This is a genomic window from Pseudobacteriovorax antillogorgiicola (genome assembly GCF_900177345.1).
GTDB classification, from domain to species: domain Bacteria; phylum Bdellovibrionota_B; class Oligoflexia; order Oligoflexales; family Oligoflexaceae; genus Pseudobacteriovorax; species Pseudobacteriovorax antillogorgiicola.
Map to the genome: position 1 here is coordinate 1 of NZ_FWZT01000018.1, position 115343 is coordinate 115343.

The window sequence follows — 115343 nt, forward strand, 5'->3', positions numbered from 1 at the left end:
GAAAACATTCAGCATTAGGCTATCTTAGCCCCATGCAATTTGAAATAAACTGCGCTGTTCAGTAAACATTTGTCCGCATTTTTTGGGGAATTCCAATCTCTAAGGATTACTTCACTTTCACTTATTGAAAAAGGGATCGGAGGTGCTTTTAGCTTCAAGTCTTCGAGTTTAACATAAGATCGCTCTCTTCTTTCATTAGATTCTTCAGTTAATGGAACTCTACCTTCAAGACTTTCAAGTTCCACTCCAGGAGCTAAAATAACTTGGCCGTTTGGAGATCTGATGGAGCCGTCTCTAAGAAAAAGAATCGAATTTGATCTTTGTGCCCAGCCAGCAAGATGATCAAGGTTTGATTCAGATATCTCAAATGCTAGGCAATGTTTCACCTTATGTAGGTGATCGAGTACAGAAAAAGCTTGTCGAGTCATAGTACCGTCCGCCTGTTGCTGAACATATCCCATGAAACCTTCCAGGTGGTTTTGTAGTTCGGCGCTACCATGCTCCATTTTTCCAGTAAGTTTGTGGGGGAAGTCGATTTCGACTGGCTCGACTAAGCTAGAGTACGCGGAGATCTGAATAGTCTGACTCATTGGGAACATCCTTTTTTAGTGGTTCAAAGGTCGTCTCTGTAGGACTCAAGAATTCTGAAAATGTTGCGTTTAACCCAGGTTCTAGGCCAAGTATAGGCAATCACTGGATACCGCAGCTATCTAACCAAAAACCATACCTGACATGGTATCTCGATTATTCTATCCATTTTGACGATCAGTAGTGGGTTTGTCTTGGCGGAATATGTCAGGGTTAAGTCTCTCGCTGGTAAAAGCGAAAAACAGGTCAATAATACTACCTCACTAGAACAAGGTTTATCATATCTTTGTCAAAGCTCTTGCGACCTGGTTTTTTCTAAGCTTTTGAAGTGAAAAGCTGGCTATATTTTCTTTTGACTAGAGACCTATGAAATTTTAAAATTGTTGCAGGCTTAACAACGATTCCAAGCTTGGCTAAGCGCTTTTTGGGTATAAAGAAAGCAGTAAAAGCTAGAAGAACTCTATCAATTGTCTTTAGTGGAGGAGATTTCTGGCGTTTCCTCGAAACAACGATCAGCTACTGCCTTAGTGCTAGGTTCTCGGCCACAAGCTTTTTGGATCCTCCAGGAGTCAAAAGGATGAAGTATGCCCTGATCGTAGCTAAGATTATGGTCAAAAAATCTCTCATGATTATAAGATAAGGTCAAAAATGGACCTGATAAGGCCCAAATTTAAGTGTTTGAAATCGTTATTACTTCTTTTTCTGACTAGGGTTTTGAGTAGCCACACCTCTGGACTAGCCAGAGGCGGACTCACTAGTCTAGTTCAAAGTAATTGATAGTGTTTCTATCTGTAGGTGCTTGGCCGGTTTTCGAATCTAGTTTTTTCCAATCACCATCTTGAGCAGTGTTGGAGCCATATAGAGTCCATTCATCAAGTGAACTCCGATCGCCTCCACCCAAACCGTAGGATGAAATTGATACTTTTCGTCCTAGATCGAATACAGCTGCGGCGCCATCTCTAGCTTCATTCCAAGTAACGCAGAAGAATGATGAAGTTCTTCCATCCAAAGCTCTATCTATATTTGCCTGTGATCTTGTGGACTCATATTGAGCATTGATAACCTCGAGTGTCGTTGATGAATCCTTTTGATCTACACCATTTTTGTCAAGGAAAAGTAGTTCTGAGAAACACTTGCTCGCGAAATAAGGTGGAGCATCTGTTAGATCAAGTTTATAGTATCTATAAGAAGGTGCATCTTCATACTTAAATGGGTGGTATTTCTTTGGTAAATACTCTTTTGAAGCACTAGTGAAGGTATTACCCCATGAGTATGCATTGTTTAGCGAAGCAACACCAAAGCCTAGGTCGTTGGTATTTAATGGATTGAGATGAGAATATTCATGTACGAATAGAGTGCTTAGACCTCTAGCTGCTCTTTCATCATCCAGGTCTAGAGCACGATCACAAACAAAGACAGTCGAGTCTGCGCTATTTCCACCTGCAACATAAGCTTGTACTCCAACTTTTGAACATGAGCCTTCAGTATTGCTTTGACATTCGAAGTTACGGGTATGTCCGATCATTTTCTCATAGCCACTTCTCACCTCTTCGCCAGTAGCGTTGGCACCAAAATGATCATGAACTAAATCAATCCGCGCTGGATCACTTGCTACGATGCTTAGGCCGACCATAAGTCGTTCAGCTGACATGGCTCCTCGCCTAATGAATTTTTCCTGCTGTGCCGAACACCCCTCGATGGTTCCTATCTTACCGTCAATGTTACTATTGAGATTTAGGTCTGTTGAGGAGCTTAAATCGCTTATCCCTGCGTCTCCACATGAAACCACTAGTAGGTGTCCAGACAAAAAGAGTGCGGAACCAATTTTTTTATTCATCATATTATACCCCTGATTCTTAGGATTAAAGATTGTCGCTTTTGGAAAGAACCTTCCAGAGACAGGGACTAGCATAGGTGGGGGTGAAATAATTTTGTTCAAAAAAATTAGATTTTGCTGCCTGCAGGCAACACTGGGATATTTCAAACTTTATGTCTGGGCCATAGCACAGACAGTAAACCTATATGCCGAATCTTCAATTCGTCTGACTCCATACTTCGGCGTCAAGGGTCACATCCACAACGAAGCATTCATCTGCTATTCCAATCTGATTGCTGATAACCACATGGAAAGTGCCTGCATTTTACATCACGACAGGCAGCGCTTTCTTTTACTTTTTTGATGAGCGTTCGCCGCTGAGATTTTCAAATGACTCATTGCAAAGACGACCCTAGAATTGGGTGCGAGCCGAAGATTGTTTTGGTGCATAAAGTAGGTGATCATAGCCTTCGAAAGGAAACACCGATTGAGGTTACAATTCAGATGAAGGGTGGATAGAACGAAGCGACTCAACTTTCAGCTGGTTCTAAGAATGGGTCAGCCTCGGTTTTAAATTAAACACAATTGAGTTAACTCTTGCTGCCAGCAATATGACAATCCAAATAAGAAACATCTAACCACCCATTAGGAGTACACTCTCCCGAAATTATTTTTTTAACACGCCTAAGACGCTGCTGATGACGTTCAGGATTGCGTTTAGGATGGTAATAATTTGGAGAGATAAGAACTGAGACTAAACCTATAAATTCCTCATCTGTCAGAGCATTGAGTGGTTTCTCAAAATATGCCTCGGCAGCTTCAGAAAAACCCTTGATCTGTCTACCTTTATATGAACCCATATACGAATTCGAAGAAAAATAGTTTAGTTGGTGTTTCTTTGGCAGTTTGTTATCCAATACAATTGCCATAACATCTCGCCCTAAATCAATTTTCTTACAGCACTCAAACACATACCTATAAAAGGATTGCATACTAGCATTGATACCAGTCAGATTTTTGGAAGATAGAAAAAGATCGCGTGCTATTGATGAAGTTATCGTGGTTAATCCCTGCCCATTAGAGATATCGACCCCAAAGTGTTCGTAAAATCTTGGATCTTCAATCTTAAGCAATAGCTCTTCCTGCTTTGTATCTAGTACAGCTACGTTTTGCCTGTTGTCGAGCTCGGCTAGAATATGTGAAGTAACATTATTGGCCCAAATTCCCACGACTGCTAAGTACGTTAGCAAGCACAAGAATATTACTAGAAAATAGCGAACACATTTCAGCAAAACTACCAACAAATACCTCCTAGGCTGAAATCTTCCAATATTGAGCTCAAAAGGAGGGTACGGCCAGGAATAGAAAAGAAGAAGTTCCTCTCCCCCCCCTAATGTAGAATTGATCTAGTAGCAGTATTCGCGAATACCAGTGAGTCGGCCATTACAGTATTCATAGCAGTAAACTGTAATATTACTACAGGTACTAAAAGCGTCGTCGTTCTCTTCTTCGCAAACTACTGAGTCTGGGCATTGTTGAGGAGAAGTATCTTGGTAAAATTTGTCAATCTCTTCAATCATAAATTCTTCCAATGAAAGTGAATGATCTTTCGAAGATTCACTTCCAAAAATACTAACTCCAAATACCAGTAAGCTTGTCATAAGAACGGATTTAAACATACTTGTCTTGGTCATAATCGATATTCCTTTCGATTGTTCTTTTTGGGGCTCAATTGTGAGCCATTTTCACTTCTAGATACGTTGATTTTCTGATTATGTTGCATTTATTTCGATAAATTCTTCATACTTTCTGATGTTACATTCAACATATGTAGATATACTATCGTTACAAGCAGAGTCGATGAGAATGTATAGTTACTACTTATATTTGACCTTTAGCGGGGATCTCGTTCTCCTGCCCCTTGGTCATATCAATCGACTGTCATCAAAGTGACGAAGTCGAATGCACTCAATGGGCTTAGGTCTCGAATAGTCATCTTTGGGGTTTAAAGCAGTAGTTTTTTTAAAAGTCTGAATCTTCAAGTCCCATCATCTTCAAAACAGCTAGACCAAAGGTCTAGCAGACAATCTCGTCACTCTTTTTTTGGAGCGCACTGACAGCGCATCGAAACACTATTAATGCTCACCGGCAACCAAAAATCTTTCTTAAGAAAGCCAGCACATCCTCCTATGTATGCTGGACAACTTTCATAAGCACATATTGCCCTAACCATTGTGCGTGAAGCAAGATCGGTTTGGCATCGTACTCCTGCCTTAGGTAGCTCGCATAAATGTTTCTTCCAGTCTGATGCATCGCACTTTGAAAAGGCAAAGAGAGTTGAACTTGAGGCCGTCAGCTTGTAGCAGAGTAGTGCTAAAGTACGTATCATCGTAACGATCCTTTCTTCGTTTTGTTTTTAGCATCGCGACCAATATAGACTTTCCTGCCGCTATATTGACAGTAGCAGGTTGCGCATACAGTCACTGAAGCGGTGTTGATAAGGCATGTACCCTTATCTTGTGGGGCGAGTGTAGAGGTGATATGCACTCTTTTTTTGTTTTTTCAGTCTGAAAGATCGTTCTTTTTGCAATATAGATTGATGTACAGGTACTAATAGATAAGCTGAACACAATAACATTCGGAGACTTAATGAGACGATGTAAAGCGGCAGCCCTCGTGAGCGTTTTAACTCTCGGGCAAGCATGTGATAGAGAGGAAAAAGTGGTGGAAGTACCAGTCGAGGTCGAGCCTCAGCCTTGGTACCTAGCCGGGGACTTACAAAGAAACTTCTACGGTGAGGCTGATGAGCTACCTATAGTCGGCTCTAATTGTTTTTACTCAGATCGCTTTCACGGCATTAGTGCTGTGGGTAGCGGCCAGGAAGAGCATTATGTTGAAGAAGTAAGCTACGATCTGCAGTTGCAAACCAGAACTCTATCTTCTATCGAAACCTTCAGCTCTGAAATGATTTCACTAAGTGAATCTCTTACCCTATGCGATGAAGTATATCCTGAGCGGAGTAGGGAATACGTTGGTTTAAAGGTAGCTAAAGAAGTCAGCCAAGCTAGACTATGGTACGAGAGCAATAGCAATGAAGAGATTAAGAACGTTATACTTGAAGTCCTTCCTCTAGTAAAAGTGGATCGCTATGAACGCCATTCCGACGAAGCAAAGGACTTTGTGTTAGAAGACGACCCAGATGCGCAAGTAGGAGCTCAGTACCGGAAGTCTGATATGGTGTATAATGCTTTCTATCGAAGCAACTATGAGGGTGATCCGACAATTGCGTTTCTACCTCATCACACGGCCAAGTCTATAAACGATAATGTACCAACGCCAATGTGGGAAATGCCTTTTGTTGCGAGACATGAGTACGGCCATCATGTTTTTAGCGCCCACATGTTTGAAAAACTTCAGGATAAAAATCTGGGATACTTCGAATATTTAGAAAGAAATCCCTTCCTTCATACCACTCACGCCATCCGAAGGGCTAATCCGCAAGCTTTAAGGGACACTAGATTAGAAAGTAGTCTGATCATTGGCGCACTTAACGAAGGCTTTTCTGATCTTTTCTCGTACTACAGTAGCAATCAGACTCTTCCAGGTATTGAGAATGCCCCATGTATGACTATGACGCGAGATCCTGCTAGTCCATCAATGCCGGGTGCTATTAAAAGCAAGAAGTGGACAAAGGAATTCTTAGACTACCTGTTTAATGTCGAGTCAGATGTAGAGTATGACTTCACACATGACTGTGGTGAGTTTTATTTAGGTTCACCTCACTCTCTCGGAGCTGTAATTGCACATACTGTAGATCAATTGCTAAGCACTTCGAACAGAGTCAAAAATAGTGCTAACCCATCTGCAGAGAAGACGAAACTCTCTCTTGCTTGGCTAGACCAGCTCAACCAGAGCCTCGATTTTTCTGTTCAGGGCCCTAAATTGGTACTCTCGGAAATTTTAAGTGGAGCAGCATTGTTAGCTACGGAAAGTGCAGAACCTTCAGTAGCGACTTGCCAAGTAATCAGAGAGTCTTTCTCAGGTTGGAAGGATGTTTGGAACAAGCAGGAAAGTAGCCTAAAAGCTTGCTTTCTGGAAAACTGAGCTTCCGAAGGCCAGTGTCTGTGCTTGGCTACGTGGAACACAAGTTTGCTGCTGATAAGCAGGCGATTCAGGTTGCCGCTAGCGCTCAATTCAAAGCCGTAAAAGGTCGGCCTGAGCGCTAAAACAACCTAGAGACCGAGTGCAGGATCTTCAACAACAAATGTTTCGCTAAACACCGCGCTAAGATTGGTTTCATCCTGCGAGTACTGAACGTAAAGCGTCTTCTCACCAAAATCTGAAAACGAGTACCAGATGGTGGTAATCAAGTCTTGCCAGGCGGCATCGCTGAAGTCACCAGTTTCGGAAACCCGAACCTTATTAGCATTGGCTGGTGGAGTGAGGACGACCGCTATGGATTCAGGAGTCGAGAGTTTGGCTGGTATAAAGCCCGTACCCTCGGCGTCGTTGAGAAGCATCGTATCAAGTGTCTGAGTTCCCGCTTGGCTCAGGTTTAGAATGTGGATCTTACCAATGCGATAGCCATCGGCTTGATATAGCAGTTGGTGAATTCCTAGGGGAACATCCGCAATAGCAAAGGCGCCGCTGGCATCAGCTTCCGCCTGAAAGTGCGTCCCCGGAATAGACACCAGGATAGCGCCTTCTTGCTGGCCGCCGAGTCTCTCCACTGAGCCGCTAATGGTGGTTGTTCCTTGCAGCGCTTGGGGACGAATCCGAGCCCCGCCGCCTGAGGAAATCTGAATACCATTGATTCTTGAGCCTATCGACAGGCCTTCAGCGTCTTGAGAAGTCACAATAAGATCATACCGGCCTGCTTCCACCAATGGAATAACAAACTCAGAGCTTTCCCCGAGCCGTTGCAAAGCATAGGTTTCTTGGAAGCCAACGAGATAGCCCGAAAGTGTGTCTAGCCGCGTGCTATCATCGAAACTTACCGTAAGGCTTGGTTCGCGCTCTTCTGCATCGGCCTCTTGATCGACGTTGAGCTGCGTTGGTGTCTCATTGTTCTGTGGCTCTCCTGCTTTTGAGCAGGCTAAGGCCGATATAAGTGCTAATAGAGTAATAATTCTAATCATTTTGTCTTCCCCTCCCAGTCCCTTACGTATCGGAAAAAAAGTGGGGAATCTTAAACCATATCGCTGGGCTGGCACTCTTGCCGACGCTCTCGACATAAGCTTAGGATATTAGGTGGAATGTTGCGGACCACTTCTAAGTGCTGCTCTAGTTGAGTGAAAAATTGATAACGACTCTCCAGACTATCACATTCAAAGGCCCCGATGGGGGCAAGCGGCTTACCTTGGGATTCCAAGACCACCACCTCACGAAATCGGCCTTGCTCCAGGCAAAGGTTTTCATCTACCATTCGCCAACCCAGGGTATCGAGCTTTATTCGCAGCTCCACGCTTCGCTTTTGGATGCCCAAAATTAAGCGAATACCTGCCTTGTCTTGAATGCTTTGGCAGATATCTGCGATCAAATGATTGCCAACTCCAGCCGCTATAATTTGACAAGGGCTACGGAAAGGAATGCGCCGGGCATCACCCACATGAAACCGACAGAGTTTAATAAGGCTTGGATGGTCTATTTCTATGCCGCGACGCAGTCGCTCGATGATGACTGGCTCGCGATCGTTGAAGGTGACCTGGTGTCCTTTTAAGGCCGCGGCTAGTCCTATCTGGCCATGATCACAGCAAAGATCGTAGACTTGGTTGATGTCCGGCTTGAATTTACCAATAATGGTTGGAATTCTCTGAATCTTCGAGTCCTCGTGGTAACTTGGGTGGCTAGCACTCACGTCTAGAGCGGCAAGCGTTTGAAAATGAATTCGGGGATAAGGCGAATGACTGTCATGATCAGTAGCCAAAAACGTGGTGTGTATAAAACGCTTTGGCCTTTTTTCATAGCTCTATAAATATCCGAACCAACCTGCTCAGGGCTAGCGAATAAGGCATTTTTATCAACTTCACTGGTCATGGGAGTATCAACGAAGCCAGGCTTGATTGTGAGTACACTTACCCCTGCCTTGCTTAGCCTTTGGCGCAGACCAGAAAGATAGGTACTTAAGGCTGCCTTGGCACTTCCGTAAATGTAATTGCTTTTGCGCCCCCGGTCTCCTGCGACCGAGGAAATGACAGCGATTTGGCCCATACCATCAGCTTCCATGTGGTTTGCGATGGGAGTCAGAATAGAGATACAGCTCAATAGATTGGTCCGAAACTCCATTTCCGCCGTGTGGTAATCTTTCTCAGACAGTTCTTGGGACCCTAGGCTGCCATGCCCCATGATCACTCGATGAATTGTTCCGAGTTGGGTCCTTGCGGCCTGCCATAACCCATCGTGACCAGAAAAGTCATTGAGATCAGCGACCAAAGTCTCAACCCGCTGGGCACCTCTGGTTTGTAGATCCTGAGCTACAGATTTTAAACGCCCACTATTGCGAGCAACCAGAACAAAGCTGCAGCCTTCCTTAGCAAAATGCCGCATAACTGCCTGGACGATGGCGGAGCTTGCGCCGTAAACAAGAATATTTTCTGACATACTGTACCTTCGCTTCATCTACTATAAGAGGGGCATCACACGGGGTATCGGTTACTTTCCGTAAACATCAATAGAATCGAAGGCTTTCTCTCCCGGAAATTCGGCTTTCTGGTTTAGTCTGCTTGGGGGAGTTCCCACCACGTAAGGGTCTAAATTCTAAACGATTTTCCGGTAAAAGTTATTGTCCCCCACAAAAAACTGACAAGGAAATTAGCCCGTTAGCTTGAGAAACTATTACTTTTTCGCTTCTGTTAAAAGCAAAGAATCAAAAGACCGTTTAATTATGTATCAAAGCAATGAATAGAGACTGACAATTGATGATGTTGGGAGTTGACGTAATGGTACTTAATTTTCAGGACTTTAAGAAACGAAAAGCAGAAAAACAAAGCTATCGAGATTCTTTGGTGAATAAGATCGTCGATCATTACTCCGAGGAAAATCTTGAAAAAGACAATAGTTTCTACTTAGAGCATGTTAGGACTGGATTTCCGATCCATGTCTTAGAAGGTATCTTAGAAAGACTCGAAGAAAACGCTCTTGTAAATTCTCACGCTCGATAAGAACTTTTGGAATATGACTTGTGTTCATGCGATTTGTTGCAATCGATATTGCTTCTGCTTCTTAAACTGCCTGCATGTGATGTTTCTATGTTCCAAATTGATCCGTGGCTGAGCCTGTGATGTTGATGTTGTTTCTATACCTGAAGCTGGCTCCAGTTATAACTTTGCCTATTTAAGCCTAGACCTTTGGTTTAGGTTTTTTTTTGCTCCCGAGAGTGCCTGCAGTATGCTAGCGTTCGCTGCGACTGCCAGAAAGGAGGAGCCATGGTCGAGATTAATTGGCAAAGCTTACGGGATCTTAGGGGGAAGTATGTGTCTCAGGCGGACTCCATCCGCGATTACTGGGCCGATGATCAGATTTTGTCTGACTACCATGAGACGTTGGGGCAGAGAATTCTTTGGAAGTGGCACAGTGTCTTGAAGCTCCTTCAGAAGGAACACGGCAAGCTATTTCGAGGTCCTCTTAGAGTGAAAGACTTTGGCTGTGGGACAGGTGTTGCTAGCCTTGCATTCCTCGAAATATTCGGTACTGATGCTGTCGCGAGCCTTAAGTTATTCGATCGAAGTCCTCGCGCTATGAGTTTTGCCCGGCGGACGATCCAAATGTCATATCCGAATGTAAGTTTGGATAAAGCTCTGGGAAGTCCTGAAGATGTCGATATTCTTCTGGTATCTCATGTTCTAACAGAAATGACGGAGAGTCACCTTAAGGAGCTTCTGCTTGGAATACGCCGCGCAAAATATGTCATTTGGGTAGAGGCTGGAACTCATCCTGTTAGTGATCGCCTGGTTCGTGCCCGTGACTTGCTCTGTGATCAGTTCAAAGTCTTGGCTCCGTGTTTGCATCAGAAGCCTTGTGGGATGACAACGGAGGAAAACTCCTCTCATTGGTGCCACTTCTTTGCTGATGTTCCCCAACAGGTGCATCACTCCGCTTTTTGGAGAGAGTTTGCAAAGCAGCTTAAAGTTGATCTCCGGTCCCTTCCTCTGAGCTACGTGGTGCTTGCTGCTCATGACGTTTGCACTTTAGGTGATGATATCGATCAGAAGAGGATCATCGGACGCGTTCGTGAGTATAAGGGCTACTGCCGCGCGCTATTATGTGATGAGGCTGGCGTTTATGAAGCATCGATCCAAAAGAGGAATGACAAGAAGCGATTCAAGGAACTATGCCGAGGTGGCTTCTGTCTATCCCTATAAGGCCACCTTGATAAGTGCGACCCATATGCAGATAGACGCATAAGCCAATAAAAGATAGTCTGTCAGTTCCAAAGCCCAGGCCTCCTAGTTAGAGGCCAGAACCTACCCTGGCTGGGCTAGGGGATCAAGGCTTTAGCGAGGAGTGCACGGAAGGCAAGGGGTTTCCTCTTCAAGCCGCGCCAAATTGATTTTGGGGTGGGTTTTGCCTTTTGGCACATAGAAGAAGTCAACCCCAGGATCGACCTCGGAAAAATCTTCATAGCGATGCAGGTTCTTCTCTGGGATGAAAATCAGTTGATCAAGAGTGTCGATGATCGTTTTTTGACACTCTTCTGGATTCTTTCCTGGGGGGGTGATCAAGGGACATAGAGCCTTGGCCAAATCGACGCTGAACTCATAGGACTCTTTACCAAAGTCTTCGAGGAAGTCTTTGAGGATGGGCAAGGTTTCCGTGGTTAACCGATCAAAATCGGCACCACGACTTAAATGTTCGCCGCGGTCGATCACGATATTGGCGATTTTACCACTGGTCATCAGCAAAAATTCCTGCCACTGCTGCTCAAAGGCCATCATCAGCCCGTTTTCATCGTTAAGCCGCGGCAGCTGGGAGCTATCATCTCGATACGTAAGAGCATCTTCCAAGCGTAGCTGAGGCTCACTGTCGGCAACACGGTCGTGAAGCCATTCGCCAGTGTAAGGGTCGAAAGAGTAGTGATCCATAAACAACGGTCCGAAGAACGCAACCCCATTGAGGGCTCGGAATACGTAGCGGACCTCTTCTTCACTAAGGGTGTAGTGCATCCCAATTCTAGTCCAGCCGGGTTTAAATCCATTGAGAACATTAAGGATCATCTGAACATACTTATCAGATAATTCCTTAGGAATTTTAAGCAATTCGTGACCGAAGGGCCCCGCACAGGCACAGCCCGATCGGGCTTGAATCCCAAAAACATCGTTGAGAAGGGCTGCAACGAAGGTGTGGTGAAGCATCCTATCCCCGTGTTTTACGAGAAACGAAAAGATGGGGTAGCGCAGTTTTGGATCGGGGTTGCCAAGAATTTGTATCTTTGGATGTTCACCCATGAAATCGAGCATTCTGGTGGTGTAATCAAGGTCGATTGTCTGAATTTGGTCGACGCCCACCCAGTCCTTCAATTGGAAAGATAAGGCAGCCTGCCAAACTTGGCGAATAGCAGGGGTTCCGGGGTACTCACGATCTTCAATCCGCTCGTGGAAATAATACTCCCATGGAGTCACTGCGGTAACAGTTCCACCACCGCCGAACGATGGGTTGGTGCTAGTGTCATAAATATGATTTTTACCTACTAAGAACCCAAGGTTGCTTCCTCCAAGGTTCTTATGCATCGATAAGTAGAGGGCATCGATCCCGTCTCGCTCCATGTTGATATCTGCATAAGGGCCAGAGGCCGCATAATCCACGAAGAACATGGCCTGATGGCGCTTAAGAATGTCGCCAATGATTTTAAGATCGAAAGACATACCGGTGACGTTCGAAGCCGCGGAGAAGGACCCTACTTTGATATGGTCGGGATACTTTTTAAGCTGGTTTTCTAAATCATCCAGGTCGACTTTATTCACCGAAGGGCCATCGCTGATGGCTTTGATCCTCACAAAGTGACAAAGGGAAGCGTCTTGCCAAGTAACGTCGTTAGAATGGTGCTCGGTAGGGCCAACAAACACGACAAACTTTTTAGCTAGCTCTTTTTTTACGTCGCAGCCTAGGGTTTCATTCAGAGTCTTTTGCCCTTTTGGGGATAAATATAGACCAAGAATCTTTTGAATTCGTTCTACAGCTCCCGTAGCTCCGTAGCCACACGGAATGACGAAGCTGTCTTGCCCACCATTAACATGGCGTCTGATGTATTCAATCCCCTGGTGAAAGCGGATGGTTGAGTTCTTACCTGTGGCCGAGGTCTCTGTGTGGGTATTGGCATAGGTGCGTAGGCAATCGATCATGTAGTCTTCAATAAATCGCAGGCCCTGGGCAGACGCAGTATAGTCTAAGTGGACTAGGGTCTTGTAGTGACTTCCTCGTATGCCAGGGTGGATGTCCTGCCAAAAGTCTGGGACTGGGATCAAGGTGAAGCGGCCCAGCTTTTCACTACGAAGAAAGGCTAGCTTTTCTTCCAAGCTCCAGTGACGGTGTTCTTTGCCTGGGGATAATTCGAACTGGACGCGATGCCAAGTTCGAATAAGCTTACGAACTCCTTGAAGAGAAGGCTCATTTGCCGAGGCTTCTAAAAATAACTGAGTCATACGGGTGTCCTTTTCCAGTACTTTCGATCTGCCCTACATCCGTGTAATATGCCTCAGTTCTAGGGATATTTCACTCATAGTTGCAAAGGTATTACGGGTGGACGTAGTTTGCGCCTTGATGGCACAGAAAAATACTTACTTTGTTGCAAAAAGAGCTGATCATAAAGCGTCAGGGGGCCGATGGGAGTTCCCAGGAGGCAAGGTCGAAGAGGGAGAAAGCCCCGCCGAGGCGATTATCCGCGAACTTGCTGAAGAGCTTGACGTTCAGAGTGCTGTAGAGCAGGTTTTGGAGCCCATATTAGTGGAAAAAAAGAACTTTGCATTGCGGTTGATCCCCGTTAAAGTGAGCATTCAAGGTACCATTTTGCTTAAAGAACACAGTGATGGCCGGTGGTTAAGTCCATCTGATCTTCTCGGCCTGGATCTTTGCGAAGGCGACCGTGAAATCGTTCACCGGTACTTGATTGGGGGCTCGATGTAGATTCGGCTCTTTCTCTTAAGGGCATGATGCAAAGGTTCAGATCTAGAGACTACCTCTCAAAATGTCAAAGTTCCGTAAATCAGGTGCCCCAAGGCTCCGAATTCCTAAACAGGCGTTATAATAGGGCAAGAAAGGGGGAGTATTTATGTCTTCAATCTCATCAGAATACTCAGAAAAAGAAGAACTCATGAACGCGCTATCCCATGGGATTGGTCTGCTCATGAGCATTGCTGGCTTGATCTTGCTGATCAATAAAGGCATGTACCAGTCGAATGTAGAATACACTGTGAGCCTCATTGTTTTTGGGGTTTCGCTGATCATGGTATACGGAACCTCGACCGCATATCATTGGGTTAAAAATCCAAAGCTTAAGCAGATGTGCAAGGTTTTTGACCACGTTGCGATCTATTTTCTAATTGCTGGAACCTATACCCCGTTCACCTTGATAACCCTTGGAGATACCTGGGGCTGGTGGATGTTTGGAATCATTTGGACTCTTGCGCTTATAGGGACTATTTTTAAGCTGTTTTTCACGGGGCGGTTTAACTTGGTATCAACACTCCTGTATGTGGCCATGGGTTGGTTGGCACTGATCGTCACGAGGCCGCTGATCCAGAGTCTGGACTGGGATGGTTTTCTTCTCCTGGCGGCCGGAGGTGCGGTTTATACCTTAGGAACCCTGTTCTACCTCGCCGAGAGATTACCTTACAACCACGCTGTCTGGCACATCTTTGTCATCGGTGGCAGCGTTCTGCACTTTCTTTCAATTTTCCTTTACGTCAAACCCCCTATTGGGGTTTGATCAGGTCGAAACGGGCGAACATGGCCAAAACCTTGGCTCGCCCCATCTCCTTCAGTTTTTTCTGGTTTTTAATGGGGATGCTTTCCGTATCAGGATAGACCTGCCTAGCTTGCTCAATATCATCTTCCCGAATGATGTGGAAGACTGGTAGTGGCGATCGATTGGTATAGTTCTCCACTGAGTCACTGTCTGCACCCTCGAATTGATATTCGGGATGAAAGGTTGCGATCTGATAAACCCCCCGCAGTGGGGTTTGATCGAGATAATGATCCATCAGATATGCCATGTCCAAAAAATTATCAAAATCCCCGAGGCCAGGGGCTATGATAAGGGTTGTGGCAAGAGATGCGCGATCCTGTGTCTCAAGCTGATCAAACTCTTCCTGAAGCGTCTTCAGCAGGCTTTCAGGATCGCTGGCATTTTGGACGACATATCTGATTTGCTTATGTTTGAAAACTGGTCTTGCGAAGGGACATAGGTTGAGGTTTATGACGGCCTCTTGAATCCATTGTCTTACCGCTTCTACTTCCGGCTGCATGTACGATTCGTGCCTTTATCAAAGAGGAGGAGATCAATCCCTCCTAAGACTTTTTGAAGCTCTCCCGCTTCTCCACCGACTTTAGTTGCAGCTTGAGTTGCGCTAGCTTGGAATTGAGGTGCCGCCACAAGGGATCGTATCGAAACCGTGCTGCATCTACCTTCCGATCTTTTAGTTTCGCTTCGTATTTTTCCAGCTTCTTCTGAGCTAGCTGCTGCTGGTATTCGATAGCAGCACGCCTTCTTGCCATGATTTCCTCCACCTCTTCAAAATTTATGTATGATGATCATAGCGGGACGCCTCAAAAAATCATCCATTTTTTCGGCAAGGAACGGAAATTTCACTTGGAATCCTGTCATCAGATCAACCATATGTCCTCTGCTGTCCCCAGTGGTCCCGTTACCGCTGCAAGAATTTTGAAAGTTTTTGCAAAACATTCAATGGAATCTCGTGACCACCTGGGAATTCATGCCATTCCACAGCAAAGGGACGCGAGGTGAAGTAGTCCTTCAAGGCTTTTGCCCCGGCGATGGGTAGCACCATATCCTGCTGGCCATGACTTTGAAAAATTTTTAGCTGAAACTCAGGGTCCTGATTTTCATCCAGCAGCGTCTGACCAACAAGGGTACTCGATAGTTGAAGCAATCCGGCAAGAGGCAATTGCTGGTGGATTGCTACATGCCCAGTGATCATTGCGCCCTGGCTAAAGCCGCCCAAAAATAGCCTCTCAGGTGCTATGTCCAGGGCTTCAATCATGGCTTTAACGCGATCGCGAGCGGTTTCAAAGCCGTCAGGAACAGCGTCAGCGAAATACCGGCTCTGACCCGTTTGCAGGGCTCTCTCAAGGGCTACAAAGTCAATGGGGAACCAACCGCGGCCAGTCATGTGGGGGCCCACTGGTACCTCCACGATACCATTAGGAAAATACCAGTTAGTTCCTTCGGGAGCCGAGATATAGTTTGTCAGGCCTGCTAAGTCCTTGAAATCAGCACCATAGCCGTGAAGCAGGACAATATGGGGGCCAATGGGATCGCCTCGTTGGACGAGACAGTCGATATCTCCGTGTCGTTCAAATTTCATGGCGGCTCCTAAATGAGGGCTAAAGGACAATGGATTTAGCTAGAATATTCAGTAAGAAAAGCATCTTCGTAAAGCTTACTATAATAATTCCGATAAAAGACCAAGGTTTTTGTAACTTTGAGGGGCCAAATGTACGTTCAAAAATCGAGCTTAGCAGCGATTTTTTTCCTATTTTCGTGTATAGCCTGCACTAGTGACGAAGCACTCGATACGCGCCAGCCATCGGACGTTTCCGGCGCAGAATCAACCAATTCTGGTGGCGAAGATCAAGGCGCTGATCAGCAAGGCCAACCAACCGATGGTACTACCAGTCCGGAACTAGGCATTCAGCTTAGGTCAGGCTCGAACATCATCAGTTGGCAAGAAATCCCCGACGCCAAGTCGTACAACCTATTGGTTTCCAATCAACCTATCAGTTCCCTCGATGGCGTCACAGTCATCAGGGGAGTGAAAAGCCCCTACACCCATATCAAGGTTGCTGAAGGGCGCACCTACTATGGGGTTTCTGTCGTTTACGAGGGAGTGGAAAAATTTCCTGAGATCTTCGTTGATGACCAACCTGGCCCCAAACTTCGAGACTGCCTCGATGCAGCTGATGCCAAGCTCCTCAGTTATGAAGCAATCTTTGCAGCCGGGCCATATCGTGATTGCTACACTTTTGTTGATGGTGTGGCGACCCTTACTAACTTGGATCTCTCCAATCAAGGGATCACAGATTTAAGTCCTATTCAAGATGCCTTGGCCCTTGAGCAACTTAATCTAGCTGGCAATGATCTCACCAGCATTGAGATTCTAGGTCAATTTGAAAAACTTACGAATTTGGACTTGAGCGACAATCCTAACCTGACATCAATTGCGAGTCTTGCAGGGCTGGTAGAGCTGAGAAGCTTTGCGGCAGCCAGGACGCAGGTTGCGAATGTCGATGTATTAAAAGACTCCGTAGAAATGATGGCATTAAATCTCACAAGTACTCCTCTTACCGATCTGTCGCCACTACAGAAGCTTGTGAAAATTGAATCTTTGGTTTTGGATGGCGTTCTAGTCGCTAAAGCAGAGGCAACTTGTCCCACAGTGACAACAAGCGCAAGCCTTAGCGCTTTCTGCTTGGAAGGAGTGACGATCGCATATCAGCCTCACATTGAAAAGCTCAATCAGCTCCACTGCTTGGGTTGCCATCCAAACTTCAACGAAGCGACCCTTACGCAACTAGCGGCTGTAGCCAATCAAATGATTCAAGATGGTGTGATGCCAAAGAATCGCGATCCTCTTTCAGCTTCCGATATGGCGATATTCCAAGCCTGGGTAAACAGTATCCCGCCACCGGTGGAAGACGATTAGGAAGCTTCGCCAATAAACTGGCCGCGGATGGCCATTGAACGAATTTCTTTTGCAACAGTCTCGGATAGACCAATAAAGCGACAGCGCACTGAGTATTTGCCGAAGGCATCCCGTCGGCATTTATTCACTTTAAGGGAATAGAGCCCTTCTGCTTTTAGCACTTGATTGAGGCGCTTAGACTGCATTTCGAGCTGGGTTTCTGGTTTTATAAATGCTGTCGAAAAAAGCAGCACTGAAAGCTCGTCAATGCCCCTGATTTCGATGTCTGGACAGATATCCAAGTTTAAAAGCTCTGCTCTAATCTTGACTCTCAGGTGGCTATATCCCTCGATGAGCTCAGGCTTCTTTAGTAATATCCCAACTTTAGAAAGTAAGTTCTCAGGAAAGATCGGCTTGATGATGTAGTCGGCACCGCCACTTTTGATGGCTTTTACCACGGAGTCTTTCTCCTTGATACCTGACATGAAACAAACTTTTAAGTCGCGCTCGCCTTTAATTTGTTCGATTGTATCCATCACCTTGTAGCCATCGATATCAGGAAGGATAATATCTAGGAGAACCAAAACAATATCGGTTTGAACCTTCACAGTTTGAATAGCCTGTGATCCAGAGCTTGCCTCGACACATTCGAAGCCTGCTTTTTTGAGAGTTCGTTTGACCAACATCCGGATTTCCGGCATATCGTCAACAATTAAAATCTTCTCCGGATACATTTCGGGTCCTACATTGAATCCAATCCTTTTTATCGACTTTCTGCGCCAAAACTAAACTTATGATTGTTGGAAATCGGTGAAATGACTCCAGTTTCATAAAAGGTCCAAATTTACCGTAAAGGAATAGAATTCAGCAGACTTAAACCGAAGGTAAGAGTGTAGTTATTGATTTTATCGGAGAAGCTATGAGCGAAGTCTACGAAATTGATCATCACCGTCTAAGCGAACTCTACGACTTGCTGCATCATCATGATCTAACTTTTGTTAAGCATGCAACCTATCAAATGTTCCATCTTTTTGGTAGCCCTCTGCACAACTTTTGGACCAATGAGAACCAAGCGTTCGGGGTTTACCTCTGCTACTTCAAGCTAGCCCGAAAGCTGGCCAAAGCAGAGTTTATAGCAGCGATTCAAAAAGGCCATGTGCCAGACGAAGGAATCTTCAGTGAAGATGAAAAGTTGCTGGTGCTCAACGAGCATCACTTGCGACACCAAGCTCTGCGAGTTCGCGAGTTCCTCATGGATCTAGCGGAAGAGTTTGACTACGAAATTTGGTTGATTGAGTCGGGAGTTCAAATCCCTTTTGTCCACTGAAACGGGGCCCTTTGGGTCTCATCCTCCGTGTGCAGTTAGGGCTGTGGTAATATACACCGCTTCAAAGGTCTGATTCAAAGGCGACTTACCTTGTCTTACAAGAAAAATTTATCCGGCTGCATCTTCAGAAGAGAAGCTATTTTTATATGATACTGGTAAACTGTAACATGGTGTAACGTTACGGCTCATTTCAAAATTGGAGCGTCCAGTGCCAGATCAGACGAAACTTATGGTTGTTGATGATAACCAAGTCAATCTTGAGCTTTTAGAGCGTCGCTTGGTCAATCGAGGCTTTGAAGTGATTCGGGTGTCGAATGCCTTGGAGGTGTTGGCTAAGGCTAAGGAGCATCGTCCTGACCTAATTGTCCTGGATCTATATATGCCTGAAAAGGATGGCTTTGAGACTGCGGCCGAGCTGAAGGCTGATGCTGAACTCAATAAGATCCCGATTCTAGGTTACACCGCTGCCCTGTTTGATGCTGATTTTCTTAAAGCGAAAGAAGCCGGTTGTGATGACGTTTGCGCTAAAGATGGTGACATCAAATCCCTCCTCAGAGTTGTCCACAAGTTGCTCGATCTCCCAGAGGTCTCGTAGACACCTTTCTTTGAATGGCACTTAGTTTACCTTTTCAGCTCTTGGCTCAGGGTGGGGAATTACTTTGTGAAAGCGAAGGACAAAGCAGGTATTGGGGTTATTCATATCCAGCTCAAAATCTCCTGCGTGATCTCGAACATAACTTTGCGCAAGGCTTAGTCCCAGGCCTGTACCCTTACCGACATCCTTAGTTGTAAAAAATGGTTGTAAAATCTTGTCAGCGATCTCCACGGGAATGCCTTCTCCTGAGTCGATGAATCGAATTTCGAACATATCGCCAATGTCTTCTATAGTGACATGAACCGCCTTTTCAGGCTTGTCCAACTCGATGAGGGCGTCATGGGCATTGTTCAAGAGATTAATAAATATTTGTACGATTTTAGTGTAGTCGCATTCGATAGCCCAATCTTCAGGAATCTCTTGAACCTCAAGCTCGATTCCTCGGGATTTAAACTTTTCGTGGCAGATGTCCATACAGTCTTGAAGCATCATCTTCAATTTGTGCTTCTGGTGCTCTAATTGCATGTTCTGATGGGAAACCGATAACATCGATTGAATGATTCGAGAAATTCGATTGCTGGTCTCAAGAATCTTATCGCTGACTTCGATAATTTTATCCTCTTCAAGCTGAGATCGCTTTACCATTTTCATCAACCGACTAGCGTTGCCTGCTATGATTCCAAGAGGATTATTAATCTCGTGGGCAATTCCCCCAGCCATCTCGCCAAGGGCCGCTAACTTTGAAGCCTGAATACGCAGAGCGCGTTCCTCATCGAGGCATTTTGTCCGTTCATTGAGCAAGTTTTCTAAGTTCTCAAGATAATAGCGGGCATCAAACGCATAGTTCCACTTGGCTGTGAGGCTAGCAGCCATTTGTCGAATCTCGACAGGGTCGAAGGGCTTTTTGAGAAGCAATAGTCGCTGGGTATCGCCGAGGTACTCAGAAATCTCTGATAGAGAGTGATCCGAGTATGCCGTACACAAGACAATTTCGGTGAAGGGTGATGTCGCCCATATTCTTCGAATGGTTTCGAGCCCATCAATCCCCGGGGGCATTCTCATGTCCACAAAGGCAACCGCGTAAGGGCTTTGCTCATCTTGGGATTTTTGAACAAGTTGGACAGCGTCCATTCCCTGAAAAGCAGAGTCGACAGTATAATCCTGACTTCGAACTTGAGGCCTCTCTTTGACAGACTCTCCAAAAAGGCTGGCTTCAAGGTGGTCGAGGCTACTATCGCGGGATGCGCTTTGGGTCAGGAGGCGCTTGAAATCGTCGTGAATAGCCACGTTATCATCAACAATTAAGATTCTCTTGTTTGATGATTTCAAGATCTCTCCTGCTAGGCCTTCGGTTCGATTCATAATTAACACAGTATTCGGTGTTATCCAGACATTAATTTAATAGGAATTAGTCAGCTAGTCCGAAGAAGCCATATTTGAATTCTGAACGACTAGAAAAGTGATGCCATATTATGTGGTTTCGTTCGGTTTATGAGCCGTCCTTGTCAATTTTTTTCGTGGTCAAAAGTATGAAATCTGATAGAAACGTAAGATCTGGAGTTCCCTGTTTAGGTTTATATCATCAAAAATTTCTCATAAACTTTGCTTGGGAGCATGGTTTTAGTCAAGCATAGATCCTCGCGAAATTGAAACGCAGTCTCAAATTGAAACCCCTTTGGAAAGCATCCCACAGCATTCACCAGCTCCAACGTACCGCTGAACTGACCAGAAGTTCTGTCTTCTAAAATCTGAGTTAATTTTGCTTCATGGAAACCAAAGAAAGTTTTGACAAGGGGGAAAATGCATTTGAACAGGCTTTCTTTAGCAGAAAAAACTAGTGTTAGTGTCTGACGCCTATCAAGTGGTATCCCCGTCTCCAAAAGCTTATCAAGCTCTTGTGGGCAGCAGATATATTTGGCCATACCTTTGCTGTCGTTTTCTATCAATCGTTCTGCATCGAGGCCCAAACCTGCGAATTCTTGTCGAAATCCTACGAGCGCACCCGCGTAGCCTTGAGTGTGGGTAATCGATCCGATCAGGCTGGGTGGCCACTGAGGTGAGCGATCCTCATTGATGGGAAGAGTCTCTCCAAAATATTGACCAGTCAGTTGTGATATTCCATTTGCTGCACACTTGCGACCCGCTAGAAATTCTACCTGCCTCTTAAGAACAGCTCTATCGAGAGCTTCAGGGATGATCAACCCTTGACCAATCAGCCGTTCTCTCTCTTCCCAACTTACTGAAAACTCGATTTCCGTGTGTATAACTTTCATGATTCTCAATCAAAGCAATGAAAAAAGCCCCACCAGATGGTGAGGCTTATGTGTTTTATACTATTTTGATTTAGTTGCCAAACTCGTAGTAAACGTCAACTTTGGCACCAATTGGTAGCTCTCCTGTAAGAGTTATGAAAGTTCCCTCTCGAGTATAATCGGTGAACAGTTGGCCATCCACGTAGATCTTCCATGTTCCCTGGTTCGGCGTCAGTACAGATGCCGCGTCAAACTCATTCCGGAGTGCTACATAGGTGTAGCTGACATCGAATTCGGTTTGAGCATCCACAATACAGGTACTTTTGAGGTTTGCCTCCATCAGTTCGAAACCGTTGCCAACCATACAGTCGCTGACTCCAGATAGCACCTCAAGAGTGTTTTCCAGTGGAGTCTGTGGTAGGGTAAACATCTTCTCCTCAGTATCATCAGCTTCGTACTTGAGAGTTAGCTTGCGGTTCTCTTCATGATCCGCTGCATTGATGGTGATTGTGTTTGCTTGCTTTTCGAAGCTCAATTCAGTGTCGTTATAGAACAGTTTGAAATCTCTCGGGTTCTGACCACCAATCATAACGTTGTAAGCCAACTGAGGACCGTCAAGATTTTCGTAGGTGATCTTCACGGTGTAACCATCCGCCGGAGCATCAGTGAGTGTAACTTTCTTTGTGGCCGCAGCGTATGTGAAATTATTGGTTTCTACATCTTCTACGAATACCTTTACTGCGTTCGCGCGAGGTGTACCCTGAACAGAGAATTCTTTCAAGAGAGCGGTGTCTCGTCGGTACTCTGCTATGACAACCGCATTAGCTGCCGGGATTGGATCGAAGGTAATGGTTTGGCCATTAAGTGTATACTGGCCAGCGTTCAGAGCGACGCCATTCACTTTCACAGACAGGGTGCCAGCAGCCGGCTTTTCTGCTAGATCCATGGTGCTAAACATCGTGGTTTTACCTTGTGTGTAGCTGGCATGGATCTTAGAATTTACCGGTGGCTCCTTGCCTTGGTTAAAAGTAAGTGTTTTACCGTTCAAAGTGTAGTCTCCAGCATCAACTGCTGTCTTTACACCGTTAACTTCAACTTCGACCACAAGGCTCCCAGCATCAGGGATTGCTGTCAATTCCCATTGAGCCCGCAAGATCTTAGAGATATTCTGCGAGATCAAGTTAAGAGTCGTTGAGTAATCGTTGTCGCAAATGTCGCCGTAATTTTTTTGACCGTTGGCATTATACTCGACCAAAGCCTTGTACTGGGCCGCATTCTTGTAGGCTGTACTACAAGGGTCTGCTGGATCACTAAAGATTCCGTAGAATCCGGCATCCATACCTACAGTTCTATTCAAAGTATTTTGCATATAGTCGATGAGGTACTGTTGCGTGTTCCAAGGATCATTACCACAACCATTGCCATCCGAGCAGTTATCTTCGTCACTGACGATAAGTACGGCAATGGACGAGTCGGTACGGACCCAAGGTGTCGAGCTACAGGCCAAACCTTCCACAGCCCGTCTGATACCTTGCTCGTTACCAGAACCGCTGGTTCCCACTTTCACAGCGTCTTTGAATAGCTGGTCTGCATCCTGATCACTAGTTGTGATCAGTCGGTGGATACAGGAGTCTGAAGGGTCGGTAGTTGTAAAAGCTATTTGCCAATCAGTATCGGTAACAGCTGATAGAAGGGAGCTAAGCTTTGTTGAAAGGTTGTTCTGCTCCTGGCTCATGGAACCCGAGTTATCGATAACGACAAGGATATCCAAAAGGCCTTTCGAAGTTTCTTGGTCGAACATCTCGTTGTAAGCTTGGCCAGGTGTTCCCTGGGTTTTCATATCCATTAGAGGCGTTCGGACAATTTGATTGTGGTTGTCGGTCTTGTTAGAGTAGTTGTTTGTCAGATTGATTGTAGTTGCTAGTTTCTTATCATCGAGCGAAAATTGAAAAGCGCCCTGAGCTTCCTGAGCAGCAATGAATGAAAACAACTGAGAGTCGGCAGCCTCGAATGGGTTGCGCGCTTCAACGGTTGTTTCTTCTAGAATTGTAGTAGGTAACACAGTGACGTTGGATTCTGCTGTCTTCGCTTGAGCGTCTTGCGAAAGCTCTTCTTCTTCGTTCACAGGGGCTGCGCCCTCGGTGAAGCTGGATTCATTACACCCTGAACCCAAAAAAATAAACAAAATGGCTGGTAAAACCTTACGCATTGTTTGGCCCCTTCAAACTTTCTGTGACGTGACTCGCACCTATCTTTTCGGTTTGGCAATCTGCAAACTGAAGGGGAATCTGTCAGTGATAAGAATTCTTCGCGGCTCCGTAAGGATTGATCTGACTTTTAAAATTAGTCCTTATATTTTGATATCTTATATAATAGAAATCGAAGCAATTATTACGTGGCGGTAGCAATGAAACCTGAGAGTTTTTCAAAAAATGAAAAGAAATCGATCCTCCTTCCGCGAAATTTGGAACTTAGGGCCGTAAGCCTTACATCAGTGATATTTTTTATAACATTTGGATTAAGTTCGCCTGTTTTAGCCAACTGGACTCTCAATCTCGGTTACCATAACCCGCCGGGTGCTACGGTCGGAGTCAATTTCCTTTATTTTTCAAGCGATTGGGCCTTTGAAGTGGGTATTGGTTGGGTTGATGCAGACGCTGAAACAGATGATGAAGACGATGATGCCGCGGATACTTCCGATGACGATGATGAGGATTCGGTCAGCGTTCGGGCTTCCGGAGCCTTGAATTTCAAGTACTTCCTAGGGAGTGGGGGCTTTCGACCCTATCTGCAAATCGGAGTTGGAGCTGGAATCGGAGCAAAGGCAGGTGATGACGACTCAGGAGTCGGTGCCGGAGTCGGGGGAGGCTACGGCGGCTTGGGGATCATGGCAGGCAGTCCTTCGTTCTATGGCTATGCATCATATAACATTGGTCGAGGGTCGGACGGCTTTATCCAGCTAGGATTTGGGTTCGACATTTAGAGGCTATAGTTAAATAGAAGCTCAAGTTTTGCCAAGGGCCTTCCCTGTCATACGACTTCGAACGGCTATCGAGGGCCAATATTTTTAGCTTCCTCCTAAGTCGCTGATGCCTAGTCACTTTTCTTCGAAGCACCGTGAGAATCGTGGTAGGCAATGCCTCACCTTTTCCAAAAATGAACCTATCTCAAGATTCCTCCCAAAAAATACTTTCCAGATACAGTTGATTCCGCTTCGTAAGCCCCTGTTTTGCCGCTCAAAATATTCATCAATTGCGAAATGTCACTTTCAGCTAAATTCCTAGGCTCCTCATTACGTTAAAAATAGAAATGAAACATGAGGCTCTCATCCCAGAGACATTAGAGGACATGTAAGAGTTACTTAAAAACAGGCCTTGGGATTAGGAGAAAGCCAGGATGAGGACGTTGGTTCTTTCTTTGTTTGTTTCGATAATGATCATGTCTTATTCACAAGTGGTGGTCGCAGGTCAATTTTTTGAAGGCGAGCACGACCTCTACCGAATCAAGGGTAGAAAAGTCACCTTTGTAGATAAACGAATTCAGAAACGGCTGGTAAAATTCGCTATCCGAGATTTTGGTGGTGCGGAGCCAGAGGGACTTTGTCTTCGAGCGGTGAAAAAGACTCTTCGCCTCGCTAAACGAAAAAAGACCGATTTTGAAACTCTTCCATACGATACAAGACTAGGGCCAAAAAAATTTGGTGGTAAAAATCCAGCTGGTTACTCAGCAGAAGACTTCCGGTTCTGGGCTAAGTATAATCCTGTTAGTCTTTGTCAAAACCTTGGTCTTGCAAAAACCAGAAAAGTCGAAGAAGGAAATATTCTAGTTTATCGCAAAGGTCGTTGTGGTTTTTCAGACGAGTGGGGCCATGTGGAGATTCTTGTTGAGGAAGGTCGCTGGGCATGTTCTGATCATTGTCGTCCGATTCGAGAACAATGTGCGCCTGATTTAGTTTTGGCCCCTGTTAAAAACTGTGATGCTGTAGAGCAGCAGGTTCTGGCAGAAGCAAAACGAGTCCAATTCAATCCTTACATGACAGCCAACAACAATTAGTTAATTTGTGAACTAAACTTGTAAGGGGCGTTCAAGGAGAGCGCTCCTTTTTTTGTTGCCTGTGGCTACCCAGTCCCATTGCTAAGAGAACTGCTGAAGCCTGTCTTGAAGCTAGTTGTCGAAGTTGGTTTAATATCTCTAATAAACCTCCCCACCAAGTGATGGGCATGATAGTGATCAATGCCTCACCATTTGCATAGTTGGGGCACAAGTGACGATAGAATGAAGCAACTTCCCCCTTGGTATGACCAAGGGTGCGGGATAGGATCGGAGTTGTGGAAACTCCTTCAAAGCGAACCACAAGCGGTCTTTGAGGGACTGGAGATAAATGAAATCTTTCGCTGAACTTTCGAATAAGCTCGGAATATTCTACGGGGGTTGGGCGATAAGGGGTAGGGAAAATGAGTCGGGTTCGGTTGTGGAATGCACAATAAGAGGCAGGGCTATTGGCCGTGAAGAAGACCATCATTTGCCTGCGACTGAATAGAGTTTTGAAAAAATAGCGGGCGCATTCGGTGAATAACGGGATAGTTGTGAGCTTATTACCCATGTAGTCATGAAGGACATTGGCAGAAATTCTGACTATACCGAACTTCCCAGCATCGATCTCAACATGGATAACCCGAAATAAGACATAACCTACAAGTTTCCCCTGATGTCTGAATAGGTAGAGAATATTGTTAGCAAAGTCACCAGAGAAAAAGTAGTTTTGAAACTGTTCTGCTGAAAATCCTTGCCACATCTTAGAAAAGACGTCGTTATAAAGCCGGTCAGAAAGTTTGCTACGATCCTCAATAGGCATTCTGTGAAGGTCAATGCGTTGCCTTTCAAACTTAGGGTGGGACATAGTTAGATTTCCCCAGAATGTTTGTACGACTGGCCTATTATACAATAAAATCCATAGAATTTTTTAAATTGGCTTAAAGATTGACATTATTTTAAAGGCGCAAATAATGTCTTTAGAATCGACAAAGATCATGGTATAGCGCTCTTCCACTGTCCCAGTCGCCGAGAAGCTCTCTGAGAGATACTTAAGCCGTTTACCTACCGAATCACATTGCCCATAGCTGACTGCTTCTGATTGATAGGGCTTGTTTTTGGATGAAACATCATCATCTTTTTCAAAATTGTCATCGTTGACTTCTGATTCCCAAGATTCAGAATCAACAGGATAGGTGGGCTTTCGGTGACTATAGAATTCAGTTTTGAACTTGGCTTCTTGAAAACGGCTATTGGGTTTACCCCACCGTTTGATAAACAAAGATGAATTTTGCTTTTTATTTACGGCTTGTCTTAAATCTTTAAGATTAAACTCAGGGCCTTTGCTAACACATGAGGCAATAACAAAGACCACGAGGATACCATAGATTAAATTCATAGGAGCTCTCGTGAATTTTTTCCTCCATCCCATTGTACTGAATCGTGCTAGGAAATTTTCAACTAGTCGCAATGATTGCTTGGGGTGATACCATGATTTCATTGCTACATGGGGGAGCTATAAATGGCATTCTTTCTGGCAATAGTGCTATCACTTGGAATCACAAGCGTCCTGCACGCAGAAAAGATCCATTGCGATCTGATTGGCGAAAATCTAAAGAATATCAAACAAAGCAGCAAGGAAACATGTTTCAAGTTTTGTAACGACGAGGAGGCCTGCTTAGGCGCAGTTTTTATTTCAGGATGGAATCGGTGCTTCCTGAAGAAAATCGTGAAGAGGCAGGCGCGCTTAAGGCTATATTCATGGATGAGAGATGGTGAAGGGGCCTATGACAAGGATTTTAGCGGCAAGGATCTTAAGCGGTTTGTCGTTGCAGACAAGGGTCTCTGCCAAGAAAAGTGTGAATCGATGTCACAGTGCACGGGTTTCACCTACCTAGAAGGATACCGCGATTGCTGGGTAAAACATACTTCGGGTAAGCTCTTTGAGAAGATATTTTATTGCTCTGTTAAAGATAATAAAAAAGAGTCCTGACCCTGGACTGGGCAGGACACTTTGCTCGCGAGTTCTATTCTAGCGGTCTAGCCGGCTGCCTCCGACGATGACGAGCTCTTCCTCGCGGAGCGTTCCTCACGGTCTGCAGACTCTGTAGAGAGAACGTTTTCGAAGCTAATTTTCACCGTTTCAGTTTCCTCGGTATCAATTGTAATCTTTTCGATTTCAGTTCTTCTTTCGGCAATACCTGCTTCCAACTCTTCAATTTCTTTAGAAAGCTGCTTTGTTCGTGTACCAAGACGGTTAAGCTTTCGAGAAGCGTCTTCAATGATATCGTTAACGCTGATGTTGGCAGAAGACAAGGTTTTTTGAACGATGGATACAACCATTTCTCGTTGATCACTGGGTAATTCCCTCATCAACTTGATGGCGTCTTCGATTGAGTAGGTAATCTTGGCTCGCTTCGCTCGATTGGCTGCCATGTTCCCAGTGTTGGGGGGTTGCCGACTACTCGTTGGATTCGAACCCTGACCACCAACGGGAGGGGGACCACTTTCTGGTCTTTGATCCTTCTTGGCGAACGAGTCTTCAAACTCGAATTGAGATCTATCCTGGTTTCTATTAAAAATTCCCATCACGCGACTCCGTAGGCTCTTTTGGTCAGAAATCCTTCACTTTCTTTGCCCTTGTTATCGTTCGGGCTTAGTTAAAAATTGAGCTTTTTTTACAAGTAGCTGATTCTAGGAGAGAAAATAATTCAAAATGAAGTGCAAAAAAATCAGTGAAAAATTGAAAAAAGGTAAGTTGGCGTAAGAAATGGGGGCTGTTGACCGTCTGCTCGCCCAGATATAATCCTGGGCGAGTAGAACTTAGCTTCTATTGAATCACGGAACGTTCGTTAAGAAACCGCTCCACTTCTGTTTCCAAAGTCTGAACAATATAAGGTCGAAGTCGCTGTGCTGAGATGATCTCGTCGATCGATCCTACTTTGAGAGCTCTTTCGACTGAATGGATTTTTTCGAACTTCTGAGCAAGCTTTGCTTGATGCTCAAGGTGAACGCGCTGAAAGAGTTCGTCATATTCCGCTTTTTCTAGCTGACCATTTCGGAGCTTTTCCTGGGCAGAGACGATCTGTGGGTCGCTGAACGTGTTTTTTAAGACTTGGCGAGGGAATACTACGGCTGCAGCTGGAGCTCCACCTATCACCGAGGCAAAGGTATTCTCTATGGCAACAACTTTCATATTTGGATTCAGGGTTTTAGAGAATACAACATAAGCTCCTCCATGGTAGCGGGCGACTACGACGAAGATCAGTGGGCCTTTGAAGTTCACCACAGCCCGGCCAATCTCGGCACCGTATTCTAGTTGAAGCTTTCGCAGAGATTCCGGTGATCCATCAAATCCTGAAAGATTTGCGAGTACCACAACTGGCAAGCGATCGCTGAATGCATTGATTGCCCTTGAAACCTTTTTAGACGAAAGGGGATACAAGGTTCCGCCAGTCCAAGAATCTGGGCCATCGTTCGGAATGTCACCAAAGCGTTTAAGAGGCCGACTTTCAATTCCAATCATGCCTACAGAATAGCCACCCACCTGACTTTCCCAAACGATAGCTGTTTCCGCATCACGCATGTGCTTCCAGCGCTCTATATAGTCGCTGTCTTGGTCTCTCAGGGCGGTCATGACCTGTCGCATATCAAATGGCTTCTTGCGCTCTAAGTTACCTTTGCCAAGGATATCACCGATAGACTTAAAGCCTTGGTTGAGTGGGTCTTGATAAGGGAATTCACAAACGTCGCGCTCGATCTCGTCGCGACTTTCTCTGATCTTGCCATAAGGAATTTGAGGGCTGGAGTAAGCGATGTGGTAGTGCCGGAAAAGCAAGCGATAGGCTTCGGCAAGATCCTTGACGCGGAACTGTGCTTGCCCATTAGGACTCATGATTTTTTCAGCGCCACCAATCCCGATATTGTCCTCTGCGGAAACACTGCCCGAGAAATCTAGGGCTTTCTTTCCGGTTAGGACCATCGTGCCTTCCTCAGTCATGATAAGCAGGCCTCTCGTATGCTGCAGCATAGTAGCTTCTGCATTCCAATAGGACTGTGCTCCGACGTTGATACCGGGCACGATAATATTGATTTCGCCACCCAATTGCGTGAACTCAATCACCCGGCGAAGAACGCGAGCTGTCCAGTCCAGGTTCTCTGTGCCTGTTTCCATATCGATTGCTGCCCCGGACGAAACAGGAATCCATTCCACCGGGATCTGATCTGTTTCAGCCAAGTCAATAGCTGCGATCACACGGCGGCACTCATCTTCCGCGAGCGATCCAAGATCACGAGATGGATCGCCAAGGATGATCACTCGCTGGAACTCCATGTTCTGTGAACCGCGGTTATAGATCTTGCCAAACACAATGTTAGAGATGTTGTTGCCGTAGGGTCTTCCCTCTACAGATACGGTTTTTTGGTGGCCATTGACGTCGAACTGAATATCGAATTCTTCAAAGCGGCCCGCAGGAAAGTCATCTGAGGACGCGTTGGTCAGCATCGAGATAACTTCATACGGGTAGGGGCTTGCCCTGCGGAGAGAGCGAACAACCTTACTGGTATAAGGATCTAGGGATTTTAGTGGTTCCCGTGATGGGAGACGGCCGCGAATGCTGTAATTGGTGGCGAAGTTTTCAACCATTACTTCAGCGTCGATAGCCTTCCTTTGTCGGCCAGCGATTTTTGAATAGATCGTTATTTTTTCTAGCCCCAAACCAGCTATCATATTTGATATTGTTTTTGGGTATTCACCAATTTGATCCAACTTAAGTGGATGGGTTTGGCCGATATGGACAACTATGCGATTCCAGAAGTACAGCCTCTTCTGACGAGCCTGCTGTTCTCGAATCGCTTGAATCGCTTCAAGTATTCCATATTCAAAATTACCAATCCGCTGAATCTCTTGGCTATCATTGAGTTCGATATTCGTTTCTGGAATCTCGACGAAAGCAAAAATTCTTTGATCTTTGGTATTGTCCTTAGCTTCAAGCTTCATCACGTGGACAAACTGTGAATGATAGACCAGTTCGACGTCAAAATTTGATAGTCGATGGAGTCTTAGTTCACGATACCGAAGGGGGCTGAAGTAGCGGCGACGAACGGATTCTTGCCACTGTCCATCATCTGTCGTTTCAAAGGAGCGATAGATGTACTGATCTTCGTTGTAAAGACCCAAACAACAAAGGCTTGCCTTGAGTGGGTTCTGCTCAAGATGGTTGATGAATTTTAGCTCTGGTGTCTTAGGGTTTCGGCGAACCAATAGAATAAGCTCTCGATTCTTCTGGCTGAGTTTTTCCAGACTGGTATCGAGCCAGGTGAGAGGCTTGAAAAATTGGTCTTCGTTGAGAATCTTCACAAGTGTAGTGAAGGTCTCGCCGTGTTTGCTGGTTTGGATTGCATACATCAAGTCTTCGCCGGAATTGATGAACTCATGCTCTTGAAACTTGCGATCACGATTGAAGCGCTTGCCCACCAGCTCAAGAATTTTCTTTCGCTTGGCCTCAGCCTCAGGAGCTAGGCTCACCAAATGTGAAATGATCTGATGACCTGACTCAATCACTTCATTTTCTGATGTCGCTGCATCTTCGCGGTCGAGTACTGAGTTTAGTAAGTTTGCGATCAACTCGCGACGGCCAGCCCGGCTCTCCTCTTGTCTCTTGCGGTCAACGAGATTGTAGCGGGTATGAATCGCTGCATCCACTAAGACCCAGTGGTTACCGGCTGTTTGAATCATCTCATTGAGAATGAGAGAAAGCTCTTCAACGCTGCAGATATCAGGATGATCAGGATAAAGCTTTTGGAAGGCGAACAAGCTTAGACGGGCAAGCTCAACTTTATCAGCTTGGTTGGCATTGGATTTATAGATATGAAACAGTGCAAGGGTTGTATCGTTATAGTTGTCTAACTCCGCCCAAGGGTAGAGTTTGATGGCCGCTTCGAGTCTTACCAAAAATGATTCCGGCAGGCCTTTCTCACGATCTTCCCGACGCAAGAAGTAATGCATTAGACATTCATCGAACTCAGACTCGCGGGCACCAGATAGAGACTCCTGCCTATCACGGAAAAGTTTTTCAATGGCTGTATGAGCTTTGCAAGCATCAATGATAAGTTGGCCAAAAGCTCGCTTAAAATGAGGCTGTTCTTCGACAAAACTTTCTAGTTTGGCAAGGATACCTCCTACTGGCTGCGTGTAGTCGAAGCCCGTAAATACCGCTCGGAACTCTCGGGCGAGGTAGTTCCACTGATCGTCTAAGCTGCTGAGAATTTCCCGCCCTTCACCGACTTCAAGATTGTGGAATGATAGTCGAGCACTGACGGGGCCTTTGTCTTTAACTGTTTCGTCAGCTTTTGCCTCAATATCGACCAGTTTTTGACCCGCTGCAACCTGTTCCCCAGAGCGTACCATGATATTTTTGACCTTACCGTCCTGAGGAGCGGAAACAGTCATCTCCATTTTCATGGCTTCTAGGGTGAGAAGAAGATCGCCTTGCTTGACCTCCTGGCCAGGCTCTACATTCACAGTCAGGACAACCGAGGGAGATGGTGCACTGATAGTCCCTCCAGATTCCAGGGGAATAACGTACGGCACACCATCGATTTCACATTGCAGTGAATTAGCCCGGGGAACGATCTGTAATTTGTACTTTTTGCGATTGGTCTTGAGAATGATCTCGTGGCCCCAGTTCACATACTCGGCCACCAGCTGCTTATTGTCGGTCTCGATATGGAAAACATTGTTGCCCATGGATCGGATATAGAAGGCATAGTCATGGCCTTGATGATGTATTGGCAGCTCGCTGCCTTGATGAGGCATATTACGTGGCAAACTAAAGCGCCGAATCTTTTCTACGAAGTTTTCAAAGTCGTTTTCAAACTTTTGCTCGTACTGGTAGATCGCGCCAGCGATCACGGCAATGTCCCAGTCCGATTTAAGCTGGAAGTCAGCTTTTTCCAGATAGGATTCCACGAAATTTGTTTGCACTCCTCCAGCTCGAACTTCTTCCGTAGCTAGTAGCTCAAGGAGGAACCCTTGGTTAGTGGTACCATTTTCGATTTCAATTTGAAGCTCTCGCAGAGCTCTTGTTAGTTTTGCGATGGCTGATTTGCGGTCGGGGCCCCTGGCGATGATCTTTGCGATCATAGAGTCGAACTCTTTAGGTATGGTGCTGCCCCATTCAATTCCCGCATCTAGGCGGATTCCGGGTAATTGAGGTGGAAGGTAGCGCTTAATTTTGCCAGGAGTGGGAGCAAATCGGTTGTCTGGATCTTCCGCATTGAGCCGTACCTCGATCACATGTCCGATCGGTGCTTCCTTTTGGAATTGGCTCAGATTCTCTCCGCGAGCCACATGCAACTGGAGTTGCACGAGGTCAGTGTGATAGAGCTCCTCAGATATGGGGTGCTCCACCTGGAGGCGGGTATTCACTTCCATGAAAAACGACTGGTTACGATCCAAGTCGTAGAGATATTCCACTGTGCCTGCACCGTGGTACTGAGAGGCCTTTAATAGCCTAGAAGAGGCCGCTTCCAATTCGTGGATGGTCTCGGTCTTCATATGAGCCGGCGGTGTCTCTTCGATAATTTTTTGGTTGTTTCTTTGCACCGAACAATCTCGGACGCCAAATGTTTCGACGTTACCATGGTAATCAGCAACACACTGGACTTCTAGATGGCGGCCTCGAACAACTAAGGCCTCCATGAAGATAATGCGATTGCCAAAGAATCGGTAGATTTCATCGGTGACGGATTTAAGGCCCTGCTCTAAATCCTCTTCGCGGAGTATCTTTCGAATACCCCGTCCACCGCCGCCGTTTGCTGATTTTAAGATTACTGGGTAACCGATTTTTTTTGCGATTTCCTTCGCATCTTCTAAGCCTTCCAGAGGCCTCCCACTCCAGGGTGTCGTGGGAACTTTCGTACGATCAGCAAGCTCTTTGGCTTTGATTTTATCGCCAAGCATTTCCATGGCTTCGGCAGTGGGACCGATCAAGATGATGTCATTGTTTTCCAGAAGCTGCGCGAACGCAGGATCTTCAGCTAGAAAGCCCCATCCCACCCAAACAGCATCGCAGCCAATTGTTTTAATGACGCTTAGCATGAACTCAGCATTCAGGTAGGGACTGCCGGTGAGTTTGTCGTAAAGATCAAAGTCTGAAAGGTTGTATGAGTGATCCGCTTCTTTCACAAATAAAGCATCGGATTCAGCATCGATATAAAGGGCAACAGACTCAAAATCAGTCCCATGCAATGTGTTGTATTCTTTGGTAGCTCGAATAAAACGAACTGCAGCTTCACCTCGATTTACAATAGCAATTTTCGCATTTGTAGCTAGTCGTTTTCGTTCCAATGTTGTTTCCTCTGGGTCCTTTAGTCCGTGTAAACCACTTAAGGTATGGTGCTGATGATGAGAAAAATTGGATTAGAATATCCATAAAAACTCATCAAAAATATCAAATGTCTTAAGTGGATGCGTAAGACTTTTGTAAAACAGCTCTTATATATTTGCTACTGGAAGTTAAAGGTAAACTATTTTTTTACAAAACCTTTAAGCTCCTTCCATTTGTAGAAAATCCATGCCAAATTGCGGGCTTTTTACGACTCGTGATATACTTATTTTACCGGTGTCTCACCTGGGGAACCGCGTCATCCTCTTCCTCAATTAGGGTTGCGATCCGATGGTACAAGAAAAGCTGATCTCGGAAACGGAGCAGATCCATAAATATCTCAGAGATTTGGCCCTCAAGGACTCTACAGGAATTATCCGCCCTGTTAAAGCCACAACCCTAGGAGTCAAGTTCCGTTTTGGTCGCACAAAGTTTAACGAAAAGCCATTTGGAATCCAACTTGTCGATATCTCGCAGTATGGCTTGAACAAACTCAAAGACTACAAGGAACTCCAGATCGAGGTGTTCGGCCAAGATCGGAGGGTATCGTTTAAATCTGATCTTCTGAAGGTCAGTAAGTACGGAATATGGGTCTCTGTGCCGGTTGAGGTTTCCAAGTCAGAGCGTCGGCAAAGGCAGCGCTATCTTACCAATGAGGATCATCTACCATTTTTCGATCCTGGAAATTGGGCTGTGGAGCCAGATGATATCTCGGCCCCACCCGTATTTGGCCTGTACAAGCCCCTCGCAGCATGGACTTTGGTGGTCGATATCAGCTTCGGAGGCTTATGTGTGGAAACCCGTTTCCCATCCATTGTTAATTGGGTGGAAAGCAATCCTCACTTCAAAGAGTCCATGGTTCAATTGCCTATGAAAAAAGGCTTTCAGGTGGAAACTGAGCTTCGCTGGACCAAACGCATTCGAGAACGGGTCGTCACTGAAGATGGATTAACTTTATCCATTCAGAAGTACAAGTTTGGGATGCAGTTTATTGAGCCGAGTCGCGAGTTCTTGCAGAGCCTCACAGAGTTCTTAAAAGTGATGCAAATTACGGAGAATAAGGGGTAAACGATGGTTCTAAGACCAGCTGGGAACTTCAAGGTTCCGACAGCCGTCGCCTACAGCGCCTTCGATCGCAAACTCAATATTATCATTAAGGATATTATCTCTAAAAGGGGCTGGCGCCTTGAAGGGACCCATACGTCTGAGGATGAGTGCTTTGCATTGCTAACGACAGGCAAAGCCTCGTTGCTTGTTATTGATGACACCGTTGAAGTCCCTGCCAGCTTCATCTTGCGAGAGCAAATCTTCAACGTAGTCCCTGTTTTAACACCTACTATCATTATTTGCTCCGAGCATAATGAAGTCGATATGAAGTGTATGATGGCTATGGGAGAGCCCGTAATCGTCAAGAAGCCACTCACTCCGCAGAAGTTCTTAGATGCCTTTGACCGTGTGATCAAGCGATGGAGCGCTCCCCCTTTTGGAAACTTGCGAGAGGCTGCGTTTCTTATCGCCAATGGTCAACGGCAAAATGGGTATAAGCTGTTGGCGAAAATGGTTCAAAACCAAGCTGTACACCACATAGCTTCTGCTGCCCTATCGTTATATTACCGGCAAAAGCATGACTTTCTGATGACAGAGAAGATTCTTTACAATGCCTTCAAGGCGGGTGAACATCAAATGTCGATCATCCTATCCTTGATTGATCTTTACCTTTATAGCGGGTGCCCCCGCAAAGCCCTAGAGCTGCTCAAGAAGGCCAATTACGAATATAACAATCCCAACTTCCTGTGTATCGATGCGATCCAGGCCCATTTGCTACTCAATCAGATTCGTGAGTGCAGCCCCTATTTGACCCAAATGATTGAGAACGACTACTTTGCTGATGTTGGCCGCTACTTCCTGCCTCGGATCGCGTACTCATCAGGCTTGCTCGACTTGTTTGACAAGTCGATTCGCTATCGTCCGGATAAGTTTGATGAGTATCAAAGAGCTTGGCATGTCCTATCTGATAAGGATGCGAAGCGCCGATTGTCGCAATACGAGCAAGTTTCCGTCATGAAAAAGTTGAAGGAAAGAGAGGAGCGGTTACGTATCGGCAAAACTGGCAAGGAAGAGGTGCGCAAGGAGCTTACCATCGATCAATCCCGTTATATGGAAATAGGTAAGCCATTGTTTAGACTGAATAAACAGAATCACGATCGCTCGTAATACTTCGGTTTCCTGGGGAAATCATCATGCATAACTTATGGCAATTCTAAGGCTTTCTCTAGTGATTTAGATTGGGCTGCAATTCCCGCCGATAGTAACTAAAATAGCTTAGTTGGAGATTCTTATGGACTGCGGAAGCCTAGATGAGCTTATGCAACAGTCTATCCGTGTGAGCCGCTCCCCGCGATTTGATGTTCGAGACTTAGATGTCAGGATTCTCGCCCGTGCTAACGGAATGCGCTACAACTGCTTTTGGTTGAAGGTCCTCAACATATCGAGTTCGGGTTTACTTATCACCAATGATCACCATGGTTTTGTGACGTTTCGAATCGGAGATACTTTGCAAACAACCATGGACATTGCTGGCCGTGTTTTTCGCCGTCCCATCCACGTCAGGTTTAGAATAGTCAGGGAGCACCAGCACAATAGCGGAACCGCATGGGGTTTAGAAGTTGTGGAAGTGGAGGAGCGACATAGTGAGGTCTTCCAGGCTGGCATTGATTTGATTAGCCTTATGACTCACCCCAAGGTGCAGTCGTCTCAGTCAAACATTGCCTAAACATGCTGAAGATTCTGATAGGATAGGCCTTGAAAGCCTATTCCATTTAGTTATAAGGTTCCCTCCTCTTGACTCAAAGGGGGCCTTTTGTCTGCCATTCGCTCGAACATACCGAAATTATACCTCTTCAGCGGCTCTTACATGCTGCTCATTCTACTGCCGATTTTTATTCCTTATGTGATCGATAAAGGCTTATCCATGGAGCAGGTGTTCCAGCTTCAGGCCGCTTTTGCAGTGTCAGTTTTGGTATTTGAAGTTCCTTCAGGGTATCTCGCAGATATTTGGGGGAGACGACGTTGTCTGATCCTAGGAGGGCTGTTAAACGGACTTGGCTATACCTTCTTGTTTTGGGGAGAAAGCTACTGGGACTTTATGGCTTATGAGGTGCTTCTTGGGGCTGCCGCCTCCATGTATTCAGGAGCGGATGTCGCTCTCCTTTACGATTCCCTAGACTCGCTGGGGGCCAGTGAAAGCCAAAAACGGCGATCCGTAGGAAATATCCTTGCCTCGCGATCTGTAGCGGAAGCGATAGCAGCCGTATTGAGTTCTATTCTCCTCTGGCTTGGAACCCAGTTTACCGTTGTAGCAGCTCAGTTCGCTGTTGGTTGGGCACCGCTTCTTATCGCTTTGAGCCTGAAGGAGTTGGAAATTGAGCGTCCACCCCACCTGGGGCATTTCAATAACTTTAAAGCCGTTGCAAGAACGATTTTCTTAGAGTCAAAAATGCTCCGAGCCATTGCCTTAACTATGACAGTGTGGGGGATGTCAACGTTCTTTGCGGTGTGGTTATTCCAAAAATATTGGCAGGAACAGGGCATTCCTTTGGTTTACTTCGGTTGGCTATGGGCTTTCTACAATCTGAGTGTCGCCATATCCAGTAAGTTTGCCCATCTGTTGGAAGACCGTTTGGGTCCAGCGCTCTTAGTACTCCTTATGGGGGGATTGCCAATTGCAGGGTATCTCTCGATGGCATTTTTTTCGGGTTGGCTAGGAGTTTGCGCAGGGCTGCTTTTTCAACTAGCCAGGGGAATTCATCAGGTCACCCTGAAAGATGCCTTCAACAAACGAATTGCAAGTCATCTAAGGGCCACATCCAATTCTGTGATCTCGTTTGGCTTCCGCGGGGCCTTCTTTGTTACAGGGCCAGCAGTGGGGTGGAGTGTTGATGTTTATGGCTTGCAAATGACTCTTTATATCTTGGCTGGGGTTTTTTCTCTTCTAGCTTTGGTTATCATTCTCCCGTTTGCAAAGTTGTTATGGACAGCTCCTAGTCATCCGGCTCAAATTGATTCAAAATAGAGATGCCGTAGCCTACTCCAAAAGGGGCTTCGTAAGATAGAAATTTGGCATTGTGGTTGGACAGCTGAGATGCCAATGCTACGAAGCAAAAGCTATCAACAACATCCTCTCCTGCACCCATTCTCAAATCCTCACTGATCTGAATAGCTTTTTGAAAGTCTCCTTGATGAAGAGCTTGGGTAAAGTTCTGATCGAACTCCTCAGCCTGCGGATGGAAGCCGCCAGGGGAGTCAGGCCTGAGGCAGTGTGAAAGATCCCCTGATGCGACCAGCGCGAAGCTTTGAGGGTCCTTGCGCAGAAGATCGTGAAGTGCATCTGCTGCATCTTCGACGTAATTCATGGGCTCCATGGCAGGCAAGCTAATGATGGTTGTTTTACCATCCCACCCAGCTTGTTGCAGGAACCACAGGGGCACCATAGAACCATGATCCAGGTCAACTTTAGGGAGAGACTCAAAGGAGTGGGGGGCGGTATCTTCGAGTTCTTCAATCATCACCTTATCCCAAGGCAAATTGATTTTGATCCCTGGCTTGCCAAAGCTCGCAAAGTTACCCGTAATTCTCTGGTTAATCACGCCGAATTTGTCAGGCAAACGGGGGGCGTGTGGGGATACTAATATAATGTGGTCTGGGTTGTACTTCATAAGAGTTCGCGCTGCTGTCATCATAGAATCAGTGGTTTTGCCACATTGCTTGCTACGGTCGAGGCCAACCGTCGGAATGGTTACGGGGGCGTGACACATAAGGGCAGAAGAACAAATAGGCATATGCGAATCCCTTTCTCTGGCATGACTTAAGTTCCTGAAATGTCTGCGAGCTGATCCGACTGATGATGAGTGATTCTAAATTTTACCGATTCGTAGAGAAATCAGCTAGCCAAATTCCGAACATGAGAGAGTCATCGGATTTTTCTAGGGCTTCTTTTATGACCATCACCGTAATCGACGACGACGAGAATATTTTAGAGTTGTATAGTGACTATCTAGAAACTCTAGGGTACCAAGATGTCAAGCTTTATCAGGATTCTAAGCCGTTCCAGGCCCAATCATTTGTCGACGATGTGGTAAAGGAAAGTTCTGTGATTCTTTGCGATATACGAATGCCTGACGTTGATGGCAAGGAAATCATGGATCGGGTTATTGAGTCGCGCAAGACCCTAGGTAAATATGTTCTCTTTATATTTATTTCAGGAATTCCCAAAGATTATTATCCTTGCACCTCCGATGGCTGGGGAGCCTTAGTCAAGGCGGACGATATGATTGGCAAGCCGATCACCCTCGATGAAATGAAGCAGGTCCTCGAACTCCACGGTATCTTTCCCATGAATGGTATTGTAGCAGACTTCGACGAAGATGCTGGCTGACACAGTGCTCCGGATATGAGATTCGAACTGTCCCATAAAATTTGCTAGACTCACCTGATATGCAAACTGCTGAGGCATCTATGGAGTACTACGTTCACGACTTAAATCCCATCGCGTTTTCAATAGGAGATTTAGTACTCCCATGGTACTGGCTTGTTTATGTGGCTGGTTTCTTTTTTATTTACAGTTATGGCCGTCGGCTTGCTCGCAGTCAGAATCTCATCTTAAGCAAAAATGATTGGATCGATTACATGGTTTGGGGATGGCTAGGTCTCCTCTTAGGAGGGCGTTTATTCTATGCTTTGGTCTATAATCTGGAGTATTTTGTGAGCCATCCGGCGGAAATTTATCAACTTTGGAAAGGTGGCATGAGCTTTCATGGTGGCTTGCTGGGAGTTTTGCTGACCATCTATATTCTGAGCCGAAGGAAAAAGCAGGACTTTTTCCTGCCCATGGATCTGGTCGCAAGTAGTATCCCCTTCGTGCTTGGCTTTGGGCGTATTGCAAACTTTATAAATGGTGAGCTTGCAGGGCGCGTGGCATCGATTCCTTGGGCTGTCGTCTTTCCAAAGTACTACGATCAGCTTCCAAGGCATCCATCCCAGCTTTATCAATCTGCAACAGAAGGTTTTCTGCTATTTGTCATCCTCCGATGGCAGCGTCATCGACTGTCAAATAGCGGTACCATATCGTGCTTCTTTTTGATTGGGTATGGTTCTTTTCGATTTGTGACCGAGTTCTTTCGAAATCCAGATCCGCAAGTCGGCTTTCTACTCGGTTTTCTCACGATGGGGCAGCTGCTTTGTTTGGTGATGATTTTGATTGGTTTTGCTTTACTGCGTTTCAGGCAGACTTATTCAAGTACTTCTGAGTCAGTTTAAGCTTGTCGTGGGCTTTATCGTAATCGGGTTTCAGCTGAATGACTTCGTGTAATATTTTATCTGCCTTCGTAATATGGTCTTTGGACTTCAGGTTGATGTGGGCGATGGCCAAATTGTAGAGAATCCGATAGAGTTCTCTAGCATGTGGCATCAATCGTTTCGCTTTTTCATATTCATCGATCGCATCGAGATAGTTGCCCTCTTTCGCGAACATTACTCCCCGATTGTTGAAGTGTCGAATCAATTCTTTAGCACCTGTGGTTTCTTCACAAAAATCTTGGGCTTCCTTCTCGAAGCCGGCATCCTGTAGATTCTGAAAAAATTTAAATTTCAGGTCTGGATCTTCGGGGTTAAACTTAATGAGGTCGCGATATTTTTCGATGCTTTTTTGTGGAAGGCGCATCTCTAGGTACATATCAGCCATCCGCTGGAGCCTTTCCAAGTTGTCAGGAGCGAGCTTATCCGCCATTTCATAATATTTTTTAGCGTCCTCGTAGTTGCAGGTCCGCATCCGTAGCCGAGCTAGCTGATTGATATAAGATAAATTCTTCGGATCGTCTTTGAGCAGCTTGGAAGTAATATCTAGAGAGCGTTGGTAGTCCTCAGCATGCTCAAAAACTTCAGATGCTAAGAATCTCGACTTGGGCCCACCATTGACAAGCTTCTGATCTGCTACTGCTACGGCTTTGTCAGTTTCTCCCCGCTCCCAAAGGGGGTCAAGGACATTGATCTTTAACTCATGAATGCTGGCTCGTTGTGAAGCCTCTTCCATGGCCTTCGCAATAAGGCTAAGGAGTGTAGCTTCCTTGATTGGCTTCTTTACCAGCACAATTTCACCTAGCTCCTTCATGATGTTGGTGTCTTCTGAACTCACGGGGGTCGCTTGGGTGATAATCATGCCAGGATTTCTTTTTGATGGCACATCGTGGTTTCTAAACTTTTGGATTAAGACAGATCCAGGGAGTCCTTCGAGGTTCTTTTCAGACATCACGAGGTCGATTTTATTCTGGTTGTAATGGTAGATCGCTTGCTCCCAGTTAGGTGCCTTAACCACAGGGATTTTTCGTCGATCCAACATCGACTCAATCTGGTTCATCACCGTTTGGTCATGATCGATGATTAAGATCTTACTGGGAAACTTACTCATGGCGCGCCTATATGAGATCGTGGACACCTGCTTTACTTTCGGTAAAACAGGGTCCTACTTTAGGTGTTTTCGCGCCATTAGAGAAAGTACTGGTCGGCAGGGTGCTGGGGCCCCTAGCCGCTAGCCGCTAGCGTGGGCTTTATTACTGAAGGTGGCTGTGTCCAGAGCTTTCTCACTTTTTGCTACGATGCAGCTCACGGTAGCATCTCCTGTCACATTAACGGCAGTTCTCATCATATCGAGCAATCGATCAATGCCAATGATCAAGCCGATACCTTCAACTGGCAATCCGACTTGATTGAGAACCATAGCAAGAGTGATCAGGCCAACCCCTGGAACCCCTGCAGTACCAACCGAAGCCATCGTTGCTGTGAGCACCACCATCAAAAAATCTGTCACGGCCAAATCAACTTGGTAGGCTTGAGCAATGAACACCGTTGCCACACCTTGCATGATCGCTGTGCCGTCCATATTGATTGTGGCACCTAGGGGAATAGAAAACGATGCGATTTTATTATGGACGCCGAGTTTCTCTTCGACAGTTTTCAAGGTGATGGGCAGTGTTGCGTTGCTACTTGCGGTCGAGAAGGCATAAAGCCAAACTTCACGGAACTTACGGATGAAAACCATTGGGTTCAAGCCGGAAAAAACCTTGAGAATTGATGTGTATACCAAAGTTACCTGACAAATGAGAGCTGCAACTACGACGAGGAAGTATTTCGCAAGAGGTAAAATCGCTGAGAAGCCCAATGTAGCAAAGATTTTCGCAACTAGGCAGAACACTCCAAAAGGGGCGATAAGCATGAGAATCGATAGGACAACCATGACGACACCATTGGCCTCTTTTACGAAGTTAAGCAAGCTGCTTGCCTTTTTCCCCTGAATATTGATGCCTAGTCCTATCAATATTGCAAACATAATAACTTGAAGCATGTTTCCCTGAGTCATTGCTTCTAGGGGGTTTGCGGGAATCAAGTCAATCAGGATTTGACCAAAACCTGGGGCTTCCTTTGCGACAAACTGGCTTTCTGAGCTGAGTTCAATCCCTTGGCCAGGAGAGACCAATAAGCCAAATGAAATGGCCATGCTGATCGCAATTGCAGTTGTCATAAGGTATAGCGCAAGAGTTTTACCACCGACGCGGCCTAGTTGGCTCAGATCCGATAGGGACGTGACACCCTCGATCAGTGACACGAAAACTAAGGGCACAACGAGCATTTTTAGGGAGCGGATGAAAATTTGACCACCAACATGGAAAGCGCCATCCACTAAATAGGTCTGGGTCCATGCCATGTCTGAGTGTGATAGGAGAATGCCCACGGCGATACCCAACGCCATGGCCAGTATGATATTGCGTGTGAGATTCTTATTCTGCAGGGCCTTCATCGAATTTCCTAGGGTTGTTGAGATAGCCAACAATCCTAGCTACACCCCAGCACCTTGTCAAACCTATGGGAGGACAGGCGCTGAATAAGATTAGATCGGATGCTCTCTATTTCATCTGGCTCCGAATAGCCTCGATGCGTTCACGATTCAAACCCATATCAGAATGGCCTAGTCGAGACGCAGATCTTACGTGGACTACGGATTCGTCATCAGGGATATAAAACTCTACATCATCAACGTAGCGCATAATAAATGTAGTGAACTCCACATAGAGGTAATTGTCAGTTTCTTGAATGACTTCAGTTCTAGGCATACTATTTATGATGGACTTCAACTTTTCTAAAGTTTCTGCCTTGTTGTTAATGATCGGCAAAGGCTCGATCTTATGCTCTTCTGTCTCTGCAAAACTCGAAACACAATTGGGACTATCTGGACACGGCTTCAAGCCGCCTTCCTGAATACCAATGTCTGTAGGCCGGGTGCCAGTACAAGCTGAGATGGTAATTAGCAACATAAACGGTAAGAATTTCCACATGACGATCTCCTGTTATTCTTGTTTCAGGGTATTGACCATACCATAGTTACAGGAGCTTGCCGCTCCTACTTGAAAATGACAATCTCGATTTTCCTCTCTGTTCCATCCTGTGGCTGTTAGGGGTAATAAAGATTTTTTGAAATCTCGCTGGTAACTTTTGATACAATCAAAGCGTATCGCCGTATGTTTTCTAGCGAGGTATTATGGATTGGAAACCTGAATACAACGTGGGTGTAGACTATCTTGACGAACAGCATAAGGCTATCGTTGAAGGGATACGTCACCTGTCGACAGAATTTGAAAATGAGCAGGGACTAAGACAGGCGGTTTCTGAATTATTTGAACTGATTCGCACTCATTTTCGTCACGAAGAGATTATTTTACTCCGGCACGGCTACCGTGATAGAGAAAAGCATGAGGAAATCCATAGCAAATTCCTTGATGGCCTTGGAATATTAGAGCAAAAGTTTGCTGAAGTGGGCTCAGATCTTTTACCAACCATCATTGATTTCCTAAGCCAGTGGTTTCACGATCACTTCACGCAAGTTGATCAGAAATATGCAGAGATTGTTGGTAAGTTTGCACGGCCTGCATAAGAAAGCTAGCGACGCAACTGCCGTTTCTCGAATTGACTGCTGGGAATGCTCTCAAGAAATTCGATGTTATGGATCAGGTACTCGGTACCTTTGCCTTGCTTTAGTTCATCCTTGAAAATTATTTGAGTGGGGTACCAGCGCTTGCCAAACTGCTCGACTTTCTTGATAGTTACCGACTTCAATAGTATATCGGTCGCACTGTATAGCAACTCTTTGAGAACTACGAAGCGTTCTTGGTCAACCCATACTTTTCGTTTTTGATAGGCTGAGCTTGCTGAATTGGCCTTAAGTTCAAGCTCCCAAACATTCCTCTTCAATATTGTATCACTGCGAGTCAGGGTTCCACTGTATGCATCGGCAAGTGAATCATTTTCCATCATATCCTCATAGGATAGGTCGGAACCCATCACTGATTGCCGCAGCATATGACCAGCAATGGTCACAGTTCGGTCAGCTTGGGGATAATAGATCCAGATTTTGTCCCCGAGCTTGAGCATTTTTGTGCCTTTCTCGCGCTTAGGTGCCAAGTACTCGGTGAATGCCTTTTCCTTTCCTTCAACATAGGACAATGATTTTATCCGCCTTTCGAAACGCTTTGTATGCACGACCATCTCAGACTCGACTTTTGTAGCAGGATGGTTCTGAACGGCGTCGATTTTAAGAAGAATTTCTTTTACTGTTGGCTGTGCTGATGCATAGCTTGTTGATAGGAAAATTATTGCGGGGAACCATAGCTTCATTGTTCTAGCTCCTTGAATAGCTGTGCTGTAGAGCGCTTAAATATGGCACGACCGGCGATGGCAGCCCCTAAGCAGTTGGCAATGAGCCCAGGTACTAAGCCAACAACGATTGTTGCCCCCGAGATCCGCGCATAAATAGTATCGGCTATGACAATAGTCGCAAGATCGGTACTCATCATTTCAGCGATATTTAGCCCATTTTCCTGTAAATAGTAACTTGGAATCAACCCCAGAAGTGTTCCAAGTATAGCGCCAATAACCCCGATGATAATAGATTCGACAATCAGATTTTGGTAGATTGTCTTGGCGCTTTCACCTAAAGCCAGGCGTAAACCAAACTCTCCATGGCGCCGAAGGCCGTTGAGTAGACCTGCATTCCATAAGATAATTGACATGATAAATACAAAGGCCGATACAACGATGATATTCATCCATCTGCCTAAGCTCATCATCATGGAAAGGTCTGGGTCATCGGATAAGATACTCATGGTGAGTGGAAAGGATTCATCGGATTGATCTTGCATGTCGTTGAAATTTTGCTGTAGTTTTAGGCTAGCTTCTGAATTAAAACGCTTGGAGTCAAAAAAACCCAAGATCTCAGAAGCACCATCAGGCATATTTAGAAAGCTTCGCGCTTCTCTGATATCCAACACTATCCCACTGCGATCCAAAGCTTTCATACCGAATGTTACACTGCCGCTGATCTTGAAATTGGCGACTGCCATGGAGCCGTCCATAGTTGAGCTGATGATGGTGATGGAGTCGTCGAGGGTAAGCCCTAACTGTTCCATGAGATCAACACTTACGAGCACTTCATGGTTCCTGGGAAAATGGCCACGGGTCAAACCTTTATCTAAGCTCAATCTTTGGGTTTCTTGATTTAGATCGAAGTCGATAGCGATGCCTAAGATCGGACTTTGTTTGAGAGTTTCTCCTGATTCATCCCCAAGGTCCAAAAGTCCCCCAAAGTAAATACGAGGTGCCCAGTTCAAGTTCGGTACCTCATCTGCAAGGCCTTCTATCAGACTGTTGCTCCCCAGGACTGCAAGGTCATTCGGTTTCTGATCCTCAAACTCTTGGTATGCTTTTGTCGTAATACGCACGTGACCTTTTTGGAAGTTAACACTATGATCGACGATCGAGTTCATTTCTCCGTCCATCCAGGCTTGAAGTAAGACGCAAAGTGAGGTACCTGCTGCTACAACCAGTATAGGAAATAGGCTGCGGTGCTTGTCTCGCCAGAGGCCAAGGAATAAGAAGTGAATCATATCCAGTTTCCTCGTATTGCCTGAGTTGGTTGAAGTTGACCTACTTTGCGAGCGGGCCAATAACTGGCTACAGTCAGAAGTATACTTACGGAAAGAAAGGTTTTAACAAACCCATATGTTGTGTAACTAGGGTGGAGGGATTGTTCGATGGCGACCCCCCAGGAATCAACATCACCGGGTATTTGAATGCCATTGGTTTCAAGCCATAGAAACACCGGGCCTCCAAATACAGCAACAAGTCCAAAGGCTAAAACTCCGTAAAGCAGGCCTTCCATGATAAGTAGCCCCATAACTTGTCGAGGCGTGAGTCCAAGTGCCATAAGGATACCTAGCTCTTTCCGACGATGGAAAATCGATAGAGCTTGAGTATCGAAGACAGAAAGAAAGATCATGAACATCAATATAGCAATCAGCATGAGGCCAGTCTGCTGCTTGACCTCGACTAGGCGATTGGTTTCTTCTAGGAGCTGATCCTGGGTTTTTATCTCCCAAATGGAAGTCGCTGGGGGGATCTCTGGCGTGGCGCTGATATGAATACTGGCGTGATTGGGAGTGCCATGCATCAATTGCAATTCATATAACGGTAGCCAGATAGCATTGCTATCAATTTCGGGGTTTTGACTTTGGAAGATCTCAACGACAATACCATGAACTCCATAAAACGCCCCTTGTGCGGTTCGCCAACGGATAATGAACGATTCTCCTACCTTGACTTTAAGCTTTTTAGCCATTCTTCGACCGACCATAAGTGGAACATAGCCTTCAGGCACATTGTTTCTCAACGCTGTGAATGATACCGAAAGAGTTTTTTGCTCAGGAGGAATACCATTAATTCGAGTCGATACCATACGCTGTTTTGGATAAATACTACCTTGCAATATCAAAATGGGAGTCAAGCTAGGATGGTTCATGGTGGGGCCGTGAGCTTCATCAAGAGACAATGGGTCATCGGGATCATAGTTTTGATGCCATAACTGACCCTGAGCGACCCAGCTATCAATCAGGATTTTCTTCATCTGCAGGTGCATACCGTGATATAGACCGTCTAGGAAGATCATGGTAAATATCGTCAGGGCAAGAACTAAAACGTTGAGCCATGTCTTGGCTCCACTCTGTAGCAGCTGTTTCAAGGCTTGTTTCCAAAGAAAGATCATCCCGTCGCCTCGTTTTGAACCTGACCATCTTCAAGGGTGATCACACGCCTCAAGCGTCTGATAACTTTTTCATCATGTGTTGAGAAGATGAAGGTTGTGCCCAAGTCTCTATTTAACTGTTCCATAACGTCTAGGATTATATTTGAGTTTTCCTTATCTAGGTTGGCAGTCGGTTCATCAGCTAAGACTAACTTGGGTTGTTTCACCATAGCTCGAGCTATAGCAACTCTCTGGCTCTGGCCACCTGATAATTGCGAGGGTCGCGAAGAGGCGCGATCGGCAAGACCAACCCACTCCAGAGCCTTGCGAACGGCTTCGCTCCGTTGTTCTCGCGGTTCTTTTAAGAGCAATAAGGGATACTCAACGTTTTCAAATACTGAATAGTGAGGAAGTAAGTAGTAGGACTGGAAGATAAATCCGATATCCTTGGCACGAATAGCAGCAGCTTCTCTGGGACTGAATGTTTCTAGCTGACGATCCATAAGTTTGATACGCCCCGTCGTTGGTTTATCGAGAGCGCCAATGAGATTGAGAAGGGTCGTTTTACCAGAGCCACTAGGCCCTATGAATCCTGAAAACTCACCAGATGCGATTTCGATGGAGATATTTTTTAAGGCGTGAAGCTGATGGCCACCGATGTTGAAGACCTTTCCGACATTTCTTATTTCTATCATAACTCAAGTCGATCCTTTTTCTTCTAATGGGTCCATTGACCGGTTACTTGTAGGCCTGCTTGAGGGTTTCTTTCGGAAAGATCACGGTAGAAAACCCCTAAACCCCAGATGTACTGATCGAGGGTATGGCTCCATTCTACGAGCCCTTGAGACGCATCTTCGCTCCAATTACCGTAGGCGTTTACGGCTTCAATGAAGCTCAAAGGGTATTGAATTTGCCCAGCGATCCCATCGCTGTCTTGGCCAAACATTTGGCGATGATTTAACTCAAGGGAAGCATAAAGGCCGGATCCCCAATCGAAGGTGTAGTCTGAGCCTAAGACGACATTCAAAATTTGGTCTTGAAAAATCCCATCTTCCTCATGTGCTGCTTCAACCCAAAGTCCAAATCCCAAGTCCCATGATGCGTCGAAGCCAACATGCTGTGAGTAAAACTCTTCGTCTGCTAGCTCAATGGGGCGCCGTAGATACGAAAGGCCGTATTCTCCCGTAGCGTGACTGATTTCGAGTCGCCCCCCTGATGCGAAGCGATCTTTATCGCTTTGGGTTACACTGTTACCTGCCATAACACGCTCATCGCGGAAGCTCCATAGCCATATAGTATGATTACTAGGAGTGTAGAACTTAGCGAGTATACCATTCACCCCCCGGGTAAATGGAATCAAGTCTGTGGGGTCTAGTTGGTCGAACCACTGCAAGGGTCGAATCAATCGAGCAGGGCCAAAGTTCACCTTTTGTCGACCCAAGCGAAGGCTCCATTCCTCTTGGGTATAACGAAGCCATAGTCGATTAAACTCTTGAATCGATTGATCGTCATCCCCGGATATACTATAAGAAAGGTGGCCTTCGGCAAAAACCTTCCAACTATCATTTTCTTCAGGAAAACTATACTCGATGCGGGGAGTATAGCGAAGGACTTGGGCTCCCTGTTCGCCAGATTGTGATCGACCAAATAAGTCTGCCCCTATGGATTGACCATAGGCGTCTCTCACCTGGAAAATGCATAATACCATTGTCACTAAAGAATAGGACCATGACGGATTGAGCTTGAGACGGTGTTGCTTCCTCATTTCAATGACCATTAATCTATAGTACGATGGCAAGGTAAGTATACTCTGATCACACTTAAGTTCTAGTAATATCTTGGTGAGGCTTACATGGCCATCGTTCTCCAGGTCGATCAGCTAGTGAAGTCCTTTGGTTCAGTAAAAGCTGTCCGAGGTACAAGCTTCGAAGTCTTAGAGGGCCAGTGTTTCGGTTTGCTGGGTCCTAATGGAGCGGGGAAATCCACGACCATTGAGATGATTGAAGGCATTACCAATCCAGACGAGGGACAGATCCTATTCTGTGGCGAACCCTTTAAAGGTCCACTTCGCGATAAAATGGGAGTACAGTTTCAAAACACGGCATTACCACCTAAACTGACCGTCCGGGAAGCTCTGCAGACCTTTCGAAATCTCTATAGTCGCGGTTTAGAGATCGAAGCGCTCATCAATCTCTGTCAGTTAAAGGAATTTGTGAATCAGCAGCATGAAAAGATCTCGGGAGGTCAGAAACAGCGACTTCTCCTGGCCATTGCCCTCTGTCATGACCCTGAACTCATCTTGCTCGACGAACCGACCACGGGTCTTGATCCTCAAGCTCGCCGTCACGTTTGGAATATCGTTCGCGAAATCAAAGCCAAGGGTAAAACCCTTATTCTAACAACGCACTATATGGATGAAGCGGAGCAGCTGTGTGATGATATTGCTATCATGGATCATGGCCAAATCATGGCCCGGGGAAGCCCTCGAAAGCTGCTTCACGAGCATTGTAAGAACACTATTGTATTTTTACCAGAAAGTGATGTTGCGAACCACATTTGGCTGAATCGCGCGAAATTTGGGCAAGTCTATCAGGTGCACCTTGGTGTAGAAATTCATACTCAGGACCTCAACGATATCTTGAGTCATTTAGGAACTCTCAATATGGATCTTACGGGGATTAATATTCGTCAGAGTAATCTTGACGACTTATTCCTACAGTTGACAGGGAAGGAGCTGCGTCAGTGACATTTAGCTTTCAACGCTTTTGGACCGTGTTTCAAGCTCGCAACCGAGAGTTCTATCGAGATCTAGGGGCATTAGGTTGGGTATTTTTGTTCCCTTTTTTAATGCTTGTTGGATTCAATTACATATTTGAGATGGATGGCAATGAAATCTTTAAGGTGGCTTGGGTGGAGCCTAGCCAATCAGCGGTATCGCCTCTATTAAAGGATATTGGCGTCGGGAACATAGAAGAAGGGCTTGCCAAATTAAAGTATCACAAGGTTGATCTATTGGTACAATCATCTGATAGTGGCTATCGTGTATGGCTCAATGATTCGTCTCCTCAATCGAAAACAGCCTATGCTGTTTTGAAGGGAGCTATTTCAGAGCCGACCGTTTCGATTCAAGAGGAAACGATTGAAGGGATTGAAATTCGTTATGCAGACTGGCTATTTCCTGGTCTGCTATCGCTCAATATCTTATGGATGGCGCTATGGGGTGTGGGCTGGGTTATCGTCCGGCATCGTAAGACTGGGGTTTTAAAGCGTTTCAAGGCCTCTCCGGTGACTCCCTTTGAATATCTTTTGGCTCAGATGGTGTCACGACTTTTGGTTTTGATATTTACTGGTGCCGTAGTGTTTGTTGGTGCATATCTCATCCATCCGTTTCCCATCGAGGGTAGCCTATTTGATCTTCTGGTGATTTACACCGGTGGGTGTTTCTGTCATGCAGCTATAGGCCTCGTGGTGGCAGCTCGAATTACAAGTGAGGAGCTTGCCAACGGCATTCTAAATCTGATTACATACCCCATCATGTTTGTCTCTGAAATCTGGTTTTCTTTGGAAGGCTCCGACCAGTGGGTCATCGATCTCGCTCACTTGACTCCCCTGTGGCACATGACCGATGGCATGCGCCGGATTCTGTTTGAAGGGGCATCGCTTTTTGATCTAGGTAGCTCCTTAACGATCTTCACAGCTGTCAGCATTATCGGCTTGCTTGTGGGCTCATGGCTATTTCGCTGGAATCCGCAATAGTGGATGCGGGCTTCTTTCGAGCTGTGAGCGATAAGGCGATTCCAGACATCATCATGAGGCCGCCTAGGATCTCATACACCCCTGGGTAATCATCTAAGAAAACGATTCCGAGGACCAGTGCCAGTGCAGGTGAACTACTGATGACCATGGCTGCGGTGCGAGCTTCAACATACTTCGCCGAATACATGACAAGAAGTCGACCCATACCTGGGCCGAGCAGCGCCGCAAAACTTACCAGCAGGACGAACTCACTTGTCCAGCTTTCGAACTGAGGTATATCTCGATAGATAGGCATCCATAAAAGTACCGAAAACCAAAGCCTCAGAGAATTGACTCGGGTAGGGTCGATTCTATGAATATACTTTCTGGTAATCACGGCCATGACGGCGAATATAAACGATGCCGAGGCTGCGTACAGGGCCCCTTGTTGCCACTCACCTGAGATATCCAGCGGTGGCTGCATAATGTAGAAGCCAAGGCTCACCACACCAATCGCAATCCAGAAGCGGATGTTCATCATTTCTTTAATTAAAAGCCATGCCAGCAGAGCTATAAAGATCACTTCGACTCGCATGATGGTGGTGACGACAGCCGGGGAAAGGTAGTTGATCGCTTCGGCACTGGCTTGATTACCGGCAACTGTGAATATGGCAAAGACCAGGCTTAGGATGAGCTCCAGTTTACTTGGCGGGGCGATAATACCACGCCAACCTTGTTGAAAGCCCAAGGTTAAGGTGTTGATAAGTGCGGCACTAGTGACAAGGATGAGGACCATATCTGCCGTGGAGCCTAGGCCTGCAGCAAGTTTCCATGGGATCATGAATCCCGCAGCTAGAATGGCAGAGATAAACGCAAAGGCGAGACCCTTCTGATAGTCCGGCATCAATATTAGCTCCTTTGTGTAGGGAAGAGCCAAGAGTGGCTGAGAGGTCCTCTTACATGATTTACCATCGTTAGTCAGCTAATTTGGCTAATTCATGGAATACCGTAACATTTAAGTCTCAGTCAGTCGTTACCTTTAAACCACATGTGAATGTCGGTAAAAAGACTAACTTACTGAAATTTTTTTTGAAATAAATGGTCCGACCTGTGCATCCTGTGGTTCGTCATCACAAGGTGATATAGAGATTTTTTGGAGGACTTATGAAGCTATTAAGTGTGTTAGCCCTGTTTGGTTTGTCAGTACCCGCCTTTGCTGGAAGCGTTAAGGTGATTCGCCACGTTCCTGAACACCAGGTTATCCGTGTCGAAGTGGGAGAGTGGGAAGAGTTTGATCAAAGAGACTTTGACCGTTATATGAGGCGAGTCGGTTACGACTACAAGGCCCACCATTATGCCAACCGCAGACTGAGGCAGCGGGTTAGGACCTTAGAGCAAGCCGTTCAACAGCTTCAGGAAACGGTCTACCAGCTCCAGGTAAGTCAGCAGGATCAAGATCGTGGCAGTCGCTATGTATGCGTGATTAAAACTAGCATGCATGGTACCTTCATGGCCAAAGATAGCAGCCGTCTAGGAGCCCAAGGCAAAGTGCACCGCAAGTGCGAGAAAGAGGCTAGCGAATTCTGGTGTAAAGATGCGAAAATGTCCTGTGAGGCTGAAGGCTAGGCCTTTTGGCCCGTTTCCTATTCTAGTGGAGATTGAATGCGTTTAGTACATACCTTCGGATCGCGATTTGAAGCAGAGCAGTTTGTTGCATTTCTTAATGGGTCAGGTGTTGAAGCCATGATTATATCAGACGATGAGGCGGGTCTTTTGCCGGCTCTGTCTTACCAGTCTGGAGTAAAAGTTTATGTCCATGAGGATGATTTTTCCAAGACCATAAAACTCATGAATTCATTTCAAGACTCTTAGCTTTCTGCAACTGAAATCGGTTGATAATGTATATTAGCGGAAAGACTACTATCTAAGAGGCAACTGCAGTGCGCGCGACGACTCACTACGATCCCCAAGATGAACAGGTGGAACGAGATCATATCCGAACCTTAAAAACTCTGTGGAACTACATATGGCCTAAGGGCAACGAAGGCTTTAAGGGGAGGGTGATTGCCTCTCTGAGCTGCTTGCTTCTCACCAAAGTTCTGAGCGTTTATACACCTGTGATCTACAAACATCTGATTGATCGCTTTACCATCGATGATTTATTGGTAGCACTGCCGCTAGGGCTGATATTTGCCTATGGTGCAGCAAAAATAGCGCAGTCTTTTTTTGGAGAATTGCGAGATTTTTTGTTTATGAAAGTCTCTCAGCGGACCAGACGCCTTGCTTCTTTAAAAACATTTGAGCACCTCCACCATCTGCCGCTTCAGTTTCACTTAGAGCGGCAAACTGGAGGCATCTCACGAGTGATTGAGCGAGGCACCCGAGCCATCCGGTTTGTACTCTCGTTTCTGGTGTTCAACATTGGCCCCACTATTCTTGAATTGGCAATGGTTGCTGGGCTTCTCACCTACTTCTTCGACTTTCGATTTGCGATGGTCGTAGGTATCACAGTAAGCATCTACATCCTGATGACAGTTCAAGTAACGGAATGGCGTTTGAAATATCGAAGGGATATGAATCAAAAAGATACCTTAGCCAATAGCAAGGCGATCGATAGCCTCTTAAACTTTGAGACCGTAAAGTACTTTGGTAATGAGCGCTTTGAATTCCAGCGCTATGATAAAGCCTTAGAAGGATTCGAAGATGCAGCATTGAAGAGCCAAGGCTCGCTGCTTCTTCTAAACGTGGGTCAACAGCTTGTGATTGGCTTGGGAACGATCACAATTCTATATCTAGCAGCCATGGGGGTTATGGATAAGACCCTAACCATTGGTGACTTTGTGATGATCAACACCTACATGCTTCAGCTGTTTATTCCACTTAATTTCTTAGGGTTTGTCTACCGTGAGATCAAACAGAGTTTGATCGATATGGATAAGATGTTTGAACTGATTGAAATTGAGCCAAGCATAAAGGATGAAGATGACGCCCCGGAGCTCGCTGTTAATAGTGGTGCGATTGAGTTTCGTCAGGTGTCATTCCACTATCATAGCCATCGACCGATATTAAAAGGCGTAAGTTTTACCATCTATCCAGGTGAGACAGTTGCTCTTGTAGGGCCCTCGGGAGCTGGAAAATCGACGATTTCTCGGCTTTTGATGAGGTTTTATGATGTATGCGAGGGAGCTGTACTGATTGATGGTCAAGATATTCGAACTGTGACTCAAGAGTCATTGCGTAAGGCTATCGGAATCGTGCCTCAAGATACCGTATTGTTTAACGATACCATAGGCTACAATATCCATTACGGTAATCCTGCAAAACCTGAAACGGATATTCCTAAGGCGGCAGCTTCAGCTAAGATTGGGACATTCGTGGAGAGTTTGAAAGATACTTATGAAACCAAAGTTGGTGAGCGAGGGCTCAAACTATCCGGTGGCGAAAAGCAGAGAGTTGCAATTGCACGGGCTATTCTAAAAGACCCTAAGATTCTCCTCTTTGATGAAGCGACATCGGCATTGGATACCAAGACTGAAAGGGAGATTCAGGGCTCATTGGATGCGATCACGAGGGGGCGAAGCACCTTAGTGATCGCTCATCGTCTGTCGACCATTGTCAACGCCGACCGAATTCTGGTCTTATCGCAGGGAGAGATCGTTGAAAAGGGAACCCACGACGAGTTGCTAGCGGCCCAAGGAGAATACTTTCGTATGTGGAACCGCCAGCAACAATCGAGTGACTGAATACCTTACTAAATGGAGCCAGCGACGATTGTCCCCTGACGAATAGCTCGCTTGGCATCTATCTCGGCTGCGACATCCGCCCCACCAATAACGTGTACGCTTAAGTTTGCCTTTTTCATGGATTCTTCCAAGTCGCGGACGGATAGCTGGCCAGAACATAAAACCACGTGATCGACTTTTAGTACATGATCACCGTCTTCCTGGGTGATATGCAAGCCTTCATCATCCACCTTGCGGTAGCTCACCCCTCCGAGCATGTGAACTTTTTTATGTTTCAAGGTGGAACGGTGAATCCAGCCTGTCGTCTTGCCAAGCCCTTGGCCGTGTTTCGTAGTTTTTCTCTGACAGAGATAAACATCACGAATGGCTTCAGGAGGCTCAGGCTTGACTCCCTGGATTCCACCCCTCGCATTGAGGTTTTTATCGATACCCCATTCCTTTAAAAAGAGGTTGATGTCTAAGGAGGGGGAATGCTCCAAGTCCGTTGTCAGATACTCAGCAACGTCGAAGCCAATCCCTCCAGCACCAATAACGGCAACTGACTTGCCAAGCTGGCGTTCGTTGCGCAAGAGGTCTTGGTAGGAAATAACTTTCTCATGGTCAACACCAGGGAACTGTGGCAAGCGGGGCTTTACGCCGGTAGCCATGATCACTTCATCATACTTACCTGCGACCATTTCTTCGGCGGTGACACGATGATTCAAATGCAGGCTGACCCCGTACTTATTGATCATCTTGGTGAAGTAACGCAGAGTTTCGTAGAATTCCTCTTTGCCAGGAATTTTCTTTGCAAGGTTGAACTGACCGCCGATTTCCCCTTCGGCCTCGTAAAGATCCACTTGGTGTCCCCGCTCTGCCGCTACCGTAGCAGCGGCTAGGCCAGCAGGCCCCGCACCAATCACTGCAACCTTCTTCGCTGTCTTGGCTTTGTCATATCGTATCTCAGTTTCATAGCAGGCCCGAGGATTCACAAGGCAGGTAGCTCTTTTGCCAGCGAATGCGTGATCTAGGCAAGCTTGATTGCAGCCTATGCAGGTGTTGATCTCGTCGGCACGACCTTCTTCGGCCTTTTTTACAAAGTCGGCATCTGCAAGCAATGGCCTAGCCATAGATATCATATCCGCATGGCCTTCGCTCAGCACTTTCTCTGCAACTTCGGGAGTATTGATACGGTTGGTGGTGCACAGTGGAATCGAAACAGATCCCTTGAGTTTCTCCGTGACAAAGGTAAACGCAGCTCGTGGCACCATGGTGGCGATTGTGGGAATGCGGGCCTCGTGCCAACCAATCCCGGTATTGATAATCGTTGCGCCAGCTTGCTCAATAGCTTTAGCGAGTTCTACAATCTCTTCCCAAGTACTACCTTTTTCTACTAGGTCGAGCATGGAGAGGCGGTAGATGATGATAAAGTTTGGGCCTACAGCTTCACGGATACCCTTGACAATTTCCACGGGAAATTGGATTCGTTGTTGATAGGAGCCGCCCCATTTGTCTTGTCTTTTATTGGTATGAGTCGTGATAAACTGGTTGATCAAGTATCCCTCAGACCCCATGACTTCGACGCCATCGTAGTTGGCCTCTTGAGCGAGCTTAGCACAGCGCACGTAGTTGCGGATGGTGAGTTGTACTCCTAAGTTGGGCAGTGGCAGTGGAGTGAATCGATTGATCGGAGCTTTGATCCGACTTGGCGCTACCTGTAGAGGTGAATAAGCATAGCGACCAGCATGTAAAATCTGCATGCATATCTTGCCGCCATTTTCGTGAACCGCCGAGGTTATGATCTGATGGTCCCCGACTTCCTTTTTATTGGTAAGCTTAGCTGCGAATGGCTGAACTTTGCCGAAGACATCCGGCGCAATACCACCGGTAACAATGAGGCCAACGCCTCCTGCAGCACGGCCTCCGTAATAAGCAGCCATTTTTCGAAAGCCGTCTTTGGCTTCTTCCAAACCAGTGTGCATAGAGCCCATCAATACGCGGTTGCGAAGGGTCGTAAAGCCCAAGTCCAATGGCTCAAGCATCTTTGGGTACGTCTTGGTCATGTCTTCCTCATTCAATTGATTGCACCCCATAGCTGACACGGGTGGCCCGTGAGCAGCTCCAACAGCCGGTGCATGAGAGTTCAGGGCACTAGCAAAAGTGGCTAAGCCTCAGTTAAATCACGCACCAGCGATGAATTACGGGAAGACTATCAGAAAAAAACAGCTTCAACCATTCAAACCAGGATGGGGAGAGATTCTTGGGCGGAGCGGGAAATTGGTGGGGATCTCAGGGGTGAAAATGAGGGGCGTGCCCCTCAAAAAAGCCTAGTACTTGTAATCGTCAGTTTTGTAAGGACCGTCGACTTCGACATTGATGTACTTCGCTTGGTCTGGAGTCATCCGTGTGATAACACCACCAAATCCACGAACCATGTCCGCTGCAACTTCCTCGTCAAGTTTCTTAGGAAGCACTTTGACGTAAAGAGGATCACGACTGGCAGGATCTTGGTTATTCCACGCTCTCTCAAACATGTACATCTGCGCCAAAACTTGGTTGGCAAATGAGCCATCCATGATACGGCTAGGGTGGCCTGTGGCATTGCCAAGGTTGACTAGTCGACCTTCAGATAGAAGGATGAGGTAGTCATTTTCTTGAACGTTGCGGTAGATTTTGTGTACCTGAGGCTTAACCTCTTCCCACTCGTAGTTGTCCCTCATGAACTTGGTATCGATTTCATTGTCGAAGTGACCGATATTACATACGACAGCGCCGTTTTTGAGAAGTTGCAGCATGTTTTTATCACACACATTGATGTTACCAGTTGTTGTAACAATCAAATCGGTGTTGCCAAGAAGGTCTTTGTTCATACCGTCAAGCTTACCAGTGTTGTTCCCATCTTTGTACGGTGAAACAACCTCGAAACCATCCATGCAAGCTTGCATGGCGCAGATTGGATCGATTTCAGAAACCTTTACGATCATGCCTTCCTGACGAAGGGACTGGGCCGAACCCTTACCCACATCACCATAGCCTACGACGAGAGCCTTCTTACCAGACAGTAGCATGTCTGTACCACGCTTGATCGCATCATTGAGCGAGTGACGGCACCCGTACTTGTTATCGTTCTTAGATTTTGTGATTGAGTCGTTGACGTTGATTGCGGGAACCTTGAGAGTTCCCTCTTTAAGCATTTCTTGCAGACGGTGAACGCCAGTGGTTGTTTCTTCTGTGATGCCGTGGATTTTCTCAAGCATCTCAGGATACTTTTCATGGACCATGGCAGTTAAGTCGCCACCATCGTCAAGAATCATATTGCAGTCCCAAGGCTTACCGTCTTTAAGGATGGTTTGCTCGATACACCATTCACCTTCCTGCTCAGTCTGTCCTTTCCAAGCATAGACAGGGATTCCAGCAGCAGCCATAGCGGCAGCAGCGTGGTCTTGGGTAGAGAAGATGTTGCAGGATGACCAGCGAACTTCAGCGCCCAACTCAACAAGAGTTTCAATCAAAACAGCAGTTTGAACAGTCATGTGAATACAGCCGATGATCCGGGCGTTAGCAAGAGGCTTTTCAGTGCGGTATTTCTCGCGAAGAGCCATCAATGCTGGCATTTCTTTCTCTGCTAGAGCAATTTCCTTGCGTCCGAAATCCGCAAAGGAAATATCGGCGACTTTGTAATCTTGACTCATGCGCTAACTCCTTAATGTAATGTTTGGATCAGGATATATACGATCCTGTCCTGTGATGTTCAATATTGAAAAAAGCTTTAAGTTGCACTTGAAAGCCATTCTTCATACCTATATAGAGGCTTTGACCAAGCTCTAAGCCGCAGGCCTCACCCCACTCATCGAGATCCTTAGGGTGAAATCCTAGCCATAAATCGCCACAAGATTCTTTCACCCATTCTTGGTTGTGATGACAAAGCTCGGCAATCAGCAAGACTCCGCCGGGTTTTAGGGCTCTTTTAAAAAGTGAGAATATCTGCTGAGGGGCAGACATGTGATGCAGCACCATATTTAGGGCTAGAAGATCAACTTGAATCTCACGCTCGACGATGGTTTCAATCTCTTCGTGTAGGAAGGAAACTTTGTCGATACCCTTACGAGCCATTGCCTGCTCAGTCCGGTGAAGCATATCTTGAGAGTTGTCGATGGCGATGACTTCTTCGAAGGTTTCGGCAAGATAGCTCAGCAACTCACCGTCCCCTGGTCCAAGCTCTAAAGCGAGTCCACGGGCCTGTCCCTGCATTTGCTGAATCAAGTCTTTGACTAATGAACCGTACTGATCGAAACTAACAATCTTACCCTGTTGTTCGGCGAAACTTGATGCGTTGCGGTTGAAAAACTCCCGAGATTGCTCACTGCGATCCCGGTGCACCTGCGCCACGCGGGCTGCGATCTCCGGGCTAACCTCAATCTGGTCCACTGTATCGAACAGTGATAGCAGCAGGTCCTTCATTGGATTGGTGCTTCGAATCAAGGGCCGTCTATAGAAGAGTGAATTGCCCTCGCGACGAGATGTGATCAAGCTGGCCTTGGACAGCACCTTAAGATGATGGCTCATCCCCGGTTGCGGAACGTCAAATATACTAGCTAGCTCCTGCACCCCAAAGGACGAGCGCCGGAGAACTCTCAAGATATCGAGACGCAGAGTATCCCCTGCAGACTTCAGAACATGAGCTAGTTGATCGCACGTTAAAGCGCTAGGTATCTGGTTTTCTTCTGTAACCACCGTCATATGGGCCTCCATCTGAAAGGCTAGAAGCTTATCGGTCCTTTGTCAAATAAATATCAACTTTTTTTTATATTGATTATTTTCAATATTGAAAGAATTTGTAAAAGGGAGGCACCATGGGAAAGAGCGGGCACAAGGGTTCTTTGGGTGGAGAGGTATTTTTTGATCTAAATAGCTAAAATCTATAAGAGATAGAGTTTCTTTGAAGGATTGGATGGCATCAGCCGTTAAGTTTATTGCACCTCTCATGACAGTTTAAAACAAAAGCTTTCCTTGATGGCAAATAGTGGCATTCATCAAATCATTCATCGGGAACGCTATAATGAATAACCGTTTGACCCCTGGCCTTTGGCTTACCTTAATAATCTTAACCGCTTGTAATCAGGGCGGTGGAAATCAGCAAGAATCGATCGAAACTCAATCTCATGTATCAGAGAATCTAGGAGACGGAGATCTGAACGTGGGTCAGGGGGGCCGCGCCAATCCTCAAGAGCAGTCCATGGATGAGCTTATGACTGACGAACCCATGGAGGAGCTGCCGCCGGAAACAAGTCCAGGGGGAGAAAATGCCGAGGGTGGTGATGACAACCAAGTAGAGGTTGCCGAGACAAGTTCTGATGAGGACGCGCAGGATGACGAGCAAGACACTGAGCCCGTGGCAGAGCCAAGTCCAGCACCAAAGGTAAAGCCTTGGAGCCAGGTGGATGCCGTTTTTGAAGCAGCTATTCTCCTAGGTGACCTGGATCTTAGCTACTGTCAGAAGGAAGTCTTGGAGTTTGAGGGATGTAGTAAGCTTGAGAGTCGTGCTCAGCGTCAAGCAAACCGTTTCCAGGAAATTTGTAAGCAGCAAGCGTTGATTTCATATCGTGCGGCCAACACCGATAAGCACCTCAAGATCGTAGAAATCAAGCGTCGCCTAGCTGAAGAGATCCCAGCTGAAACAAATCGTCATGATCGAGTGACAGCACGTCTTGCGCGGAAGATAGAGCGTATCTCAGCTAACCTTGATAAGCGTATTCTTAAGCTTGAGAATCGTCTTGGTAAAATCGATAGTAAGCTGACGAAAACTTACCAGAAGGCAGCGAAAAAGCAGTGTGTCCTTCTTCCGGCTGCCCAGGAAGGAAATCACGTTGAAAACGGTAGTTTCGAAGCAACTGACTTAGGTGGATCGAGTTGGAATATTTTTACATCTGAGCAAGTTCCTGCTTGGAATATCGAGTGGAACCATAGTGAAGCTTGTGACGGCAACCGCGCCCCTAGCGTCGAGATTCAGAAAGCTTTTGTGTTAGGTCGAAGCATCGATGCAGCTGATGGCAACCAGTACTTAGAACTAGATTCAGACTGCAAGGGTAGGGGCTCCAAGAAGACAACGGTTACTATGTCCCAGATTATCAACACCATCCCTGGGCGCACTTATGAGATCAGCTTCGCATTCCGCGCCAGACCAGGAAATCGGGGCAATCAAGCTCTAGCTGTGAACTTCGGAGATACAGAAGTCTATGCTGAGGAAAACATACCAAATACCCAAGACTGGTTGTTTGAATCCATCGTTGTCACAGCAACTAGTTTCCAAACTACCATCAGTTTCTCAGACTTCGGCGATGCGAATACATTTGGAACTCTTTTAGACGATGTCGCAGTAATGGACATAACCGAATAATTTGTTCTTAGAAACCAACTCTTGACCTCATCTTAGGCGGGCTTTCACAGGAAGGCCTGCTTTTTTTGTTTTCTTAGATCAAGAAAACAGTATTTGGCGACGCCTCATCAGGCCTGCTTAAGACCCTAGGATTATGTTGAGATTTGCCCTGGTTTAAAAAGGTGTATAAATATCTAAAGGATCTCCACCAGATAGCCGATACGTTCCCAGTTGAGTCGTTTTTAACGGGGGATAAAGGATGAAAGCTCATATTTTCATGTGCTTTTTACTGGGGGCTGGGCTCGCGGCGTGTACCGAGCAGGCAACATATGAACGAACACCAGGTCAAGCTGGAACTGGCGGAAGTGGTTCCGGCAGTGGTAGCGGTTCTGGTTCTGGTAGTGGTGGTAGTCAGGGTTCCGAAAATATCAATGGTACACCTGAGGGAGAAGATCACTTCGAAGGTAAGATCGTTGCTGCCTTCCGGTCAACTTCGAGAAACTGCTTGAGCTGTCATGATGCTCCTCGAAATGTCTTAGGTAATCCAGATGCCTCTGATGAAGCAATCTACGATTACGGTAAAATGTTTAGCCTCCTTAAAAAGGGTGGCTTTAACAACGATAATGATTTTATCAATCCACTTCTCGGAAAAACAGATCACCCTGGTGCACAAATCTGCGAAGATGAAAGCACGGACCTCTGTGCCCTAGCCATCGAGTGGTTTGGCATTGAGTTTAAAGATGCTAATAGCCGCTTTGGAAAAGTCGATAAGTTCGATATCTCCTTCGATGGAATTAATATCCTTGGTGAAGCGACGAATGTGAATAATCCAGAAGAAAAACTGACTGTTCGTGCTTACCTCGATGGTAAAGCAGAAGATGGTGCCACCATGATTGGTGAGGGTATCGCCGATGGATTCGAAGATTCTTTTAACTTCCGGCTAGACGACGCTGTTCGTGACAATGCCCAGCATCAAGTCTACCTCTACGCTGTTGTCGATGGCAAGGAGGAAGAGCTAGGTGGTAGTCCTTTATCAGTGATGGGCTACAGGCCTCGTGGGGCTGCGACCTACCCGGGTTCAGGTGCACTTGGCATCAATGCCGGTTGTGGTTGCCATGAGGGTGGATTTATTTATAGTTCTCTATGGCCTGACTTGATTATTCCTTCAGGTGGATCTGCGGGCCCGAATGCGGGAACTTTTGGAAAGCCTGATAGCAACTATCTAATAGATTTAGGTAGCGGTACTGCAGGTACTCGGGGAGCTAATCATCCCGGTGGTGTTTTGGGTATCAATGCAGCAGCAGTCAGGACTTGGTGGTGTGCAGAGTTCGATCCTGATGGTGTTGGAGAATGCTCCTGAATTAAGTTAAATAGCTAAATATTATAATAAAAAACAGCTACCCTGAGCGGTGGCTGTTTTTTATTGCATAATTAGTCGAAATGGCCTATCAAAAGGCTCCTGATGCCTGTCTAGTCTTAGGAGTCACCTTGAAGCAAGTTTCGTTTACCTGTCTTGCCTTTTGCCTCTTTTTCATGTCTTGTAACAACAAGAAGTTAAGCAATCAAGTATCTTCGAATGAATTGAATTGTGGAGTAAGCAACAATCCGGCAAAAGGGATTGTAAGGCTCAAGATACTTGGTGGGGACCAGATACCACTCAGCTCCGAGGAACTCGTTGTCAAGAATGCGAATGTAATTGGTACCAAAGGCTGCATCGAATTTGAAGATCGAGCTACCAATGTCATTATTTCGCGACCATCAGCCAGAGAAGGCATCGTGCTCGATGGACAAGCTTTTGGAGAGTCAAGGAATGAGGTTAGTTTATTAAGCTTCAATGACTCAACTCCAACTTTGAACTGCAAAAAAGACATTGTGCCAACTGGAATTTTGTCTGTGACTAACCTGTTTGGTTTGAATACTGCAAATCCGTCCGCGTTGCTCGCAAATGTTAATATAACAAAGCGTGGTAGTAGCGTCTCTATGCAAGATGTCAATTTAGTTCCTATTGATCGAATCTTTGATATTGAAATTGAACACGATGGGTTCTACGACCTAGGAATTGAAGTATATAAAATCTATAATATCGGTACTCCTGCTCTAAAGGAGCAGTGTTCTCTTCTCGTGGACAATCAAGTTCCAACCGTAAACCTAGATCCTTCAATAGTAGTGGACGAGCAGTCTGGGGCGTTACTATTGGAACCAAAGGAACTAATAAAGGTGACTTCAGATGACCTCTCTGAAGTTACTATTGAATACTGTTTCCTTGAGGGGGATGATTGTACTTTTATCACTGCTAACGAAAAAACAATACCTACTCCTATCAGTGGTTCTTACACTCTAAGAATTAAGGGGCTAGACCAAGCAGGTAATCAATCAGAGATAGTTAGCTACAGAGTTGAATCTAGTTCCCGCTCTGCAATTCAACAACTGAAGTCTTCATCAGAAGAGGCTGTTCTTGCACAGAGAAGCAATGAAAGCCTGGATTCTGTTTTAGCCTCGTTAAAGGCCTTTCAAAGCTACTTAAAGTTGGATGTTACTGAAAAGCTAACCTACGAGCCTATAGTTTGGAGGGCACTCCACAGCGGAGTACAAAATAGGGTTCCAAAAAAGGTTATTGACTCTGGTGAGTCTTTTCTTACTTCAGCTTTGGGAAATGGCTCACTTATGCTAGGATCAGCTGACAGTTCTATGAAATATGATTACCTTTTATATCACGAAGATGGAAGTAATACTTCTTTTACGAGCGATACCGCCCTCGATAAGATGTGTGAAACAGGAGTCTATGGAGTCGATCTTGATACCAACATATTGACCATGATTAGACAGGATGGGAGTTTTGTTGAGTACCCCTTGAGCGCTTCTGATGTTTTAGTTCAAGTATTTAACCAATGTCGATATGTCATTACGAGAGATAATACTGGTTTTAAACTTATCGATCTTACTAAAGATAATGTTTACCTACATTCTGATGCGACGAAGTTGTTTGCTATAAAGGATAATAACTGGAGTCTCATTAAGCTAGTGGAAGATCAATGGTATCTTCAGAACCTTTCAGGATCGAATCCTACGCAAGTTGATCTTGCTAACTATGAGCTATCTTTAGTATCAGGAAGTGGGAAGTCTCTTTTTGCTTATAAGGGTGATAACCTGGTCCAGTTGAGCTCAAAGTTTGAGCTACTCAATGACTTTGGCTTGGAAGGATCGAGGCGGAAGAGGGTTTACCTGAGGTCGGGAGACCTATTTAGTGTTGTTAAAGATAACCAAACGCTATTTGTTGATGATAATGGTCGTGAACTTGCAGTGAGGTATGGGAACGATGTATCCCGAGTAGGTGTATCAAAAAGGTATCTTGCCTTCTCTCTTAAGGCTGAAGACTCGATCTACATTTACGATCGTACCAATCCTAAGGAAGTACTCACAAAGATATCTCTTCCGAGTCTAGCAGATTTGCAAAAAATTGGTATTAGTGATGATCAGATCATTCTTGATTTTAGAGGTAGGATCACAATATTTTCAATACTAGACAGAGTTGCTTATGAGCTTCATGGCAATAAAGAGTCGTTTCAAAGTTTAAATTTGATTGAAAGCTTACAATCTATCATATTCTTAAGTTGTAGCAATAAGCCTGGATTTTGTGATTTATCTTTGAACAAGGTGCACCTTCGAACGAGAGAAATTTCAAAAATTCATCTTGGACAAATAAGGGTAAAAAGCAGTGGTTTCTTCTCTCAAGCGAAACTTATAGATATTTTTGAATCAGACGCCGGGTCATTCGCTATAGTACCATCGTCAGATGAGTGTATACTTGTTATAAACTTGGAGAATATGGAACCTATAGATCGATTCGATCTTAGTTCTTTCATGGTAGAAGATCAGTTTCAAAACATTGAAACGGATGGTTCTGGTCAGTACATTCTTGTCAATACCGATACAAGATTTTTGGTCCATGATCGGTTTCATAACAAGAGTAGCTCTATCCATAAGGAATTCTTAGAGGGAAGGCAGGCTAAGTTTTTCAACGGCGGTGTTGTAACCTACCATTGGGACCAGCACGCAAGGTACTATGAACTGAATAGTACCTTCACCCAGCAAGTAGGAGTAAAGCCGATTGAGGAATTACAGGGCGTTACTTCATTCGAAGTTTCTAACCTTGGGAAAACCTTATCTTCTGTGAACTTCGAGGGTAAAATCTTAAATTTCGACGAGCAAATGAATTATGTCGACCATTTGGTACCGGAGCGGTTTGAAGGACGCCCGCAATCGATAAGCTTTTCAAGTGATGGCCTTTCAATTTATCTGGGCTTGGATAATGGCTATGCCCGTGTCGATCAAGAGTCTGGTAGGTATGATCAAGTAGGGGTCGGAAATTCACGGGAGTATGTTAAGTTTGTTGAAGAAGGGCGTTCTTATCTAGCGTGGGCATCTCAATCGAAACTCCAGGTCGTGCCTAGGGACTTCAATCAAATCGTGCAACTACTCTGTCGATCTGTTGATGGGTTGAATACTGATGACACAGACTTTAGTTCTGTAAGAGATGAAGTATGTAACTCTGTCAAGTAGGTATGGTAAATGGGAGTTCTTTAGAGTTTGAAAATAGAGGGTTCGAAGTACCGTCTCTATCCCTAGAAACATCAAGTTATGCTCGCACTTCTTGGTACCTACACGAAAAAATATTCAAGGCTCGTAAGCTAAGGTAACCTAGACTGCCAGTGAACTGCCGCAATATAGCCTGACTAGGCAAAAGAATATTGCAGAGGGTTATTGAAGGGGGGTAATAAGACGGGAAGGAACATAGGCTGGTAGTTTGACTTTGTCCCCGCTAACTGCTCCCCAAAGAAGGCCTATAACTCTTCCTTTGCTATCTAAAATGGGGCTACCGGAATCACCGCTAATTACAACTCTTCCGTTACAAGCGTCTAAAAAACTGGTTAATCGGCAATTGGAAGATGAATCGCAAAGCACCGATGCTGCGCTACTTAAGCCATTATCAAAGGGTTTGCATTCGCTTATCAACTTTTTTTTGTCTCTTAAGGTAACAATCCAAAGGGTGTCAGAGGATCTGTATTCGAATTGAGTCGTTGCAACTTGAAGTGACGGCTGTTTAGGGTTTTTTAGTCGATTTGAGCGAATAATTGCATAGTCGAGGTATTCACTGGTCCGAATCAATCTAAGGCATCTATACTTCTTAATTTCACCATTACTTTGAACGGAAATTCTGATCTCAGGACAGGCAGATTTAGTACTCACTAGACAGTGATTATTTGTAATGAAATCTCTTTCATTTATAAAAAAGCCGTTACAAAATTTTTTGTCAAGACTATTCGAGCTTTCAAGAGTTCCAATGGCCCCTTGAACTTGCTCGAAAGTGAACAGTTTCTTAGTCGAGTTTATAGGCTGAGGAGAGTAGTTAGGCTCTTTCGAAAGCAAAAGGACATTAGACTTTTTATTGAACTTTGTTTTTACGATATCTGTATCAACCAATACATCTATTTTTTGTGAATTGAATCCTTTGGAAGGTGCATTTACTAGAAAAGAAAATTCAAGATCTCTTAGCTCAGGAGAAACTTTGATTGTCATATTGCTTGGAACACTATTGGCAATATTTAGTGAGTCCCTGGGCTTTATGAATACTTTGTGTTCTTTCTTCTCTATATGATTGCATGAGGTGAATAGAGTCAAGATTGCTAAGTTCCAATATCTCATAACAACCTCCACGACAGCAAAAATAGAAGCAGCGTTAGCCTATCTCATGGCACATCTAGCAAATGCAGTACCGTATGCAAATATTTGAAAATATTGAATAAATAATGTTGATAGGTTGGACAGATGAAGGTATTTGCTGCAGATGCCGAAGTTAAGCGTCTCTGATCCACCTTGGGTGGCTTTGCCAATTCCAATTTTTAAAAAATGACGATTACGATCCAAGGATCAATAAATCACGGATCCCGATTGGAATAAACTTCGACGCTATTCGGAACTTCCTTTAGCTAATGCGCTAGCAGACCCGAACCAAGCTCACAGACTAATCAGCTACACAAGCGACACCGTTAGAACTGAAACCGTCGGGACAAACACAGCTATTGCCAACGAGGCTAGCCCCTGTTACGCACTGACAAGTATTCACCTCATCAACAGATGCAAAATTGTAAAGGGCTTGGGCGCTTCCTCCTGTTGCAGTAGGCTCAGTCAATTCAATCCGAATTCGATGAGTTTGCGATGCACACGCAACGCCACCAGATCCGGTAACAACGTCGCCTGTACAGATGGAATTGCAGGCAGGAACCGTGACATTGAAACTGATAGGATAACCGAATTCTTCGTTCGGATGATCGACCGCGTTAAAGTTCACTACGGCTTCAGCTCCACCATATGTTTTTAGGAAGCGTCGCGAAGGTTCGCGATAGGCGTCAATATCTGGTCTGGTGAAATTGATGATTGGTGTTCGTTCACCGTAGGCCACAGTTCCGATTAACTCAGTGCTTGCGACGAACTCTGTTCCACCTGGCACAAGATTACCGCAGATGCCGTGGGCGTAGAGAAATTTGCCAATGGTAGCGCTACCAATACGTGTTGCTGCGTTTGCTCCGATCCCAAAAAAATCATCATTAAGGATTGAACCAGCGAATAGTGTGGAGCCCGGTAAACCGGTGTTGGTAAGTGGCATGACCGAGAGGTCACCGAATATACTCTCGTGGGTTAATGAATAGTCTGAGACACCCATAAAGATTGGGTAGACTTCATTTTTCCAAATAATCGTATCAGAGTCGCGGAGGCCATTGGGTTCATTATAGGTGTCACCCATTAAGATATCGCGATTGGCTTCGTAACTACCATTTTCATCGGCGTCGACAAATGGAGTAGGCAGATCGATAAACCACTCTCCGAGGTAGTCAAACACACCATTGTTGTTCGCATCATAGGTCAGGACATCGATACCACTGTCGAACACACCGTTCTCGTTCTTGTCCCAAAAACCATCACCACCACCGTCGTATATGCCGTTGCTATTCTCATCGTAATAATGCTCTTGGCCATTGATCGCGTAGGTAACGGTAGTTCTCCAGTTTTTTGAAAGATCTCGATAGGAAAAAGATAGAGCCGCGTTATTGCCAAGGCTGTCGGCAACGGCAGATGGGCTACAGCGGGCAGCAGCGTCAGGGTTGGCTGCGAACGGAAAGAGTCGATAAGCGTAGTAGTCCACCATATGAAGAGCTCGCATAGTGAAGAATGCTTCGCCGGTGGCTTCGTTGGCACGACCGCCTACCAGAAGCTCCGCCTTACCAGTTTCGGCAACCACTTGCAGTGGGTACTCTCGGATTGCATCACCGTCTTTTCTGGTATCCACCTTTGCAGCAGTCTTAATCGTGTGAGTACTGTTGGTATTGAAATACCCTTTTAACGTTCTGGCATTTTCAGTGTCAAAGGTCAGGGAAAAATTAGCGTAGTTCGTGACACCCCCGCGGATACTGATCACAGGGCTACTCGCCGTTACCGTTTGCCCGTCTTCATCATTGAAGCTAGCAGATACAACGGCGGAGCCCAAGGTTACCCCCGAACAGAAGGGTATCGCAAAGCGACCTTCCGAAGAGCTGGTAGCATTGAAAATGGCTCGATTCTTATTGGTTTCCTCGTTGGTTTCAAAGGTGCCATCATCTTTCTTCTTGGCTAGCTTCAAGCCTCGTGGTGGATCATCCTGCGTGTAGAACTTCAATTCGCGGCCTGGAATTGCGGTTCCGTCTTTACTCAGTTCGAAAACTAAGGTCGTACAGTCTTGTGGCCCAGAATCGATTAGATTGAGGGGAATGATAGACTCTTCTACATTGCCCTCCTGGCCATTGTCGGTTTCGACAAGAGCTGGGATCGACGAGCTAACAAATGCAAACGAATAGCTGCCTTTCTTACTTACTGTAAAGGTTTCAGAGTTAGTGCGAAGTTCGTTCACCGCGGCAATGATGGTGCCCTCGCCAAGATCGAGTCCTGAACAGTAGGTGGTCGTTGCCTGGCCTCCGGCACTGGTCGTACCCAGCTCGGGATTGAGCGTGCCGCTGTCATCACCACCCGAAAATGTAACGGAAAATTCAACTTCAGCACCTTCGAGACCGGCTCCTTCTTCGTCTGCGACCGTCACTGAAAATTCAGTACAGTTATTATCAGCCGAGTCGGAACTAAAAAGCTCAGTTTCCGAAAGAGCGCTTGGACTAATGGATCGAGCGAGAGCATTTGTTGCAGACACAGCAGTGCCAATATCCGTATTGCCAATGTCCGTGCGGGTTCCTTTTTCGTCGTTACAGCTCAAGACTGCACTGAAGAGAAGAATCGTTGCGACGGTATGTTTTACCATGATAATTGCTCCGAAATTCGACTTTTGGCTTACAAACGTTTCGGAATTTAATAGACAATCATCTCAGTAAATGAAAATAGCCGGTGATATCAGCTAACTGTAATGAGTTAATAAGTTTGTGGAGTTGGGCAGGCCCATAGGACCTGCTTCGATAGGTAAGTTTTTACATTTTAAATTCTGAAACTAAGGCTCCGAGGCTATGCTTCGCATCTCCGAGCAGCATTCGCGTCCCGCTACCAAAAAATAATGGGTTATCTACCCCTGCAAAGCCCGGCTTCAAGCTTCTCTTCAGTACAAGACAAGACTTGGCACGGTCCACGTCGATGATAGGCATTCCAAAGAGAGGTGAGTGTTCATCGGTTCTCGATGCTGGATTTACCACATCGTTAGCACCCACAACGACTGTAACATCCACTTGCTCCATAAGGGGGTTTACATCTTCAGGCTCAACGAGCTTCTCGTAAGGAACACTAGCCTCTGCAAGCAGCACATTCATATGACCAGGCATTCGGCCGGCGACTGGATGGATCGCAAATCTCACATCGCAACCATTGCTCTCAAGAGCCTGAGCAAGCTCGTTGATTGTATGCTGAGCTTGTGCTACTGCCATCCCATAACCAGGAACAAAAAGAACTGATCGAGCTGCCTCTAGCATGAGATAGGCGTCGGAAGCATTGATCGGCCGAGCTTCACCTTGAAATTCAGACTTCTTCTTGCCTGGAGCATCGCTAAGGCTAGCAAACAGAACGCTTGCCAGGGAACGGTTCATGGACTTACACATAATATTCGTCAGGATGAGGCCACTGGCTCCTACTAATGAACCGGCAACAATCAACACATTATTGCCAATAGCAAACCCCGCTGCGGAAGCTGCGATACCTGAGTAACTATTTAGTAGGGCAATAACAACCGGCATATCTGCACCACCAATCGGCAATACCAGCAGCAAACCAAAGACTAACGCGAGTGCTGTGAGCCCGAGAAATATCTCCATTGCATGAGGCAATGCTCCAACTGCAATCGCTCCCCCCACTAAGAGTAAGGTTGCGACCAAGCCATTCACATACTTCTGGCCTTTAAAGAATATGGCGCCCGTATTCATGCGTTCTGCAAGTTTTGCCCAGGCGATGATACTCCCCGTTAAAGTTACAGATCCAATAAGAATCGCGAGATAACTTGCACTTATGGCGATGAGGCTTATGTTACCAGGGCTAAGAATCTCTCCCAGGCCAACCAGAAGACTCGCAGCACCACCAAAGCCATTGAACAGAGCCACCATTTCAGGCATTCCAGTCATCTTTACACGAAACGCTCCGATAGCACCGATGCTTGCGCCTATGACCCCTCCTGCAATGATCCACTGATAGGAAAGAACATTTTGATGAACAAGGGTTGCAACCACGGCCATTAGCATCCCAATGCTCGACACTAAGTTTCCTTGTCTTGCTGTTTCGGCTTTACTCAGCATCTTAAGGCCGAAAATAAAAGCGATTGCAGCTAAAATATAGATAAACTCTATGATGCTTGCTATGGTCATTGGGAATCCCTCCTTTCAACACGGAACATTTTTAGCATACGGTCGGTAACCAAGTAGCCGCCGACAACATTGATAGTGGCTGCAAGAACAGCAAAGAAGCCGAGGTAGGTTTTTAGATCGGGGTTACTCGTATGACCAGCAGCGAAAATAGCGCCAACAATCGCGATACCCGATATGGCATTCGAACCCGACATTAGCGGGGTATGGAGCTGTGAAGGGACTTTTGATATGAGTTCGAAACCTAGAAAGATAGAAAGAGCGAATACAAATAGAAGAAGCATATTTGGATCTCCATTTCAGTGAAGGTTAAGTCGATGGCTAACAATATTGCCCTGATGAGTCACCATACTTGCCTGAATAATTTCGTCTGCTGGGTTAAATGCAAACGCTTGTGAATCTGGGACCCAAAAATGACTCAGGAAGTTGACTAAGTTATTCGAGTGCATCTGACTGGCATCATGAGCGACGCGGCAGGCAAGGTTGCGGTAACCAATGATGGTCACGCCATGAACCTTAACCAAGCCATCAGCAATTGAGCCCTCTACATTGCCACCAGACTCCACCGCTCCATCTACGATTACAGAACCATGGGGCATTCGCTCGATCATCTCGCGAGTGATCAGCTTTGGGGCCTTCTTCCCAAAGACTTGGGCGGTTGTGATAACGACATCAGAACTTGCGCAATATTCTGCCATAGCGATCTGTTGTTCGCGAATCTGATCAGACTTTAGGGCCTTGGCGTATCCATCTTTTGTTTGACCTGTTTCCCCAAGCTTGATCTGAATAAAGCGTGCTCCCAGAGATTTCACCTGCTCTTCTACATCTGGCCTAGGGTCGTAGGCGTCCACCCTAGCTCCTAATCGCCTCGCTGTGGCGATCGCCTGCAATCCCGCAACACCAGCCCCAAGGATGAAGAAACGCGCTGGCTGGATGGTTCCTGAAGGAGTCATCATCATAGGGGCGAGTTTATTAAGGTTGTAGCAGGCAACGATCACGGCACTGTAACCTACGAGATTGGCTTGGGAGCTGAGAACATCCATTTTTTGAGCGATTGTGGTCCTTGGGATAAAATCGAGAGCGATCGTTGTAAAGCCCCGATCTTGCCACTCCCTCACCTGATCACCATTTTGAAAGGCGTTGAGAGAGCCGATATGAACGTGGTGAGCTTTGTAGGCTGCAGCCATATCAGGGCTTGGCGGGCCGAGACTCAGAACAATATCGATTTCATCAAGCACCTCGGTTGGGGCAGAAGTGATGTCACAGCCTTCTGCTTCATAATCCTCGTTTGAGATTCCGAGGGAGCTACCTAGGCCCGCTGCTACCCAAACCTTGCAGCCCAATTGGCAAAGCTTGCGAGCCTCTTCTGGGAGGAGGGGAACCCTCGGATCCTTGTCGTCTTGGCTTTTGAAAACCAGTACTTTATTCATTTGAACCTCTTATGAAAATCTGCCTGAACTTGGTCTGTGCCAACCCATATCACTCCCTATGAGAGTTAAGAAATGTATTGTGCTCAGATGATTTCTTAAGAATAGAGTAAGAGAGCGTATTTACGAATTTAAATTCTCTCTTTTGTGGAATACTTTTGTTTTGGCCTACCGATGCGTCAGTTGAAAATGCTACATTTGATGATCGCTTTCAGGAACCTAAAGTAGATTGATTATAATTGAGGATTGTTTGAGGCTGATAAGAAAAAGGGGGAGGCTGAAGCTCCCCGTTTTTGGCTTTGTTCTCCTTCTAGTGGTTGGAAGATGAGCATGGAGGTGTGGGCTTTAAGAAGTCCTCACCTCCATGCTACTATTGTCAAAAGACGTCATAGCATCACCTCCTTTCCAAGGCATTTAGCCTTTGCCTGATTTGGCCAGGCAGCCAATAAACTTAACGGTAGGATTCATGAAAAACCTTAGTGAATCCTTATTTTATCATTAATTATAGTTATTTACTGAGTCGTAGGACGGTGGCGCCGATGATAATAAACGCTATGACAGGAGAAAAATGGAATTGAAGGATATGAATAGGGTCGTACATGCATGCAATGTGCATCAAGCTTGCTACAGGCAAGGATGAACTCAAGCCAAGAATGGTGCCTGTGAGCGCTGGTCGCAACGGATAGCCTCGCCTTACGAAATGGAGCCCTGCGAGAAACAAGGGAATGCTTATTAGGATAGTTTCTTGGAAGCACCACGGCCGCTTACCGATCATAGATATCTCAGCAGCTGGTGTGTAGAGGCTATACATTAGGCTAATGGTAAGTAATCCTAAGCCGATCAGCGGCCCCCAAGAGATCCAAGACTTCTGAGAGACGCGGCCTGGCCTGACTAGGAGGCAGAGGCTCACGATGCCAAGTACCGGGAGGCAAAGACCCAATAGAAGCTCCCAGGTGAATCGTGGGTGATTTAGACTAATTTGATACCAATCAGCTCGGAATGGGCCTTTTAACAGCATGATTGCAATTGCAGCAAAATAAATTAATACAGCCCACTGCATCACCATGGTCCTTGGCGTTGGGATGCTTTTTACCTGGGAAAGATCTTTTACCAGATCGTCAATAAGTTTTTGGGAGTCCCTATGATTCATGTAGAAGGTGCTCCAATTTCGTATAAAGCATTTTATAACCACGGCTGCAGCGAGTTTTTACATTGGCAATGCTCAAGTTTAGTTGCTTTGCTGCTTCCTCCACAGTGTGGCCCTTGATCTTTGTCAGCGTGATGCAGTCGCGATACTTTGATGGTAGTTTGCTTAAAGCAGCTCTCACGAGCTCTGTTTGGTCATTATAGGAGTCCTCACGTTCAACAATCGACGGAAGCTTATCGATATCGTCAACATCCTTGAATTTTTGAGTCTGTCGTGAAGCCTTGCGTATATGGTCTACCATCTTGTAGCGGGCTATAGCAAACATCCACGCATTAAAGCTCTGCTGACCATCATAGCTGTGTCGAGCCTTATGAACGGCCAATAGTGTTTCTTGAACAATATCATCGGTCATACCGAGAAAGCCCACACGGCTTTCTATAAACCCAGTTAGCATCGGAAGTAAATCTTTGAGTAGCATGTTGTATGCTTCTGTGTCTCCGTTCTGCGCGCGAACCATAAGAGAGCCGCGGGAGGTAGAATCCATAATCTTCCTGAGTTCAACATTTTATACCTCCTTATTGTAGCAGAAAGCCATCTAGGATTTGATCCCTAGTGCCTAGTCGATTGAAAGCCTCGGCGTTGTTGACTTTGTCACTCGCTCGTCACCGTACCCAGCACGTACCGTCTCCTAGCTCACTCCTTGTCGCCTAGCCGAGAATTCAACTTGACTAGGCACTAGCTTTTTAATGCGGCCTTCCAAATCTCTTCCAATCGCTGATCACGTCCACAACTATAGCGGTAGTATTTGTAACGAACTGGATTTTTCTTATAATAGTCTTGGTGATAGGACTCAGCTGGCCAAAACTTATCCAAAGCTCGAATTTCGGTATAAATTTTAGTTCCTAGATGTTTAGCAACCTTACCTTTAGTGCTCATTGCGATCTGTTTTTGCTCGTCATCATGGTAGAAAATCGCAGTTCTGTACTGGCTACCTTTATCACAAAACTGCTGATCGTCGACAGTAGGATCGATGGTTGTCCAGAAGTAGTGGATCAAATCGCTGGTACTAACTTTTGAAGAATCATAGGTGACCTGCACCACTTCTGTGTGTCCTGTGCGCCCAGAAGATACTTGCTTGTAACTAGGGTTCTGGACACTTCCGCCAGCATAGCCAGATACAGCTTTGATAACCCCCTCTTTCTTTTCAAAGTCTTTTTCAGTGCACCAAAAACAGCCTCCTGCCACAGTTATGGTTTTTATGGAAGACTCGCTACCAGATTTTTTCATGTTCGGTGCGGGGGCAGCAGCGGGTGTATCGTTTGCCGCAAAAAGATTCGCAAACTGACCGTAGCCACGGGACACCAGCTTTTCCTTTGGAATAAATTCCATTGCCGCAGAGTTGATGCAATACCTCAAGCCAGTGGGCTCAGGGCCATCATCGAATACATGTCCCAAGTGGGAATCAGCGCCTTTCGATCGCACTTCGGTGCGGGTCATAAAAAGGCTTCGATCGACCTTTTCTACAACATTATCCTTGATGAGTGGCCTTGTAAACGCAGGCCAACCGCTGCCTGACGCATACTTATCTTTCGAAGAGAATAGAGGTTCTCCAGAGACGATGTCTACGTAGATACCGTCTTTCTTGTTATCCCAGTACTTATTTTTAAAGGGCTTCTCGGTGCCATCTTCTTGAGTCACATAATACTGTAGAGGGCTCAGCTTACTGCGCAAGGTAGCGTCATCTGGCTTTTTAGCAAATACGCTTAGGCTAGTGCCTGCGAAAAGGGTTAGCAATAGATATGTTCGTAGCATGAATCACTCCTTATTGGTCGGGTCATCGACTGATCACATTTAGGAGTTCGTCCGAGAGATCGTGAAGGTTACAAGAAATGTTGAATGGCGATTTATATTTAATCATCTAATATTATTGGAAGTATTGACTAAGAGGCCTTAACTTAGGCTGGAGCAGAATAAAAAAACTGCCCAGCCTTAGCCTGCTGGCTGCTAGATTCGGCCTTTCAAGACAAAATCTACTCCAACGTGAGTGGCATCTTTACCGCAGAGACGAACAGCGTCCTCGGTTTCTACCATGAATGTGAGGTGGTGTGGACGGCCCCAGTAGAGGTAGTCATTGAATGAGAGAGCTTCGTCAAGTTTCGCCTGACCCTTGCTGCAATCTGTTCCAGCTTTAATGCTATAGGCAACTGATTCTACGATTTCAGATGTGTAAGCAGCGTTGTCTGCAAACAACAGAGCACTGTAGCGACACTCCTCACCGTTTTCCATAAAAGTCGCCTTAAGTAGAGCATTGTCCAGGCTGTAATCTGTGGTGAGGGTTTCAAACTTCACATCAAATTGTGCAAATGGCTCAGGGGCTTCAACTAACACGTCGCGGGCGTCCTCGCAGATGTATCCAGTTGCTGCGGCTAGCCATCGCTCGCCAGGAAGGGTTAGGTCCTGAGAGGCAAGGCCGGAAACCGAAGACATTGCGAATAGGGATAGGATCACTCGTTTATACATGGAGAACTCCTCCAAAAAGGTTAATTATGTAGGATGGATAATCCTAAATGAAAATGATAACGACAATCAATATTATATTCGATGAGCTGTCAATAGCTAGTTTTGTGGAGATGACGAGGGTGATGTCAAATCAAGTTGTAGCTGGGTTTTCGGGAATATTAAAGATATTAAAAAGGGCTCTATGGGGGTGGCCATAGAACCCTAAACTATGCAGGATTATAGCAGTTCTCTGCAGCTTAGCAGCTTACCAGGCAACGTCCACCTGGACGCCGTAAGTATTGCCAGAGCCTCGCTCACCGTAGAGAGCGGATCCCTTGTCGCCAGGGTAATTAGCATCTTTATCCCAGCTTGCACGGGTTGCATAGAGTCGAAACTCTGCGGCACCAGGCATAGATTTGATCTGCGGGCGGATCACTGTACCGAAGGTGCCTTTGTTCAAAGTGTGTGGCTCGGTGTAATCATCGCGTTCTTGCATGGTGTGGGCTAGATCGATTACAAAGGACCAATGCTTGTTGATGAAATACTGGGGCTTTAAACCGATGGAGTAATTGTAGCCATCGACCGCCTCATAGCCAGTTACATTGCCATCGTCATCAGTTTGCTCTTGAGCAATATCTGTGACCTCAGAATAGAGTGCGCTAATATTGAAGTTCAATTCATCTGGTATCAGTTCAAGGCCAACTTCATTGATAACACGAAAGCTTGTTGCTTCTTCTCTGGCTTCCCATTCTGTCTGCGTCAAGCCAAAGCCAGAGTAGCTCAAGTGGCCAGCACCAATGTGGTAGTCCGCCCCTTGACCAAAAAGGCCGGTCCCATAGCCGATGTACGCACGGTTGGAAAAGGCTCCGTAGTACTCCGAAAACAGGGCGAATAGGTTGCCTTGTGCTCGCTCGTAAGACTCATCGGAATCCCCATAGGCATCCTTGGCTCCAGTTCTTTGATGAAGGTAAATAAAATCGATCGGTAGAGCACCAATCTGAGTCGAGTAACGAGCATCAAAGGTGTTGTAACTGGGGCCCGCTTGAACGCTCGTATTTCCAGCTTCGTCCTCCACCTCACGGTTCTCGATCCGGCGCATCACAGCAAGATGCAGCTTACCGGGGCCTACTTCGATATCATAGACGCCAAAGCCATTGCCGTTGTTATTAAGGGTGAAGATATCACTTTGATAGAACATCAGGCGTCGATACCAGCGCCGCCCGGCCCAGATAATCGAACCCCGACCAACAACATTTCCCATTTCGACGTAGGTGTTGGGGAACTGAAAGATCGTTTCATTGCCTGTTGAAAGGCGACCAGGGTCATCGGAAGTTACCGCCTCTTCGGAACGGTCTCCAGCATAGAATAGTTGGCCAGTAACGTTCAAAGTTACCCATGGCTGGGAGTTGTTAGGGCTGCCAAACAAATAGCTTTTGCCAACAATCTCTAGAAGGTTGTCGCACTCATTGCCGAATCGGCCTGGGTTGCCGATCGCGGAGACATTTTCGCGGTAGCAAACCCCCTTGGTCATTCCCTCGCTATAGTTGGTCCCAGTTCGAAGGTAGCCATTAAACTCGAATTCACCGGCGCCCCATGCTGCAGTAGTAAGCCACAGCGCGCCAGAAAGCACGGAGAATAGACCTCTCCCCATAGAATATCTCATCTTGATCTCCCTCTTGAAAGTGTGTATCTGCTCGGTTTTGGCAGAGAACTGCCTATTTAATTTGACCTGCCGTAGGGCGTTGCACTTTCATAGCCGGGATTGACGAGTCTAGTAAAGATAAGAGGGCGGGTGTCTAAACCAAAGCGTAGAAAAACGATCTTAAAATGTTATTTTAGCCGTAAACCGGGCCTTGACCGACTACTCATTGTGTGCAGCGGGCTTAGGTTTTGCCATTTTGAATCATGTTGTCTTGGCTTCAATAATGGCAAAGGTCCTTGGTCTAAGCTGCGGTAGCGTTGCCTTGGGAGCTGATGATATCAAAATAGGTTTCAGGCAAGGTTAAAATGAACTTGCAGGGTACGAAACCAAGGGCTTTAGAGTCCGGAGCAGCATCGATCCAAAGATCAATTTGGGCATTGTGATCTTCAAGGAAGCCTCGCATGGCGTCCATCCCAACACCTCGACCCGAGATTTCTGAAACCTCTCGTTTGGTCGAGAAACCAGGGTGGAATATGAACTCGCCAATTTCAAGGGCACCATAGCTTTCATTGCCTTGGATAAGCCCCTTGCGAATGGCTGTTTTCTTGATAAGTGGCAAGTTGAGTCCAGCTCCATCATCCCAGTATTCCAGCTTTAATTGGCCATGCTCAAGGTACATCTTAATATTGAGTTGTCCTTGGGCTTCCTTGCCATGATTCTGGCGAAAATCAGGAAGCTCGATACCGTGATCCAGGGAGTTACGGAACATATGGGTAAAAACTCTGATCATAAGCTCCTGAGCAGGCTTCGTGAAAGAAATTCCAGGATCTTCGATACGAAGTATCGGATTCGCTTTTCCCAAGTCGCTGGCAATTTTACCAAGGCTGTGGATTTGCTCTTCAAGAACTTTGTTGAGAGGGTTATATACCAAGTTATTAAACAGCTGTTTCAAATCGATAATGAGGTCTCTATCCCCATCCTGAAAGCTTTCGAGATCCATTCTACTTAGTCTTGCCATATTCTCTTCCACGATATCGCGGTCGATAATGATAGCATCCGTCTCTTCTTGACTGCGGCCAAGTTTTTCTGCATTGATGCGAGCATAGATCTCGATCATCTTTTCTACAGCATCAAGATCTTGGAACAACTTGTCCTGATTCCAGTTGGTATCATGCTGATCACGAAGCTGCTGGTAGTAGGTTTCTGTATCATGAGCCAATGCTGCCAGTTCATCGAATGAGAATGATCGCGCTGCTCCCTTCAGGGTGTGCATGTTGCGGAACATCTTGGTCAATGCTTCGCGATCGCCTGCAGACGACCGAGCCACTGCTTCTCTGTTTTCAGTGATAAATTCCCTACAGGAGATAATAAAGGAGTCGAACTTTGCGATGGGGACATTGATGATCTCACTGATGAGCTTCAGTTCGTTTTGCCTCTGTAATGACTCTTCTTGTAGGGTCCGAAGGCTTGTAACATCTTTGATAGCAACCAAAAATTTATCAATCAATCCTTGATCGTCTTCAATAGGATTCCAATCGATTTCATAGGTGCGTACGCTACTTCCTATCTGGCGCTTGAACTCGTGGGTTAGGAGGTGAGCGTTGGCTTCAAAAGCGATAGGGTCCTCGCCAATTGCTGCATGAAGTGTTGAATGCATCTGACTCTTTAGATCGCTGGAAATTTGGCTATCCTGAAATATGAGGTCCACCAACCTTTGTCCTGCAATATCTTGGCTACCAGCAATCTGTTCCATATGTTTCGAGTACTCGGAACTCACCTTGACCTGCTCTCCTTCAACTAGGCAGATCCCTTGCTGAATATGAGTCATAATCGAACGAATCTCACGAGTTTTTTCATCCACAATAGCATCGAGATTGATAATATGGTCTTCAAGCTGCCGATTCAATCTCTTAATTTTTTTCTGGCCTATTTCTACATCACGGAAGGCTTTCGAAAAAATAGTCGCTAAAACCACAGATTGGCTAAAGACAAGAGCATAGATTCCAAAACCTATAATGTAGCTAGTATTAATCAGCCTTGCTGAGTGTAAGATATCGTTGATTACGGTTGCTGTTAGCAGGATACATCCAGCTATCATGACCAAAGCCCCAGGACGACGGTGAAATACTGCCTTTGCAAGCCCATAGAAACCAACCACGATACACAATAAAGTGAAAACTTGAAATGGAGCAACAGTTTGCGAATAAATTTTTAAGGGCGTTGCGAGGCATATAATCCAGAAAATTGAAGATATAGCTAGGCCTGTTTGAAAAAGCTTCTTAGAAAAATCTTGTGGAAAGAGTGTATAGAGGAACCACATGATACAAGGAACGGAAAGCTAGAAAGTTAGGTATTCAGCGAATTTTAAGGCAAAATAGTCCGCCCCAAAGTAGCGATGCATAAGCAAGCCATCATTGGTAGAAATGACACGCATAAGGACCAATGAAAGATACACACCTAAAGCTAAAGCTGAAGTGTTTTGACGTCTAAGAGCGAACAACACAAAATGATAGAGCGCCATGACAAACATACAACTTGCGAGGAACGAGTCCAGAGCGACGCGATTGATTTCGTCTGCTGCAAGAGTATCCCGTTTACCAATTACAATTGGGTTCCAGAATCCAACATCAGAATTGAGAAAGCCAGAAAGGTTAAAGACCATCTCTAGTTCAGAGCTTGTTGTTTCAATATCAATGTTTGGGAATCCGGCTTTTGCCACGGTGGTTGCTGCACTTTTACCAGGTATACCTTGGGACAGCAGTGCTTCACCGTTTAGCCAAAGTTTATAGGCAACCGGAACTTCCCGAGAAAAATAGCCCAGGGGAGGGTGATTTTCTGGGAGGAGAACTTTAACGCGAAATGTCGCGTAGCTATCTGGGTGCAGTTCGATTCCGTTGAATTCAAAGTTCATCACTGAAGGAATAGTAAGAAATCCTGTCGGTGTCTCCGCAGCCAAATCTTGAGGCTCTAACATCTTCATCCAATAAAACTCGAATTCACCTTTAATATCCACGGTAGGGTTCGCCTCGAAATCCCAATGACGAAGATCAATCACGCCCTGCTTGGCGGTGGGAACGTCTTTGGCGAAAACCTGCGTTGAACCGAATAGCAACGATAATAGAACAAGCAGCGAGCTGAAACCCCATTGCATCAAGAAGCCTCCCATGTTTAAGACGCTTCATGTTTCGGTACTAGTGAATTAATATTAACGCTTATTTGGGATGTAATAATCACTACGCGCGAACTGACGAGTTTTAAACTGCCTTTACTACGAAAATACGTGGCCGTAAGATTCTATTTCACGGTGAAAGCGCTGGCTTTCATTGTAAGTTGTTGCAATTAAAATCAAAAATTCGTGATCTAGGGGCTGGTCCATGCAAAACCCAGGCTTGCAAAGGCTAGATTCAGAACGGGAGAATACTCTGCGCTCAGGTCCCGTGCCTGAACTTTCAATTGAACTTGGCTAGCTCCGTAACCCATGTAAAACTCTAGGCGACTGAATAGGTTGATCGTGATTTTGCCTTCGAGCATGGGCACAAGAGGGAATATTAAGGAGTAGGTACGATTCACATTACTGGGACTATCGTCATACTGGATGATAAGTTGCTGAACATCGATAAGCGCCACTCCCACTCCAATACTGATCCGATCCCAAGGCGTGGTTCGTAGCCCTGCACCAAAAGCGAGATGAAAGTATTCTGAGTTGAGCGCGTCAGGCTTGTTCAAACCAAAGTAGTCATTCATTCCGTCTGCGATCCAGTCTCCCCTTGCCATGTTAAGGGATAGGTACAGGAAATCCCAGGGGCGCACTTCGAGTTCAAGGGATCCGCCGCCGCCATAGAGCGATTTTCCATTTGTAAAGCGACCATAGAGGCCTGCGGCTCCCAGTCTGTAGCTAAAAGTTTGGTTGATAGGTGCCTTAGTGCTAGTCTTTGTTGCTGTGGGAGGAGTAGGGTCCTTTGTTGGAAGCTCATCGAGGATCGGTTGGATCTCATCCCCTAACAGCTCGTCTTGATCCGTCTGTAGGTCTAGGCCAACAACCATTTGTTCGATGTCGCCGATATCCTGGATGTAGCTCGTGAGCCTTTCAAAATCTTCACTTTGGACAAGTTGCGCTTCGAAGGATCGACCTTTTGCGATATAGTTAGCAGCTTGTTCGGCTCCCATGACCAACTCCAGGCTTTGAATTTCGCTAGCACCTAAGTCATCTAAAACTAGCAGCTTCTGCCCTAGTTCAAGAGTGACACTTCGTTGGGGTTGAAGCTTGACTCGATCCTGCGTCAGACGAATGAGACGCTTAAATTTCTTGATTAAAAAAGCCCTAAGAGAATCCTGAAAGAGGCGCTCACCAGAGGCTGACTCTTCTTGAATTTCCAGGCTTGTTCCAAAGTTGAAAATTTCGATTTTCTTGCCCGTTTTTTGAATGAGGTAATCCACTTCGTCAGCTTCTATCAGCAAACGGCTAACTCTGCAGTCTAAAGCTCCCAAATCAGGTTGTGCGTAGACTCTAGCTATGCCCTCATGAAGTAAGAGCCTGGGATGGATCCCCTGCTGATTCTTCATTTTTTGAAAGCTTGGGACAAACTGAACTCGGGTCTTAGGGCCGATATCAGCGAGGAGTTGATTCTGACCTTGGATTTTTACGCGACTATTCTCCTCTGTGACAACAACTTCCCCAAAGTAAATGGGTGTTCCGATCTGGATAGGGCTAGGGGTCCAGCTATAACCCTGAAACTGATTGGCTTGTATAGAGTTGGAGCTACCACCAGCTTTGGGGTAGCGTAGGATCATGGCCTGACCCTCGATACTCTCCACGGTGGCAAAAGGCTTTGGAGCCCCGAGCAGGCATGGGGAGACGAACATGATGGCTAGCAAAATAGCGAAGTTCATGTGAAAACCAAAGTCAAGTCATCTAGATGACTGGTATCGGCAAGTTTCTCATGGCACTAAAGCTCGATCGCTGTTGATCGAACTTTTATATAATGATTATGGATGATTATAGAGGAGGGGAGCCGTGAATGCGGCTCCAAACCCTTTAGTAAGGGCGAAGGTAGCCGATGGCAGTTGTGTAACCTTTTCGTCCCCAAGTCGCTTGGCCTGTTGCTAGGTCTAGCTCCATCCATAGTTCGGCACCTTGCCATTCCCAATTCATCCTGATAGATCCATTTTCTAGGGAATCATAGGTCATGTAGTAATCGCCTGCCTCAAGGTGCAACCAACCACTCGTCTCATTGAGATCCATGCTGCAGCTTTGCCACTCGTCGCTGCTGTCTTGAATTTCACAAGCCATGTCTTCAACTTGCTGGTCTCTACTTAAGAAGATAGGGGCAGGCTCGGCAGGCTCGGCTGCTTCCGATGGTGTGGTGAGATCATCAGGTTCTTCAATTAAATCTACTTCTTCGTTAGGAACATCTGTCGAGGGCTCTTCAAAGCCTTGATCCAATTCTGATTCGTCGTCGGTATTGGTCTGGCTTTCCACTAGTTTGTCGGCAAAGCGATTGGCATCAAAGCCACAGGCACCGGTTACTAATGAAAGAGAGATGAGGCTGGCGATTGTAAGTACTGTTTGATGTGTCTTCATGTCTTGACTCCTTTGTTCGTGTTGACAAGGGAGAAACTAATGGGGACGCCTCAATCAAACCAGCATAGGAATCTATCGATTTATGATCCGAATTGACCTGAATTAGCACTAAGCTAACCAAGGCGATGAATTTCAAGTCTTTCGATATTCATCGCCCGGAGAGTTAGTTATTCTTAGAACACAGGAAGTTCGCTTTGAGTTGGGGAACGATATCTGAACCTGCAGCAGCAGCAACGCTCACCGCATATCCGGGATCATCAGTTCGTGGTCGCGCGCGGGCCAAGCCAATCTCTTCTCCAGAGACATACCAGTACAAGTAAGAACCTGAAAACTCACTGTTGGTACCGTCTTCGATAACGAAACTATTATCACCTAAGGCATCCTCGGCAGCGGAACCGGCAACAAGAGTTGCGATTTCTGCTCGAAGGACACTCAGAGAAGGAAGTGCGGTACCTTCTCCACAAACAGCATTATCACTGACAACATATTTTACTGGGGTAGATTCTTGGATGACGATATCTGTTTCAGGAGGCGCATCGATTGTGTCTTCAAGCTCGGTATCTTGAACTGCGATATCGGTTTGCTCCTCTACTGGAGTATCGGAAGAAGCTTCTGAAGCTTGGCTGGTTTCTGGTACTAGCTCAAGAGCTGGGCTGCTACGGCGGCATCCGAGACTTATTGTCAGACAAAATGAAATAGTCAAAATCAAATAGTTGGGCTTCATGCTAACCTCTCTATATGTGCGGTGTGACTCACTCTTTCTGCTTCAGAGTCTGCAAGCCCCATTCCAAGTGGCCCGAGTTCCCAACCCTAATAATCCTAGGAGAAATATAATTAATGTATTGATATTATTAGATAATAATGACTGATCTCCCATGTGCAAGCCTGTTTGATTCATTTAAAGCCATGCCTAGAGCTTCTAGAATTGACTAATAATCTGACACTTCACCCCATCGGAGAACTCCTGAGATCCAAAAACTCGACAGAAACGACTAGTTTTGCACGGACATTATCAATAGAATGTGGGGGCAGCTGACTAAAACGAATGCGAGACATGCCTTGAATATCTATGTGGAACGGGATTACCGGACGATCCTAAAGCAATTGATTGAAGAAAAGAAGAAAATTGATAATCGAGCTAGTTTCCAAAACTTAGCTGAAACTATCAGGGTTCCAAAATCCTATGTGTCGAAGGTGATGAACGGCAGGGCCGATTTTAGTGCCGATCAAATCTTTCTTTGCTGCCACTATTTCAATTTAGACCAGACCGAATCCAGGTATTTGGATCTACTGGTTGAAATCGAACGGAGTGCATTGCAACAGAGAAAAGATTCCCTAGCAAAGCAGGCTGAGGCAGTTCGAAAGCCTTTTTTGAATACTGAGTCAAATATAGAAGTCGATTCCGCAGATCGCGAAATTGAGTCCAATATTGAGGATTATTACCTGAATCCAGTGAATCTTTTGATTCATCAATGCCTGTCCATTGATCGTTACCGATTGAACATTGCCCTCCTCTACAAGGATATCAATCTGCCCCCACAAACTATAGATCGCTCATTACAGGATTTGTTGAGACTAGGTATCGTGGAGAAGCAAGGAGGGCACTATAAGGCGGTTATAAATAACATTCATCTCTCCCAAGATCATAAGTTCTACCCTGTTTGGCGAGATCAAATGAAACTGCTCACCCAGTCCAGCGTTTTTCATACGTCCCCGGAAGAGAACCGATATTTTTCCGCTATTGCTACCTTCAATAAGGATGGGCGAGATCTACTCATAAAAGCGTTTTTTGATTTTATTAACTCGGTGAAAAGTCAAATTGAGCCGAGCCCCGACGATGATGTTTTCCAGATCAACTTTGACTTCATCCGGTGGACAGAACCGAGGTCCTAAAACCATCGAGAGCTATCCGGCAGGTTCGAATGACTGTGCCGGGATTATCCCCCACTTGTCCATGATATTGTCTGTAAAGAATACTTTGAGTGTCCCACTATATCTTTCCTCTCTATCATAAATTGGTCGATTCTCTAAAAGTTTCGAGTTTTGTGCCTCATGATGCCAAAGTGGGAAGGAGCCACCATATCCCCTTTGACGAGTGAAAAGATACCAATGGCTCATGATCGGCTCAATGAAGTCCATGAGACATAGGGGGACATGGGTTGTAAGTCATTGTAAATAAATATAAAATTGCGCTTGGTGGCGTTCCAAAGGTTTCGCTAAAGCTCCTTAGTTCTCTTGGGATGAACTATCGATTCAAGGTTCACCGGAAGTTAATTTCCTTTCAAATTGGGGCTGATAATTTGGTCTACGGGATTGTATATATGGACTAAGAGGTAGAAGAGAGGAGCCACGCTTGTATCTGAAACAAATTGAAGAACTTTTACTGGGCTTTGAGTCGACCCTGGATCGTTATGACTATGAGAATATCAGTCATTTAGCATCATCAGGCTGTCGTCGGGAAGCTTTGGAGTGCTTGTTACAATGTATACAGGAGCAGAATATTCCAATTAACACTACAACATATGATTCGATTTCCATGATTGCAGAAAAGTATGGTGGCTTTAGATCCGCACTGATAGGCCTGAAAACCAGACTCCACCATCCTCAAATTAGCCTTCTGCCTTAGCCTAGACGCCGGTCCACCATATGCTTTAAAGTGTGAGCATTCGCTAACTTTGAGAGGCAAACATGGAGCAGGTGGCTGAGATTTCATTGGATAGGCTTATGTTGATGAGCCTGCCTTTACTAGCAGTTTGGGGCCTTTACTATAAGTTAAAACTGAAGCACTTAGATTTTTCTGGTGCCTGCCTAAGGATGCTATCGCAGCTGATAGGAATTGGTTTCGTTCTGAGCTTTCTCTTTGAGCTGAACCAACCCTGGTGGACTCTTCTAATCTTTGCTTTCATGTTGAGCATGGCAGCATGGATCGCGACTCGGCCGTTGCCAAAACGCAAATCAGCCTTTAGGGCAATGGCTGTATCTCTCTTGTTTGGCTGCGTGCCAGTTCTATTTTTAGTTGTGGGCTTTGTGCTCCCTGCCGAACCCTGGTACAAGCCAAATCACTTTATACCTCTTGCGGGAATGATTTTGTCTAATGCCATGAATGCCGTTAGTTTGGCAGCAGACAGGCTGGAACGGGAGCTAGAACGGGGATCAGCAGATGCTACATCCCAGGCCTTCGAAACAGCGCTCATACCAACCTTAAACTCCTTCTTCGCTGTGGGCGTGGTGTCTCTGCCAGGAATGATGACCGGCCAGATTCTTTCTGGAGTCAGCCCGCTCATCGCAGTTCGATATCAGATTGTAGTCATGGCCATGGTCATGGGCGCTTCAGGTTTATCGGTCGCGCTATATATTTGGGGGTTAGAGAGGGCTAGGAGTCGTCCCTAGCCCTAAACAGGAAAGCCGAGGGCTCGCGTCTACATGGCGAGATTGCGAGACTGTGGATTGGGGATGCTTTCTTCATCAAGGCCACGGGTGAAGTCGAGGACCTTCTCGAACAGCAAGTCTTGATCTTGCTTGACTTGGATGCGGTACTCGCCCAAAAGAATCTGATCAAGCGGGATGTAGTGGTAAGGAAAGCTGTAAGGTTCTGATAGACAGTCGACAAAAGAGGCAGGTAGATCGACTTCCACCTGGGAGCCCTGATGATCGATGCTCACCCTTGGGTCACTCAGTTGATCGCAGTAATTGAATTCTCCCGTGATAACGAGAGCCGTGCGGTTTTGTCGGTCGGTGACCGAGTAGACATCACTCACGACACTTTCTTGAGTGGCAAAGCTCTTGCCTGGTATCCCCAAAGCCAGAGCACACAAATAACCAACGAGACGTTTCATAGTTTTTCTCCTTTAGGTCAAGGTTACCTAGGATAGGGGAGGTCGCCCTCCCCACGCTTATGAATTAATCGCCACGTCTTGCTTAGAGTCCTCCTTGTTTCCCAGTAAGTTTCGGATAAATCCTGATTTACCGGTACCGATTTCGATCTTCTTAGGCTTGGCAAGATCAGATTTCGGCAATGTCAGGTGGAGCACACCGTTATCGAAACTTGCCTGAATTTGCTCTCCGTTTACCCCATCCGGGATGCGGAACGATCGTTGTATTTTGCCAATGCGTCGCTCGACGCGATGGGCCTTAGAGTCTTGGGTACTTGCCTCATGCTTGCGCTCGGCTGTAACCGTTAGTAAACCGTTGTTAGATTCGACATTGATGTTGTCTTTCGAAACTCCTGGCAAATCCATGCTTAAATAGAAGCCATTTTCAGACTCATGGATGTCACAAGGTGCTAGATCGGACATGTTGCCCTGGAGCATTCTTGTTGGAGCGAGAGCGCGATTCATGTCGTCGAAGATTTGATCAAACTCTCTGGTCCAGTCGGAGAAGGCGGTCCAGGGAGAGCCTAGATCGTTGTTTCGTAATGCTAAGCGAACCATAACGTACCTCCTATAAAGCTTGATGTTTCAAATCCTGAGGGGTGTTTCCCTCTCGCTCCTAATCTGAGTTTGCTTTCGAAAGAGTCAAGGGACTCACATTAATTTTTTTCTTGATAGAAAGAAAAGTAGCGAAAATTTCTATCAAAGTTTTCGCTACTTACTCGCAGAGAAAAAAAATTGGATTATTCCCTCTGCGAAATTTTCTCTTAGTGTGAAGGCAAATGTTTACCTGCTCCGATTTCAGGCAAGTGATCCTAGCGATAGTTATCCTGTAGGGGAAACTCTTGGCAGTTGTTTTCATCATTGAAGCATAGACTCACCGAGAATATCGATGGTTCGCTTGATTCCACTAAGAAACCTTTTCGGATGGGAAGGTTTCGAGGGACAGCGATGGAGCTGCCAAGAATTGATTCGCCGAAGGCGTAGACTTGGGCGTCGCCATACTGTCTTTCTTCATAGGAGTCGTTTATATCTGCTGCGGCATCGTAGCTACTTGCTACGGATACTGTTGCCAAGCCTGCATTCATAACATTGGCGTCCCCTGTAAGCACTGCTACAAACCCGAGGCCTACCGCTGCTAATACTCCCATCTTACGGTTATGGGTGTCTTGCTTCTTTGCTTCAGCCCAGGCGTTCATCAGGTCTTGAGACTCAGAGTTTTTTACCAGTTTGGTGCTTGGATCATCAAAGCGGATTCCTGCAAGTTTGAAACGAATGGTTTCAGTTCCGTGGTTTTCGAAGGTGCAGACGATGCCGCGAAAGCCATCGATCTCAAGTGATTCGTTAACTGCACAGCTTGCTCCTAGAGTGGGGATAGGAGTGCTCTGCTCCGGGGTGATATGGGTGGTTGTGCACGAAACAGCTAAGGCGATTAGAGTGATGATAGAAATGGGTTTCATCGGTATCTCCTGAAAATATTGTTTGCCATCACATGGGCAAATCCTAAAAGCAGAAAGTGTTCCAAGCCTATACCAATGATAAGACGGGTCTTTTTAAATTATTGGTCCTTGGACCCTTTGTTCTAAAGCCCTACCTTGTGCTCTCGTGAACACAGCTGTTGCTGGTTCGCTAGCTTAAAAGCCTCCTGCAATGGAAAAAAATCTACCAGATCCCAACTGTTAGCAAGCGAGTGTCAGTATTGAGCCTTAGAAACATCATGAGAAAAGCGTTGAACTTATGAAAGAATGAGTCATTCTTATCAGCTACCTTATTTGGGTTCGTTCCTGCCAACTCCGGTGAGAGCGCTCAGTGAACAATTTACCCACCCTCTTCGTGCCGAATATTTTCATTAAAAACAGTAGGATATCGTGCACACGCAGTTCGGTATGTGTCTTGCTTTAGTTGGTTTATACAAAAACTAAGGGAACAGGAGAACGACCATGAAAAAAGTAGGGATTGTTTACGGCTGCGCACTGCTATTAAGTTCAATAACCGTATCATCATGTCAAAAAGATTCGAGTCAGAGTGGGGATGTTGAGGTCCAAGGGCCAAGCGAGCCAGCCCAAGGAGGTGATAGTGTTGCCGGAGGTCAAAGTCCTTCGTCAGATGGTCCAGCCTTTAGCGAATTCAAGGATCAGGTGCTAAAAGAGTGTCAAGATAGCCTTGGCTTGTTCGCAAGCGAGATTGTTTACACTGGATTTGATGGCACCAATGAATTCCAATCACCTTTGTGGACAAGCTCCTCATGTAAGATCGAAGCTGACATAGAAGCGGCTGAAGGTCGCTACACCTCAGCCCAGATGCGAGAGTTGTTTGAAGGTATCGTTGAGATTAGAGATCTTGAAACTCTTGCCGAAGGTAAAACCTTTCAAGTCAGTTTTGGAACGGCTGGGATTTTTAGCTGGGACGAGGCGGCGAGTGCCTTAGAATTTGGTGAATATGGCGCCATCCTTGAGGCCACGGCCGCTGGTGAAAGCGATGTTACAATAACTCTTGGCGAATTGAGCACAACGGTAAAAGTCATTGCTAAAGAATATCAGGCAGCTGATACCAATGCCGGTGAGCAAATCTATGATGGAACGACAGCTGTCGATGGAGTCACTGCCTGTGCTAGTTGTCATCAATCTGCCAACGGGGTTGACCACTCGCCAAACTGGGTTTCTGTTTGTTCTGATGCCGAACTTGCTAGTGCAATCACAACTGGGGAGTATGGCAACAACGATCAGGATGAAGAAGGAATGTGCACAGGCTATAAGCTGTCCGTCGCGCATAGCTGGTCTTTGAATGCAGATCAAGCGAACCAGGTTATCGCTTACCTGAGAACGTTACCACTCCAGCCGGAAGCTGCGAACGAGGAAGAAGAAGCTGACGCTGACGCTGAGGAATAATGAAAATAGAGAGCCAGAAGACCCTGGCTCTCTCATATAGTTAACTTTTCCCTAACTGTCTCAAGGCTGCATTTGTAGCTCAATCCTGGTATCCTCCGGAGTCGTTGCAAGTATTGGTCAATTCAATTTTTTAGAAATGCATTAAACGCCCTTTGGACAACCATGAGATATCTTAAATTACTGCTTATCACCCTTTCCATTTTCAGTAGCCTTGCTGTGTCACAAAGTCGCTCTAGTAAAGACCTCGTTAGTATAGATTTTCCAGAACCGACTGATATTAAGGATGTCATTCGAACGGTAGCTCTATGGACAAACAAGAATGTCATCATGGGCCGGGGTGTCAGAGGAAAAATTCAAATGATCTCTCCCCGGAGGGTGACAAAGGTCGAGGCATATCAAGCATTTTTATCGGCACTTGAAGTTCTCAATTTGACTACGGTTGAAACGGGTAAGGTGATCAAGATTATTCCCAGCCGCAAGGCCTACAAAGAGAATCTACAGATTTACCAAGGCACGAGCTGGGCTCCTCGAACGGATAACATGATCACTCAGATTGTCCCTTTGAAGTATATCAGCGCTCGGCAGATAAGACGTTCGTTGTCCCGGATTATTTCGTCTCGGTCGGTGGTTGCACATGAAGCCACAAACACTCTTATTATAAGCGATACGGGGCACAAGGTACGAAAGATCTTACAGATCATTGAACTTATTGATGTGTCAAGAAAGCAGCCGACAGTAGCGCTTGTCGCGATTCGACATGCGGATGCGAAAACAGTCGCCAAGCAAGTGAACGACATTTTACAAGCTCGATCCAGCGGTAAGCGACGGCGATCCCGCTCCAGACCAAGTCACAAAGTAATGGCAGATGAACGGACTAATTCTGTGATTGTATTTGGACCTACCCAGACTCTAAACGATATCAAAGCTTTGATTCGTAAGTTCGATATTCGCCTGGACTCTCCTGATGGTGGAGCCCAAATTCACGTTCGTTATTTAGATTATGTGGATGCCAAGAAGCTGGCAACCACACTCAGCTCGCTAGTCCAGGGCAACGATAGGAGTCGTTTGAGTCGTCTTCGAAGGAGGAGGATCAGAAGCAGAGACAAAAAAGCTAAAACTGAAAATGAAAGCTCGGTGGCAACCCTTTCATCAGACGTTAAAATTACTGCCGACGAAAGTGCAAACGCCCTAGTGATTAAGGGGACCCGTTTAGAATATCGATTGCTCAATCGTTTGATCCGACAGATTGATCAGAAACGTGCGCAAGTCTATTTGGAAATGGATATTCTCGATATAAAGGTTGGCAATAACTTGCAGTTCGGCACTTCGATTATCACTGGTGAAGGGGAAGACAATCTAGTTTCCTACGGCTGGCAAGGGGGAAAGATCGCTCCTATTGTAGCAGCAGGCCAGGGTGAGAATACCAGTCTAGATACCAGTGCTAAACAATCGATCGCGCAGGCTTTGGGTAAAGACTTTACCCTTGGCATCCTGTCTTCAAGCGAGATAGATATCCCTGGAATCGGTAGCGTAACGCCTGGGGCCTTGATCTCCATGCTCAAGGCAGATGGCACCACTAGGATTCTTTCGTCACCCCATATTCTCACCGTAGAGAATGAAGAGGCCAAGATTGTGGTCGGCAATAAGTTGTTCTTTAAGTCAGCACAAGATTCTGGGGTTCCTGGGGGCGGAGCTGTGGAGAAAGTTGAAGAAGAAGATGCTGATCTCAGCTTAGAAGTGACTCCAAATGTGAGTCATGATGGAAGGTACGTCACTATGAAAATTGATATCGAAGCCAATGAAGGAGCTATCGACCCCTCGACATCCTTGCCCAATATTATCAAACGGCAGACTTCGGTTGGGGTGACGGTGAAGAATGGCCAAACAGCCGTCATCAGCGGCTTAAGGAAGCAGCGAGAGGAACAGAGTTACCAAAAGATTCCGCTCCTGGGTGACATTCCTGTGCTCGGTTGGTTATTCCGTAATACCAATGTCAGTAAGGATGAAACAAGCTTGATGATCACACTCAAACCCCATGTCATCTTTGGAGCTAATGACTTGCAGGCTGTTTATGATAAAAAGCTTGAGGAACGTGCTGATCTACTGAAGGGACTATTTGGTGATGATCCGTGGCTTGACCACCACGCTGCCCGAGAGACTCACTAGCCGTGCAAGGTGCAGGTTCCCCAAAATTCTCGCTTAATCATTGATTGAACCGCCCTCAATAGTCTAGATTTTCCCTAGTCTATATGGGAGGAGATAGTCATGGATGTTAGGGAAGCGGGGCCAAAGGGCTGGCGAGTTTTTGCAGACCGCGGTGGCACGTTCACCGATCTAGTGGCAATCGATCCCGATGGTCACATTCAAGTGCAAAAGTTGCTTTCTCAGTCTGACCACTACGAAGACCCGATCCTAGAGGGAATCTCGCGGTTGACCAGTAGTTTTGAAAGCCGTGCTCAACTGATCGAGTTGGCTGTAGGGACTACGGTGGCCACCAATGCTTTTCTCGAAAGAAAGGGCAAGTCATGCGCTCTTGTGACAACTCTTGGCTTCCGCGATATCCTTGAAATTCGCGGCCAGAATCGGGCTGACTTGTTTGCTCTCCAGATCGATAAGCCCCAGGCTCTATGTGATACTGTTACCGAAGTTCCCGAGCGGATTTTGTCAGATGGAAGTGTCGAGCAAGCTTTAAACATGAACCTGGCTCGTTTCGAACTGAGTCGCTTGCGAGACATGGGTTACGAGAGTCTTGCTATTTCACTCATGAACGCTTCGCAGAATCCTGCCCACGAACTGGCTCTAGGTGAGTTAGCCCGAGATATGGGATTTAAGCATGTGGCTCTAGGACACCAGCTTGCGAAACTGGATAAGTATGTTCTACGCACGGAAACAGCCGTGTTTGATGCATATCTAACACCCGTAGTACGTAAATATACAGCCAAACTTTGCGAACAGACCGAAAGCCAAAAAGTCTTTTTCATGCAGTCCCACGGGGGATTGTGTCAGTCCTCACAGCTTACAGGCCCACATGCTCTTTTATCAGGCCCGGCAGGAGGACTCATTGCTTCCATCAAGAGTTGCCAAGCTCACGGGTATGAAAAGGTTATCACCTTCGATATGGGAGGTACTTCAACAGATGTTGCTATTTATTCGGGCAACTACACCTACGATCACGAACCGAAGTTTCACGGTTATCAAATCCAAGTGCCCATGCTCGACATCCATACCGTGGCGGCTGGCGGTGGATCGATTCTAAAATTTGATGGCGAGCGATTTCAAGTCGGTCCCGAATCAGCGGGAGCCGATCCTGGCCCTGCCTGTTACCGCAAGGGAGGGCCACTTACTGTTACGGATGCGAACTTGTTTTTGAAGCGCATTCGAGCTGAACACTTTCCGAAAATTTTCGGCCCTTCCCAAGACCAAAGCCTCGACGAGCAGATCGTTGCTCAAAAGTTTTCTCAGTTGAGTCAGGAATTGAATCTTCCTGCCGAGGATATTGCTAAGGGCTTTTTAGATGTTGCAGTGGAAACGATGGTACGGGCCATAAAAAGTATTTCCATCCGTAAGGGGCATGATCCTCAAGACTTTGTACTTTGTTGTTTTGGGGGAGCTGGGGCGCAGCTAGCCTGCCCTGTAGCGGAGCGGCTTGGCATTAAAAAAGTTTTTATCCATCCCCTATCTAGTGTTCTATCAGCGTTTGGTATGAGTCTTGCGGATGAGAAATCGCAGCTTCGAGATCTTGTTGATCAGCCTCTCCATTCTCTTTCTGATGAAGACTTTCATCAATTGACAAGAAAGCTTTCTAAGCACGTCAGCAACGGGATGATAAGCCAGAATTTAAAGCCATCATTTATTTTCCACTTGAAGCTTCAAGGGAGTGAAACGATATTTGATGTTGCAGCAAACGACCCTAAAGAAGCCAGTCAATTTTTTAGTCAGAATTATACCAGGATCTTTGGTCTTGAGGCTGATGCGGAAAAAATCATCTTGGAAAGCCTCAGTGTAGAAATGTCGTCACAATCGAGGGCTTATTGGTTTAAGCAGGACTTCCCAGCGTCGCCACTAGCTTACGGGCCTTGCAATATTACCTTGCCCAACTCTAGCTTATTTTTAGATGAGGGTTGGACTGGTAAGCAAGAACGAAGCGGAGAATGGCTGCTACAGCAGGCCCAAAACCGTCATGTCATCGAACGGCCCGAGGCGGTGGAATTAGAAATTTTTTATCAGAAGTTCCAGTCCCTCGCAGAGGAGATGGGAAGTGTCTTAAGGCTCACTGGTTTCTCTGTCAATATTCGCGAAAGACTGGATTTTTCCTGTGCGGTCTTTACCGCCTCAGGGGAACTCATTGCCAATGCTCCCCATATTCCGGTCCATTTGGGCTCTATGGGAGAATGTCTTAAGGTAGTGGTTCAGAAATTTGCTCATAATGCTAAACCAGGGGATAGCTTTATTAGCAACTCACCACTCTTTGGAGGAACTCACCTGCCAGACATTACTGTGATGACGCCGGTGTTTTGGCAAGGTAAGATTGTCAACTGGCTGGCCTCAAGAGGTCACCATGCGGATGTTGGTGGTAGTTCACCGGGCTCTATGCCTGCTCTATCGAAGAGTCTTTCTGAAGAAGGAGTCGTGATTGAACCACAATATCTGGTTAGAGAAGGAAAATTTCTCGGATCAAAAATCCTAGAGCTACTGACTATGGGCTCTATGCCTGCCCGCAAACCTGAGCAGAATATACTGGACTTGAAGGCTCAATTAGCAGCAAATCGCCGTGGTTTGCAGATCTTTGAAGGCTTGCTTCAGGAGTATGGTCTAGAGCATCTTGAAAAATACAGCGAAAAATTACTGGCATACTCAGCAGATCGGATCCTAGATGTTACACAAAAATTCGATGGTAGAACAGCACAGATAGACTTAGACGAGGGTCGTTCCCTTAAAGTTGCTCTAAAGGTAAGGCCTCAAGAAGGGTTGGACATCGATCTATCCAGTTGCTCGGATCGTGGACTTCACAACTTCAACACGCCCCAGGCAGTTGTTCGTGCGGCAGTGTTATTTTCACTCCGTTGCGTTCTAAAGGAGGATATTCCTCTCAACGACGGTATTATGCGAGTCCTCAACATCAGGATTTCAGAGGGATCGATTCTGGACCCATCTCCTACAAGTGCCATCGTCGCTGGCAATGTCGAGACGAGTCAAGCTCTTTGTGACTTGCTGCTGGATGGATTCGTCGGCTTAGCTCACTGCCAAGGTACGATGAATAACGTCAGCTTTGGCAACGAACACTTCCAATATTACGAGACTCTGGGAGGGGGAAGTGGAGCTGGAGCCGGCTTCCATGGAGCATCATGCACCCAGGTGCACATGACCAATTCTGTGCTGACTGACCCCGAAGTTTTGGAGCGACGATTTCCCGTAGTGCTTCGCAACTTCGCTCGTCGGTGGGGAAGTGGCGGTCTTGGGAAGTTTTCAGGTGGGGATGGCATGTATCGACAGTTTGAATTAGCGCAAACCCTGGAATTCAACGTGTTATCCCAAAGGCGAAGCACTTGCCCTAAAGGAAGGCAAGGAGGTGACGATGGACTCGCGGGGAGAAACAGCATCGAGGTGGATCTCAAGAGTCAGGCGATGGCAGGGTGTTTTTCTATCACGTTACAAAAAGGCGATCTCGTCTCTATTGAGACACCGGGAGGAGGGGGGTATGGTAGCCCTGACTTAAACCAGAATAATCTGATTTTTGCCTATGGTTCGAATCTAGATCCTCTACAAATTAAGGGTCGCTGCCCCTCTGCAAGAATTGTTTGTCGTGCTGTGCTACCAGAATATAGCATCGGCTTTAGTCGTTTTTCTGAAAAGCGCCAGGGGGGAGTTGCCGACATCGTTCCAAAGGCTGGAGCAGAAGTATGGGGACTTGTCTATTCCTTGAGTCCTGAAGACCTTGCTGCCCTCGATGAGATCGAGGGTCACCCCGATCACTATGAGCGGGTAGAGCTGGAAGTCAAACAGGATACACCCGAAGGGCCAAGCTTTAAAGTTTGGGCCTATCAAGTGAAGGACAAGGAGCATCACATTCCTCCTACCGAGGAATATCTATGGTTGGTTCACAAGGGGCAGCACATCTTGAATGCCCCTCGCTATATACTTCAATCTACGGTGTGCAGCTAGCAATATCGTGATTCTTAAGCCATCGCCATGCATCTCCAGCATGGAGCAAGCCACGACCGGTCTGCTCGGGGCCAAGCTGGCCTTCCTGTACCGTGGCCTTAAGAGCTTGGGCAACTAAGTTTGGCTTTAATTTTCCATGAGCCCTTAGTTGGTGATCCAGCAACAAAGCCACGACTCCCGTTAATTGAGGAGCCGCGAACGAGCTGCCAGCTTCAAAGTTATTGGTGGACCAAGTGTAGATGCCATCAGCTGCAATACCAAACGATTGATCTTGAACCCCCGTGTGGTCGCCCGGTACTGTCGCAGTCCTTGCTGTCTGCTCTTTCGAAAGAGCAAGGTTGATTGAAAATAGCAAGTTGCTAGAAGTTTTTTGATGGGATGAAACAAACTCATCGATTAATTTAAGATCGTAGCTAAACAGACTTCCCAGTGGGGGCAGATTTAGTTCTTCCCTGATAGGGCTCAAGTTTCCCAAAAGATCAGTACCTGTATTGCCGAGAGATTTGCTAACGATCTTACTGTCGAGTACTTTCTGTAGAGCTAAGCTAAATTGTGGATCGAGTTTGCCATTTTGTTCCGCAAAGGCGCGACTCATATTGACGATGGTAATATCATCTCGAGTGCTAATCCATTGAATGGCTTGCCCGTAGTTCGATGAATCAGAGGCTATGGGTACAATGCGCGCCTTGGGAGCGATCGAAAGGATGATGTCAATGACCGAGTTACCGTGATTGAGAGCCACTGGGTCCCCAAAGCTGACCAAGTCTTCAATGGTCCCTTGGCTATAATATCCTCTCTGCTTTGCCAAAAGATCTGGTTCGAAGACGTCAAATACGGCAATGGTGATTCCACGACCATTCAGATGGCTTGGCAGTTCGTCGATTCCCACACTTAGACCGGGGTGATAGGTCCGTATGAACTCGTTCACAGTCCTTCGAAAACGGGCGACTGATTGGCTTGCTTGATCGAACTTGCTAGCATTCATCTCTTGAAAGTCAGGGTTTTGAAAACTGAAAAGCAGGGTTGCAAGGGAGACGAACTCCGTGATTCGATTGCCCCATTCCTGCATGCGCCATTCCTCAAAAACAGCTTTTTGGGGATCTTTTAGATTTTGGATGGCTTTCTGGTAGGTTTCGAAGGAGTCGATCAATGGTGTGACCGGATCCTCACCCGGTAGTTGAGCCAATGTTTTCAGCTCCTTGATCGCAGAGCGATACGAAGAAAGACTTTCTCCGAAGCTTGTTCCAGCACAAAACATCAAACAAATCAGAAACTTTAAGTGGATATTAAACATCAATGGGGTTCCCTTCTATAGATCCTAGTGGGGCGGGACCATAGCAAATTTATTTGAACTAGAACAGTGCTTACCATGACTGTTTTGATCCAGGGCAAAACCAGTTTCGCAGCTCTGCAGTGAGTGGAATATCTAGGTACTTGGGTTTTATTGAGATATCATAGCGAGCGTGCCCTGCTTTTAATGAGGAGAATCAAGGACTATACCTACCATCTAGCAACGGCGAAGCACTTCGAGATACTTAAAAGCTTCGATCAATGGTTGCAAAAAAATCGCGATATCTTGGACAAACTTTAAAATCGTCATAATCTTTCTGCTGAAAGTTTGTGATAAGCCTCTCAATCTTAAGAGGCGTTTCGAACTCTTGGGGGGCTCATAAGCATGATTCGCTGCTCTGCTTCAGAAATATCCTGGCAGTAATTCATTTCAGGAAGAACTGCAATTTCGCCTAGTTTGCGCTTGAGAAACTCAAAAAAGATATTCTCAAAGTCCCTTCTTGGGGAAACAACAAAGGTGCCTTGAAGAGAGTTGATAGCAACGAGTCGAGATAGAGCCTTGATTACTGAAAAGGCCTTTTCATTGTCTACCACTGAAATATGGGTTAGGTCTGCCACAATATATCTTGGCCTGTACTTTTGAGCCAGAGAGAGGAGGTGTTGGTTGAAGTCACTCACGTGATCGTCGATATGCAGGTTTTTACTGATGTGGACGATAGTTTCGATGTCGCCGCGATACTGAAGGGTGTAATAATCTGTTTCGATAGTGTCCACGGGAGTGCTCCTTTCGTTACCAACTGAGACTTGTTTTCCTAATAGGAGCTCCATCGGTAAGAACTGCTTAATTCGGATGGCTTAGGCCTAATGGGTGAATAATACATAATATTTTGAGCCGTATTTTTTCCATTAGAAGCCTCATCTGACGTCCTCTTGAATCTTTCCCAAGTAAGGATTGTCCGTAGCAATTTGATTGCCGCGCTAATTCGTTATAGAAAGTGACTCAAGCAGCTCAAGCATTTCGCTGTTGTTCTGATCCACGGCTAAGCTCCTTGCCGTTCGGCCTTGGTTATCTTGAGCGTCGACTGCTGCGCCCTGCTTGATCAGAGCCTTAGCAATATCTTTGCGGCCAAACAAAGTCGCAAACATCAGTGGCGTTTGATCTGCATGGTTTCTCTGTTCGATAACGCAAGGGGTTTTCATCAGCTGATAGGCTATTTTAAGGTTGCCTTTGAATATAGCACCCATGAGGGCAGTGTTACCCCGTGTATCTTTCAAGCAAGGATCTGCCCCGTGCCCGAGAAGAAATGTTATGAGCTGCTCGTGGCCGTAGTAGGCAGCAAAAATGAGCGGGGTGTATCCCTTTTGATCTTGGACGTTAAGGGGCCCGCCTTGCTTCACATATTCCGCGAGGAGGTTTTGATTGTTGGTTTTCGCAGCGCGGTTAACCAGTTCTATGATCTTTAATCGGGTTTCGTCTTCTGTTTGGCTACTTGCTTCAGTCGCAGGTAGTATCAAATTCAGAGCGAGGACCCAGGGTGCGAATAATCGTCTCATGGTTGAACTCCTAGCCCCCAACAAGGGGGCCTGTTGCGTTAGCGATGGGCGGCCTGCTTTACCGGAATTTTATTAAAACTTGCAGCAGTTTTCTTGGGGTCGTCCTGAATCTGAACAGCAATCTTTTTGACTTTTGAAAGCTTAGTTTTCGTAGCCTTAGCCAGTCTGGTACCATAATCAATATCGGCGGCATAGGCATAGGCTACCATTTGTTCGACTACCTTTTTATTGCGGATTTGATTGAGATCACCAGCGAAATTCATGATCAGGTGCTTCTTGTCAAAGTCACTGTAGGAACGATAGAGTTCTCCTGCTTGACGGAAGTTAAGGGTCTTGGCGATCATCTTCTGTTGTGTTTTGCCATCTAGCCGACTCTGGCTATATCGGTACTCAGTGTTTTCCGCCAGTGTTCCTCTGTCGCGCTTCAGGCTGCCGTCGAAGCTATTGGGCTGATAGTTGATACTCAAATCCCTAGCAACAAGGGTAGCTCCAACACCGTCTTGGTTAAAGGTTCTGATAGGAGTTTTAGCACGATTGACGGGAAGGTACTGATAGTTGACACCAAGGCGATACCTTTGAGTGTCTGAATAGGAGAAGAGTCGTCCCTGAAGAAGTCGATCTTCAGACGGTTCAATCCCCGGGACAAAGACGGCTGGCGAGAAAGCTGACTGCTCGGAGTACTGGAAGAAATTTTCTGGCACTCTATTGAGTGTCATTTTGCCCAAGGTCTTACATGTGACCAGCTTCATCTCGCAGTTCCAATCCTTGGTGGCATCGAGGGGATAGAAGTCGAACTTATCGAGGTTCTTTGGGTCCATCAACAAAGCTTGCAGTTCCCAAGACGGAAATTTTTTCTTTTGGATCGCCTGATAAAGATCATTGGTATGATGGCTGAAGTCTTTAGCCTGAATAGTAGCAGCTTCTTGAGCAGTCAGGCCCTTGTCTGCTTGCTGGGATAACCAGCGAAACTTCACGTACTGAACCATTCCGTCTTGGTTTACAAATTTGTAAGCATGCACACCGTTGCCGTCCATGCCGCGGAGAGTTCTAGGAGTACCTTTATTCGAAAAGAGATGAGTCCACATATGAATGCTTTCTGGGTGATGTGCCATGAAGTCAAAAATGCGGTTGGGGTCCTGACGATTGGTAACGGGGTCAGACTTCAATGAGTGGACCATGTCCGGGAATTTCATAGCATCGCGGATAAAGAATACAGGTAAGTTATTACCAACAAGATCCCAATTGCCTTGATCGGTATAAAACTTTACGGCGAAGCCACGAGGATCGCGGAGTGTTTCTGGTGATCCTTTAGAATGAATCACGGAAGAAAATCTGACGAACACCTCTGTTTTCTTGTTTTTCTTAGCGAGTAAACTAGCTTGGGTTACATCAGAGAAGTCATCATAAGATACAAAGTAACCGTGAGCGCCCACGCCACGGGGGTGGACAACCCTTTCAGGAATTCGCTCCCGGTCAAAGCGAGCTAGTTTCTCCAAGAGGTGAGCGTCTTCCAGTAAGGTGCCCCCCGTGGCCCCGGCTGTTTTTGAATTTTGATTGTCGCCTACGGGGGCCCCGGTCTCACGGGTGAGTGTTTCCGCGAACATGGGGTGGCTGGCCATGGCTATAGCACTAGCAAAGATCATCTTTTTCATAATTTTCTCCTATGAGAGCAATTTCTCGATCTATAATGCTTATCGCTCGTGTGGAGAAAAATGTGAAATATCAATAATCTATCAATCGATAGGAAAATAGTATGAAAAATATTGTGTGATAGGCTGTGAATTCAAAAGGCAGGCACGGGGCTGCTTAGGAGCAGCCAGGTTTACTTGAGTAAGTAGGAAAGGGTCTTTCCTGCGGCACCATCTGGAATCCCGGACATCACTTGGTTCGAGACGCCCATGGCCTTTGCCACCGTTCGGTAGATATCAGCCCCTGGAACTCGCTGATCGCGGCCAGACGTGCCGTTGCTGATTGCGATACCCTGATCATTTGGTCGATGATAGCTGACAGTCTGATTATCAAATTTGATATCTCCATAGTAGCCTCCCTTTATCATACCACCAGCGAGAATCACCCCGTTTTTACTATCGTAGCCCAATGAATTACGTTTGGGAGAGCGACTGCCATCGAGGGTGTACATTGCGATGAGTGTTCGATCGTAAAGCCCGGCAGCCTTTAATGAGCTTATCAAGCGAGAGAGGGGTACTGCTGATTGAATCCCTTGGGTCCTTAGCACATGCTCTCCCCGGGCTGTATGGATGTCGTTGTGGTCAAAGTCAATCGAGGCTGTTTTCACTTGCCCACTTTTAAAAAGTTTGTCCACATAGCCAAACATTTCTCCGAGGTTCATAGTTCCTGATGCTTCCGAGCAGGTGTTCATGGCAACATTTTCATCACACTGAAGTTGTCCGGGGATACCATCGGTCCAGTAAGATCTCTCATCAGGACTAAGTTGAAGTTGCCTAAGATCGGTTGCTTGCTTACCGGCTATCAGATCAATCGCCTTGAAGTGATTTTGGCTCTCCTGCGAGGCTAGTTGAAGGTCCTTTGCGAAACCTTGGTCTACTTTTTTCAGAATCTCCATCAAGCCTTCGCGGTAGGTTCCAAAGATTCCCGAAGGTGGCATGCTTTGATCCGCAAAGAATTTCAAGAACGAATCTCTGTTGAAGAAACGATCCATTTGAGCATTAGCCAGATTCGCTTCAAAATGATAGTAGGTGTGAATATTAGATCTGATGGAGCTTCTTAAAATCACACCATTGGCTAACTGAGGGTTTTTTTGTCTACTCATGTAGTTGTGAAGAATTGCTGGAGTGGGGCTAGAACTATAGTGAACCTCATTACCTCCAACACGGCCTCCTGGTCGCTTGTCTACGGTGGCCATATCCTTACGGCCAGCACCACCCTGACTGCTTCTGCCTGGTGATCGCGTAGCATTACTTGCTTCGTGACCATGAATCCCACCAATTACTAGTTCACAGGTCTCAAGCACCGCAACTGAATCTGCATGCTCACGAAGGGGCATGCTTTCAGCGGTAAGGTATAGGTTGCCAAACTTTTCAGGTGCAGAAAAAAGGGCGAGGCCATCGTCACCATCCTTCGATAAGTTAGCATATGACTGGGCGATTGATGGGGAAACAAAGGCGTGACCAAAGTCCCACTGATCGCGAAAGTTTACCTCTAGGAATAGAATATCTTTTTCTGCGGATTGTGCCTGGGCTGTTTCACCTATGAGTCCTAGAGCGTCGCTAAGAACTCCAGATGGTACCGCTGCACTTCCCAGCAAAAGGCTCATATTCTTTATAAAACTACGTCGTTCGATAGGTGGCATGCTTTCAAAAAAACTGGGCTTTTTCATCGGGTACTCCTAATCTTCGGCAACGATCGACTGGATAACTTCGGGATGTGTAAGGGCCTCCCTCAGAATATCTTGAAAACTGGGCTGCTTATTTTTATCTCTAATCTTTTTTGCGATAGATCCTAACAAGCGATCACTAATACTTGCTTTGGTGGTGTCTTTTAATCGAAGGTAGTAGCCTAGGACATTGCTGACGGTGCAAGTCATGAAAGACGGATCGGCAACGAGCACTTTGGCTGCATCAGAAATATTTTCAACAGATTGGCCGAAAAACTCTGAGCTTTCAGATGCCGCTCTGCTTGAGTCTTTAAAGTGAGATACAAAAGTTCCATTGGGACTGTGGCCTGAGGTTACCTCCGGGCTTGGGTCTTGAATGCCAGAGGCATCACCCTGGTAGTAACCGTTGGAATCATATTTAACAAAGAGTTGCGTGTGCTTACCAAACTGTGAATGACAGGAATAACAATTGGTGCCGTTGCCAAAACCTTCACCGAAAGTCTTGGCAAATATAGGGATCATGCTTGCTTGCTCTAGTTTCGGCTCTAGATCTTCATCAAGTGGATAGTGCTTGCAGGCAAATGATTCAAGCATGTTTCCAGCACGGCTTAAGTTAAATGGTCCCTTATTCACACTTAGGAAAGCTCTGGTGGTAAGAACTCCCGCCTCCTGAGGGCTGCCACTATCACAAGAGGTCTTCTCGCCTGATCGATTGTAGCAATCTTGTGAGGTGAGAATCTCTTCATAGGGCTTTTGGGCCTTGACAATGGCTACGGCAAGATTGCTAGGGAGACTAAAGTCGATATCGTCGCTTGTGCCACTGGCTTTAAGGAGCTTTTCGGTATATTGCCGAACACTTTCGAGAAATTGATTCGATGTGAGCCATCGGTCCAGAGTCACCTCCAAGCCCTTTCTGGAACTTATCTTTCGCTCTTCGGCCGTCAGTGGACGCTCCATGACTGTGGAAGCAAGTAAGGATAGGTACGATTGCATACCGCCAGCAGGGGTGGCGCTTTGGGTGCGAAACTCAAGAGATCCTAAGATCAATAGGCAGCCCGCCGAAAAGCGTTCGGTATCAGTCAGGGGTAAGGCGCTCAAGTCGCTTTTGATCGATGATGTTAATTGAGTTTGGGTGGTGCCGAATGCTCTTAATTCGAACTCTTCAAGCTTGCTATTGTATCTCTGTAAAGTATTAGGACTGCTACAGAAGGACTCCAGAGATGTTAACCAAATCTCTAGCTGGGTAGCGCCCCAGGAACTTTGTTCGACGATACCTTGAGAGAAGTCATAGTCCCCGAGCAGATAACGATTGGCTAGAAGGTCTGCAAACTCAGCTTGTGCGTCTAGGTTTTCGGGTGCAATATCTGCTAAAAATGCTAGCTTATGCAAAAGAGTCTTAAAGGGAAGTGGATTGATTCGGCTTAGCTCCGCATTGAATTGTAAGCTGTTCTCGCTGGCAGCAACAATCTCTTCAATATGAGTTATAAAGTTAGCAATGGTATTTAGGTCTTCGTTGCCAAGTTGGTCGGTAGGTGAGGGCATATCCTGAGGCTGTCCTGCCTTGCTAGCAGGAGAACCGTTTAGTCTATAGTAAAGCGAGGACTCAGAGGGGCTACCCGCTTGGATATATCGAGAGGCGAGCCAGTCCGCTGGGTTCTTGAGTTTTTCGAAATCTGATGATGAAGCAATGGAGCCTGTGCTATGACAGGAGTTGCAGTTCTTCGCCATAAACTTGGCGAAGTCATCAAATATAGCGATTCGGGAGTCCAATTCGTCTTTAGTGGGCTTATCATTTCGATCCAAACTCAGCTTAGGTTTTTGTGTGCAAGATGTCGTTATCGATATTAGCAAGGCAGGCAAAATTCGGATCATCATATTACAGCTCATAAAATCCATCTCAAACTCAGGTGTCGACAGCCTAACGCTGCAAGGCCTGTTCCCAATAGGCGGTGAGCGAGTTCCTTTGAAATCATTGCGAAAATAGTTTTGGATGGTCACAAGCCGTTAGCTATCGACGTCCAAAGCTCGTGTGGCCTTTGGCTAGAAATAGGCAGATAGTTGAGCTGATATGGTTTAACTTTCTATAACTATGAAGAAAAATTTGCTATGTAGAAATCAAACAGGGAGTTAATCCCTGAACTCCGAGAATCTGCTAGCTATATTGTTTATTGTTGAGCTACTTACGCGGAGTCTGGTAGCTGCTTAGTATCGTCGCCACTACCCTTTGCGACCAAGCCGAGAGGTAGGTCGATGATGATCTTAAATGTGACAAACTCATCCCCGTCTTGATTGGAGTAGGTGATGGAGTCGTTGTAATCAATTTTGATGTTACCACCGACTTCTAGTAGAAAGCCCTTGATGGCATCCATGCCGACTCCACGGCCTGAAATATCAGTCACCTGCTTGGCGGTGGTCACACCTGGATGGAAAATATATTCGATTACTTCCCCGTGGGAAACGCTGTTCGGATCTTCGAGTAGGTGATCGTTCACAAGCTTCTGACGAAGTCGGGTTACGTTGATTCCTTGTCCATCGTCAAAATATGTGATCCGACAATGCTTATCATCCGCCTCTTCAAGCTTGACGATGATTTTACCTCGTTCGATTTTTCCCTTTTCCCGCCGCACTTCATTGGGCTCGATACCATGATCGAGAGAGTTTCGGAATAGGTGGACGAAGATATTTCGAAGAAATTGTTCGCCTTTCTGTGAAGTAGTAAATCCGTAATCGTCAATTACGACTTCAGGTCTCTCTTTGCCTAACTTGATCGATATATCATCAAGTGAGTCGAGAACATCTGATAAGGATTCATGAAAGCTCGAACCGTGGGGGCTAGTTATCAGAGATCTAATCTTTGACAATCCGGCTTCTAGGTCAGGGGTTAAGCTTAGAGCGCTCATGGACTCAATAACAGATAGAATCTCTTCTTGAGATGCGCTGGTGATCACGTTGTCATCGTTCCTACCGAGTACTTCATAGTTGATGTGTTGGTAGAAATCTAAAGTGTGGCGCAGTTGGTCGAGCATCTCGTCGATAATTTTTCGATCGTAGGAATCTTTTCCCTTGCGTACACGATCGAAGTACGATTCGATATGATGGGCCTCAGACGAAATCTCTTTTAAACCTAGGATTCTAGCTGCACCTTTGATGGTATGCATATATCTAAAGAGTTTGTTGATATCATTCTCACCAGCGCTGGTTGCGGATAGAATTTCACGGCAGTGAAGTTCCATGTCAAGAAAGTTACGGACAAAACCATTGAATTTGTCTTCGCGGATGTGCATGATTCGATCGATAGCATTCAATCGTTTCTTCTGCTCTTCTGCAACATGCTCAAGTGCCTTGACTTCGGTGACATCTCGAACTGTTACGAGAAGCCTTTCCACACTGTCATCGTCTTCAATAGGAGACCAGTCCACTTCAAGAATTTTATCCTCCTTGCTGTCTTCTGATTGGAATCTTAGCTCCGAAACTAGATTATGAGCGTTTGCATCAAAGTTAATAGAATCTTCTCCAATGCAGTTGCCGATAACAGTTCGAGCTTTATCCTGCTCGTCGAGATTTAAATTACTATTCTCAAAAAGAAGCTCTAGGCCGTCGGTATCTTTTATAGAAGAACGATTGAATATTTTGGATAAAAATTGAGAATAATCTGGAAGGATCTTGTGGTCTCGGCCAATCATGAAGATACCTTGTTGGATATTCTCCATAATAGACCTGATGTCTCGTGTTTTTTCCCGTACCTGCTCCTCAACATTGGCAAGACTTGCAGCCAACCTCTCTGAAAGGTCACGGACTTCCTTTTCCTTCTTATTGCGATAATAGTTAAAACGATCACCAAGTGCAAGGGACATAAGGATGGCTCCAGCAGCAACACCGAATGAATGGGCCCAACTTGTAATCCAATTCACTGGTAGGATGCCTTGGTATTTCATAGCGAGGATGATACTGGCTACAAGAGTAAGAGCCCAAGCTAGGGTGTAGAAGTATGCCGGACGATAGCCTGAACGCAAGCTGAACACACCCATGTAGAGCATACTGAAACAGCTTGCAGCAACATTGAAGTTTGCGATCCGAGCGCCTAGTTCGAAGCTAAAAAACTGAACATTGATAATGTTAATAAACGCGAGCCAGCGAATGAAAGTTAAGAATTTAGTGATCTTCGGATATCGATCTCTGGTATTCAGGAACTCGATCGCAAAATACACTGCAAAAATTGTAGAGATTTCAGCGAAAACAAGAAATCCTTGGTTGGAGATCCAATGGTTAGGAAAGTCATTCATGAAGTAGACAACGCTTGAACCCTGAGCAGCCCAGTTGTGGAAGAGAAAGAACACCAGATGGAGGACGTAAAAGAGATAGACTTTTGAATTGAGAGTGACATAGAGGAATAAGTTATAAAGAGCTATTGCCATGACAACGCCATAGAGGTGACCTAGAAGATGACTATCACTGACTGCATGTTTGTTGAATTCGCTTTCATCCCAAAAAACTAGGGGAATCATAGTAGTTCCTGTCGATCGAACTCTAATGTAGTACTGGGTTTGACCAGGAGGGACATCGACAAGAAACGATGGGTAGCGATTGCTCACTTTTCTCGTGTTATAAGGTACTTTATCACCGACCTTATCGCTGACAGTTTGTCCATATTCATTCAGGTAGTAAAGATCGACCCGGTCAATCGAAGCATAACGAAACTCAATAATGACTTTCTTGTTAGTTTCCAAATTGTTACTTAGAGTAAAACGAGCCCAGATAGCGGTGGAAGTGAAGCCAAAATTGGGGATGCTTTTCTCTGAGGCTCGAAACTGCTTACGAATACCTGGGTTGTCCATGTCTTCAAAGCTTAGCGAACCGCTACCGTCTTCCATAATTTCGAGTTCCTCGCCAAAGAACTCGCCGGTAAGTGTTTTTGTAACGTCAATAGCTGCAAGTCCGGCACCAGCTGGCAACATAGTCGTCAGCACGAGGACGAAGCGAGTAACGAAGTGCATGGACTACCTCAAACCGTTGTTCAATCACTTTCGTTATCGGTTGGGCTTGGAGAGATCTGCAACTTTCTATTGATCTTTTGGGCCAATACGGAGCCTACTACGCAGTGAAAAAACAAGGTATATTTGCTATTTACCTCAGATTAACGGTATCTCTTGAGCTCTGCACTTTGGTTCCCTAGATTGTGAGTTTGAACAAGTTAGGCTATTCTTTTTTGTTATTTCGCTCGCAGTAGATCGTTCGAACTAGTGCCTAGTCAAGTTAATTTCTCAGCTAGGCGACAAGGATCGAGCGAGGAGACAGTACGTGTTGGGTATGGTGACGAGCGAGTGACAAAATCAACAACGCCAAGGCTTCAAATCGACTAGGCACTGGTTTCGTGAAATCGATGGCATAGCTCTCAAATCTTTTCTAATCGAGCGATGTAGATAAGGTAGGCGAGAGAGTAGATACCACTAACGATCAGAGGTAGAGACGCAGTTTGGATGGCAGTATCCTGATTGATCATGTAGTGTATTGTAATCGTTGTGATGGTAGTGAGTCCATAAACAGTACCTGCAGTAAGAATGATTCTCGTTAGCTTACTTGCTATCCACCTACGATAGATCGTAAAGAAGAACTCACGAAGCACATTCCCACTAAGTGTTACTAAGAAAGATCGAAGAAACTCAGTCACTGCTGATAGCCAAGGGCTAGCTTCCTGGCGGTTGATCACAAATGCCCAAACACTGTATAACAATGCCCCAGCCAATGCGAAGAAAACTTGTCTATAGCGTGCTTGCTGGATTCGTGATGTCATCAATGTCTAGGTCCACTAATCAATCGATAAATCAGGCCCACAATGATACCAGGAACATGCCTCCTTTGAAGCTTGAAAATCTTGGTTGAGTGACCCCGAAAGCGTTGTGATGGTTCTTGATATATCAATGGTAGATGAAGTCCATGGTAGATTCTACTAACTTTGTCGTTATGACAGACTGCGATAAGCACAGTCATTCGGAAGTTAAAGAAGCACTTTATCAGTGCCAAGGCAAGGACGAACACTGGATCACAATTGCGACTCAATCGCCGGGATCGCCAGAAGCAACCGATTTCTCGGGGTTTCGAAGGGAGTTGGCTCAAGATCGCTGACCTTTTTTCGTGAGGCAGGCGTTCAAGAGAACGCGTATTAGGCAGTACAGCAATACCAGCAACAAGTCTTCCCCTGCGAAAAATTCCTATTAGCTGTGCTTCTTCGGGGTTCTTTAGGGGCGTTACACCCCCCGCTAGCAGATATGCCTCGTTAAATAGGGGGGCTTGGTGAGCCTTGAGCGTTCTGGCAAAGCGAATAGGGTAGCGACGATTCATAAGTGTCAATCGGAATCGCGATCGTTTGCTTTGGAACCTTATAAAACTATTGTCCATAAATGAATTTTTCCATTATCGACAGCTTTATTTATATAGGAACAGAAAAACGAGATAACGGCTAAGACATATCGGGAAATGGAATGATTTAGTATAGCAAAAACGTTCAGCTATACCGATTATTAATGAATCTTAGTTCTGCAATCTTTTTTAGGGCTGGTCTCAGAACATCTTTATTAGTTTTTCAAGACCAGCCCTAGTGGTGAGTAGGAAATGTTAATACGAAATGAAACTGGCTGAAAATCGACTAGATTCTAATGTTTAGGCGTGCCCCAGCTTCAAGTTCACGATAGGCCACATTGTTGCTCGTATCAAAGGCACGATGAAAGCTAGCCACCAAGCCAACAGTCATGTAGCGCCTCAAAAGGTGATGGCTTGCAAGGAAAAATGAATATCTCTGCGCCGTATCGTTGGTCATAACACTCGAATCCTTGTGAGATTCGGATTGGTAGCGCATACCCAATTCAAAGCCGTGGGTTTGTTCAATACGGTAGTCACCAATCAGAGTCATTGCAAAGGAGTCTTGTAAGTCATTATTATCAAGACCAAGGTTATCGTAGTAATCAAAAACTGCCCCAAAATCAAACTTTGAAGATAAGCTGGTCCTGGTATGCAAACTTGTTTTACTGGCTTCTTCAATGTCTCCGAGTTCAACTTTGGCCTTATGGGCGAGCCCTACTTCAAAGTCAGGCTGGTAATATAGAATCCCTGCAGTATAGCTAGAAGCGCTTTGGGTTTCTTCTTCGCGGCTGGCGTCGATGTTGACAATTTCTCCGTCAAGGTTGGTGCTGAGCTTTAAATCAGGAAAGTAGCTTACGCGATCTCGCTGATGTTGACTTACTTTTAGGCCAAACACCACGCTATCTAAATTCACAGCAAACTGCCCCGAGAATCGATATTGGCTGATTCTCTCGAAGCGAGACTCGGAGCCATCGTCGACCGCATCGATTGAGAAGTAGGTGTTTTTCACACGATACTGTCCATAAGCTTCAGTTTTCGTTCCGTACTGCGAAACTCGTCTTTCCTCGCCGCCTAGGGATGCATCGCTGTAAACACTTTGGAGGGCAAGGTTGCTCAAGATTCGATACGACTGTGCAGGAGAGACATATTGTTGTGAAAAAGGGCGCAAGTCGTGAGCTTGAGCAGTAAATGCGACGCTACTTAGAAGGGTAGCGCTAAGGGTTTTGTACATGGTTTTCTCCAGATTGAGTTCACTACTACCAGAACGAACTAATAAAGGTGCTTATCCATTAAGATTCCATGAAGTTGCTGATTTCCGGACAAAAAAACGTTCCTTTATTAGGGAACTTACCCTGATAGGGTAGACTTCATCTTCGTCTAAACCAAATATTAACAGAAAAAATATGTGACCTTCTTGGGGATAGACATTAGAACGAGTGTTATTGTCATTTCAATTTTGGGAAGGAAGACTATGAGGACGATTGCGCTTATAGCTGCCCTTACGGCAGCAGTTGCGATTCCAGTAGGGTTATCATTGGAGCAAGGGGCTAAGGAATCAACTATTTTACCCGAGAATTATGAGGCCCTGAATGGTGACGAAAAACTCAATAGACTCTGGCAAGATGGGATCATCGCCAGTGAATACAAAGCAGGGCTACCAACATTGAAGTCAGTCAGCCCGTTCAAACTTGCGTTTCATATGCTATCCAAAAAAATGGAAAGGCCGATGGATGAAGCCGAGGCGAGCTATGATAAACCTATTCATAAGCATGGTGTTGTCGCCAAAGTAGCCTTTGTTGCCACACAAGATAGCCCTTATACAGGGCTTTTCGAGGGGGCTTCCCAGGGTCTCTTGCGCGTTTCCGTAACAGGTGATCCTGCATCGATGACCTTTGCACCTGGTATCGCACTTAAGTTTTTTCGTGATGGCATGGTATCACAGAATGTTAGCGCTCTGTACAAGCTCAGTGGCCAAGGTGAGAACCACAATTTCTTTGCTAACGAACTATCGAATGTAATTCCCCTAGAGTTTGATATTGCTTCTATCTTTTCATCTTTGGTGTTTAAGAGAGTTGCAAAGTATCCCACCCAAATTTCTGTGGATGGTTTCGCTGATTACGACGAGCATGGTGATCAAGTATTCGAACCTAGGCAGCCAAGGCAGCTGTATTTTAGCCCTGTGGAAGAAATGAGATTTGATGAAACTGCTCATGATTTTCGCCAGGACTTTATGGACATACCTTCAGGTACGACCCTATATAGGGTCTATGCTAGTGAAGAAAAAGGCCTCGATACTTCAGAGATAGATTGGGAGAGAAGAAAGAAGGCTTTGTTTATTGGTACTATTGAAACAAGATCGCGTTTTATCGCGTCTGAATATGGGGATCGACGACTCTTTTTTAAGCATAACAGGATGCTCTAAGCTATTGTGTACTGGGGGTTAATGAGTACTGTCATCGACCTGAAAAAGATAGTTCCCCAGTACCGACAGATTTTTAGGCTAAGCAAAGACTCAGATGTGAAAAGAACATATAAAAAATACCACTTGATTGTTGTTAGGCAAATAACGTCTTATCAAATGAATTCAAATCGATTCAAAATGTCATTTATCACTTCACGAAAGGGAAATGTCTGGTTTTAAGGTTGTGATACTTACAAGGTAACTTTTTTTTCTATGCCTTGTCATTATTGTGAGCAAGCCGTTTATGAAGTATGAATCTTTTGTTAATCGACTCAAAGATCTTAACAAGCTCATTCAAGACTGTTATACCTTTTCCAACGCCCACTAAACTTCGTCATCACCACATTGCTAAGTTCCTATATGAAGAGTCTTTCCGGGGATAGAAGACAGTTAGTCATTGGTGAAAGCGAAATCTTTGTGTCAGTTTTTAACAATTAAGGGAGATTAGTAGGATGATTGGTAATTCAGTCTGGGTGACTTGGCCAGTTATTGGCAAAATGTTTGGTGGTATAGGCTTGATTGTATCCTTAGGAATGCTTGCTGTTGATCGCGAAGAGCTTATGGAGAATAATCTCTACGATCTTGAGTCAGAAGAATACTACGCAAACTCAATCTCTTGCTCCGATGATGACCTGAAGGCGCGAACATTAGATGGCACTTGTGTCATTCCAGAGAACCCTAAAGAAGGTTCGATCTACACAAACTTTGGTCGCAACGTTGATCCAAGGGCCAGTGTCACCGAATTAGAATCTGAGCGTCTTCTTGAGCCGAACCCAAGAGAAATCAGTAACCTTCTCATGGGTCGGGATTCATTTAAGCCAGCAACAAGCCTTAACTTTATTGCAGCAGCCTGGATTCAGTTTATGACTCATGATTGGTTTTCTCATGGCGTAAATCTTGAGTCCGACCCTATTGAGGTTCCAGTACCCACAAACGATCCAGAGTTTAGCGCTGGGTCCATGATTGAGATTAAGAGAACTCGTCCTGCAACACTTGTTCAAGATTTTCAAGTTTTCGATGAAGACACAGGGCAAGTCAAGCGTATTCCCCTAGAGAAAGCTCTTCCAGCCTATGAGAACTTAGTGACTCATTGGTGGGATGGATCCCAGATCTATGGTACAAACTCTGAAGTGAATCAACTGATCAGAACTTTTCAAGGTGGAAAACTCAAGCTCGACGATCAAGGCTACTTGCCAACCGGGTCGAATGGAGTCCCTGTGCAGGGGTTTACAGATAACTGGTGGCTAGGATTAAGTATGCTTCATAACCTTTTCGTCAAGGAACATAATGCCATTGCTGAAGCTCTTCAGGAAAAGTATCCGCAGATGACTGATCAGCAACTTTATGACAAGTCTCGCCTGATTAATGCTGCTCTTATGACGAAAATTCATACGGTCGAGTGGACGCCAGCAATCATTGCCAACCCAACAACAATCACAGCAATGTATGCAAACTGGTGGGGGCTACTGGGGAGTCGCGAAGCTAAGGAAGCCTATCGTGAATTGATCAAAAAATGGTTGGAAGCAGCATCGAATGCTGATGGATTTTTCCAACGAATCTTAAGAACGAATCCAGAGATGGCCGGTGTTGCAGATTTATTCAAAAATGCAGCGTCGTTGGACTATGTTATAGGGGGGCTAGCAGGTGCTACGGAAGCAAATAACTACGGTGTTCCCTATACCTTAACGGAAGAATTCGTTCAGGTTTATCGCATGCACCCCTTGATGCGGGATTCCATAGATGTTTATGACTTTGAATCTGGAAGTCTAAAGGATTCAGTATCACTAGAAGATACTACCTTTGGTGACGGTGAGGAGATGTTCCGCTCATCAAGACAGGCAGATCTTTGGTTCGGGTTCGGCATAACAAACCCTGGTGCACTAACCTTAAAAAACTACCCCAACGTCTTAAGAAATATCGAAATTCCATTTCGAGGGCCGTTGGATCTTGCAACCATCGACATTGTTCGAGATCGGGAGCGTGGCATTCCTCGATACAACGAATTCAGGCGTCAAATTGGTTTAACGCCCATTTCAAACTTCGAACAACTGTTCGAAGGGGCTGATATGAGTTTAGCTGAAAATCAGCAGCTACTAAAAGATATGAAGCGGGTCTACAAGAATGATGTTGAGCTGATTGATGCTTTTGTTGGAGAAATGGCCGAATCCGTAAGACCAGAAGGATTTGGCTTCTCTGAAACAGCCTTCCAGATCTTTATTATGAATGCTAGTCGCCGAATCCTTACTGATCGATTCTATACGTCCGACTATAATGCTGACACATACACAGAGCTTGGTATGGATTGGGTCGAAGGCACGACGATGGTTGATATTCTAAAACGTCACTATCCTGAACTCGCATCGCGAATGAACAGCACGGACAACGCGTTCAAACCATGGTCGCAACCCAGCCCTGAAACCTGTGATCTTGCTGTTGAAGAAATGGATGGAAAAGCGATTTGGGGTCATGTTGAATCCGATGGCCGTAGTCGTGAGGTGGTGACCCTATTCAATCGAATTGGCGAAGTTGAAAGTTTCTATGCAATTACTGCAGAGTATCTCGATCCTTTTGAGGAAGATAATTTTGTTTCCAAGTTCTTGCGACCAGGAAAGAGAAACTTGATCACAGGAGAGATGAATGGTTACTTACAGGAACTGTTTCATTGGATCACCATTCGAAAAATCGAGCGTGTCCCTGGTAGCAGTGAATTTTCCGTGTATCCTGTAACCGTTCAAAATGGTCGCATTATCAGTGCTAGCAATCCAAGCAAGGAGCGCTTCCAACTTGGCTGTTCTGAAAATCTTGCGATTGGGACTGAGCAGGTGATAGAGATCAACGGGTCCCAAAAGTTAGTCTCGTATTCAGATCTTGAACGCAATGCACCGTTTAGCCCCCTAAGTACCACATGGGAATATGACTATGCTCCCGGGCCGTTTAATCCAGGTTACCAGCAAGGAGATAAGATTATTCTAGACATTGAAGATCGTTTTGGGCCCAATCGAGGTCGTACCACGGCTCGATTTAATGTAGACGAGCTAAAGGGCCAAGATCTCGTTGTTCAAGGAGCTTTCACAATGGATGAAGCTCACAGAGGCCTATATACATTCACAAGGAATGAAAGTTCTGCTACGATTGGGGCTGAGAAAGTTGAAGACAAGGTAGGAGTCTTCTTAGATGTCTACAACGCCCAGCCGATCTTCGGCACAGTCGAACTTATACTCATTGACCCATCGAATCCAATTGGGTCGCAGATGTATTTCGAAGAATACGGTAATTAAGCTAGTCAAGACCATAAGTGTAGCTGCGGTGGCAGCTACACTTCTTACAACTGTTTCTAATGCCTCACAAGCAATGAAGATCCATTGGTTTGGAACCAGCAATATCGTCATCGATGATGGTGAGAATGCCATTGCGTTTGATCCATTTTTTTCCCGCCCAGGCCTGTGGGACTTATTCTCTCTGTCAACATTAAAGCCAGATCCTGAGGTTATTGAACATTGGTTGAGTAAAAGCCCGATATCGAAAATCAAAGGAGTCTTCGTGAGCCATAGTCACTACGATCATATTCTAGATCTGGTGCCGTTAGCAAAGAAGTTCAGCAGCCAGGTATTTGTCGATGACAATGGTCGAACGATTGCAATGTTTCAGGGCTATCAAGAGAATCTAATCAAGATTCAGAAAGTCAACGAGATCTATTCAGTTGGAAAATTTTCGGTCGAAGTTCTTAGGTCTGGCCATGCACCCCACCTTTGGGGCAAGGTTTTCATGTCAGGGAAGATCAAGAGTCCGTTTCCCCGCGAGGCTAGCTTCTTAGACTATAAGAACCAAGACTGCTTCTCGTACCTCATTCGCCATCCTCAACTGACAATTTTGTTTGCACCTTCTAGCTTCGAGGATGTTGAGCGCAAAAACGTAACAGTTGATCTGATCATTCAAGGTATAGCGGCCCGAAAAAGCTCTGAGTCTTTACTGAAGAACTTAGTTATTCCCTACCGACCCAAAGCTGTGATGCCAGTGCATCACGACAATTTTTTTAGGAGGCTTGACGCTGGGCAAGAGGTACCTTCGGGAGTCGCTCTGGATGAATTTATTCAAACAACGAAGCAGCTTGCCCCTGAAGTCGTAGTCATACAACCACAGTATGGCAAACCAATTGAGATCGGAGCCCTGAATAAGCTTCGCCACTAAGGCCATTTTCGAACCTGGCTAAAGTTAAAGCTGAGAGCGATTCCTGCCAAAGGCTTTCATAGCGAGAAAACTAAGGGTTGCAAAGACCCCAGCTAACATGACGAATAGTTCTATGCCAATACTTCTTTCCTGAGACTTTGCAGCCACAAGGCCAACGATTGTTGGAGCAATGTATTGATTGACAAATAGAATCGCAAAGATCACTCGATTAGCACTACCATCCCGGAGAAATCGCCAAAGAAA

At 45.8% G+C, this 115343-nt stretch carries 97 protein-coding genes and 1 pseudogene (1 of these 98 running past the window's edge); 36 read left to right on the forward strand and 62 right to left on the reverse strand.

Translation table 11 applies throughout. The features are described from left to right. Positions 1-14: 14 nt before the first annotated feature. From B9N89_RS20830 to B9N89_RS20845, 5 genes and pseudogenes are all read right to left on the reverse strand, one after another. Positions 15-590 (reverse strand): hypothetical protein, encoded by a 576-nt coding sequence (locus tag B9N89_RS20830; RefSeq protein WP_132322477.1) that lies wholly within the window; start codon positions 588-590, stop codon positions 15-17. Positions 591-1342: 752 nt separating this feature from the next. Beyond that, a complete protein-coding gene (locus tag B9N89_RS20835) occupies positions 1343-2428 on the reverse strand; it encodes a hypothetical protein (RefSeq protein ID WP_132322475.1) in 1086 nt (361 codons plus the stop codon). A 193-nt stretch (positions 2429-2621) separates the two neighbouring features. Further along, positions 2622-2717 (reverse strand): annotated as a pseudogene (locus B9N89_RS32460) (hypothetical protein); the annotation flags it as partial. Between the two features lie 277 nt (positions 2718-2994). After that, on the reverse strand, positions 2995-3633 hold the full coding sequence (locus B9N89_RS20840) for a transglycosylase domain-containing protein (protein WP_327355769.1): 639 nt from the start codon (positions 3631-3633) through the stop codon (positions 2995-2997). A 177-nt stretch (positions 3634-3810) separates the two neighbouring features. Beyond that, a complete protein-coding gene (locus B9N89_RS20845) occupies positions 3811-4098 on the reverse strand; it encodes a hypothetical protein (protein WP_132322471.1) in 288 nt (95 codons plus the stop codon). A gap of 955 nt (positions 4099-5053) precedes the next feature. Here B9N89_RS20845 and B9N89_RS20850 point away from each other — a divergent pair. Beyond that, positions 5054-6508, forward strand: a complete 1455-nt coding sequence (locus B9N89_RS20850) for a hypothetical protein (protein ID WP_132322469.1) — start codon at positions 5054-5056, stop codon at positions 6506-6508. Next, on the forward strand, positions 6490-6630 hold the full coding sequence (locus tag B9N89_RS31925) for a hypothetical protein (RefSeq protein ID WP_234996137.1): 141 nt from the start codon (positions 6490-6492) through the stop codon (positions 6628-6630). Before B9N89_RS20850 ends, B9N89_RS31925 begins: the two co-directional genes overlap by 19 nt. A gap of 6 nt (positions 6631-6636) precedes the next feature. On the opposite strand, the gene B9N89_RS20855 is transcribed toward B9N89_RS31925, so the two are convergent. Genes B9N89_RS20855 through B9N89_RS20865 form a run of 3 tightly spaced genes read right to left on the reverse strand, consistent with a single transcriptional unit; the run spans position 6637 to position 9004 of the window. Then, positions 6637-7542 carry a peptidase associated/transthyretin-like domain-containing protein gene (locus tag B9N89_RS20855; protein WP_132322467.1) on the reverse strand — a complete coding sequence of 302 codons (906 nt, stop codon included), beginning with the start codon at positions 7540-7542 and terminating at the stop codon, positions 6637-6639. A 50-nt stretch (positions 7543-7592) separates the two neighbouring features. Then, entirely contained in the window at positions 7593-8261 is a 669-nt protein-coding gene (locus tag B9N89_RS20860; protein ID WP_159455528.1) for a tRNA (adenine(22)-N(1))-methyltransferase TrmK, read from the reverse strand. 2 nt (positions 8262-8263) lie between these two features. Beyond that, positions 8264-9004 carry an SDR family oxidoreductase gene (locus B9N89_RS20865; protein ID WP_132322487.1) on the reverse strand — a complete coding sequence of 247 codons (741 nt, stop codon included), beginning with the start codon at positions 9002-9004 and terminating at the stop codon, positions 8264-8266. Positions 9005-9342: 338 nt separating this feature from the next. Between B9N89_RS20865 and B9N89_RS20870 the strand changes: the two genes are divergently transcribed. After that, entirely contained in the window at positions 9343-9564 is a 222-nt protein-coding gene (locus B9N89_RS20870) for a hypothetical protein (RefSeq protein WP_132322463.1), read from the forward strand. Between the two features lie 264 nt (positions 9565-9828). Then, positions 9829-10764, forward strand: a complete 936-nt coding sequence (locus B9N89_RS20875; RefSeq protein WP_132322461.1) for a small ribosomal subunit Rsm22 family protein — start codon at positions 9829-9831, stop codon at positions 10762-10764. 132 nt (positions 10765-10896) lie between these two features. Here B9N89_RS20875 and B9N89_RS20880 read toward each other — a convergent pair whose 3' ends face one another. After that, positions 10897-13041: an aminotransferase class V-fold PLP-dependent enzyme gene (locus tag B9N89_RS20880; protein WP_132322459.1), complete on the reverse strand. Its 2145-nt coding sequence runs from the start codon at positions 13039-13041 to the stop codon at positions 10897-10899. 97 nt (positions 13042-13138) lie between these two features. On the opposite strand from B9N89_RS20880, the gene B9N89_RS20885 reads away from it, so the two are divergent. Both B9N89_RS20885 and trhA read left to right on the forward strand, forming a co-directional pair. Then, positions 13139-13522, forward strand: a complete 384-nt coding sequence (locus B9N89_RS20885; protein ID WP_132322457.1) for a (deoxy)nucleoside triphosphate pyrophosphohydrolase — start codon at positions 13139-13141, stop codon at positions 13520-13522. Between the two features lie 145 nt (positions 13523-13667). Then, the gene (trhA, locus tag B9N89_RS20890; protein WP_132322455.1) at positions 13668-14324 is read left to right on the forward strand and encodes a PAQR family membrane homeostasis protein TrhA; all 657 of its coding nucleotides are present in this window, start codon (positions 13668-13670) and stop codon (positions 14322-14324) included. On the opposite strand, the gene B9N89_RS20895 is transcribed toward trhA, so the two are convergent. From B9N89_RS20895 to B9N89_RS20905, 3 genes are all read right to left on the reverse strand, one after another. Further along, on the reverse strand, positions 14311-14862 hold the full coding sequence (locus B9N89_RS20895) for a DUF1415 domain-containing protein (protein WP_132322453.1): 552 nt from the start codon (positions 14860-14862) through the stop codon (positions 14311-14313). The two genes, trhA and B9N89_RS20895, sit on opposite strands and share 14 nt — an antisense overlap. A 43-nt stretch (positions 14863-14905) precedes the next feature. After that, positions 14906-15112, reverse strand: a complete 207-nt coding sequence (locus B9N89_RS20900) for a hypothetical protein (RefSeq protein WP_132322451.1) — start codon at positions 15110-15112, stop codon at positions 14906-14908. 149 nt (positions 15113-15261) lie between these two features. Beyond that, entirely contained in the window at positions 15262-15942 is a 681-nt protein-coding gene (locus tag B9N89_RS20905) for an alpha/beta hydrolase (RefSeq protein ID WP_132322449.1), read from the reverse strand. A gap of 129 nt (positions 15943-16071) precedes the next feature. Between B9N89_RS20905 and B9N89_RS20910 the strand changes: the two genes are divergently transcribed. After that, complete coding sequence (locus B9N89_RS20910; protein ID WP_132322447.1) at positions 16072-17280, forward strand: leucine-rich repeat domain-containing protein; 1209 nt, start codon at positions 16072-16074, stop codon at positions 17278-17280. Here B9N89_RS20910 and B9N89_RS20915 read toward each other — a convergent pair. Beyond that, on the reverse strand, positions 17277-17993 hold the full coding sequence (locus tag B9N89_RS20915; protein WP_132322445.1) for a response regulator: 717 nt from the start codon (positions 17991-17993) through the stop codon (positions 17277-17279). The two genes, B9N89_RS20910 and B9N89_RS20915, sit on opposite strands and share 4 nt — an antisense overlap. A 185-nt stretch (positions 17994-18178) precedes the next feature. Here B9N89_RS20915 and B9N89_RS20920 point away from each other — a divergent pair, with 185 nt between their 5' ends. Both B9N89_RS20920 and B9N89_RS20925 read left to right on the forward strand, forming a co-directional pair. Then, a complete protein-coding gene (locus B9N89_RS20920; protein ID WP_132322443.1) occupies positions 18179-18586 on the forward strand; it encodes a hypothetical protein in 408 nt (135 codons plus the stop codon). Between the two features lie 208 nt (positions 18587-18794). Next, a complete protein-coding gene (locus tag B9N89_RS20925; protein ID WP_132322441.1) occupies positions 18795-19181 on the forward strand; it encodes a response regulator in 387 nt (128 codons plus the stop codon). Between the two features lie 21 nt (positions 19182-19202). Here B9N89_RS20925 and B9N89_RS20930 read toward each other — a convergent pair whose 3' ends face one another. The 3 genes from B9N89_RS20930 to B9N89_RS20940 all read right to left on the reverse strand — a co-directional run bounded on the left by B9N89_RS20930 (position 19203) and on the right by B9N89_RS20940 (position 23642). After that, on the reverse strand, positions 19203-20510 hold the full coding sequence (locus tag B9N89_RS20930) for a hybrid sensor histidine kinase/response regulator (protein ID WP_159455530.1): 1308 nt from the start codon (positions 20508-20510) through the stop codon (positions 19203-19205). A gap of 245 nt (positions 20511-20755) precedes the next feature. Beyond that, entirely contained in the window at positions 20756-21454 is a 699-nt protein-coding gene (locus B9N89_RS20935) for a 4'-phosphopantetheinyl transferase family protein (RefSeq protein WP_132322437.1), read from the reverse strand. A 70-nt stretch (positions 21455-21524) separates the two neighbouring features. Continuing rightward, positions 21525-23642: a hypothetical protein gene (locus B9N89_RS20940; protein WP_132322435.1), complete on the reverse strand. Its 2118-nt coding sequence runs from the start codon at positions 23640-23642 to the stop codon at positions 21525-21527. 285 nt (positions 23643-23927) lie between these two features. Between B9N89_RS20940 and B9N89_RS20945 the strand changes: the two genes are divergently transcribed. Beyond that, positions 23928-24416: a hypothetical protein gene (locus tag B9N89_RS20945; protein ID WP_234996138.1), complete on the forward strand. Its 489-nt coding sequence runs from the start codon at positions 23928-23930 to the stop codon at positions 24414-24416. Between the two features lie 413 nt (positions 24417-24829). Continuing rightward, complete coding sequence (locus tag B9N89_RS20950; RefSeq protein ID WP_132322430.1) at positions 24830-25486, forward strand: hypothetical protein; 657 nt, start codon at positions 24830-24832, stop codon at positions 25484-25486. Positions 25487-25517: 31 nt separating this feature from the next. Here B9N89_RS20950 and B9N89_RS20955 read toward each other — a convergent pair whose 3' ends face one another. Together B9N89_RS20955 and B9N89_RS20960 are read right to left on the reverse strand one after the other, a co-directional pair. Continuing rightward, positions 25518-26333 carry a hypothetical protein gene (locus B9N89_RS20955; protein WP_132322428.1) on the reverse strand — a complete coding sequence of 272 codons (816 nt, stop codon included), beginning with the start codon at positions 26331-26333 and terminating at the stop codon, positions 25518-25520. Positions 26334-26396: 63 nt separating this feature from the next. Further along, on the reverse strand, positions 26397-26864 hold the full coding sequence (locus B9N89_RS20960) for a hypothetical protein (RefSeq protein WP_132322426.1): 468 nt from the start codon (positions 26862-26864) through the stop codon (positions 26397-26399). A gap of 123 nt (positions 26865-26987) precedes the next feature. Between B9N89_RS20960 and B9N89_RS20965 the strand changes: the two genes are divergently transcribed. Then, the gene (locus B9N89_RS20965) at positions 26988-27458 is read left to right on the forward strand and encodes a PAN domain-containing protein (protein ID WP_132322424.1); all 471 of its coding nucleotides are present in this window, start codon (positions 26988-26990) and stop codon (positions 27456-27458) included. A 47-nt stretch (positions 27459-27505) separates the two neighbouring features. On the opposite strand, the gene B9N89_RS20970 is transcribed toward B9N89_RS20965, so the two are convergent. Then, entirely contained in the window at positions 27506-28054 is a 549-nt protein-coding gene (locus B9N89_RS20970; RefSeq protein WP_132322422.1) for a hypothetical protein, read from the reverse strand. 241 nt (positions 28055-28295) lie between these two features. After that, on the reverse strand, positions 28296-33815 hold the full coding sequence (locus tag B9N89_RS20975; RefSeq protein ID WP_132322420.1) for an ATP-binding protein: 5520 nt from the start codon (positions 33813-33815) through the stop codon (positions 28296-28298). A 328-nt stretch (positions 33816-34143) separates the two neighbouring features. On the opposite strand from B9N89_RS20975, the gene B9N89_RS20980 reads away from it, so the two are divergent. From B9N89_RS20980 to B9N89_RS20995, 4 genes are all read left to right on the forward strand, one after another. After that, positions 34144-34920: a PilZ domain-containing protein gene (locus B9N89_RS20980; RefSeq protein ID WP_132322418.1), complete on the forward strand. Its 777-nt coding sequence runs from the start codon at positions 34144-34146 to the stop codon at positions 34918-34920. Positions 34921-34923: 3 nt separating this feature from the next. Beyond that, positions 34924-36066 (forward strand): hypothetical protein, encoded by a 1143-nt coding sequence (locus B9N89_RS20985; protein ID WP_132322416.1) that lies wholly within the window; start codon positions 34924-34926, stop codon positions 36064-36066. Positions 36067-36190: 124 nt separating this feature from the next. Continuing rightward, entirely contained in the window at positions 36191-36625 is a 435-nt protein-coding gene (locus B9N89_RS20990) for a PilZ domain-containing protein (protein WP_132322414.1), read from the forward strand. 87 nt (positions 36626-36712) lie between these two features. Further along, positions 36713-37924: an MFS transporter gene (locus B9N89_RS20995; protein ID WP_132322412.1), complete on the forward strand. Its 1212-nt coding sequence runs from the start codon at positions 36713-36715 to the stop codon at positions 37922-37924. Here B9N89_RS20995 and B9N89_RS21000 read toward each other — a convergent pair. Continuing rightward, entirely contained in the window at positions 37893-38690 is a 798-nt protein-coding gene (locus B9N89_RS21000; RefSeq protein WP_132322410.1) for a class III extradiol dioxygenase subunit B-like domain-containing protein, read from the reverse strand. The two genes, B9N89_RS20995 and B9N89_RS21000, sit on opposite strands and share 32 nt — an antisense overlap. A 158-nt stretch (positions 38691-38848) precedes the next feature. Between B9N89_RS21000 and B9N89_RS21005 the strand changes: the two genes are divergently transcribed. Continuing rightward, on the forward strand, positions 38849-39286 hold the full coding sequence (locus tag B9N89_RS21005) for a response regulator (protein WP_159455531.1): 438 nt from the start codon (positions 38849-38851) through the stop codon (positions 39284-39286). 59 nt (positions 39287-39345) lie between these two features. Next, positions 39346-40167: a prolipoprotein diacylglyceryl transferase gene (gene lgt / locus B9N89_RS21010; protein ID WP_200820754.1), complete on the forward strand. Its 822-nt coding sequence runs from the start codon at positions 39346-39348 to the stop codon at positions 40165-40167. Here lgt and B9N89_RS21015 read toward each other — a convergent pair. The 3 genes from B9N89_RS21015 to B9N89_RS21025 all read right to left on the reverse strand — a co-directional run bounded on the left by B9N89_RS21015 (position 40130) and on the right by B9N89_RS21025 (position 43235). Beyond that, positions 40130-41314, reverse strand: coding sequence for a response regulator (locus B9N89_RS21015; RefSeq protein WP_132322406.1), 1185 nt, complete (start codon positions 41312-41314; stop codon positions 40130-40132). The genes lgt and B9N89_RS21015 overlap by 38 nt on opposite strands. Positions 41315-41434: 120 nt before the next feature. Beyond that, on the reverse strand, positions 41435-42700 hold the full coding sequence (locus B9N89_RS21020; RefSeq protein WP_132322404.1) for a dicarboxylate/amino acid:cation symporter: 1266 nt from the start codon (positions 42698-42700) through the stop codon (positions 41435-41437). 106 nt (positions 42701-42806) lie between these two features. Beyond that, positions 42807-43235 (reverse strand): DUF1499 domain-containing protein, encoded by a 429-nt coding sequence (locus B9N89_RS21025; RefSeq protein ID WP_132322402.1) that lies wholly within the window; start codon positions 43233-43235, stop codon positions 42807-42809. Between the two features lie 203 nt (positions 43236-43438). Between B9N89_RS21025 and B9N89_RS21030 the strand changes: the two genes are divergently transcribed. Beyond that, the gene (locus B9N89_RS21030) at positions 43439-43831 is read left to right on the forward strand and encodes a bacteriohemerythrin (RefSeq protein WP_132322400.1); all 393 of its coding nucleotides are present in this window, start codon (positions 43439-43441) and stop codon (positions 43829-43831) included. A gap of 5 nt (positions 43832-43836) precedes the next feature. Here B9N89_RS21030 and B9N89_RS21035 read toward each other — a convergent pair whose 3' ends face one another. From B9N89_RS21035 to B9N89_RS21055, 5 genes are read right to left on the reverse strand one after another with little or no spacing between them, the layout of a single operon-like run. After that, entirely contained in the window at positions 43837-44571 is a 735-nt protein-coding gene (locus tag B9N89_RS21035) for an outer membrane lipoprotein-sorting protein (RefSeq protein ID WP_132322398.1), read from the reverse strand. Next, entirely contained in the window at positions 44568-45839 is a 1272-nt protein-coding gene (locus tag B9N89_RS21040; protein WP_132322396.1) for an ABC transporter permease, read from the reverse strand. Before B9N89_RS21040 ends, B9N89_RS21035 begins: the two co-directional genes overlap by 4 nt. Continuing rightward, on the reverse strand, positions 45836-46993 hold the full coding sequence (locus B9N89_RS21045; protein ID WP_132322394.1) for an ABC transporter permease: 1158 nt from the start codon (positions 46991-46993) through the stop codon (positions 45836-45838). The genes B9N89_RS21040 and B9N89_RS21045 overlap by 4 nt, the downstream gene beginning before the upstream one ends. Further along, the gene (locus B9N89_RS21050) at positions 46990-47667 is read right to left on the reverse strand and encodes an ABC transporter ATP-binding protein (RefSeq protein WP_132322392.1); all 678 of its coding nucleotides are present in this window, start codon (positions 47665-47667) and stop codon (positions 46990-46992) included. The genes B9N89_RS21045 and B9N89_RS21050 overlap by 4 nt, the downstream gene beginning before the upstream one ends. A gap of 23 nt (positions 47668-47690) precedes the next feature. Further along, positions 47691-48737, reverse strand: a complete 1047-nt coding sequence (locus tag B9N89_RS21055; RefSeq protein WP_132322390.1) for a hypothetical protein — start codon at positions 48735-48737, stop codon at positions 47691-47693. An 87-nt stretch (positions 48738-48824) separates the two neighbouring features. Between B9N89_RS21055 and B9N89_RS21060 the strand changes: the two genes are divergently transcribed. Then, positions 48825-49718 (forward strand): ABC transporter ATP-binding protein, encoded by an 894-nt coding sequence (locus B9N89_RS21060; protein WP_132322388.1) that lies wholly within the window; start codon positions 48825-48827, stop codon positions 49716-49718. Further along, complete coding sequence (locus B9N89_RS21065) at positions 49715-50728, forward strand: ABC transporter permease (RefSeq protein WP_132322386.1); 1014 nt, start codon at positions 49715-49717, stop codon at positions 50726-50728. Before B9N89_RS21060 ends, B9N89_RS21065 begins: the two co-directional genes overlap by 4 nt. Here B9N89_RS21065 and B9N89_RS21070 read toward each other — a convergent pair. Continuing rightward, positions 50679-51611, reverse strand: a complete 933-nt coding sequence (locus B9N89_RS21070; RefSeq protein ID WP_132322384.1) for a DMT family transporter — start codon at positions 51609-51611, stop codon at positions 50679-50681. The genes B9N89_RS21065 and B9N89_RS21070 overlap by 50 nt on opposite strands. A 260-nt stretch (positions 51612-51871) precedes the next feature. Here B9N89_RS21070 and B9N89_RS21075 point away from each other — a divergent pair, with 260 nt between their 5' ends. The 3 genes from B9N89_RS21075 to B9N89_RS21085 all read left to right on the forward strand — a co-directional run bounded on the left by B9N89_RS21075 (position 51872) and on the right by B9N89_RS21085 (position 54450). Then, a complete protein-coding gene (locus B9N89_RS21075; RefSeq protein WP_132322382.1) occupies positions 51872-52333 on the forward strand; it encodes a hypothetical protein in 462 nt (153 codons plus the stop codon). 36 nt (positions 52334-52369) lie between these two features. After that, positions 52370-52579 carry a putative signal transducing protein gene (locus tag B9N89_RS21080; RefSeq protein WP_132322380.1) on the forward strand — a complete coding sequence of 70 codons (210 nt, stop codon included), beginning with the start codon at positions 52370-52372 and terminating at the stop codon, positions 52577-52579. A gap of 68 nt (positions 52580-52647) precedes the next feature. Continuing rightward, complete coding sequence (locus B9N89_RS21085; RefSeq protein ID WP_132322378.1) at positions 52648-54450, forward strand: ABCB family ABC transporter ATP-binding protein/permease; 1803 nt, start codon at positions 52648-52650, stop codon at positions 54448-54450. A gap of 8 nt (positions 54451-54458) precedes the next feature. Here B9N89_RS21085 and B9N89_RS21090 read toward each other — a convergent pair whose 3' ends face one another. The 3 genes from B9N89_RS21090 to B9N89_RS21100 all read right to left on the reverse strand — a co-directional run bounded on the left by B9N89_RS21090 (position 54459) and on the right by B9N89_RS21100 (position 59169). Then, complete coding sequence (locus B9N89_RS21090; protein ID WP_132322376.1) at positions 54459-56492, reverse strand: NADPH-dependent 2,4-dienoyl-CoA reductase; 2034 nt, start codon at positions 56490-56492, stop codon at positions 54459-54461. 264 nt (positions 56493-56756) lie between these two features. Beyond that, positions 56757-58121 (reverse strand): adenosylhomocysteinase, encoded by a 1365-nt coding sequence (ahcY, locus tag B9N89_RS21095; RefSeq protein ID WP_132322374.1) that lies wholly within the window; start codon positions 58119-58121, stop codon positions 56757-56759. Positions 58122-58149: 28 nt separating this feature from the next. Continuing rightward, positions 58150-59169 carry an ArsR/SmtB family transcription factor gene (locus B9N89_RS21100; protein WP_159455532.1) on the reverse strand — a complete coding sequence of 340 codons (1020 nt, stop codon included), beginning with the start codon at positions 59167-59169 and terminating at the stop codon, positions 58150-58152. Positions 59170-59488: 319 nt separating this feature from the next. Here B9N89_RS21100 and B9N89_RS21105 point away from each other — a divergent pair, with 319 nt between their 5' ends. From B9N89_RS21105 to B9N89_RS21115, 3 genes are all read left to right on the forward strand, one after another. Then, positions 59489-60826 (forward strand): hypothetical protein, encoded by a 1338-nt coding sequence (locus tag B9N89_RS21105; RefSeq protein ID WP_132322370.1) that lies wholly within the window; start codon positions 59489-59491, stop codon positions 60824-60826. Positions 60827-61064: 238 nt separating this feature from the next. Further along, entirely contained in the window at positions 61065-62165 is a 1101-nt protein-coding gene (locus B9N89_RS21110) for a hypothetical protein (protein WP_132322368.1), read from the forward strand. 128 nt (positions 62166-62293) lie between these two features. Continuing rightward, positions 62294-65365 (forward strand): hypothetical protein, encoded by a 3072-nt coding sequence (locus tag B9N89_RS21115; protein WP_132322366.1) that lies wholly within the window; start codon positions 62294-62296, stop codon positions 65363-65365. Between the two features lie 198 nt (positions 65366-65563). Here the strand turns inward: B9N89_RS21115 and B9N89_RS21120 are convergent, their stop codons facing one another. The 15 genes from B9N89_RS21120 to B9N89_RS21190 form a co-directional block, all read right to left on the reverse strand. Beyond that, on the reverse strand, positions 65564-66508 hold the full coding sequence (locus tag B9N89_RS21120) for a S1 family peptidase (RefSeq protein WP_143478231.1): 945 nt from the start codon (positions 66506-66508) through the stop codon (positions 65564-65566). A 319-nt stretch (positions 66509-66827) separates the two neighbouring features. Next, a complete protein-coding gene (locus B9N89_RS21125) occupies positions 66828-69146 on the reverse strand; it encodes a hypothetical protein (protein WP_132322362.1) in 2319 nt (772 codons plus the stop codon). 163 nt (positions 69147-69309) lie between these two features. Then, positions 69310-70683, reverse strand: coding sequence for an NAD(P)(+) transhydrogenase (Re/Si-specific) subunit beta (locus tag B9N89_RS21130; RefSeq protein ID WP_132322360.1), 1374 nt, complete (start codon positions 70681-70683; stop codon positions 69310-69312). Continuing rightward, positions 70680-70964 (reverse strand): NAD(P) transhydrogenase subunit alpha part 2, encoded by a 285-nt coding sequence (locus B9N89_RS21135; protein ID WP_132322358.1) that lies wholly within the window; start codon positions 70962-70964, stop codon positions 70680-70682. Before B9N89_RS21135 ends, B9N89_RS21130 begins: the two co-directional genes overlap by 4 nt. Positions 70965-70979: 15 nt before the next feature. Beyond that, positions 70980-72110 carry an NAD(P) transhydrogenase subunit alpha gene (locus tag B9N89_RS21140; protein ID WP_132322356.1) on the reverse strand — a complete coding sequence of 377 codons (1131 nt, stop codon included), beginning with the start codon at positions 72108-72110 and terminating at the stop codon, positions 70980-70982. 505 nt (positions 72111-72615) lie between these two features. Next, positions 72616-73257 (reverse strand): NrsF family protein, encoded by a 642-nt coding sequence (locus B9N89_RS21145; RefSeq protein ID WP_132322354.1) that lies wholly within the window; start codon positions 73255-73257, stop codon positions 72616-72618. Further along, positions 73247-73798 (reverse strand): RNA polymerase sigma factor, encoded by a 552-nt coding sequence (locus B9N89_RS21150; protein WP_132322352.1) that lies wholly within the window; start codon positions 73796-73798, stop codon positions 73247-73249. The genes B9N89_RS21145 and B9N89_RS21150 overlap by 11 nt, the downstream gene beginning before the upstream one ends. A 191-nt stretch (positions 73799-73989) precedes the next feature. After that, positions 73990-75066, reverse strand: a complete 1077-nt coding sequence (locus B9N89_RS21155) for a bifunctional methionine sulfoxide reductase B/A protein (RefSeq protein ID WP_132322350.1) — start codon at positions 75064-75066, stop codon at positions 73990-73992. Positions 75067-75258: 192 nt separating this feature from the next. Then, positions 75259-75774 (reverse strand): hypothetical protein, encoded by a 516-nt coding sequence (locus B9N89_RS21160; protein WP_132322348.1) that lies wholly within the window; start codon positions 75772-75774, stop codon positions 75259-75261. A 244-nt stretch (positions 75775-76018) separates the two neighbouring features. After that, complete coding sequence (locus B9N89_RS21165; RefSeq protein ID WP_132322346.1) at positions 76019-77416, reverse strand: carbohydrate porin; 1398 nt, start codon at positions 77414-77416, stop codon at positions 76019-76021. Positions 77417-77696: 280 nt separating this feature from the next. Further along, positions 77697-79718, reverse strand: coding sequence for an Hpt domain-containing protein (locus B9N89_RS21170; RefSeq protein WP_327355771.1), 2022 nt, complete (start codon positions 79716-79718; stop codon positions 77697-77699). Positions 79719-79733: 15 nt separating this feature from the next. Further along, positions 79734-80546, reverse strand: coding sequence for a hypothetical protein (locus B9N89_RS21175; protein WP_132322342.1), 813 nt, complete (start codon positions 80544-80546; stop codon positions 79734-79736). Positions 80547-80755: 209 nt separating this feature from the next. Beyond that, positions 80756-82285, reverse strand: coding sequence for a FecR family protein (locus tag B9N89_RS21180; protein ID WP_132322340.1), 1530 nt, complete (start codon positions 82283-82285; stop codon positions 80756-80758). 145 nt (positions 82286-82430) lie between these two features. Further along, the gene (locus tag B9N89_RS21185; RefSeq protein ID WP_132322338.1) at positions 82431-82976 is read right to left on the reverse strand and encodes a hypothetical protein; all 546 of its coding nucleotides are present in this window, start codon (positions 82974-82976) and stop codon (positions 82431-82433) included. A gap of 163 nt (positions 82977-83139) precedes the next feature. Continuing rightward, positions 83140-83700, reverse strand: a complete 561-nt coding sequence (locus B9N89_RS21190) for a hypothetical protein (protein WP_132322336.1) — start codon at positions 83698-83700, stop codon at positions 83140-83142. A gap of 335 nt (positions 83701-84035) precedes the next feature. Here B9N89_RS21190 and B9N89_RS21195 point away from each other — a divergent pair, with 335 nt between their 5' ends. From B9N89_RS21195 to B9N89_RS21205, 3 genes are all read left to right on the forward strand, one after another. Further along, positions 84036-84869 (forward strand): DUF4423 domain-containing protein, encoded by an 834-nt coding sequence (locus B9N89_RS21195; RefSeq protein WP_132322334.1) that lies wholly within the window; start codon positions 84036-84038, stop codon positions 84867-84869. Positions 84870-85329: 460 nt separating this feature from the next. Beyond that, positions 85330-85602, forward strand: a complete 273-nt coding sequence (locus B9N89_RS21200; protein ID WP_132322332.1) for a hypothetical protein — start codon at positions 85330-85332, stop codon at positions 85600-85602. Between the two features lie 62 nt (positions 85603-85664). Beyond that, on the forward strand, positions 85665-86366 hold the full coding sequence (locus tag B9N89_RS21205) for an ABC transporter permease (RefSeq protein WP_132322330.1): 702 nt from the start codon (positions 85665-85667) through the stop codon (positions 86364-86366). A gap of 29 nt (positions 86367-86395) precedes the next feature. Here the strand turns inward: B9N89_RS21205 and B9N89_RS21210 are convergent, their stop codons facing one another. The 3 genes from B9N89_RS21210 to B9N89_RS21220 form a co-directional block, all read right to left on the reverse strand. Next, a complete protein-coding gene (locus B9N89_RS21210; protein ID WP_132322328.1) occupies positions 86396-86812 on the reverse strand; it encodes a hypothetical protein in 417 nt (138 codons plus the stop codon). Between the two features lie 57 nt (positions 86813-86869). Continuing rightward, on the reverse strand, positions 86870-87406 hold the full coding sequence (locus B9N89_RS21215) for an Hsp20/alpha crystallin family protein (protein ID WP_132322326.1): 537 nt from the start codon (positions 87404-87406) through the stop codon (positions 86870-86872). Between the two features lie 254 nt (positions 87407-87660). Then, positions 87661-88305, reverse strand: coding sequence for a hypothetical protein (locus B9N89_RS21220; RefSeq protein ID WP_132322324.1), 645 nt, complete (start codon positions 88303-88305; stop codon positions 87661-87663). Between the two features lie 480 nt (positions 88306-88785). Between B9N89_RS21220 and B9N89_RS21225 the strand changes: the two genes are divergently transcribed. From B9N89_RS21225 to B9N89_RS21235, 3 genes are all read left to right on the forward strand, one after another. Further along, complete coding sequence (locus tag B9N89_RS21225; protein WP_132322322.1) at positions 88786-89733, forward strand: c-type cytochrome; 948 nt, start codon at positions 88786-88788, stop codon at positions 89731-89733. Between the two features lie 162 nt (positions 89734-89895). After that, on the forward strand, positions 89896-91899 hold the full coding sequence (gene gspD / locus B9N89_RS21230; protein WP_132322320.1) for a type II secretion system secretin GspD: 2004 nt from the start codon (positions 89896-89898) through the stop codon (positions 91897-91899). A gap of 99 nt (positions 91900-91998) precedes the next feature. Next, positions 91999-95895, forward strand: coding sequence for a hydantoinase B/oxoprolinase family protein (locus tag B9N89_RS21235; RefSeq protein ID WP_132322318.1), 3897 nt, complete (start codon positions 91999-92001; stop codon positions 95893-95895). Here the strand turns inward: B9N89_RS21235 and B9N89_RS21240 are convergent. The 10 genes from B9N89_RS21240 to B9N89_RS21285 all read right to left on the reverse strand — a co-directional run bounded on the left by B9N89_RS21240 (position 95879) and on the right by B9N89_RS21285 (position 109682). Next, positions 95879-97189 carry a S8/S53 family peptidase gene (locus B9N89_RS21240; protein ID WP_132322316.1) on the reverse strand — a complete coding sequence of 437 codons (1311 nt, stop codon included), beginning with the start codon at positions 97187-97189 and terminating at the stop codon, positions 95879-95881. The two genes, B9N89_RS21235 and B9N89_RS21240, sit on opposite strands and share 17 nt — an antisense overlap. 344 nt (positions 97190-97533) lie before the next feature. Beyond that, positions 97534-97959 carry a hypothetical protein gene (locus B9N89_RS21245; RefSeq protein WP_132322314.1) on the reverse strand — a complete coding sequence of 142 codons (426 nt, stop codon included), beginning with the start codon at positions 97957-97959 and terminating at the stop codon, positions 97534-97536. A 204-nt stretch (positions 97960-98163) separates the two neighbouring features. Next, a complete protein-coding gene (locus B9N89_RS21250; RefSeq protein ID WP_132322312.1) occupies positions 98164-98739 on the reverse strand; it encodes an ankyrin repeat domain-containing protein in 576 nt (191 codons plus the stop codon). 38 nt (positions 98740-98777) lie between these two features. After that, the gene (locus tag B9N89_RS21255; protein ID WP_132322310.1) at positions 98778-100391 is read right to left on the reverse strand and encodes a catalase; all 1614 of its coding nucleotides are present in this window, start codon (positions 100389-100391) and stop codon (positions 98778-98780) included. Between the two features lie 170 nt (positions 100392-100561). Next, the gene (locus B9N89_RS21260) at positions 100562-102097 is read right to left on the reverse strand and encodes a hypothetical protein (protein ID WP_132322308.1); all 1536 of its coding nucleotides are present in this window, start codon (positions 102095-102097) and stop codon (positions 100562-100564) included. A gap of 9 nt (positions 102098-102106) precedes the next feature. Beyond that, the gene (locus B9N89_RS21265) at positions 102107-103969 is read right to left on the reverse strand and encodes a c-type cytochrome (RefSeq protein ID WP_132322306.1); all 1863 of its coding nucleotides are present in this window, start codon (positions 103967-103969) and stop codon (positions 102107-102109) included. Positions 103970-104274: 305 nt separating this feature from the next. After that, positions 104275-107088 carry a 7TM diverse intracellular signaling domain-containing protein gene (locus B9N89_RS21270; protein WP_132322304.1) on the reverse strand — a complete coding sequence of 938 codons (2814 nt, stop codon included), beginning with the start codon at positions 107086-107088 and terminating at the stop codon, positions 104275-104277. 398 nt (positions 107089-107486) lie between these two features. Further along, positions 107487-107885 carry a hypothetical protein gene (locus B9N89_RS21275; RefSeq protein ID WP_132322302.1) on the reverse strand — a complete coding sequence of 133 codons (399 nt, stop codon included), beginning with the start codon at positions 107883-107885 and terminating at the stop codon, positions 107487-107489. After that, complete coding sequence (locus tag B9N89_RS31930) at positions 107885-108490, reverse strand: hypothetical protein (RefSeq protein WP_143478232.1); 606 nt, start codon at positions 108488-108490, stop codon at positions 107885-107887. Before B9N89_RS31930 ends, B9N89_RS21275 begins: the two co-directional genes overlap by 1 nt. Before the next feature lie 247 nt (positions 108491-108737). Beyond that, positions 108738-109682 (reverse strand): hypothetical protein, encoded by a 945-nt coding sequence (locus B9N89_RS21285; RefSeq protein WP_132322298.1) that lies wholly within the window; start codon positions 109680-109682, stop codon positions 108738-108740. A 240-nt stretch (positions 109683-109922) separates the two neighbouring features. On the opposite strand from B9N89_RS21285, the gene B9N89_RS21290 reads away from it, so the two are divergent. The 3 genes from B9N89_RS21290 (at position 109923) to B9N89_RS21300 (ending at position 115100) form a co-directional block, all read left to right on the forward strand. After that, positions 109923-110873 carry a hypothetical protein gene (locus B9N89_RS21290; RefSeq protein WP_132322296.1) on the forward strand — a complete coding sequence of 317 codons (951 nt, stop codon included), beginning with the start codon at positions 109923-109925 and terminating at the stop codon, positions 110871-110873. A 491-nt stretch (positions 110874-111364) separates the two neighbouring features. Further along, positions 111365-114190 carry a peroxidase family protein gene (locus tag B9N89_RS21295; RefSeq protein WP_132322294.1) on the forward strand — a complete coding sequence of 942 codons (2826 nt, stop codon included), beginning with the start codon at positions 111365-111367 and terminating at the stop codon, positions 114188-114190. Continuing rightward, positions 114153-115100 (forward strand): MBL fold metallo-hydrolase, encoded by a 948-nt coding sequence (locus B9N89_RS21300; protein ID WP_159455533.1) that lies wholly within the window; start codon positions 114153-114155, stop codon positions 115098-115100. The genes B9N89_RS21295 and B9N89_RS21300 overlap by 38 nt, the downstream gene beginning before the upstream one ends. Positions 115101-115124: 24 nt before the next feature. Here the strand turns inward: B9N89_RS21300 and B9N89_RS21305 are convergent, their stop codons facing one another. Continuing rightward, positions 115125-115343: the end of a hypothetical protein gene (locus B9N89_RS21305; protein ID WP_200820755.1), read on the reverse strand. The gene runs 594 nt beyond the window's last position; 219 of the gene's 813 nt are visible here — the last part of the coding sequence; its start codon lies beyond the right edge, outside the window — the gene reads right to left on this strand; it ends in the stop codon at positions 115125-115127.

Excerpts from the sequence above, each read along its gene's own strand:
- B9N89_RS20830 (WP_132322477.1), bottom strand. The coding sequence starts at position 590 with ATGAGTCAGACTATTCAGATCTCCGCGTACTCTAGCTTAGTCGAGCCA.
- B9N89_RS20835 (WP_132322475.1), bottom strand. The coding sequence starts at position 2,428 with ATGATGAATAAAAAAATTGGTTCCGCACTCTTTTTGTCTGGACACCTA.
- B9N89_RS20845 (WP_132322471.1), bottom strand. The coding sequence starts at position 4,098 with ATGACCAAGACAAGTATGTTTAAATCCGTTCTTATGACAAGCTTACTG.
- B9N89_RS20850 (WP_132322469.1), top strand. The coding sequence starts at position 5,054 with ATGAGACGATGTAAAGCGGCAGCCCTCGTGAGCGTTTTAACTCTCGGG.
- B9N89_RS20855 (WP_132322467.1), bottom strand. The coding sequence starts at position 7,542 with ATGATTAGAATTATTACTCTATTAGCACTTATATCGGCCTTAGCCTGC.
- B9N89_RS20865 (WP_132322487.1), bottom strand. The coding sequence starts at position 9,004 with ATGTCAGAAAATATTCTTGTTTACGGCGCAAGCTCCGCCATCGTCCAG.
- B9N89_RS20870 (WP_132322463.1), top strand. The coding sequence starts at position 9,343 with ATGGTACTTAATTTTCAGGACTTTAAGAAACGAAAAGCAGAAAAACAA.
- B9N89_RS20875 (WP_132322461.1), top strand. The coding sequence starts at position 9,829 with ATGGTCGAGATTAATTGGCAAAGCTTACGGGATCTTAGGGGGAAGTAT.
- B9N89_RS20880 (WP_132322459.1), bottom strand. The coding sequence starts at position 13,041 with ATGACTCAGTTATTTTTAGAAGCCTCGGCAAATGAGCCTTCTCTTCAA.
- trhA (WP_132322455.1), top strand. The coding sequence starts at position 13,668 with ATGTCTTCAATCTCATCAGAATACTCAGAAAAAGAAGAACTCATGAAC.
- B9N89_RS20895 (WP_132322453.1), bottom strand. The coding sequence starts at position 14,862 with ATGCAGCCGGAAGTAGAAGCGGTAAGACAATGGATTCAAGAGGCCGTC.
- B9N89_RS20900 (WP_132322451.1), bottom strand. The coding sequence starts at position 15,112 with ATGGCAAGAAGGCGTGCTGCTATCGAATACCAGCAGCAGCTAGCTCAG.
- B9N89_RS20905 (WP_132322449.1), bottom strand. The coding sequence starts at position 15,942 with ATGAAATTTGAACGACACGGAGATATCGACTGTCTCGTCCAACGAGGC.
- B9N89_RS20910 (WP_132322447.1), top strand. The coding sequence starts at position 16,072 with ATGTACGTTCAAAAATCGAGCTTAGCAGCGATTTTTTTCCTATTTTCG.
- B9N89_RS20915 (WP_132322445.1), bottom strand. The coding sequence starts at position 17,993 with ATGTATCCGGAGAAGATTTTAATTGTTGACGATATGCCGGAAATCCGG.
- B9N89_RS20920 (WP_132322443.1), top strand. The coding sequence starts at position 18,179 with ATGAGCGAAGTCTACGAAATTGATCATCACCGTCTAAGCGAACTCTAC.
- B9N89_RS20935 (WP_132322437.1), bottom strand. The coding sequence starts at position 21,454 with ATGAAAGTTATACACACGGAAATCGAGTTTTCAGTAAGTTGGGAAGAG.
- B9N89_RS20940 (WP_132322435.1), bottom strand. The coding sequence starts at position 23,642 with ATGCGTAAGGTTTTACCAGCCATTTTGTTTATTTTTTTGGGTTCAGGG.
- B9N89_RS20950 (WP_132322430.1), top strand. The coding sequence starts at position 24,830 with ATGAGGACGTTGGTTCTTTCTTTGTTTGTTTCGATAATGATCATGTCT.
- B9N89_RS20955 (WP_132322428.1), bottom strand. The coding sequence starts at position 26,333 with ATGTCCCACCCTAAGTTTGAAAGGCAACGCATTGACCTTCACAGAATG.
- B9N89_RS20960 (WP_132322426.1), bottom strand. The coding sequence starts at position 26,864 with ATGAATTTAATCTATGGTATCCTCGTGGTCTTTGTTATTGCCTCATGT.
- B9N89_RS20965 (WP_132322424.1), top strand. The coding sequence starts at position 26,988 with ATGGCATTCTTTCTGGCAATAGTGCTATCACTTGGAATCACAAGCGTC.
- B9N89_RS20970 (WP_132322422.1), bottom strand. The coding sequence starts at position 28,054 with ATGGGAATTTTTAATAGAAACCAGGATAGATCTCAATTCGAGTTTGAA.
- B9N89_RS20980 (WP_132322418.1), top strand. The coding sequence starts at position 34,144 with ATGGTACAAGAAAAGCTGATCTCGGAAACGGAGCAGATCCATAAATAT.
- B9N89_RS20985 (WP_132322416.1), top strand. The coding sequence starts at position 34,924 with ATGGTTCTAAGACCAGCTGGGAACTTCAAGGTTCCGACAGCCGTCGCC.
- B9N89_RS20990 (WP_132322414.1), top strand. The coding sequence starts at position 36,191 with ATGGACTGCGGAAGCCTAGATGAGCTTATGCAACAGTCTATCCGTGTG.
- B9N89_RS21000 (WP_132322410.1), bottom strand. The coding sequence starts at position 38,690 with ATGCCTATTTGTTCTTCTGCCCTTATGTGTCACGCCCCCGTAACCATT.
- B9N89_RS21005 (WP_159455531.1), top strand. The coding sequence starts at position 38,849 with ATGACCATCACCGTAATCGACGACGACGAGAATATTTTAGAGTTGTAT.
- lgt (WP_200820754.1), top strand. The coding sequence starts at position 39,346 with ATGCAAACTGCTGAGGCATCTATGGAGTACTACGTTCACGACTTAAAT.
- B9N89_RS21015 (WP_132322406.1), bottom strand. The coding sequence starts at position 41,314 with ATGAGTAAGTTTCCCAGTAAGATCTTAATCATCGATCATGACCAAACG.
- B9N89_RS21020 (WP_132322404.1), bottom strand. The coding sequence starts at position 42,700 with ATGAAGGCCCTGCAGAATAAGAATCTCACACGCAATATCATACTGGCC.
- B9N89_RS21025 (WP_132322402.1), bottom strand. The coding sequence starts at position 43,235 with ATGTGGAAATTCTTACCGTTTATGTTGCTAATTACCATCTCAGCTTGT.
- B9N89_RS21030 (WP_132322400.1), top strand. The coding sequence starts at position 43,439 with ATGGATTGGAAACCTGAATACAACGTGGGTGTAGACTATCTTGACGAA.
- B9N89_RS21035 (WP_132322398.1), bottom strand. The coding sequence starts at position 44,571 with ATGAAGCTATGGTTCCCCGCAATAATTTTCCTATCAACAAGCTATGCA.
- B9N89_RS21040 (WP_132322396.1), bottom strand. The coding sequence starts at position 45,839 with ATGATTCACTTCTTATTCCTTGGCCTCTGGCGAGACAAGCACCGCAGC.
- B9N89_RS21045 (WP_132322394.1), bottom strand. The coding sequence starts at position 46,993 with ATGATCTTTCTTTGGAAACAAGCCTTGAAACAGCTGCTACAGAGTGGA.
- B9N89_RS21050 (WP_132322392.1), bottom strand. The coding sequence starts at position 47,667 with ATGATAGAAATAAGAAATGTCGGAAAGGTCTTCAACATCGGTGGCCAT.
- B9N89_RS21055 (WP_132322390.1), bottom strand. The coding sequence starts at position 48,737 with ATGAGGAAGCAACACCGTCTCAAGCTCAATCCGTCATGGTCCTATTCT.
- B9N89_RS21060 (WP_132322388.1), top strand. The coding sequence starts at position 48,825 with ATGGCCATCGTTCTCCAGGTCGATCAGCTAGTGAAGTCCTTTGGTTCA.
- B9N89_RS21070 (WP_132322384.1), bottom strand. The coding sequence starts at position 51,611 with ATGCCGGACTATCAGAAGGGTCTCGCCTTTGCGTTTATCTCTGCCATT.
- B9N89_RS21075 (WP_132322382.1), top strand. The coding sequence starts at position 51,872 with ATGAAGCTATTAAGTGTGTTAGCCCTGTTTGGTTTGTCAGTACCCGCC.
- B9N89_RS21080 (WP_132322380.1), top strand. The coding sequence starts at position 52,370 with ATGCGTTTAGTACATACCTTCGGATCGCGATTTGAAGCAGAGCAGTTT.
- B9N89_RS21090 (WP_132322376.1), bottom strand. The coding sequence starts at position 56,492 with ATGACCAAGACGTACCCAAAGATGCTTGAGCCATTGGACTTGGGCTTT.
- ahcY (WP_132322374.1), bottom strand. The coding sequence starts at position 58,121 with ATGAGTCAAGATTACAAAGTCGCCGATATTTCCTTTGCGGATTTCGGA.
- B9N89_RS21100 (WP_159455532.1), bottom strand. The coding sequence starts at position 59,169 with ATGACGGTGGTTACAGAAGAAAACCAGATACCTAGCGCTTTAACGTGC.
- B9N89_RS21105 (WP_132322370.1), top strand. The coding sequence starts at position 59,489 with ATGAATAACCGTTTGACCCCTGGCCTTTGGCTTACCTTAATAATCTTA.
- B9N89_RS21110 (WP_132322368.1), top strand. The coding sequence starts at position 61,065 with ATGAAAGCTCATATTTTCATGTGCTTTTTACTGGGGGCTGGGCTCGCG.
- B9N89_RS21120 (WP_143478231.1), bottom strand. The coding sequence starts at position 66,508 with ATGAGATATTGGAACTTAGCAATCTTGACTCTATTCACCTCATGCAAT.
- B9N89_RS21125 (WP_132322362.1), bottom strand. The coding sequence starts at position 69,146 with ATGGTAAAACATACCGTCGCAACGATTCTTCTCTTCAGTGCAGTCTTG.
- B9N89_RS21130 (WP_132322360.1), bottom strand. The coding sequence starts at position 70,683 with ATGACCATAGCAAGCATCATAGAGTTTATCTATATTTTAGCTGCAATC.
- B9N89_RS21135 (WP_132322358.1), bottom strand. The coding sequence starts at position 70,964 with ATGCTTCTTCTATTTGTATTCGCTCTTTCTATCTTTCTAGGTTTCGAA.
- B9N89_RS21140 (WP_132322356.1), bottom strand. The coding sequence starts at position 72,110 with ATGAATAAAGTACTGGTTTTCAAAAGCCAAGACGACAAGGATCCGAGG.
- B9N89_RS21145 (WP_132322354.1), bottom strand. The coding sequence starts at position 73,257 with ATGAATCATAGGGACTCCCAAAAACTTATTGACGATCTGGTAAAAGAT.
- B9N89_RS21150 (WP_132322352.1), bottom strand. The coding sequence starts at position 73,798 with ATGGATTCTACCTCCCGCGGCTCTCTTATGGTTCGCGCGCAGAACGGA.
- B9N89_RS21155 (WP_132322350.1), bottom strand. The coding sequence starts at position 75,066 with ATGCTACGAACATATCTATTGCTAACCCTTTTCGCAGGCACTAGCCTA.
- B9N89_RS21160 (WP_132322348.1), bottom strand. The coding sequence starts at position 75,774 with ATGTATAAACGAGTGATCCTATCCCTATTCGCAATGTCTTCGGTTTCC.
- B9N89_RS21165 (WP_132322346.1), bottom strand. The coding sequence starts at position 77,416 with ATGAGATATTCTATGGGGAGAGGTCTATTCTCCGTGCTTTCTGGCGCG.
- B9N89_RS21175 (WP_132322342.1), bottom strand. The coding sequence starts at position 80,546 with ATGCAATGGGGTTTCAGCTCGCTGCTTGTTCTATTATCGTTGCTATTC.
- B9N89_RS21180 (WP_132322340.1), bottom strand. The coding sequence starts at position 82,285 with ATGAACTTCGCTATTTTGCTAGCCATCATGTTCGTCTCCCCATGCCTG.
- B9N89_RS21185 (WP_132322338.1), bottom strand. The coding sequence starts at position 82,976 with ATGAAGACACATCAAACAGTACTTACAATCGCCAGCCTCATCTCTCTT.
- B9N89_RS21190 (WP_132322336.1), bottom strand. The coding sequence starts at position 83,700 with ATGAAGCCCAACTATTTGATTTTGACTATTTCATTTTGTCTGACAATA.
- B9N89_RS21205 (WP_132322330.1), top strand. The coding sequence starts at position 85,665 with ATGGAGCAGGTGGCTGAGATTTCATTGGATAGGCTTATGTTGATGAGC.
- B9N89_RS21210 (WP_132322328.1), bottom strand. The coding sequence starts at position 86,812 with ATGAAACGTCTCGTTGGTTATTTGTGTGCTCTGGCTTTGGGGATACCA.
- B9N89_RS21215 (WP_132322326.1), bottom strand. The coding sequence starts at position 87,406 with ATGGTTCGCTTAGCATTACGAAACAACGATCTAGGCTCTCCCTGGACC.
- B9N89_RS21220 (WP_132322324.1), bottom strand. The coding sequence starts at position 88,305 with ATGAAACCCATTTCTATCATCACTCTAATCGCCTTAGCTGTTTCGTGC.
- B9N89_RS21225 (WP_132322322.1), top strand. The coding sequence starts at position 88,786 with ATGAAAAAAGTAGGGATTGTTTACGGCTGCGCACTGCTATTAAGTTCA.
- gspD (WP_132322320.1), top strand. The coding sequence starts at position 89,896 with ATGAGATATCTTAAATTACTGCTTATCACCCTTTCCATTTTCAGTAGC.
- B9N89_RS21235 (WP_132322318.1), top strand. The coding sequence starts at position 91,999 with ATGGATGTTAGGGAAGCGGGGCCAAAGGGCTGGCGAGTTTTTGCAGAC.
- B9N89_RS21240 (WP_132322316.1), bottom strand. The coding sequence starts at position 97,189 with ATGTTTAATATCCACTTAAAGTTTCTGATTTGTTTGATGTTTTGTGCT.
- B9N89_RS21250 (WP_132322312.1), bottom strand. The coding sequence starts at position 98,739 with ATGAGACGATTATTCGCACCCTGGGTCCTCGCTCTGAATTTGATACTA.
- B9N89_RS21255 (WP_132322310.1), bottom strand. The coding sequence starts at position 100,391 with ATGAAAAAGATGATCTTTGCTAGTGCTATAGCCATGGCCAGCCACCCC.
- B9N89_RS21260 (WP_132322308.1), bottom strand. The coding sequence starts at position 102,097 with ATGAAAAAGCCCAGTTTTTTTGAAAGCATGCCACCTATCGAACGACGT.
- B9N89_RS21265 (WP_132322306.1), bottom strand. The coding sequence starts at position 103,969 with ATGATGATCCGAATTTTGCCTGCCTTGCTAATATCGATAACGACATCT.
- B9N89_RS21270 (WP_132322304.1), bottom strand. The coding sequence starts at position 107,088 with ATGCACTTCGTTACTCGCTTCGTCCTCGTGCTGACGACTATGTTGCCA.
- B9N89_RS21275 (WP_132322302.1), bottom strand. The coding sequence starts at position 107,885 with ATGACATCACGAATCCAGCAAGCACGCTATAGACAAGTTTTCTTCGCA.
- B9N89_RS31930 (WP_143478232.1), bottom strand. The coding sequence starts at position 108,490 with ATGGACAATAGTTTTATAAGGTTCCAAAGCAAACGATCGCGATTCCGA.
- B9N89_RS21285 (WP_132322298.1), bottom strand. The coding sequence starts at position 109,682 with ATGTACAAAACCCTTAGCGCTACCCTTCTAAGTAGCGTCGCATTTACT.
- B9N89_RS21290 (WP_132322296.1), top strand. The coding sequence starts at position 109,923 with ATGAGGACGATTGCGCTTATAGCTGCCCTTACGGCAGCAGTTGCGATT.
- B9N89_RS21295 (WP_132322294.1), top strand. The coding sequence starts at position 111,365 with ATGATTGGTAATTCAGTCTGGGTGACTTGGCCAGTTATTGGCAAAATG.